Annotated in this window: 111 protein-coding genes, 2 pseudogenes and 1 riboswitch (1 of these 114 cut by a window edge); of the genes and pseudogenes, 71 read left to right on the top strand and 42 right to left on the bottom strand. The window is 60.4% G+C overall.

Going from position 1 to position 112,869, the window contains the following annotated elements:
* The 8 genes from GPK94_RS14925 to GPK94_RS14890 form a co-directional block, all read left to right on the top strand.
* Positions 1 to 496 carry the 3' portion of a rod shape-determining protein MreD gene (locus GPK94_RS14925; protein ID WP_193535825.1) on the top strand. 17 nt of this gene lie to the left of the window's left edge, so 496 of the gene's 513 nt are visible here — the last part of the coding sequence; its start codon lies beyond the left edge, outside the window; its stop codon occupies positions 494 to 496.
* 54 nt (positions 497 to 550) lie between these two features.
* The gene (locus tag GPK94_RS14920; protein WP_215656167.1) at positions 551 to 2,782 is read left to right on the top strand and encodes a penicillin-binding transpeptidase domain-containing protein; all 2,232 of its coding nucleotides are present in this window, start codon (positions 551 to 553) and stop codon (positions 2,780 to 2,782) included.
* A gap of 36 nt (positions 2,783 to 2,818) precedes the next feature.
* Positions 2,819 to 4,699, top strand: a complete 1,881-nt coding sequence (locus tag GPK94_RS14915; RefSeq protein WP_215656166.1) for a glycoside hydrolase family 13 protein — start codon at positions 2,819 to 2,821, stop codon at positions 4,697 to 4,699.
* Positions 4,700 to 4,844: 145 nt separating this feature from the next.
* Positions 4,845 to 5,990, top strand: coding sequence for an MFS transporter (locus GPK94_RS14910; RefSeq protein ID WP_215656165.1), 1,146 nt, complete (start codon positions 4,845 to 4,847; stop codon positions 5,988 to 5,990).
* Between the two features lie 74 nt (positions 5,991 to 6,064).
* Entirely contained in the window at positions 6,065 to 8,134 is a 2,070-nt protein-coding gene (gene recJ / locus GPK94_RS14905) for a single-stranded-DNA-specific exonuclease RecJ (protein ID WP_215656164.1), read from the top strand.
* A gap of 33 nt (positions 8,135 to 8,167) precedes the next feature.
* Complete coding sequence (locus GPK94_RS14900; RefSeq protein ID WP_193535834.1) at positions 8,168 to 10,405, top strand: bifunctional (p)ppGpp synthetase/guanosine-3',5'-bis(diphosphate) 3'-pyrophosphohydrolase; 2,238 nt, start codon at positions 8,168 to 8,170, stop codon at positions 10,403 to 10,405.
* Between the two features lie 76 nt (positions 10,406 to 10,481).
* Positions 10,482 to 11,690: an ATP-grasp domain-containing protein gene (locus GPK94_RS14895; protein WP_186963147.1), complete on the top strand. Its 1,209-nt coding sequence runs from the start codon at positions 10,482 to 10,484 to the stop codon at positions 11,688 to 11,690.
* A 20-nt stretch (positions 11,691 to 11,710) separates the two neighbouring features.
* Positions 11,711 to 12,427: an amino acid racemase gene (locus GPK94_RS14890; protein WP_101692407.1), complete on the top strand. Its 717-nt coding sequence runs from the start codon at positions 11,711 to 11,713 to the stop codon at positions 12,425 to 12,427.
* Between the two features lie 50 nt (positions 12,428 to 12,477).
* Here GPK94_RS14890 and GPK94_RS14885 read toward each other — a convergent pair whose 3' ends face one another.
* From GPK94_RS14885 to selD, 4 genes are all read right to left on the bottom strand, one after another.
* Positions 12,478 to 12,720, bottom strand: a complete 243-nt coding sequence (locus GPK94_RS14885) for a DUF3343 domain-containing protein (RefSeq protein WP_101692406.1) — start codon at positions 12,718 to 12,720, stop codon at positions 12,478 to 12,480.
* Position 12,721: 1 nt separating this feature from the next.
* Entirely contained in the window at positions 12,722 to 12,925 is a 204-nt protein-coding gene (locus GPK94_RS14880; RefSeq protein ID WP_101692405.1) for a sulfurtransferase TusA family protein, read from the bottom strand.
* A 22-nt stretch (positions 12,926 to 12,947) separates the two neighbouring features.
* A complete protein-coding gene (gene yedE / locus GPK94_RS14875; protein WP_101692404.1) occupies positions 12,948 to 14,012 on the bottom strand; it encodes a YedE family putative selenium transporter in 1,065 nt (354 codons plus the stop codon).
* A 311-nt stretch (positions 14,013 to 14,323) separates the two neighbouring features.
* The gene (gene selD, locus GPK94_RS14870) at positions 14,324 to 15,379 is read right to left on the bottom strand and encodes a selenide, water dikinase SelD (RefSeq protein ID WP_215656163.1); all 1,056 of its coding nucleotides are present in this window, start codon (positions 15,377 to 15,379) and stop codon (positions 14,324 to 14,326) included.
* 115 nt (positions 15,380 to 15,494) lie between these two features.
* Between selD and GPK94_RS14865 the strand changes: the two genes are divergently transcribed.
* Positions 15,495 to 16,433 (top strand): selenium metabolism-associated LysR family transcriptional regulator, encoded by a 939-nt coding sequence (locus GPK94_RS14865; protein ID WP_193535840.1) that lies wholly within the window; start codon positions 15,495 to 15,497, stop codon positions 16,431 to 16,433.
* 59 nt (positions 16,434 to 16,492) lie between these two features.
* Here GPK94_RS14865 and GPK94_RS14860 read toward each other — a convergent pair whose 3' ends face one another.
* The 3 genes from GPK94_RS14860 to xdh form a co-directional block, all read right to left on the bottom strand.
* Positions 16,493 to 17,536, bottom strand: a complete 1,044-nt coding sequence (locus GPK94_RS14860) for a BMP family protein (RefSeq protein ID WP_193535842.1) — start codon at positions 17,534 to 17,536, stop codon at positions 16,493 to 16,495.
* A gap of 154 nt (positions 17,537 to 17,690) precedes the next feature.
* Positions 17,691 to 18,764: a BMP family protein gene (locus GPK94_RS14855; protein ID WP_195278823.1), complete on the bottom strand. Its 1,074-nt coding sequence runs from the start codon at positions 18,762 to 18,764 to the stop codon at positions 17,691 to 17,693.
* A gap of 487 nt (positions 18,765 to 19,251) precedes the next feature.
* Positions 19,252 to 21,825, bottom strand: coding sequence for a selenium-dependent xanthine dehydrogenase (gene xdh / locus GPK94_RS14850; protein ID WP_215656162.1), 2,574 nt, complete (start codon positions 21,823 to 21,825; stop codon positions 19,252 to 19,254).
* A gap of 357 nt (positions 21,826 to 22,182) precedes the next feature.
* Here xdh and dpaL point away from each other — a divergent pair, with 357 nt between their 5' ends.
* From dpaL to GPK94_RS14810, 8 genes are all read left to right on the top strand, one after another.
* Positions 22,183 to 23,436 (top strand): diaminopropionate ammonia-lyase, encoded by a 1,254-nt coding sequence (gene dpaL, locus GPK94_RS14845; protein ID WP_193535846.1) that lies wholly within the window; start codon positions 22,183 to 22,185, stop codon positions 23,434 to 23,436.
* A 127-nt stretch (positions 23,437 to 23,563) separates the two neighbouring features.
* The gene (locus GPK94_RS14840; RefSeq protein ID WP_101692398.1) at positions 23,564 to 24,976 is read left to right on the top strand and encodes a YgeY family selenium metabolism-linked hydrolase; all 1,413 of its coding nucleotides are present in this window, start codon (positions 23,564 to 23,566) and stop codon (positions 24,974 to 24,976) included.
* Positions 24,977 to 25,121: 145 nt separating this feature from the next.
* Positions 25,122 to 26,321, top strand: coding sequence for a knotted carbamoyltransferase YgeW (ygeW, locus tag GPK94_RS14835; RefSeq protein ID WP_101692397.1), 1,200 nt, complete (start codon positions 25,122 to 25,124; stop codon positions 26,319 to 26,321).
* Between the two features lie 299 nt (positions 26,322 to 26,620).
* Positions 26,621 to 27,562: a carbamate kinase gene (gene arcC, locus GPK94_RS14830; protein WP_195278824.1), complete on the top strand. Its 942-nt coding sequence runs from the start codon at positions 26,621 to 26,623 to the stop codon at positions 27,560 to 27,562.
* Between the two features lie 95 nt (positions 27,563 to 27,657).
* Positions 27,658 to 28,032 (top strand): Rid family detoxifying hydrolase, encoded by a 375-nt coding sequence (locus tag GPK94_RS14825; RefSeq protein ID WP_186963141.1) that lies wholly within the window; start codon positions 27,658 to 27,660, stop codon positions 28,030 to 28,032.
* Positions 28,033 to 28,343: 311 nt separating this feature from the next.
* Entirely contained in the window at positions 28,344 to 29,753 is a 1,410-nt protein-coding gene (locus tag GPK94_RS14820) for a solute carrier family 23 protein (RefSeq protein WP_215656161.1), read from the top strand.
* A 138-nt stretch (positions 29,754 to 29,891) separates the two neighbouring features.
* Positions 29,892 to 31,232, top strand: a complete 1,341-nt coding sequence (locus tag GPK94_RS14815) for a solute carrier family 23 protein (RefSeq protein ID WP_186963140.1) — start codon at positions 29,892 to 29,894, stop codon at positions 31,230 to 31,232.
* A gap of 207 nt (positions 31,233 to 31,439) precedes the next feature.
* Entirely contained in the window at positions 31,440 to 32,777 is a 1,338-nt protein-coding gene (locus GPK94_RS14810) for a nucleobase:cation symporter-2 family protein (protein ID WP_193535848.1), read from the top strand.
* A 58-nt stretch (positions 32,778 to 32,835) separates the two neighbouring features.
* Here GPK94_RS14810 and GPK94_RS14805 read toward each other — a convergent pair whose 3' ends face one another.
* Positions 32,836 to 33,321 (bottom strand): deaminase, encoded by a 486-nt coding sequence (locus GPK94_RS14805; RefSeq protein WP_101692391.1) that lies wholly within the window; start codon positions 33,319 to 33,321, stop codon positions 32,836 to 32,838.
* Positions 33,322 to 33,512: 191 nt separating this feature from the next.
* Here GPK94_RS14805 and GPK94_RS14800 point away from each other — a divergent pair, with 191 nt between their 5' ends.
* Positions 33,513 to 33,902 (top strand): hypothetical protein, encoded by a 390-nt coding sequence (locus GPK94_RS14800; RefSeq protein WP_101692390.1) that lies wholly within the window; start codon positions 33,513 to 33,515, stop codon positions 33,900 to 33,902.
* A gap of 56 nt (positions 33,903 to 33,958) precedes the next feature.
* Here GPK94_RS14800 and GPK94_RS14795 read toward each other — a convergent pair whose 3' ends face one another.
* Complete coding sequence (locus tag GPK94_RS14795; protein WP_193535850.1) at positions 33,959 to 34,990, bottom strand: YeiH family protein; 1,032 nt, start codon at positions 34,988 to 34,990, stop codon at positions 33,959 to 33,961.
* A 109-nt stretch (positions 34,991 to 35,099) separates the two neighbouring features.
* Between GPK94_RS14795 and GPK94_RS14790 the strand changes: the two genes are divergently transcribed.
* Complete coding sequence (locus GPK94_RS14790; protein ID WP_215656160.1) at positions 35,100 to 35,960, top strand: LysR family transcriptional regulator; 861 nt, start codon at positions 35,100 to 35,102, stop codon at positions 35,958 to 35,960.
* 83 nt (positions 35,961 to 36,043) lie between these two features.
* The gene (locus GPK94_RS14785) at positions 36,044 to 37,828 is read left to right on the top strand and encodes an ABC-F family ATP-binding cassette domain-containing protein (RefSeq protein WP_215656159.1); all 1,785 of its coding nucleotides are present in this window, start codon (positions 36,044 to 36,046) and stop codon (positions 37,826 to 37,828) included.
* 62 nt (positions 37,829 to 37,890) lie between these two features.
* On the opposite strand, the gene GPK94_RS14780 is transcribed toward GPK94_RS14785, so the two are convergent.
* The 3 genes from GPK94_RS14780 to GPK94_RS14770 form a co-directional block, all read right to left on the bottom strand.
* Positions 37,891 to 39,273 carry an MATE family efflux transporter gene (locus GPK94_RS14780; protein WP_193535854.1) on the bottom strand — a complete coding sequence of 461 codons (1,383 nt, stop codon included), beginning with the start codon at positions 39,271 to 39,273 and terminating at the stop codon, positions 37,891 to 37,893.
* Positions 39,254 to 39,739 (bottom strand): MarR family transcriptional regulator, encoded by a 486-nt coding sequence (locus tag GPK94_RS14775; protein ID WP_101692385.1) that lies wholly within the window; start codon positions 39,737 to 39,739, stop codon positions 39,254 to 39,256. Before GPK94_RS14775 ends, GPK94_RS14780 begins: the two co-directional genes overlap by 20 nt.
* Before the next feature lie 146 nt (positions 39,740 to 39,885).
* Positions 39,886 to 40,680, bottom strand: a complete 795-nt coding sequence (locus GPK94_RS14770; protein WP_101692384.1) for a DUF4358 domain-containing protein — start codon at positions 40,678 to 40,680, stop codon at positions 39,886 to 39,888.
* Between the two features lie 171 nt (positions 40,681 to 40,851).
* Between GPK94_RS14770 and GPK94_RS14765 the strand changes: the two genes are divergently transcribed.
* Positions 40,852 to 41,796, top strand: a complete 945-nt coding sequence (locus GPK94_RS14765; RefSeq protein WP_101692383.1) for a putative ABC transporter permease — start codon at positions 40,852 to 40,854, stop codon at positions 41,794 to 41,796.
* Between the two features lie 79 nt (positions 41,797 to 41,875).
* Here the strand turns inward: GPK94_RS14765 and GPK94_RS14760 are convergent, their stop codons facing one another.
* On the bottom strand, positions 41,876 to 44,032 hold the full coding sequence (locus GPK94_RS14760; RefSeq protein ID WP_215656158.1) for a YcdB/YcdC domain-containing protein: 2,157 nt from the start codon (positions 44,030 to 44,032) through the stop codon (positions 41,876 to 41,878).
* Positions 44,033 to 44,177: 145 nt separating this feature from the next.
* Positions 44,178 to 44,654, bottom strand: a complete 477-nt coding sequence (gene ybaK / locus GPK94_RS14755; protein ID WP_101692381.1) for a Cys-tRNA(Pro) deacylase — start codon at positions 44,652 to 44,654, stop codon at positions 44,178 to 44,180.
* Between the two features lie 100 nt (positions 44,655 to 44,754).
* Between ybaK and GPK94_RS14750 the strand changes: the two genes are divergently transcribed.
* A complete protein-coding gene (locus tag GPK94_RS14750; RefSeq protein WP_346728044.1) occupies positions 44,755 to 45,780 on the top strand; it encodes a M42 family metallopeptidase in 1,026 nt (341 codons plus the stop codon).
* Positions 45,781 to 45,792: 12 nt separating this feature from the next.
* Here GPK94_RS14750 and GPK94_RS14745 read toward each other — a convergent pair whose 3' ends face one another.
* From GPK94_RS14745 to GPK94_RS14720, 6 genes are all read right to left on the bottom strand, one after another.
* Positions 45,793 to 46,221: a CBS domain-containing protein gene (locus GPK94_RS14745; protein ID WP_101692379.1), complete on the bottom strand. Its 429-nt coding sequence runs from the start codon at positions 46,219 to 46,221 to the stop codon at positions 45,793 to 45,795.
* Between the two features lie 67 nt (positions 46,222 to 46,288).
* Entirely contained in the window at positions 46,289 to 47,128 is an 840-nt protein-coding gene (locus GPK94_RS14740) for a QueG-associated DUF1730 domain-containing protein (protein WP_215656157.1), read from the bottom strand.
* Positions 47,115 to 48,635: a UDP-N-acetylmuramyl-tripeptide synthetase gene (murE, locus tag GPK94_RS14735; RefSeq protein ID WP_215656156.1), complete on the bottom strand. Its 1,521-nt coding sequence runs from the start codon at positions 48,633 to 48,635 to the stop codon at positions 47,115 to 47,117. Before murE ends, GPK94_RS14740 begins: the two co-directional genes overlap by 14 nt.
* Positions 48,636 to 48,826: 191 nt before the next feature.
* Complete coding sequence (locus tag GPK94_RS14730) at positions 48,827 to 49,057, bottom strand: hypothetical protein (protein WP_215656155.1); 231 nt, start codon at positions 49,055 to 49,057, stop codon at positions 48,827 to 48,829.
* A gap of 119 nt (positions 49,058 to 49,176) precedes the next feature.
* Positions 49,177 to 49,866 (bottom strand): VanR-ABDEGLN family response regulator transcription factor, encoded by a 690-nt coding sequence (gene vanR / locus GPK94_RS14725; RefSeq protein ID WP_186963128.1) that lies wholly within the window; start codon positions 49,864 to 49,866, stop codon positions 49,177 to 49,179.
* An 88-nt stretch (positions 49,867 to 49,954) separates the two neighbouring features.
* The gene (locus GPK94_RS14720) at positions 49,955 to 50,191 is read right to left on the bottom strand and encodes a hypothetical protein (protein ID WP_215656154.1); all 237 of its coding nucleotides are present in this window, start codon (positions 50,189 to 50,191) and stop codon (positions 49,955 to 49,957) included.
* Between the two features lie 411 nt (positions 50,192 to 50,602).
* On the opposite strand from GPK94_RS14720, the gene GPK94_RS14715 reads away from it, so the two are divergent.
* Entirely contained in the window at positions 50,603 to 51,547 is a 945-nt protein-coding gene (locus tag GPK94_RS14715) for an NAD(P)-dependent oxidoreductase (protein ID WP_215656153.1), read from the top strand.
* 81 nt (positions 51,548 to 51,628) lie between these two features.
* On the opposite strand, the gene GPK94_RS14710 is transcribed toward GPK94_RS14715, so the two are convergent.
* On the bottom strand, positions 51,629 to 52,585 hold the full coding sequence (locus GPK94_RS14710; protein WP_215656152.1) for a hypothetical protein: 957 nt from the start codon (positions 52,583 to 52,585) through the stop codon (positions 51,629 to 51,631).
* A gap of 105 nt (positions 52,586 to 52,690) precedes the next feature.
* Here GPK94_RS14710 and GPK94_RS14705 point away from each other — a divergent pair, with 105 nt between their 5' ends.
* From GPK94_RS14705 to obgE, 29 genes are all read left to right on the top strand, one after another.
* Positions 52,691 to 53,461 (top strand): TatD family hydrolase, encoded by a 771-nt coding sequence (locus GPK94_RS14705; protein WP_101692372.1) that lies wholly within the window; start codon positions 52,691 to 52,693, stop codon positions 53,459 to 53,461.
* A gap of 48 nt (positions 53,462 to 53,509) precedes the next feature.
* Positions 53,510 to 54,127, top strand: coding sequence for a TatD family nuclease-associated radical SAM protein (locus GPK94_RS14700; protein ID WP_193535870.1), 618 nt, complete (start codon positions 53,510 to 53,512; stop codon positions 54,125 to 54,127).
* A 188-nt stretch (positions 54,128 to 54,315) separates the two neighbouring features.
* Positions 54,316 to 55,530 carry a BTAD domain-containing putative transcriptional regulator gene (locus tag GPK94_RS14695; protein WP_193535872.1) on the top strand — a complete coding sequence of 405 codons (1,215 nt, stop codon included), beginning with the start codon at positions 54,316 to 54,318 and terminating at the stop codon, positions 55,528 to 55,530.
* Between the two features lie 23 nt (positions 55,531 to 55,553).
* A complete protein-coding gene (locus GPK94_RS14690; protein WP_215656151.1) occupies positions 55,554 to 56,309 on the top strand; it encodes a class E sortase in 756 nt (251 codons plus the stop codon).
* Complete coding sequence (locus tag GPK94_RS14685) at positions 56,306 to 57,226, top strand: transglutaminase-like domain-containing protein (protein WP_235964110.1); 921 nt, start codon at positions 56,306 to 56,308, stop codon at positions 57,224 to 57,226. Before GPK94_RS14690 ends, GPK94_RS14685 begins: the two co-directional genes overlap by 4 nt.
* A 24-nt stretch (positions 57,227 to 57,250) precedes the next feature.
* Complete coding sequence (locus GPK94_RS14680; RefSeq protein WP_215656150.1) at positions 57,251 to 58,297, top strand: type II secretion system F family protein; 1,047 nt, start codon at positions 57,251 to 57,253, stop codon at positions 58,295 to 58,297.
* A 27-nt stretch (positions 58,298 to 58,324) separates the two neighbouring features.
* Complete coding sequence (locus GPK94_RS14675) at positions 58,325 to 58,699, top strand: hypothetical protein (protein ID WP_215656149.1); 375 nt, start codon at positions 58,325 to 58,327, stop codon at positions 58,697 to 58,699.
* Positions 58,696 to 59,193, top strand: coding sequence for a DUF4860 domain-containing protein (locus GPK94_RS14670; RefSeq protein ID WP_101692366.1), 498 nt, complete (start codon positions 58,696 to 58,698; stop codon positions 59,191 to 59,193). Before GPK94_RS14675 ends, GPK94_RS14670 begins: the two co-directional genes overlap by 4 nt.
* Positions 59,190 to 59,519, top strand: coding sequence for a hypothetical protein (locus GPK94_RS14665; protein ID WP_215656148.1), 330 nt, complete (start codon positions 59,190 to 59,192; stop codon positions 59,517 to 59,519). The genes GPK94_RS14670 and GPK94_RS14665 overlap by 4 nt, the downstream gene beginning before the upstream one ends.
* Positions 59,512 to 59,913 (top strand): hypothetical protein, encoded by a 402-nt coding sequence (locus GPK94_RS14660; RefSeq protein ID WP_145996844.1) that lies wholly within the window; start codon positions 59,512 to 59,514, stop codon positions 59,911 to 59,913. Before GPK94_RS14665 ends, GPK94_RS14660 begins: the two co-directional genes overlap by 8 nt.
* Positions 59,914 to 59,945: 32 nt before the next feature.
* Complete coding sequence (locus tag GPK94_RS14655; RefSeq protein WP_101692363.1) at positions 59,946 to 61,010, top strand: PilT/PilU family type 4a pilus ATPase; 1,065 nt, start codon at positions 59,946 to 59,948, stop codon at positions 61,008 to 61,010.
* Between the two features lie 12 nt (positions 61,011 to 61,022).
* Positions 61,023 to 61,469: a hypothetical protein gene (locus GPK94_RS14650; protein ID WP_215656147.1), complete on the top strand. Its 447-nt coding sequence runs from the start codon at positions 61,023 to 61,025 to the stop codon at positions 61,467 to 61,469.
* A gap of 261 nt (positions 61,470 to 61,730) precedes the next feature.
* A complete protein-coding gene (locus GPK94_RS14645; protein WP_101692361.1) occupies positions 61,731 to 62,009 on the top strand; it encodes a DUF6514 family protein in 279 nt (92 codons plus the stop codon).
* 163 nt (positions 62,010 to 62,172) lie between these two features.
* Entirely contained in the window at positions 62,173 to 63,567 is a 1,395-nt protein-coding gene (locus tag GPK94_RS14640; protein WP_101692360.1) for a sodium-dependent transporter, read from the top strand.
* A 53-nt stretch (positions 63,568 to 63,620) separates the two neighbouring features.
* A riboswitch (TPP riboswitch) is annotated at positions 63,621 to 63,727 on the top strand.
* Between the two features lie 121 nt (positions 63,728 to 63,848).
* Positions 63,849 to 64,649, top strand: coding sequence for a bifunctional hydroxymethylpyrimidine kinase/phosphomethylpyrimidine kinase (gene thiD, locus GPK94_RS14635; protein ID WP_215656146.1), 801 nt, complete (start codon positions 63,849 to 63,851; stop codon positions 64,647 to 64,649).
* Positions 64,646 to 64,942, top strand: a complete 297-nt coding sequence (locus GPK94_RS14630; RefSeq protein WP_101692358.1) for a thiamine-binding protein — start codon at positions 64,646 to 64,648, stop codon at positions 64,940 to 64,942. Before thiD ends, GPK94_RS14630 begins: the two co-directional genes overlap by 4 nt.
* Positions 64,943 to 64,955: 13 nt before the next feature.
* The gene (gene thiW / locus GPK94_RS14625) at positions 64,956 to 65,492 is read left to right on the top strand and encodes an energy coupling factor transporter S component ThiW (protein WP_186963119.1); all 537 of its coding nucleotides are present in this window, start codon (positions 64,956 to 64,958) and stop codon (positions 65,490 to 65,492) included.
* 8 nt (positions 65,493 to 65,500) lie between these two features.
* The gene (gene thiM, locus GPK94_RS14620) at positions 65,501 to 66,337 is read left to right on the top strand and encodes a hydroxyethylthiazole kinase (RefSeq protein WP_186963118.1); all 837 of its coding nucleotides are present in this window, start codon (positions 65,501 to 65,503) and stop codon (positions 66,335 to 66,337) included.
* Complete coding sequence (gene thiE / locus GPK94_RS14615) at positions 66,318 to 66,977, top strand: thiamine phosphate synthase (protein WP_195278837.1); 660 nt, start codon at positions 66,318 to 66,320, stop codon at positions 66,975 to 66,977. Before thiM ends, thiE begins: the two co-directional genes overlap by 20 nt.
* Positions 66,970 to 67,611: an HAD family phosphatase gene (locus GPK94_RS14610; RefSeq protein WP_215656145.1), complete on the top strand. Its 642-nt coding sequence runs from the start codon at positions 66,970 to 66,972 to the stop codon at positions 67,609 to 67,611. Before thiE ends, GPK94_RS14610 begins: the two co-directional genes overlap by 8 nt.
* Positions 67,608 to 68,267 (top strand): thiaminase II, encoded by a 660-nt coding sequence (gene tenA / locus GPK94_RS14605; protein WP_186963116.1) that lies wholly within the window; start codon positions 67,608 to 67,610, stop codon positions 68,265 to 68,267. The genes GPK94_RS14610 and tenA overlap by 4 nt, the downstream gene beginning before the upstream one ends.
* Positions 68,249 to 69,025, top strand: coding sequence for an ABC transporter ATP-binding protein (locus GPK94_RS14600; protein WP_235964112.1), 777 nt, complete (start codon positions 68,249 to 68,251; stop codon positions 69,023 to 69,025). The genes tenA and GPK94_RS14600 overlap by 19 nt, the downstream gene beginning before the upstream one ends.
* Positions 69,022 to 69,777 carry an ABC transporter permease gene (locus GPK94_RS14595; RefSeq protein ID WP_101692351.1) on the top strand — a complete coding sequence of 252 codons (756 nt, stop codon included), beginning with the start codon at positions 69,022 to 69,024 and terminating at the stop codon, positions 69,775 to 69,777. The genes GPK94_RS14600 and GPK94_RS14595 overlap by 4 nt, the downstream gene beginning before the upstream one ends.
* A gap of 22 nt (positions 69,778 to 69,799) precedes the next feature.
* Entirely contained in the window at positions 69,800 to 70,819 is a 1,020-nt protein-coding gene (locus GPK94_RS14590; RefSeq protein WP_215656144.1) for an ABC transporter substrate-binding protein, read from the top strand.
* Positions 70,820 to 70,827: 8 nt separating this feature from the next.
* The gene (locus GPK94_RS14585) at positions 70,828 to 72,045 is read left to right on the top strand and encodes a M20/M25/M40 family metallo-hydrolase (RefSeq protein ID WP_215656143.1); all 1,218 of its coding nucleotides are present in this window, start codon (positions 70,828 to 70,830) and stop codon (positions 72,043 to 72,045) included.
* A 159-nt stretch (positions 72,046 to 72,204) separates the two neighbouring features.
* Entirely contained in the window at positions 72,205 to 72,516 is a 312-nt protein-coding gene (gene rplU / locus GPK94_RS14580; RefSeq protein WP_101692348.1) for a 50S ribosomal protein L21, read from the top strand.
* A 7-nt stretch (positions 72,517 to 72,523) separates the two neighbouring features.
* Entirely contained in the window at positions 72,524 to 72,850 is a 327-nt protein-coding gene (locus GPK94_RS14575) for a ribosomal-processing cysteine protease Prp (RefSeq protein WP_186963114.1), read from the top strand.
* A 48-nt stretch (positions 72,851 to 72,898) separates the two neighbouring features.
* A complete protein-coding gene (gene rpmA / locus GPK94_RS14570; RefSeq protein WP_101692346.1) occupies positions 72,899 to 73,183 on the top strand; it encodes a 50S ribosomal protein L27 in 285 nt (94 codons plus the stop codon).
* Between the two features lie 149 nt (positions 73,184 to 73,332).
* Positions 73,333 to 74,610, top strand: coding sequence for a GTPase ObgE (gene obgE / locus GPK94_RS14565; protein WP_101692345.1), 1,278 nt, complete (start codon positions 73,333 to 73,335; stop codon positions 74,608 to 74,610).
* 65 nt (positions 74,611 to 74,675) lie between these two features.
* Here the strand turns inward: obgE and GPK94_RS14560 are convergent, their stop codons facing one another.
* A complete protein-coding gene (locus GPK94_RS14560; RefSeq protein WP_101692344.1) occupies positions 74,676 to 74,873 on the bottom strand; it encodes an alpha/beta-type small acid-soluble spore protein in 198 nt (65 codons plus the stop codon).
* Positions 74,874 to 75,269: 396 nt separating this feature from the next.
* Between GPK94_RS14560 and GPK94_RS14555 the strand changes: the two genes are divergently transcribed.
* The 4 genes from GPK94_RS14555 (at position 75,270) to GPK94_RS14540 (ending at position 79,810) form a co-directional block, all read left to right on the top strand.
* Complete coding sequence (locus GPK94_RS14555; RefSeq protein ID WP_193535894.1) at positions 75,270 to 76,565, top strand: UDP-N-acetylglucosamine 1-carboxyvinyltransferase; 1,296 nt, start codon at positions 75,270 to 75,272, stop codon at positions 76,563 to 76,565.
* A gap of 100 nt (positions 76,566 to 76,665) precedes the next feature.
* Complete coding sequence (locus GPK94_RS14550; protein WP_186963113.1) at positions 76,666 to 77,454, top strand: MBL fold metallo-hydrolase; 789 nt, start codon at positions 76,666 to 76,668, stop codon at positions 77,452 to 77,454.
* Between the two features lie 30 nt (positions 77,455 to 77,484).
* Positions 77,485 to 77,967 carry a 23S rRNA (pseudouridine(1915)-N(3))-methyltransferase RlmH gene (gene rlmH / locus GPK94_RS14545; protein WP_215656142.1) on the top strand — a complete coding sequence of 161 codons (483 nt, stop codon included), beginning with the start codon at positions 77,485 to 77,487 and terminating at the stop codon, positions 77,965 to 77,967.
* A gap of 115 nt (positions 77,968 to 78,082) precedes the next feature.
* Positions 78,083 to 79,810 carry a phospho-sugar mutase gene (locus GPK94_RS14540; RefSeq protein ID WP_101692340.1) on the top strand — a complete coding sequence of 576 codons (1,728 nt, stop codon included), beginning with the start codon at positions 78,083 to 78,085 and terminating at the stop codon, positions 79,808 to 79,810.
* Positions 79,811 to 79,876: 66 nt separating this feature from the next.
* On the opposite strand, the gene GPK94_RS14535 is transcribed toward GPK94_RS14540, so the two are convergent.
* Complete coding sequence (locus tag GPK94_RS14535) at positions 79,877 to 80,953, bottom strand: ATP-dependent 6-phosphofructokinase (protein ID WP_101692339.1); 1,077 nt, start codon at positions 80,951 to 80,953, stop codon at positions 79,877 to 79,879.
* Positions 80,954 to 81,247: 294 nt separating this feature from the next.
* Between GPK94_RS14535 and GPK94_RS14530 the strand changes: the two genes are divergently transcribed.
* The 4 genes from GPK94_RS14530 (at position 81,248) to GPK94_RS14515 (ending at position 84,774) form a co-directional block, all read left to right on the top strand.
* Positions 81,248 to 82,435 carry a DEAD/DEAH box helicase gene (locus GPK94_RS14530; protein WP_235964114.1) on the top strand — a complete coding sequence of 396 codons (1,188 nt, stop codon included), beginning with the start codon at positions 81,248 to 81,250 and terminating at the stop codon, positions 82,433 to 82,435.
* Between the two features lie 227 nt (positions 82,436 to 82,662).
* Positions 82,663 to 83,004 carry a DRTGG domain-containing protein gene (locus tag GPK94_RS14525; RefSeq protein ID WP_101692338.1) on the top strand — a complete coding sequence of 114 codons (342 nt, stop codon included), beginning with the start codon at positions 82,663 to 82,665 and terminating at the stop codon, positions 83,002 to 83,004.
* 5 nt (positions 83,005 to 83,009) lie between these two features.
* Positions 83,010 to 83,432: an ATP-binding protein gene (locus GPK94_RS14520; RefSeq protein ID WP_101692337.1), complete on the top strand. Its 423-nt coding sequence runs from the start codon at positions 83,010 to 83,012 to the stop codon at positions 83,430 to 83,432.
* A 31-nt stretch (positions 83,433 to 83,463) separates the two neighbouring features.
* Entirely contained in the window at positions 83,464 to 84,774 is a 1,311-nt protein-coding gene (locus GPK94_RS14515) for a [Fe-Fe] hydrogenase large subunit C-terminal domain-containing protein (RefSeq protein WP_215656141.1), read from the top strand.
* Positions 84,775 to 84,817: 43 nt separating this feature from the next.
* Here the strand turns inward: GPK94_RS14515 and GPK94_RS14510 are convergent, their stop codons facing one another.
* Both GPK94_RS14510 and GPK94_RS14505 read right to left on the bottom strand, forming a co-directional pair.
* Positions 84,818 to 86,134, bottom strand: a complete 1,317-nt coding sequence (locus GPK94_RS14510) for a sodium-dependent transporter (protein ID WP_215656140.1) — start codon at positions 86,132 to 86,134, stop codon at positions 84,818 to 84,820.
* Positions 86,127 to 87,197 (bottom strand): P1 family peptidase, encoded by a 1,071-nt coding sequence (locus GPK94_RS14505; RefSeq protein WP_252192669.1) that lies wholly within the window; start codon positions 87,195 to 87,197, stop codon positions 86,127 to 86,129. The genes GPK94_RS14510 and GPK94_RS14505 overlap by 8 nt, the downstream gene beginning before the upstream one ends.
* 291 nt (positions 87,198 to 87,488) lie before the next feature.
* Between GPK94_RS14505 and GPK94_RS14500 the strand changes: the two genes are divergently transcribed.
* From GPK94_RS14500 to GPK94_RS14490, 3 genes are all read left to right on the top strand, one after another.
* Positions 87,489 to 88,190, top strand: a complete 702-nt coding sequence (locus tag GPK94_RS14500; protein WP_101692333.1) for a response regulator transcription factor — start codon at positions 87,489 to 87,491, stop codon at positions 88,188 to 88,190.
* A 21-nt stretch (positions 88,191 to 88,211) separates the two neighbouring features.
* A complete protein-coding gene (locus GPK94_RS14495) occupies positions 88,212 to 90,347 on the top strand; it encodes a HAMP domain-containing sensor histidine kinase (RefSeq protein WP_215656138.1) in 2,136 nt (711 codons plus the stop codon).
* A gap of 145 nt (positions 90,348 to 90,492) precedes the next feature.
* The gene (locus GPK94_RS14490; protein ID WP_101692331.1) at positions 90,493 to 90,699 is read left to right on the top strand and encodes a PspC domain-containing protein; all 207 of its coding nucleotides are present in this window, start codon (positions 90,493 to 90,495) and stop codon (positions 90,697 to 90,699) included.
* 117 nt (positions 90,700 to 90,816) lie between these two features.
* On the opposite strand, the gene GPK94_RS14485 is transcribed toward GPK94_RS14490, so the two are convergent.
* Both GPK94_RS14485 and GPK94_RS16335 read right to left on the bottom strand, forming a co-directional pair.
* The gene (locus GPK94_RS14485) at positions 90,817 to 91,443 is read right to left on the bottom strand and encodes a hypothetical protein (protein ID WP_215656137.1); all 627 of its coding nucleotides are present in this window, start codon (positions 91,441 to 91,443) and stop codon (positions 90,817 to 90,819) included.
* Entirely contained in the window at positions 91,400 to 92,377 is a 978-nt protein-coding gene (locus GPK94_RS16335) for an S-layer homology domain-containing protein (RefSeq protein ID WP_346728043.1), read from the bottom strand. Before GPK94_RS16335 ends, GPK94_RS14485 begins: the two co-directional genes overlap by 44 nt.
* 268 nt (positions 92,378 to 92,645) lie before the next feature.
* Between GPK94_RS16335 and GPK94_RS14470 the strand changes: the two genes are divergently transcribed.
* Both GPK94_RS14470 and GPK94_RS14465 read left to right on the top strand, forming a co-directional pair.
* Entirely contained in the window at positions 92,646 to 92,858 is a 213-nt protein-coding gene (locus tag GPK94_RS14470) for a hypothetical protein (protein ID WP_101692329.1), read from the top strand.
* 55 nt (positions 92,859 to 92,913) lie between these two features.
* A complete protein-coding gene (locus tag GPK94_RS14465) occupies positions 92,914 to 94,512 on the top strand; it encodes an MBL fold metallo-hydrolase (protein WP_101692328.1) in 1,599 nt (532 codons plus the stop codon).
* Between the two features lie 66 nt (positions 94,513 to 94,578).
* Here the strand turns inward: GPK94_RS14465 and ptsP are convergent, their stop codons facing one another.
* The 5 genes from ptsP to GPK94_RS14440 form a co-directional block, all read right to left on the bottom strand.
* A complete protein-coding gene (gene ptsP / locus GPK94_RS14460) occupies positions 94,579 to 96,300 on the bottom strand; it encodes a phosphoenolpyruvate--protein phosphotransferase (protein WP_346728040.1) in 1,722 nt (573 codons plus the stop codon).
* Between the two features lie 27 nt (positions 96,301 to 96,327).
* Complete coding sequence (locus tag GPK94_RS14455; RefSeq protein ID WP_101692327.1) at positions 96,328 to 96,591, bottom strand: HPr family phosphocarrier protein; 264 nt, start codon at positions 96,589 to 96,591, stop codon at positions 96,328 to 96,330.
* 93 nt (positions 96,592 to 96,684) lie between these two features.
* Positions 96,685 to 98,607, bottom strand: a complete 1,923-nt coding sequence (locus tag GPK94_RS14450; RefSeq protein WP_101692326.1) for a PTS fructose transporter subunit IIABC — start codon at positions 98,605 to 98,607, stop codon at positions 96,685 to 96,687.
* Between the two features lie 39 nt (positions 98,608 to 98,646).
* On the bottom strand, positions 98,647 to 99,549 hold the full coding sequence (gene pfkB / locus GPK94_RS14445) for a 1-phosphofructokinase (RefSeq protein WP_215656135.1): 903 nt from the start codon (positions 99,547 to 99,549) through the stop codon (positions 98,647 to 98,649).
* On the bottom strand, positions 99,546 to 100,304 hold the full coding sequence (locus GPK94_RS14440; RefSeq protein ID WP_101692324.1) for a DeoR/GlpR family DNA-binding transcription regulator: 759 nt from the start codon (positions 100,302 to 100,304) through the stop codon (positions 99,546 to 99,548). Before GPK94_RS14440 ends, pfkB begins: the two co-directional genes overlap by 4 nt.
* A gap of 278 nt (positions 100,305 to 100,582) precedes the next feature.
* Between GPK94_RS14440 and GPK94_RS14435 the strand changes: the two genes are divergently transcribed.
* On the top strand, positions 100,583 to 102,106 hold the full coding sequence (locus GPK94_RS14435) for an FUSC family protein (RefSeq protein ID WP_215656134.1): 1,524 nt from the start codon (positions 100,583 to 100,585) through the stop codon (positions 102,104 to 102,106).
* Positions 102,107 to 102,132: 26 nt separating this feature from the next.
* Positions 102,133 to 102,555, top strand: coding sequence for a hypothetical protein (locus GPK94_RS14430; protein WP_215656133.1), 423 nt, complete (start codon positions 102,133 to 102,135; stop codon positions 102,553 to 102,555).
* 78 nt (positions 102,556 to 102,633) lie between these two features.
* Here the strand turns inward: GPK94_RS14430 and GPK94_RS14425 are convergent, their stop codons facing one another.
* The 10 genes and pseudogenes from GPK94_RS14425 to GPK94_RS14380 form a co-directional block, all read right to left on the bottom strand.
* Positions 102,634 to 103,461, bottom strand: a complete 828-nt coding sequence (locus GPK94_RS14425) for an RNA methyltransferase (protein WP_215656132.1) — start codon at positions 103,459 to 103,461, stop codon at positions 102,634 to 102,636.
* A 44-nt stretch (positions 103,462 to 103,505) separates the two neighbouring features.
* Positions 103,506 to 104,279 carry an AIM24 family protein gene (locus GPK94_RS14420; RefSeq protein ID WP_186963103.1) on the bottom strand — a complete coding sequence of 258 codons (774 nt, stop codon included), beginning with the start codon at positions 104,277 to 104,279 and terminating at the stop codon, positions 103,506 to 103,508.
* 132 nt (positions 104,280 to 104,411) lie between these two features.
* Positions 104,412 to 105,158 (bottom strand): class I SAM-dependent methyltransferase, encoded by a 747-nt coding sequence (locus tag GPK94_RS14415; protein WP_215656131.1) that lies wholly within the window; start codon positions 105,156 to 105,158, stop codon positions 104,412 to 104,414.
* Positions 105,159 to 105,669: 511 nt separating this feature from the next.
* Complete coding sequence (locus GPK94_RS14410) at positions 105,670 to 105,975, bottom strand: hypothetical protein (protein WP_002304425.1); 306 nt, start codon at positions 105,973 to 105,975, stop codon at positions 105,670 to 105,672.
* A gap of 85 nt (positions 105,976 to 106,060) precedes the next feature.
* Positions 106,061 to 107,434, bottom strand: a complete 1,374-nt coding sequence (locus GPK94_RS14405) for a site-specific integrase (protein ID WP_002304423.1) — start codon at positions 107,432 to 107,434, stop codon at positions 106,061 to 106,063.
* A gap of 4 nt (positions 107,435 to 107,438) precedes the next feature.
* Entirely contained in the window at positions 107,439 to 108,062 is a 624-nt protein-coding gene (locus GPK94_RS14400) for a helix-turn-helix domain-containing protein (RefSeq protein WP_002304420.1), read from the bottom strand.
* Between the two features lie 117 nt (positions 108,063 to 108,179).
* Positions 108,180 to 108,416 carry a helix-turn-helix domain-containing protein gene (locus GPK94_RS14395; protein WP_002304418.1) on the bottom strand — a complete coding sequence of 79 codons (237 nt, stop codon included), beginning with the start codon at positions 108,414 to 108,416 and terminating at the stop codon, positions 108,180 to 108,182.
* Between the two features lie 6 nt (positions 108,417 to 108,422).
* A complete protein-coding gene (locus GPK94_RS14390) occupies positions 108,423 to 108,830 on the bottom strand; it encodes a type II toxin-antitoxin system PemK/MazF family toxin (RefSeq protein ID WP_002578938.1) in 408 nt (135 codons plus the stop codon).
* Between the two features lie 514 nt (positions 108,831 to 109,344).
* Complete coding sequence (locus GPK94_RS14385; protein ID WP_002304413.1) at positions 109,345 to 109,650, bottom strand: helix-turn-helix transcriptional regulator; 306 nt, start codon at positions 109,648 to 109,650, stop codon at positions 109,345 to 109,347.
* Between the two features lie 262 nt (positions 109,651 to 109,912).
* Positions 109,913 to 110,119, bottom strand: a pseudogene (locus GPK94_RS14380) (hypothetical protein); the annotation flags it as partial.
* A gap of 59 nt (positions 110,120 to 110,178) precedes the next feature.
* Here GPK94_RS14380 and GPK94_RS14375 point away from each other — a divergent pair.
* The 4 genes and pseudogenes from GPK94_RS14375 to GPK94_RS16220 form a co-directional block, all read left to right on the top strand.
* Complete coding sequence (locus GPK94_RS14375) at positions 110,179 to 110,430, top strand: DUF4315 family protein (RefSeq protein ID WP_002589133.1); 252 nt, start codon at positions 110,179 to 110,181, stop codon at positions 110,428 to 110,430.
* Positions 110,420 to 111,172 carry a DUF4366 domain-containing protein gene (locus GPK94_RS14370; protein ID WP_002589132.1) on the top strand — a complete coding sequence of 251 codons (753 nt, stop codon included), beginning with the start codon at positions 110,420 to 110,422 and terminating at the stop codon, positions 111,170 to 111,172. Before GPK94_RS14375 ends, GPK94_RS14370 begins: the two co-directional genes overlap by 11 nt.
* A 147-nt stretch (positions 111,173 to 111,319) precedes the next feature.
* Positions 111,320 to 112,018 carry a hypothetical protein gene (locus GPK94_RS14365; RefSeq protein ID WP_008723343.1) on the top strand — a complete coding sequence of 233 codons (699 nt, stop codon included), beginning with the start codon at positions 111,320 to 111,322 and terminating at the stop codon, positions 112,016 to 112,018.
* A pseudogene (locus GPK94_RS16220) lies at positions 112,005 to 112,869 on the top strand (DNA topoisomerase); the annotation flags it as partial. The gene GPK94_RS14365 and the pseudogene GPK94_RS16220, both read left to right, overlap by 14 nt.

Genomic DNA, 112,869 nt, shown 5'->3' with positions numbered 1-112,869 from the left:
TCTGGTGAAATGGGGCGTGTATGCCCTGGCCCTCCTGCCCGTCTGGTTTTTTGAGGGGTATTTCCTCACCCGCCTGCCGGTGACGGCGGTGCAGCCCATGCTTCTGCCCCTGGCCGTGGTGGCAGTGGCCGTACTGGAGGGCTGTGTCGGCGGGGCCGGGTTTGGCCTGGGAGTGGGTCTGCTGTGCGCCTGCTTCTATCCAGGAATGGAGGAGTGGATGCCCCTGGGCCTGGCCCTGGTCGGCCTGGGCGCTGGCCTGCTGGCCCAGTATGTGCTGCGCCAGAACCTGTGGGGCTGCCTGGTGTGCGCCCTGCTGGCCCTGGCCTTTGTGGACGGCGTGCGGATTCTGCTGCGCCTGGCCTGGGGGGAATATGCACTGGGGCCCATGCTCCGTCTGACCGGGATGGAGATCGGCTGTTCCCTCCCCTTTGTGATCCCGGTGTACGCGGTCTTTTTATGGGTATATCGCCGGGTCCCCAAACGGACCCACTTCTGAGCCGCGTCTGTCCCTGCGTTTTATTTGGAGTTCCCGTAACAGAAAGGTTGCCCTATGGACAAAAAACAATTTCAACGGCGTGTATATGTGGTGTCGGGTGTGTTGGGCCTGCTGTTTTTCCTGTTTGTGGGCGTGCTCTATCAGCTTCAGATCATCCAGGGCCCCTATTACCGGGCCCAGGCTACCAAGCGAAATGCCCAGACCGAGACAGTAGAGGCCGTCCGGGGCGAGATCCTGGACTGCAATGGCCGGGTGATGGTCTCCAACCGCTCCACCTACCAGGTGCGCCTCAACACCAGTGTGATGGGCACGGAGGAGGAGCGCAACGCCATTCTCACCGCCCTGCTTCAGATCTGCCGGGAGCAGGGTGTGACCTGGACGGACACCCTGCCGGTCACCGGCGCACCTCCCTTTGAGTACACGCTGGGTACCGCCACGGGGACCAACCGCCGGGCCTTCCTCAAGCTCATGGATATCCTGAGCGAGAACAACAGCAGCTGGGAGACCGCGTCAGCCTCCGGCGTGGCGCTGGGCGAGGAGTGGGAGGCCTACCGGAAGGCGGTGGATGCCGCCTCCCAGACCACCGAGACCGGGACCCAGGCGGCGGAGACCCCCGCCGCGCCGGAGGATACGGTTTCAGCCGCCCCTCTCATCGCCAAGATGAAGGATTACTTCGGCATCGATCCCACCATGCCCGATGAGGAGGCCAGGGACCTGATTGGCGTGCTCTATGAGCTTACCCTGCGCAGCAAAGGCGCGGCTACCAGCGAATATATTTTTGCCCAGGACGTGGATATCCGCTTTATCACCGCCGTCAAGGAGCAGGGCCTCAAGGGCGTCAAGATCGAGCCCACCACCACCCGGGTCTATGAGACCTCCTACGCCGCCCACATCCTGGGGCGCGTGGGTCCCATTTTTGCGGAAGAGTGGAACGAGGAGGACTCCTATTACAAGAATAACGGCTATAAAATGGACGATATTGTGGGAAAGGAAGGCATGGAGAAGGCCTTCGAGTCCTATCTCCGGGGCGAGGAGGGCACCCAGATCGTGGAGCTCAACAGCGAGGGAAAGGTGGTCAGCGAGACCTGGAAGACCGACCCCGAGACCGGAGAGCCCATGGCCCCCAAACCGGGCAACAATGTGGTCACCACCATTGACCTGCGCCTTCAGGAGGCGCTGGAGCAGTCTCTGGCTACCCGGGTGCCCGGACTCTCCGACACGGTAGAGGGTGCGGCAGGCGTGGTCATCGACATGAAGGGCGGAGTGAAGGCTATCGCCTCCTATCCTACCTTCGACATATCCCAGGCCTATAAGGACAGCAGCCTCTACAATGAGCTGCTCAAGGACCCCCTGCGTCCCCTGTATAACCGGGCCACCATGGGACTCTACTCCCCCGGCTCCACCTTTAAGATGATCACCGGTGTGGCCGCCCTTCAGGAGGGGCTGACCACCCCCTATGAGGAGATCCTGGATACGGGTTATTTCCGCTATCCGGAGGGAGAAAAATACCCCTACGGAGACTACCATCCGAAATGCTGGATTTATCGCCAGCAGGGAGGCACCCATGGCTGGGAGGATATGGCCCATGCTATTGAGGACTCCTGCAACGTCTTCTTCTTTACCCTGGCCGACCGGCTGGGGATCGACCTGCTGGATGAGTACGCCGCCATGTTCGGTCTGGGTCAGTCCACCGGCATCGAGGTGCCCGAGTATACCGGCTATGTGGCCGGACCGGAGACCAGTGAGCGTCTGAATCAGGAATGGTATGGCGGACTGCTCCTCTCGGCTGCCATCGGACAGGGCAATACCCTGTGTACCCCCCTCCAGCTGGCCAACTACATCGCCACGCTGGTCAACGGCGGAAACCACTATCCTGCCCATCTGCTCCAGACGGTCAAGAGCAGCGACTACTCCCAGGTGGTGCTGGAGAATGAGCCGGAGCCCCTGGACACCATCAACATCAGTGAGGAGAACCTGGAGGCGGTCAAGTACGGCATGTACCTGCTGGGCACCGAGGGCAGCGTATCCAAGTACTTTAAAGACCTGCCCGTAGAGGTGGGTGCCAAGACCGGTACCGCCCAGGTAGGCTCGGAGACCACCGAGGCCAACGCCGTCTTTGTGTGCTTTGCCCCCTATGATGACCCGGAGATCGCCATCGCCCTGGTGGCCGAGCACGGTGACTCGGGCGGCGGTCTGGCGGCAGTGGCCGCCGATGTGCTCTCGGTCTACTTTGGACAGTCGGGAACCTCCCAGGCCGTCAATGGCGAGGGCGTGCTCATCCGCTGAGCGCAGTTCAACTTTGGAAGATTGGAAGGAATGTCCATGACGAACCCCTTTATCTTCGATCCCCGGGACCCGGAGAGTAAGTTTCCCTACGGCGCGGTCCCGGCGGGGACCCAGGTACGCTTTACCGTCCGCCCGCCCCGGGCGGGGGGATACTCCCGCGTGATTCTCACCGCCCGGTTTGAGAGCCGGGACAATGCCGTGGTGGAGCACATCTTGCTCTGGCATGGGATCGAGGGCGCCCGGGATGTCTTCACCGGCACGCTGGAGACAGGGGAATACGTGGGGCTGGTCTGGTATACCCTGCGCCTGGAGGGATTGGACGGACGCAGTGCGGAGCTGGGCGAGTATCAGCTCACCGTCTATGACGACTCTGAGACGGTCCCCGGGTGGTTTGGAGAGGGGCTTACCTACCAGATCTTTCCCGACCGCTTCCGCCGGCGTGCCATTCCCGACCCGACCGGTATGGTGGGCGGACGAACCGTCCATCAGAGCTGGGAGGAGGAGCCGGTCTACCTTCCCGATGAGCACGGCGAGATCCGCAACCGGGACTTTTTCGGCGGGAGCCTCGCCGGGGTCCGGGAGAAGCTGACCTATCTGCGGCGTCTGGGGGTGGAGACCATCTACTTCTGCCCCATCTTTGAGGGGGTGGAAAACCACCGCTACGGCACTGGCGACTATGAGAAGATTGACCCCATGCTGGGGGACGAGGCCCAGTTCCGCCTCCTGTGTGAGGAGGCCCACCACCTGGGGATGCGCATTATGCTGGACGGTGTGTTCAACCACACGGGCTATATCAGCCGCTATTTCAACGGGGACGGCTCCTACCCCTCAGAGGTGCCCGGTGCGGCCCAGTCCACGGAGAGCCCCTATTATCCCTGGTATCATTTCACCCACTGGCCCGACCGGTACGACTCCTGGTGGGGGATCTACTCCCTCCCGGCGGTCAATGAGAGCGAGAGCACCTATCTCGACTATATCATCCGGGGGGAAAACAGCATCGTCAAGCGCTGGCTGCGGGCCGGGGCGGACGGCTGGCGGCTGGATGTGGCCGACGAGCTGCCCGACTCCTTTGTCCACGCCCTCCACACCGCCGCCCGCGAGGCCAAGAAGGACGCGGTGGTTATCGGCGAGGTGTGGGAGGACGGCTCCAACAAGATCGCCTACGGGGTGCGGCGCAAGCACATTCTGGGGGGACACTGCGACGGACTGATGAACTATCCCTTCCGCAACGCGGCCATCTCCTATCTGCTGGGCGGGGACGCCCGCTGGTTCCGGGAGACCATGGAGGGGTTACGGGCCAATTATCCGCCCACCGCCTACTATTCCGCCATGAACGCCCTGGGGACCCACGATACCCCCCGCATCCTCACCCTGCTGGGGGTGGGTTCCCCCTGCACGGAGTACCCCAAATCCTGGCGGGCCGACTTCCGCATGAGCGAAGAGGAGTATGCCCGGGGCAAGGCCCGGCTCAAGCTGGGCGCGGTGCTGCTCTACGCCTTCCCGGGCTCCCCCACCCTGTATTACGGGGATGAGGCCGGGATGGAGGGCTTTGAAGATCCCTTCAACCGCCGTACCTTCCCCTGGGGACGGGAGGACGGTGAGCTGGTGAGCTGGTTCACTGCTCTGGGCTGCATCCGCAGCTGGTCCCAGGCCCTGCGGAGGGGAGATATTTCCTATGTGGAGGCCGACGGACCGGTGCTGGCCTTCCGGCGTACCTGGGAGGAGGAGAGCGTGCTGGTAGCTCTGAACGCCGGAGCAGAACCGGCTTCCCTGCCTCTTTCCGGTCCTATGAAAGATCTGCTCACCGGAGAGGTCTTCCCTGCGCCCGGCGCCCGCACCATGGAGGCGGCCCTGCCCCCCTGTACGGCACGGCTGCTGGTTCCCCTGCGCCTGCATCTTGCCTGCCGGGCGAAGTAAACGATTGGAAAGATTATGAAAAAAGGAGCGCGGAATCGCCATGTACCGTCCCATCTGATGCCAACTGATCGGATACCGGAGGCGCCCTCCCATGGGAGGGCGTGCTTTGGCATGTGTAAAACATCCGGATCAGGAGGAATCGGTATTGGAACGGAACAGACGAAACCGGACGCTTCTTTTTTTGGCCTATGCCCTCCAGGGCATGGTATTTTATAACCCCATCGCCACCCTCTACCGCCTGCAAGCGGGGGTGACCCTCACCCAGATGCAGGTCATTGAGGGGATCTCCCTGCTGGTCATGCTGGGACTGGAGGTGCCCTGGGGCCGCTGGGCTGACCGGATCGGGCACCGGCGGTCCATGGTACTGTGCTTCGGCGTGCTGGCCCTCTCCAAGGTGGTATTCTGGCGGGCCGAGACGGTATGGGGCTTTTTGGCGGAACGGCTGCTGCTTTCTTTTGCCCAGGCCGGGCTGAGCGGCTGTGACACGGCCTATCTCTATGCCTGCTGCCGGGACCCGGAAGAGCACCGCCGGGTCTTTGCCCGCTGGCAGGGCGTACAGGTGGCGGGATTGCTGCTGGCCTCCCTGGCCTGGCCCCTGCTGGGCGGGGATTACCGCCTCTCCGCGCTGCTGACCGTGGGGAGCTATACCCTGGCCCTAGGGGTCACCTTACTGCTGCGGGAGCCGGAGGGACAGCGGGCCGAGGAGCAGGCCCGGGAACCCCGCCCGCCTCTGGGCGAGATGCTGCGGGAGAGCCGGAGGATGCTGGCCTTTTTGCTGGGTGTGGCCCTCTTCGATCAGACGGCCCAGGCGGCAGTCACCTTTTTCAGCCAGCTTCAGTACGGGCGCTGTGGGATTGCAGAGGGGGCCTTTGGAGTCCTGGCGGCCCTGAGTGCCGGGGCCGGACTGAGCGGCGCCCTGGCCCACCGGCTGGTGGGGCCGGGCGGGCCGGAGCGGGTCTGCCGGCGGCTGATTGCGGCGGGGGGCGCAGTCTGTCTGCTGTTGGCCGTCACCACCGCGCCGGCCGTCTCCGCCCTAGGTATCCCCCTGCTGGCTGCCCTGCGCTCCTGTGCAGCGCCCCTGGCCCTTGCGGTGCAGAATGAGCGGGTGAGCCCCGGTGGACGGGCTGCCCGGCTCTCCTGCAATGCCATGGTGCTGGAATGTACCGGGGTTTTACTGGCCCCGGTCCTGGGCTGGACAGCAGAACAGTGGCTGCCCGGAGGTTTTCTGCTGGGGGCGGTCTTCTGCTGGGCGGGAAGCCTTCTGCTTTGGCAGGATGAAAGACGCCGTTGACTTGTATTTTTGGGGTATATTTGATATAATAAAGGGTAATTTTTACCGTCTTACCGGAAAGGAGGGCGAAGCCAATGAAATATCAGCAGTGGAAGCGCCCCGCCGGAGACGGAACGGGCCGGGCGGCCCTGGAGGAGGCGGGCATCCCGGATCTTCCCGCCCTGGTCCTCTCGGCCCGTGGCATTGACACGCCCGAGAAGGCCAGGGAGTTTCTGGCGGGCGGACCAGAGCGCCTGGAGGACCCCCTCCTGCTCCGGGACATGGACCGGGCAGTGGAGCGCATCCGGCGCGCGGTAGAGCAGGGAGAGTTGGTGGCTGTCTACGGAGACTATGACGTGGACGGCATTACCTCCACCTGCCTCCTCACCAGTTTTCTGCGCAGCCGGGGGGCGGATGTGGTGCCCTATATCCCCGACCGGATGGAGGAGGGCTATGGACTCAGCTGTGCAGCCGTGGACACCCTCCACGCCCAGGGAGTCACCCTGATCATTACCGTGGACTGCGGGATCACCGCGGTGGAGGAGGCCCGCCACGCCGCGGAGCTGGGCATGGATCTGGTCATTACCGACCATCACGAGTGCAAGGAGGAACTGCCCGCCGCTCTCGCGGTGGTGGACCCCCGGCGGGGCGACTGTCCCTATCCCTTCAAGTCCCTGGCCGGCGTGGGGGTTGCCCTCAAGCTGGTGCTGGCCCTGGGAGAGATGGAGGAGCGGCCCACGCTCCTGCGGCAGTATGCCGACCTGGCCGCCATCGGCACGGTGGCCGATGTGATGCTCCTGACCGGAGAGAACCGCTCCATCGTACAGATGGGACTCTCCTCCCTCCGCCATACCCGCCGCCCCGGACTGGCCGCCCTGCTGCGGGAGGCGGGACTGAGCGAAAAGCCCCTGACCTCCATGGCCATCGGATACACCCTGGCCCCCCGCATCAACGCCGCCGGGCGGATGGGATGCGCCCGGGTGGCGGCCGAGCTGCTCCTGACCGCCGACCCGGTGCGGGGCGAGGAGCTGGCCAAGGAGCTGTGCAGCCTCAACCGGGAGCGGCAGTCCATTGAGGCGGATATCTTTGCCCAGTGTGCCCGCCTGGCCGAGAGCGCGCCGCCGGAGGAGCGAAGCGCTCTGGTCCTGGCCGGAGAGGGGTGGCACCAGGGCGTGGTGGGCATTGTGGCCTCCCGCCTGTCGGAGAAGTACTCCTGCCCCACCTTCATGATCTGCCTTCAGGACGGGCACGGAAAGGGCTCCTGCCGGTCTTTTGGCGGGTTCAACCTCTTTGCCGCGCTGGAGTCCTGTGCCGAGCTGCTGGAGGGCTTCGGCGGGCATGAGCTGGCCGCCGGCTTTACCATCCGGGAGGAACAGATCCCGGCCTTCCGCCGCCGGATGAACGAGCTGGTCCGTCTGCGCACCGGCGGAGAGGAAATGACCTCCGAGCTGGAGATTGACGCGGATATTCCAGACCCCTCGATCCTCACCCAGGAACAGGTGGAGGCACTGGACATCCTGGAGCCCTATGGCGCGGGAAATGAGAAGCCGGTCTTTTTCCTGGGGGGCTGTACGGTCTCCTCCCTCAATGAGGTGGGCGGCGGACGCCACCTCAAGCTCCGCCTCCTGGCGGGCGGAAAGCCCTTTGACGCCATCTTTTTTGCCGCCACCGCCGCCGAGGCGGGGGTGCGGCCCGGGGACCGGGTGGATATCGCCTTCTGTCCCCAGATCAACGAGTACCGGGGCTGGCGCTCGGTGCAGCTCCAGATCACGGATCTGCGTCCCGGGATGACCCGGGCCCAGAGTGAACAGGCCCTCTATGAGCGCTTTGCCCGGGGGGAAGATCTGAGCCCACAGGAGGCCGCCTTTCTCCTGCCCAGCCGGGAGGAGTTTGTCACCCTCTGGCGCTATCTGAAGGTCCGTTCCGGCGGCGCAGAGCTGGAGGAGACGCCCCGCCGTCTGACCCGGAACCTGTCCCGGGATTTCGGACGCCATGCCCCCCTGCCCCGCACCCTGGTGTGCCTGGAGGTCTTTGACGAGCGGGGGCTGATTTCCCTGGAACAACACGCCGGCTGCTTCCGGATCTCCCTCCAGAAGGTGGAGGGAAAGGTGGATCTGGAGCAGTCCGCCATTCTGCAACGGCTCCGACAGCTGATGAGCGGCTGAGGGCCGCCCATCTCAACGAAATGTGGTGATCGTATGGACCCTATTTTAGAGCGATATCAGGCGCTGGAGGATAAGATCAAAGCCTACAACCCCGGGGTGGATACCAAGCGGCTCTATGACGCCTTCTCCTATGCCGACAATGCCCACACGGGGCAGATGCGCAAGGATGGATCCCCCTATATCACCCATCCGCTGGCCGTGGCCGAGATCGCCGCGGAGCTGGAGCTGGATACTGACTCCATCATCGCATCTCTCCTCCACGACACGGTGGAGGACACCAACGCCACCTATGACGACGTGGCCAAGCGCTTCGGCAAGAGCGTGGCCGATCTGGTGGACGGTGTGACCAAGCTGACCCAGGTCAAGTATGTCTCCAAGGAAGAGGAGCAGATGGAGAATCTGCGCAAGATGCTCATGGCCATGGCCAAGGACATCCGGGTCATCCTCATCAAGATCTGCGACCGCCTGCACAACATGCGTACCATGCAGTACCAGTCCCCCAAGAAGCAGCGGGAAAAGGCCCTGGAGACCATGGAGATCTATGCCCCCATTGCCCACCGCTTGGGCATGCAGCGGGTCAAGTGGGAGCTGGAGGACACCTCTCTCCAGTACCTGGACCCGGTGGGCTACAAGGAGATCAGCGACGAGCTGGCCACCCGGGCCGCCGCCCACGAGGAGTTTATGGCCACCATCCAGCGGAAGATCGAGGAGCGGCTGGCCGAGGAGGGGATCAAGGCCACCGTCTACGGGCGCATCAAGCACGCCTACTCCATCTACCGCAAGATGTACGGGCAGAACAAGACCATGGATGAGATCTTTGATCTCTACGCCTTCCGGGTCATCGTGGACGACATTCCCTCCTGCTACAATGTGCTGGGCTGTATCCACGACATGTTCAAGCCGGTGCTGGGCCGCTTTAAGGACTATATCGGCACCCCCAAGCCCAACATGTACCAGTCCCTCCACACCACCGTCATCGGCCGGGAGGGCCTTCCCTTCGAGGTGCAGATCCGCACCTGGGAGATGCACCACACGGCGGAGTACGGCATCGCCGCCCACTGGAAGTACAAGCAGGGCATGGCCAACCAGAATCTGGGCAGCGAGTCGGCCTTCGAGTGGGTGCGCAAGCTCCTGGAGGCCCAGCAGACCACCGACGCGGAGGAATTCCTGCGCTCCATGCGGGTGGACCTCTTTGCCGACGAGGTCTTCGTCTTCACTCCCAACGGCGACATCATCAACCTGCCCGCCGGGGCCACCCCCATTGACTTTGCCTACTCCATCCACTCGGCGGTGGGCAACCACATGACAGGGGCCAAGGTCAACGGCCGCATGGTGCCCTTTGATACCCAGCTCCAGAACGGCCAGATCGTGGAGGTCATCACCTCCAAGTCGGCCCACGGCCCCAGCCGTGACTGGATGAAGCTGTGTAAATCCAACGAGGCCCGCAACAAGATCCGCCAGTGGTTCAAAAAGGAGCGCCGGGAGGAGAATATCGCCACCGGCCGGGCCTCCTTCGAGTCCGAGCTCAAGCACGCGGGGATCTCTCTGGCCTCTATTACCACCGAGGAGATGCTCCCCCACATCCTCAAGAAGGTGCGTTTCGGCTCTCTGGACGAACTCTATGCCGCCATCGGTTACGGCGGTATGAGCGCCCAGAAGGCGGTGGTGCGCATCAAAGACGAGATCAGCCGCCTCAACCGGGTGCAGGCCGAGCGCAGCGCCGCCCTCCAGGCGGAGCAGACCCCGGTCATCCTGCCCGGCCGGAGCACACCGCCCAAGCAGGAGCCCGCCGCGGCCAAGACCCCCAAGCGCTCCTCCAACGGCATCGTGGTGGAGGGACTGGACAACTGTCTGGTCAAGTTTGCCAAGTGCTGTACCCCCGTGCCCGGGGACCCGGTGGTGGGCTTTATCACCCGGGGCTTCGGCGTATCGGTCCACCGCTCCGACTGTCCCAACTGCGCCCCGGAGAAGCGAAAGCCCGAGGAGGCCGGGCGCTGGGTCAAGGTCTCCTGGGTGGCGGGAGATCAGACCACCTACCAGACCGCGCTGGACATCTCGGCCAAGGACCGGGACGGCCTGACCCTGGATGTGGCCATGGTCCTCTCCGCCGCCAAGGTGAAGGTGAACGGACTCAACGTCCACGCCACTCCCGACGGCTACGCCATTGCCTCCATTCTGCTGGAGGTCAAGAACCAGGACGAGCTGACCAGCGTCATCAACAAGCTGGGGCAGATCCAGGGGGTCTATCAGGTCAAGCGTACCACGGGCTGAGCCAGTCCGTTATACAATCATTATTCCAGGGAGTACCGCCGTTGGAGGGGCTCCCTCCGCTGTGGAGGCGTGTTCAATGGAAAAGCGTTTTGTGCCCCTTCTGCTGGGGGCGGATATCAATGTGTACAGCATGGCCCGGGCCTTTCATGAGGCCTACGGCGTGCGTACCGTGGCCTATGGGATGTATCCCTCCGGCCCCTGCGTAGGCAGCGACATCATCGACTACCGGGTGTGCGCCAACAACGACGCCCCGGAGGTGGTGCTGGAGAATGTGAAGAAGGTGGCCGCCGAGTTCTCCGACCGGAAGGTCATCGTGCTGGGCTGCGGAGACAACTATCTGACCTCCATCGCCTGCAATCTGCCCCATTTCCCGGAAAATGTCATTGCGCCCTATATCGATCTGGCCACCATGGAGGTCCTGATCCACAAGGAGAAATTCTACGAGCTGTGCGATCAGCACGGCATCGACCACCCCGCCACCTTTGTCTACAAAAAGGGCATGGGGCACGACTTCACCCTCCCCTTCTCCGGCCCCTTCGTGGTGAAGCCGGCCGAGTCGGCCACCTACTGGGACCATCCCTTTGACACCCAGAAGAAGGCCTATATCCTCCAGACCCGGGAGGAGGTAGACCGGGTGCTGGACGAGATCTATGAGCACGGCTATGAGGACTCCCTCATCATTCAGGACTTCATCCCCGGGGATGACAGCTTCATGCGGGTGGTCACCAACTACTCCGGCGAGGACGGCAAGGTGCGTCTCATGTGCGTGGGCCACGTGCTCCTGGAGGAGCATACCCGCCACGGCATCGGCAACCACGCCGTCATCATCACCGAGCCCGAGCCCGAGCTGTGCGAGAAGCTCCGTTCCTTCCTGGAGGCCATCGGCTATACCGGCTTCTCCAACTTCGATGTGAAGTACGACCAGCGGGACGGCAAGTTCAAGGTCTTTGAGATCAATACCCGCCAGGGACGGAGCAACTACTACGTCACCGGCGCGGGCTACAACCTGGCCAAATATCTGGTGGAGGACCGCATCGAGCACAAGAGCTGCGAGCTGACCATCACGAAGAACCGCCATATGTGGCGGGTCATTCCCCGGAGTGTGGCCTACGACTACATTCCCAAGCGCTTCCACGGGGAGATGAAGGCCCTGGAAGAGCAAAACGCGGTGGTCAACCCCCTCTTTTACAAGGCCGACCGCAATCTGATCCACAAGCTGCGCATCATCCGGGATCAGTGGCGCTACAAGAAGCGCTATGCCAGCTCCATGGAGAAAGCCAACTGACCGACCGAGAGGAGGAGCCCATGGCAAACGACCGACCGAAGCTGGGTATCCTGGGCGGCATGGGCCCCCAGGCCACGCTGGAGCTGTGCCAGCGCATCGTGGACTATACCGACGCCGACCGGGACCAGGACCATATCCCCACGCTGATTTACAACGATACCTGGATCCCCGACCGTACCGGGGCCATTCTGGGCGGCGATGCCCAGCGGTGCTATGAGGCCCTCCTGTCCGGGGGCCGGGTGCTGGAGGGGGCGGGCTGCTCCATTCTGGCCATTCCCTGCAACACCTCCCACTACTTTGCCGCCCGGCTCCAGGAGGACCTGGGGGGCATGAAGCTGCTCCACATGGTCCGGGAATCGGCCGCTGTGCTGGCCCGGCGGGGATGCCGCCGGGTGGGCGTTCTGGCCACCGACGGCACGGTGCGCACCGGTGTCTATCAGCGGGAGCTCCAGGCGCTGGGGATCGAGTGTCCCCCGCTGCCGGAGGAGATCCAGCGCCGGGTCATGTCCATCATCTACGATGAGATCAAGCGGGGCCGGCGAGGCACACCGGAGGACTTTGTCCCCATTGACCGGGCCGTGCGGGAGGAACTGGGATGCGACGGCGCGGTGCTGGGCTGTACCGAGCTGTCGGTCTTCCGGACCTTCCACGGCCTGCCGGAATTCTATCTGGACGCCCTGGATGTACTGGCCCGTCATTGTGTGACCGCCTGCGGTTATCCACTGCGGGAGTGCTAAATGTGGAAAACCCCCGCCGTTCCAATTGGAACGGCGGGGGTTTTTGCTGTTTATTCCTCTTCGTTTTGGAAGAGCAGGCGGTACTTCCCGCTTCCCTCTACGGCGTAGACCGCATCCAGGTCCTCGTCGGCCATGGCGGGGTCAAAGTCCATACCGAACTTGACACAGGTGCCGCAGGAGGCGGACAGTGCCCGGGGCACCGGCATCATGGCGGCGCTGTCTCCCAGCGCCCGGAGTTTCTTCTGGAAGGTCAGGGCACCGAAGTGGGTGTGAAAGGTGGCGATCTGTTCCATCTTACTTGGTAATGGTCAGCTCAAAGTCCTCGCCCACGGCCCGGTGGCTCACCTGATAGCCGGCGTTGGAGGCAAAGCGGGTGATGTTCTGCACGGGAGTCATGCTGTCCACCAGCACCTTGAGGGGGGTGCCCTTCTGAAGGGCCTTCTTGGTCATCAAAACGGGTTCGGGGCAGGAGTAGCCCCGGGCGTCCAGTTCATTCATGGTTCTATGCTCCTTTCCGAAATCAGGCTTTCTTGCGGTTGAGGTTGGCAGCGCCGATGGCGGCCACCACGATCAGACCCAGGATCACAGCGATCTGGCCATTGGCGGTGGGACCCTTGGCAGAAGAGGCCAGACCGAAGTTGTGGCAGAAGGCGGCGCCCACGACCATGCCCAGAACGGCCACGGAGGAGTCACTGTTGCCGCTGCCGGAGAGGATGAGCTGCCGCAGGGGGCAGCCGCCCAGCAGGACCGAGCCGAAGCCCACCAGGACCATGCCCAGCAGGTTCCACAGGCCGTCGTTATAGGCCACGGGCTGATCGGTAAACGAGAAGTTGACCGGATTGCCCAGGATCAGGTTGCCCACCAGGGCGGCCACAAAGATGGCGATGAAGCCCAGCAGCAGGTGGAAGTCCTGGAACAGGATGGCGTCGCGGATGCCGCCCACCATGCACAGACGGGTCTTCTGGGCCAGAGCACCCACCACGAGGCCGGCGATCAGGGCCAGGGCGATGGGAGCGGCCTTGGAGCCGGGAGCTTCCGAGGAGAAGAAGATGAAGGCGGGACGGAGCACCAGCAGCACCAGCAGACCCAGGGAGATCAGGGGCATCACGAAGCCTTCGGCCTTGGGCTGGGGGGTGGATTTCTTCAGGGTGAAGCCGGCGCGCAGGAAGAAGGTGCCCACCAGAATGCCCAGAGCGAAGCCGATGAGGCCGAGCACCGCATTCAGGTCACCGCCGCCCAGACGCAGGACCATACGCAGGGGGCAGCCCAGGAACATCAGGGCGCCCACCATCACACAAAAACCGAGCACAAAGCGCAGGACCGGAGACGAACCGCCGCGGACGTTGAATTCCTTCCCCACCATGGCCATGCCCATAGCGCCCAGAACCAGGCCGATGATCTCAGGCCGGATGTACTGAACTGTCTCTGCACGGTGGAGTCCCACAGCGCCGGCGATGTCCCGCAGGAAGCAGGCAATACAAAAGCCCATGTTGTAGGGATTCCCCTGCCAGGAGAGGATGGCGGCGATCAAGCCCACCACCGCGCCGGCCACGATAATGAGGCCGTGCTGTTTCAGCTTTGACATAAAAAGTTCCTCCTTTACCCTTGCACGCCACACAATGCGTACTTACTCGTTTATTATAGCCGCCCTTTCCGCAGAATGGAAATTGAAAACAACGATATAAATATGGTGGTAATATTGAGAAAATCAATAAAGAAGCATGTGGAATAATTACAATATAATTTATTTTATTTTTAAATAAAATATTTCCAAGTGCAAACGGAAGGTGTATACTGAGGGGGAACAGTATGGGGAGGAGCATCCTGTGAGATCCGCGCAAAAAAACGGACCCCGGCTGAGCCGGAGTCCGTCTTTCTATCGCGTGAAGCATAAAATCAATAGCCGGGACGCAGACGCACCAGCTTGTCCCCGCGCGCTTTCACCATGCCAATGGCAGCGCCGGGCACGCCCAGGTCCTTCAGACGCTGGAGGAGCTCACCGGAGCGGGATTCGGGCACCGTGATGAGCAGGCCGCCTGCCGTCTGGGGATCGTACATGGCGTCGGACCGCTCCAGCGCCACACCGGGCTCCACCACCACATCATCGGCCAGATAGCCCATGTTGTTGTAGGCGCCGCCCGGGATGATACCGTCTTTCGCCAGCTCTAGAGCCTTGGGGACGATGGGCACCGCGTCGGCCCAGAGTTCAAAGCTCAGGCCGCATCCCTTGGCCATCTCCTGCACGTGGCCCAGCAGGCCGAAGCCGGTGATGTCGGTACAGGCGGTGGGGTGCACGGGGAGCATAGCCTCCTGTCCCTTTTTGTTGAGGGTGGTCATGATCGCGAGCATCTCGTCATACTCCGCCTGGGTGAGAAGCCCAGCCTTAGCGGCGGTAGAGAGAATGCCGGTACCAAGGGGCTTGGTGAGGACAAGGATATCGCCCTCTTTGGCCCCGTCATTGGTGAGAACCTCGTCCGGATGGGCAAATCCCATCACGCACAGCCCGTATTTGGGCTCCTTGTCCTCAATGCTGTGGCCGCCGACGATGACGGCACCCGCCTCCATCACCTTGTCATATCCGCCGGCCAGGATGCCCTGCACCACCTCCAGAGGCAGGCAGTTGGGGAAGGTGAGCAGATTCATGGCGATTTTCGGCGTGCCGCCCATGGCCCACACATCGGACAGGGCATTGGTGGCGGCCACCTGACCGAACTGGAAGGGATCGTCCACAATGGGAGGGAAGAAATCCACCGTGGCGATCATGGCCGTCTCATCGTTGACGCGGTAGACCGCCGCGTCGTCGCTGGAGTCAAACCCCACCATCAGATTCGGATCATAGATGCGGGGCAGATCGGCGAGCAGTTTTCCAAGGACACCCGGTCCTATTTTGGCCCCTCACCCACCGGCTGAGGTCATCTCGGTCAACTTGATCTTGCGTACATCCGACGACATATTCCGCACCCACTTTCTTGTGTTATGGCTCTCCGGGGGAGAGCGTGTTCTATTCTAACCCTGTTTCCTGCAAATAGCAACCACAACCCGAGAAGAAGAGAGAGGAACGATCATTATGCAACTCAAGCAACTGGAGGTCTTTGTGCAGGTGGCCCGCCTCAAAAGCTTTTCCAAGGCTGCCGACGCCCTCTACCTGACCCAGCCCACCATCAGCGCCCACATCAGCGCACTGGAGGGGGAATTGGGCAGTAAGCTGGTGGTCCGCTCCACCAAGGAGATCCAGCTTACCGCAACCGGCAATATCCTCTACGGCTATGCCAACCAGATCCTGGGCCTGTGCGAGCGGGCGGAGCAGGAGGTCAAGACGGCCTCCTCCGACATCCAGGGCGCCCTGTCCATTGCGGCCTCCACCGTGCCCTCCCAGTACCTGCTGCCCCGCATTCTGCCCCATCTGCGCAAGCGCTATCCCAAGGTCTTTTTCCAGGTGTTTCAGGGAGACAGCAGCCAGGTGGCCCAGCGCATCTTTGAAAACGGCGCGGAGATGGGAATCATCGGCTCGCCGGTACAGAAGGCGGGATGCGTCTGTACGCCCTTCTTTTCCGAGCGCATGGTGATCGTTACGCCCAATACGCCGGAATTCCGGGAACTGGACGGGACCATTTCCGGACAGGTGCTGCGCGCCAGTCCCTTCCTGGTGCGGGAGCCCGGCTCAGGTACCCGCAAGCGCAGCGAGGAATTCCTGCGGGGCATTGGAATCGATCCCCGGGAGCTGACCCTGGCGGCCCAGCTTCAGAGTACGGAGAGTATTTTGCAGGGGGTCAAGAACGGCCTGGGGATCTCCATTGTGTCTGGGCTGGCGGCGGCGGACTATGTACAGATGGGCAGTATCCTGTCCTTCGACTATGACAGTCCTCTGCTGGACCGGCAGTTCTATCTGATCCATCACCGTACCCGGCCCCACTCCCCGGCCGCATCTATGCTGCTGCAGGAGCTCCCCCGGTATTTTCAGGGGGAGATTGAAGCGGGCAGCCTCAAAGCGGAACCGACATCGTAAAAAACGGCCCTGCCGCAGCTGCGGCAGGGCCGTTTCCGTTCGCTTCTCAGGGGCAAAATTTAGTTAAAATACTCGGTAATACCGGTCTCGCCGATGTCGTACTCGTTGGGGATGTCGATCTTACCGGCCTTGATGTCTTCCACGGTCTGCTCGACCTGAGCCACCACATCCTCGGGCAGAGTGGCCTTGAAGTCCTCGTTCCACTGGAAGGAGATAATGCCCTCCTTCATGCCGAGATACTGGATCTCGCCGGAGGCCTCACCGTTCATGACGGACTCAAACGCAGCCACATAGGCGCCGGGGGCGTCCACCATCATGTTGCCGGCCACCTGCTCAGGAGCACCGGAAATGTAGTCGCCAAAGACGCCGAAGGCATACACACCCTCGGACTCAGACACGGCCTTGATGGCGCCGCTGTTGCCCTCGTCGGCATTGGGGAAGATCACGTCGGCGCCGCCCTGGATCTGGCTCTGGATGGTCTCATAGGCCTCGTTGGAGTTGGAGGCGCTCAGGACGGAGAACTTGACCACGTTGTTGGGGTCCACGCTCTTGGCGCCCAGGGCAAAGCCCACGCCGGGCTTGGTGAAGGAGGGGTAGTCGCCGCTGACGATGGTGCCCATGACGCCGCTCTGGGTGAGCAGGCCGGCCAGAACGCCGCAGACATAGCCGCCCTCCTCCGTGCTCATGCACATGGGGAACTGATTCTCACCGGTCACGGCACCACCGTTGGTAATGAACCAGGTGTCGGGGTAGTCGGGAGCCACTTCGGAGAAGTACTCGGCAAACTGGCCGCCCTGGCCAAAGACGATCTTGTAGCCCTCAGCAGCCATATTTTCGGCCTCGGCCCGGGCGTCGTCAGCCGTGGTGACCGAGTCGATGATGGCCACCTGGCAGCCGTACTTCTCCTCAATGGCACGCACGCCGTCGGCGCCCTGCTGGCAGTAGCCGCCGTCGGTGGGAGAGCCGGAGAGCATGACGCCGACTTTCCAGGTAGAGGGGTCGTCAGAAGCAGCCTGGGTGGGTTCGGTCCCGCCGCCGCCACAGCCGGAGAGAGCCGCTGTGAGAAGAGAGCAGGACAGGAGCAGAGAAAGTGCCTTTTTCATGTGGGTATCCTCCTCAAAATGAATCAGTGCGCGGGGTCATCAGAAGAATTTTCCGATACCACTATCATAATCAAAAAGGATTCCGCCGTCAAGGGAAACGACGGTAAAATGGGCCCGTTTGGATGACCAAACAGGCCCATTTTGATGGTGTGATTTAGTTGAAATAGACCTCGGTTCCGGTCTCGCCGATCTCATACTCGTTGGGGATGTCGATCTTGCCGGCCTTGATGTCCTCGATGGTCTGCTCCGCAGCAGCCACCACATCCTCGGGCAGGGTGGCCTTCAGGTCCTCGTTCCACTCGAAGGAGATGACGCCTTCCTTCATGCCCAGGAACATAATGTCGCCCGTGGTCTCGCCGTTCATGATGGCATCAAACACGGCCACATAGGCGCCGGGGGCGTCGGGCAGGCTGTTGCCGATGACCTGGTTGGGGGCGCCGGAGATGTAGTCGCCGAACACGCCGAAGCCATAGACCTCGGGGTTCTCAGACACGGCCTTGATGGCACCGGAGGTACCCTCGTTGGCGTTGGGGAACAGGAAGTCAGCACCGCTCTGGATCTGGCTCAGCGCGGTCTCATAGGCCTCGTTGGTGTTGGTGGCGCTGAGGACGGCGGATTTGACCGTCACATCGGGGTTGACGCTCTTGGCACCCAGGGCAAAGCCCACGCCGGGCTTGGTAAAGGAGGGCCAGTCACCGCCGGCGATCACGCCCAGCGTATTGGTCTTGGTCATCATGCCGGCGATCACGCCGCAGACATAACCGCCTTCCTCCGTGCTCATGCACATGGGGAACTGATTTTCGCCCACCACGGAACCACCGTTGGTGACGAACCAGGTGTCAGGATAGTCGGGAGCCACTTCGGAGAAGTACTCGGCAAACTCGCCGCCCTGACCAAAGATGACTTTGTAGCCCTCAGCGGCCATGTTCTCGGCCTCGGAGCGGGCCATGTCGGCCGTGGTGACCGAGTCGATGATCGCGACCTGGCTGTCATCCAGACCGTATTTTTCCTGAATGGCACGTACGCCGTCGGCGCCCTGCTGGCAGTAGCCGCCGTCGGTGGGAGGGCCGGAGAGCATGACGGCAATCTTGATGTCATCATACTCAGAGCCGCCGGAAGCACCGGAATCGCCTGTGGGAGCAGTGGACGGCTCGGCCGAAGAGCCGCCGCAGGCGGACATCCCCACCATGAGAGCGCCGGCGAGGAACAAGGGAATCAGCTTTTTCATTACATTATCCTCCTTTTGATTGGCATGACTGGGTGCATCCAGTCTATGCAGTGGGATACGCGCCCATGAGAGCGGGCTGATTCGCCGGTGTGACAGACACCGCCGGATATGCCTCCTGTATGCATCTCCAGACGGAAGATGCGGGCACAGGCTTGGAGAACCTCTGAGACCCTTCGGCATGGGGACAGAGTTGCGTCCGTCCAAGGTCATACCCCCGTGGGTGAAAGGAATGGCTCACCACAGCAATATCGTCAAGAATCACAAAAAGATTATATCATATGAAGACTATATGTGGTGAACTTGCCACTATTCTAAAGGACGAATGAAAAAAAGTCAAGAGGAAATGGTCTATTTAAATAAAATAAAGCTGATTATTTAAAATGTATTTGTCAAAATAGACAAAAATGAAATGGAGAGTTTACCTTATGGAACTCCAAAAAGGCGGCGTGCAGTTCATCTGCACGCCGCCTCTCGGTCAGGGTAAAATTTACTTTTTGCGGGAATAGGGGGTGTTCTCCAGGGGGAGGGTGGTACGGAACTGGCCGTCCATCTTATAATAGGCACCCTGCACCGCGGGAGGGGTGGGGATGGATGTGATCTCACCGATGCCGACGGCGCCATAGCCCAGTTCAGAGTCCTGGTTGGCCTCCACGATAATGGCCTCCACCGGGGGGGTCTTGTTGGCGCGGAAGAGTCCCAGAGTACCAAACTTGGCGGTGGGCTTGCCTTCCACCAGGGGGAAGTCCTCGGTCAGCGCATAGCCAAGGCTCATGACCACGCCGCCCTCGATCTGGCCCTCCACGCTCAGCGGGTTGATGGCCCGGCCCACGTCGTGAGCGGCCACGACCTTTTCGATGGTGCCGTCCTCATTGAGGCAGACCACCTGGGTGGCATAGCCGTATCCCACGTGGGAGACGGGGTTGGGCTTGTCGGCGCCCATTTTGTCGGTGGCGGCCAGGCACTCGCCATAGAACTCCCGGCCATTCAGATCGGCGAGGGAGTTGCCGGCGTCCAGGACCTTCTTGAGTTCCAGACAGGCACGGCGGCAGGCCTCACCGGTGATGAGGGTCTGGCGGGAGCCGGAGGTGGTACCGGCGTCCGGGGCATTGTTGGTCTCGGCCTGGGGATAGACCACCACGTCCTGATGCACGCCCAGCGTCTCGCAGGCGATCTGGGTGAGAACGGTGCCCAGGCCCTGTCCGATGCAGGAGGCACCGGCCCGCAGCCAGATCTTTCCGTCCTCCACCGTGATGCGGCAGCGGCCCCAGTCGGGGAGGCCCACGCCGACGCCGGCGTTCTTCATGGCGCAGGCAATGCCGGCTCTGGGATGGTTCTCATAGACCTCTTTGACGGCCTCCAGAGTCTGCGCCAGGGCAGTGCCGGGGAAGGCGATCTGACCGTTGGGCAGGACCTGGCCCGGACGGATGGCGTTGCGGTAGCGGATCTCCCAGGGAGAGATACCAACTGCCTCTGCCAGCAGGTTCAGGTTACACTCGGTGGCAAAGCAGCTCTGGGTCACGCCGAAGCCGCGGAAGGCGCCGGCGGGCGGGTTGTTGGTGTAGACGGCGGTGCCGTCGATGTCGATAACCTGATAGTTATAGGGGCCGGCGGCGTGGGTGCACAGGCGCTGAAGCACGGGGCCGCCCAGGGACGCATAGGCGCCGGTGTCGGTGACCACTACGGCCTTCATGGCGGTGAGGTAGCCGTTCTCATCACAGCCGGTGGTGAACTCCATCCAGGCAGCGTGGCGCTTGGGATGGATGAGGATGCTCTCATCCCGGGTCAGCTTGACCTTGACCGGGCGGTGGGTATGGTAGGCCAGCAGCAGGGCGTGGTGCTGTACGCTCACGTCCTCCTTGCCGCCGAAGCCGCCGCCCACCAGGGCGTTGATCACGTGGATCTGCTCCGGCTTCCAGCCCATCATGAGAGAGCACTCATGCTGGGTATCGTAGGTGCCCTGGTCGCTGGAGTAGATGAGGGCCTCCTGATTCTCGTCATCCACCATGGCCACGGCGCACTCGGGCTCCAGGAAGGCGTGCTCGGTGGGAGGCGTGTAGTAGGACCGGGTGACCACATGGGCCGACTTGGCCAGCACCTCGTCGGCGTTGCCGCGAACCAGATGCTCATGGGCCAGGATATTGCTGCTGCTGCTCTCGTGGACCAGCGGGGAGCCCTCTTTCAGGGCCTCCCGGGCGTCGAAAATGCCGGGCAGTACCTCGTATTCCACCTTGATCAGGGCCTTGGCCTGCTGGACCTGCTCCCAGGTCTCGGCGGCCACCAGGGCCACGGCATCGCCCAAGTAGTGGGTCACATGGCCCACGGGAACCAGAGCGTCCCAGTCCTGCTTCAGATGGCCAACCTTAAAGGAACCGGGGATATCCACCGCCGTGAGGACGGCATGGACGCCGGGCACGGCCTTGGCCGCGCTGGTGTCAATGGAGAGTACCCGGGCCCGGGGATACTGGGCGCGCAGAGCGGAGCCCACCAGCATGCCGTCGATCTGGATGTCATTGGTATACTGGCCGTAGCCCAGGACCTTTTCGGCCACGTCCACCCGGTGGGCCCGCTGGCCCACACCGGTGACCACCGGAGGCTTGAGATCTCGGCGGTCCTCCCGGATCAGGCGGGCGGCCAGCTCGATGGCGTCGATGATCTTCTTATAACCGGTGCAGCGGCAGATGTTGTTTCGGATGGCAAAGGCGATCTCATCCCGGGTGGGATTGGGATTGCGGTCGATGAGGGACTTGCCGCACAGGACCATGCCGGGGATACAGAAGCCGCACTGGACGGCTCCGGCCTCGCCGAAAGCGTAGACATAGACCTCACGCTCCCGCTCGCTCAGTCCTTCGACCGTGAGGATTTCCTTCCCTTCAAATTTGGAGACCTTCTGGACGCAGGCCTTGATGGGGGCGCCATCCACCAGAATGGTACAGGCGCCGCAGGCGCCCTGGTCGCAGCCGTCTTTGACGGAGGTGAGTTTTAGGTCCTCGCGCAGGACATCGATGAGCTTGCGGTCCTGCTCGACGGTTACGGTCTTGCCGTTGACGTTCAGAGTGAACATCTGAGTTGCCTCCTTTAAATCCTTTGAGATGGTTCTTACCGTGCGGGAGTGGGGTGTAGATGCGGATCGAACGTATCCGGCGGGGGCGATACAGCCCATCTGCATTTTGCACATTCCAATCTCAAAATAAGCCTATTTTCCTTCTTGTTTATAGCTTAGCACTAATTTTTTGGAAAGGCAATATCGGGCGTGTAGGTAAAATAAACAAAATTCAAAAATAGTTTTAGTTAAAATAAAAAATTTTTAGGATACCACTTGACTTATCAGTATAATATGGTATTATGGTTGCGGAAAGCGGAAGAAATTCCGCGAGGTAATCTCTCAAATTTTTACGGAGGCGAATGAAGTAAAATGGAGATGGAACAGATTAAGTGGGTACCCAACCGGATGCCCAAGAGCGACGACAAGTGGCTGGAAGTCATGTCCCTGGAGAACGTGGCCAAGGCCCGCGCGTTTCACAGCAGCTTCCCTCAGTATTCCGTGACCCCTCTGGCCAACCTGAAGCGGATGGCCACCTACATGGGCCTGGGCGGCATCTATGTTAAGGATGAGTCCTATCGCTTTGGCCTGAACGCCTTTAAGGTGCTGGGCGGCTCCTTTGCCATGGCCCGGTACATCGCGCAGAAGACCGGCAAGGACGTGTCCGAGATGACCTATGACTACCTGACCAGCGAGCAGCTGCGCAAGGAGTTTGGTCAGGCCACCTTCTTCACCGCCACCGACGGCAACCATGGCCGCGGCGTGGCGTGGGCTGCCAACAAGCTGGGTCAGAAGGCTGTTGTCCATATGCCCAAGGGCAGCTCCATTGCTCGTTACAATAACATTGCCAAGGAAGGCGCCAAGGTCACCATCGAGGACGTGAACTACGACGACTGCGTGCGCATGGCTGCGGCTGAGGCCGACGAGTGCGAGAACGGCGTCATCGTGCAGGACACCGCTTGGGAGGGCTATGAGGACATCCCCTCCTGGATCATGCAGGGCTACGGCACCATGGCTTCTGAGGCGGCCGAGCAGCTGCGTCAGATCGGCGTGAACCGTCCCACTCACGTGTTCGTGCAGGCGGGCGTGGGTTCTCTGGCCGGCGCGGTGCAGGGCTTCTTCCACAACCTCTTCCCCAACGATCCTCCCAAGGTGGTCATCATGGAGACTTCCGCGGCCGACTGCCTGTTCCGCGGCGCTCTGGTGGGCGACGGCAATCCCCGCATCGTCACCGGCGATCTGAAGACCATCATGGCCGGCCTGGCCTGCGGTGAGCCCAACATCATCGGCTGGGACATCCTGCGCAACCACTCCAGCGTCTTTACCTCCTGCCCCGACTGGGTCAGCGCCAAGGGCATGCGTATGCTGGGCGTTCCCTGCGACGGCGACCCCGTGGTCATCTCCGGCGAGTCCGGCGCCGTGGGCATGGGCTGCCTGGATGCCATCATGAACAACCCCGATTACAAGGACCTCAAGGATTATCTGGGCCTGGACCGCTTCAGCCAGGTGCTGATGATCTCCACCGAGGGCAACACCGATCCCCAGAAGTTCCGCCGCATCATCTGGGACGGCGAATATCCCACCACCAGCACGCCGCTGGCTGAGTACGAAGGTTATCGACTGAACAAGTAAGACTGGTTCCTGCGATACAAGCGAACAGACGTCTCTCAGCAAACGGCGGCCCCGTGGCCGCGGGGCCGCCGGATTGCTTACCCATTGTTTACAAAAAAAGTCATATATGTAATTTGGAGGATTAGTCATGGATTTTGAAAAGATCAAGGCCGCAGCCGAGAGCTACCGCGCTGACATGAGCCGCTTCCTGCGGGACATGATTTCCCATCCCAGCGAGAGCTGCGAGGAGAAGGAAGTCGTCATGTGCATCAAGGCCGAGATGGAAAAGCTGGGCTACGACAAGGTCGAGATCGACGGCCTGGGCAACGTGATCGGCTGGATGGGCGAGGGCGACAAGATCATCGCTTTTGACTCCCACATCGACACCGTGGGCATCGGCAACATCAACAACTGGGAAGCCGACCCCTACAAGGGCTACGAGGATGACGCCGTGATCTTCGGCCGCGGCGGTTCCGACCAGGAGGGCGGCATGGCTTCCGCCACTTACGGCGCCAAGATCATGAAGGATCTGGGCCTGATTCCTCCCGGATACAAGATCATGGTGGTGGGCACCGTTCAGGAAGAGGACTGCGACGGCATGTGCTGGCAGTACATCGTCAACAAGTTCTTCCCCGCCAACGGCATCAAGAAGGAGCAGGTCGAGTTCGTGGTCTCCACTGAGCCCACCGACGGCGGCATCTACCGCGGTCACCGCGGCCGTATGGAGATCCGCGTGGACGTGAAGGGCGTTTCCTGCCACGGCTCCGCTCCCGAGCGCGGCGACAACGCCATCTACAAGATGGCCGACATTCTCCAGGATGTCCGCGCCCTCAACGAGAACGACGATGCCGACTCCACCGAGATCAAGGGCCTCGTGAAGATGCTCAACCCCAAGTACAACCCCGAGCACTATGAGGATGCCCGCTTCCTGGGCCGCGGCACCTGCACCACCTCCCAGATCTTCTATACCTCTCCCAGCCGCTGCGCTGTGGCTGACTCCTGCGCCATCTCCATCGACCGCCGCATGACCGCCGGCGAGACCTGGGATTCCTGCCTGGAGGAGATCCGTCAGCTGCCCAGCGTGAAGAAGTACGGCGACGACGTGAAGGTCTCCATGTACATGTACGACCGTCCCGCGTGGACCGGCGAGGTCTATGAGACCGAGTGCTACTTCCCCACCTGGATCAACAAGGAGACTGCTGCCCACGTGCAGGCTCTGGTGGACGCTCACCACGGCCTGTTCGGCGACAAGCGTCTGGGCCACACCGACGCCGATCCCAAGCGCGACGCCATGCATCTGCGCGAGGGCCGTCCTCTGACCGACAAGTGGACCTTCTCCACCAACGGCGTGGCCATCCAGGGCCGTTACGGCATCCCCTGCGTCGGCTTCGGCCCCGGTGCTGAGAGCCAGGCTCATGCCCCCAACGAGATCACCTGGAAGGACGATCTGGTCCGCTGCGCCGCCCTGTACTCCGCCGTGCCCGGCCTGTACAAGGAGGAGAACAAGACCGACGACGTGACCCAGTTCCGCGCCACCCTGACCGACAACGACATTAAGTAAGTTTTTCCTGTGCATACAGGCGGAGGACCGCCGGAAGGTCCGGCGGCCCCCTCCTCCCTGTTCCATCTGAATCTGTGACGACCCGATTCGCCTCCGGTCCATACAGAACTGAACTGAAAACTCAAATATAAAGGAGAACAAGATTATGGATGCCAAACTGCAGGCTTATATTGACAAGCTCAACAAGCTCAACTTCAAGGAGATGTACGAGGGTGACTTCTTCCTGACCTGGGACAAGACCGACGACGAGATCGAGGCTGTCTTCACCGTGGCCGACGCCCTGCGCTACATGCGTGAGAACAACATTTCCACCAAGATCTTTGAGAGCGGCCTGGGCATCTCCCTGTTCCGCGACAACTCCACCCGTACCCGTTTCTCCTTCGCCTCCGCCTGTAACCTGCTGGGCCTCGAGGTGCAGGATCTGGACGAGGGCAAGAGCCAGATCGCCCATGGCGAGACCGTCCGTGAGACTGCCAACATGATCTCCTTCATGGCCGACGTCATCGGTATCCGTGACGACATGTACATCGGCAAGGGCCACACCTATCAGAAGGAAGTGGTCGAGGCCGTGACCCAGGGCAACAAGGACGGCGTCCTGGAGCAGAAGCCCACTCTGGTCAACCTCCAGTGCGATATTGACCACCCCACTCAGGCCATGGCCGACATGCTGCACATCATCCATGAGTTCGGCGGCGTGGAGAACCTGAAGGGCAAGAAGATCGCCATGACCTGGGCTTACAGCCCCTCCTACGGCAAGCCCCTCTCCGTGCCCCAGGGCATCATCGGCCTGATGAGCCGCTTCGGCATGGACGTTGTCCTGGCCCATCCCGAGGGATATGAGGTCATGCCCGAGGTCGAGGAGGTCGCCAAGGCCAACGCTGCCAAGAGCGGCGGTACCTTCACCAAGACCCACTCCATGGCCGAGGCCTTCAAGGATGCCGACATCGTGTATCCCAAGAGCTGGGCTCCCTTTGCCGCCATGGAGAAGCGCACCAACCTGTACGCCGAGGGCGACAGCGAGGGCATCAAGGCTCTGGAGAAGGAGCTGCTGGCTCAGAACGCCAACCACAAGGATTGGTGCTGCACCGAGGAGCTCATGAAGACCACCAAGAACGGCAAGGCTCTGTACATGCACTGCCTGCCCGCCGACATCAACGACGTCTCCTGCAAGGACGGCGAGGTCGAGGCTTCCGTGTTCGACCGCTATCGTGACCCCCTGTACAAGGAGGCTTCCTTCAAGCCCTACATCATCGCCGCCATGATCTTCCTGGCCAAGGTGAAGGATCCCCAGGCCACTCTGAAGGCTCTGGAGGAGCGCGGCATGGCCCGTTGGTTCCAGAAGTAAGTCTTTTTTGGAGATACCTCACGGTTTTTCTCAGTAGTATGGCGCGACCGGTTTCGCCTCCGGCCCTCACGCCTGCTATATAACCCCTTTGCGCAAGGCAAGGCCCGCTTGACGAATCATGGTTTGTCGGGCGGGCCAAACCAATTTCTGGGTGCTGCGCGGCGGGAAAGAGAAAAGAAATTAGAAGAGTTTACAATTTTGTCTGAAATACCATTTGACATCTGAAGACTTTGGCTTTATGATAGCCTTATCAAATTAGACTGCGTATTTTAATAATACGGAAAAATGAGGTGCGACTAATGGGTAAAAAAATCGTCATCGCCCTGGGCGGCAACGCGCTGGGCAATAACCTTCCCGAGCAGATGATCGCGGTGCAGCAGACCGCCAAGGCCATTGCCGACCTGATCGAGGAGGGCCATGAAGTCATTATTGCCCACGGCAACGGTCCCCAGGTGGGCATGATCCAGAACGCCATGACCGAGCTGACCCGCTCCAATCCCGAGAAGTACATCCCCTGCCCCCTGTCCGTGTGCGTGGCCATGAGCCAGGGCTACATCGGATACGATCTGCAGAACGCCCTGCGGCAGGAGCTGCTGGACCGGGGCATCAACAAGCCCTGCGCCACCGTTCTGACCCAGGTCATCGTGGACAAGAACGATCCCGCCTTCGAGAATCCCACCAAGCCCATCGGCGCCTTCATGACTAAGGAAGAGGCTGAGAAGCTGGCTGCCGAGCGCGGCTATGTGGTGAAGGAGGACGCTGGCCGCGGCTACCGCCGTGTGGTGGCCTCTCCCAAGCCCCAGGCCATTGCCGAGATCGATACCGTCAAGGCCCTGGTGGACGCCGGCCATGTGGTCGTCGCCTGCGGCGGCGGCGGCATCCCCGTGTTCCACGGTGAGGGCAACCGTCTGGACGGCGCTGCCGCTGTGGTGGACAAGGACTTCGCCTCCTGCGTGCTGGCTCAGCAGCTGGACGCCGACTGCCTGATCATCCTCACCGCCGTGGAGAAGGTGGCCATCCACTTCGGCAAGCCCGATGTGAAGTGGCTGGACGAGCTGACCCCCGCTGAGGCTGAGAAGTACATCGCTGACGGCGAGTTTGCTCCCGGCTCCATGCTGCCCAAGGTGCAGGCTGCTCTGCAGTTTGCCGAGTCCAAGCCCGGCCGTACCGCCCTCATCACTCTGCTGGAGAAGGCCAAGGACGGCGTTGCCGGCAAGACCGGTACCAGCATCCACTGCTGATTTTCCGTATTTACCGGGCCGGGGCGTAACACGCCCCGGCCCTTCCGTAGTTTTATCCGGGAGAGAAACTCCCGCATCTGAATGGAGGTTTTCCCATGAACAAGACCATTACCGCTGCCGCCGCCCCTACCGCGACCGGCCCCTACTGCCACGCCAAGCAGGCGGGCAACATGCTCTTCATCTCCGGCCAGCTGGGCGTGGATAAGGCCACCGGCACCCTGGGCAAGGATGTATCCGAGCAGGCCACTCTGGCCCTGAAGAGCATGGGTGCGATTCTGGAGGAGGCCGGCATGAGCTATGCCGATGTGGTGAAGACCACGGTCTTCCTGGCCGACATCAACGATTTTGCTACCATCAACGCCATCTACTCCGGCGTGTTCCACACCGATCCCCCCGCCCGCTCCTGCTATCAGGTGGCGAATCTGCCCAAGGGCGCTCTCTTTGAGATCGAGGCCATTGCGGTAAAGTAAGCGGCATCCTTGACGTTGTACAATGGAACCCATTCCCTTTTCGGGAATGGGTTCTTTTTTTATGCGCTGATCTGGTACTACCATTGTGATTATCCACAAAATGGAAGGTTAGAATTTTTGACAATGAGCAATGGTTTTTTCTTGCGAACAATTGTGCAATGTGTTATAGTGATATAGTCATCTGATGATTATGGGGATACATCGGATGAAAAAGTAAATAGAAAGAGGAGGAGAGGCTGAGACCCCCCACGCCGATTTTAAAAATCCCCGACGCGGTGCCACCGCGTCTAAAAAATAAATGAGGTGTTATTATGCAGCAGCATACCCGACAGACGTCCCCCTCGACCCTGTTTCAGCTGAACGGGATTCCGCCCATGGACAAGGCGATACCACTGGGCTTTCAGCATGTAGTGGTCGCGATCGTGAGTACCGTTTCCCCCGCACTTCTGGTGGCCAATACGGCCAATATGGCGGCAGATCAGAAAATCATGCTGGTCCAGGTATCCCTATTGATGACCGCTGTGGCGATTCTGCTCCAGTTGTTTCCCATTGTCCGGGGATTTGGTTCCGGCCTGCCCCTGGTGATGGGTATCAGTTTCATTCTTCCCACATTGATGATTGAGCGCTTTACCTTTGCAGAAATGATGGGGGCGCAGATCATAGGCGGAATCGCGGGAGCCCTGTTTGCTGTTTTCCTGAAACCAATCCGTAAGCTTTTCCCCACCATTGTGACTGGCACGGTGGTCATGACCATTGGTATGTCCATGTATCCCATTGCAATGCGGAACATGGCCGGTGGCTATACGGATAATTTTGGAACAGCGCCCGCCTGGATCGTCACCCTGTTCACCCTGTTGGTAGTCGTCATCTGTGACAACTGGGGCAAGGGAATCATCCGTCTGGGAGCCGTTCTCTGGGGACTGATTGCCGGCTATATTTTAGCTGTTATTTTGACGGAAATTGGTGTAGCGCCGCTGGTTAACTTTTCTGCCATCGGAGAGGCCGGATGGTTCTCCCTCCCGCGGCCGATGCAATTTGGAGTCAGCTTTAATACCACTGCCTGCATTTCCATGGCGATCCTCTTTGTGGCAAACTCGCTCCAGACCATCGGGGACATGAGCTCTCTGACCGTAGGCGGCTTTGACCGGATGCCCACCGACCGGGAGCTCTCGGGCGGAATCCTGGCTCAGAGTGTCGGGGCCATTGTGGGTGCTCTTTTTGGCGGGATGCCCACCTGCTCGTACAGTGAATGTGTGGGCATCGTAACGGTGACCAAAGTAGTGAACCGGGTTGTGTTTGCCATTGCGGCCTTTGCACTGCTGCTCTGCGGCCTGGTGCCTAAATTTGCCTCTGTACTGACCACAGTTCCGGAATGCGTGCTGGGCGGCGCGGTCATTTCGGTGTTTGCGGTAATTACCATGACCGGCGTACGGATGGTGACCGGGAGCGGTCGCTTTACCAACCGAAAGGCCACCATCGTGGGGCTGTCGGTAGCGGTCAGCATCGGAATCACCCAGGTAGACGGATGTATGTCCGGCCTGCCCGAGGTGTTTGATACCGTGTTTGGATCCTTTGCACCGGTCGGCGCGGCACTGATTGCCATCCCGCTGAATTTGCTCCTTCCCAAAAACCAGGAAGATCTGGATGACGAGCAGGAACAGCGCGAGCGAGAGGAAAAGCAGATGGAGGCGCTAAAGAGGAAGGAAGTCTCCGCCAAATAGAAAGAACCATTCGAGCCATTACATTTGGGTTTGTTATAGTACGGCGCGCTGAAAATAGTATTATGATTTGATGTATGAATCGCGTTACCCCTCCCGTACATTGGATACAGAAGAAGAGGAATTAGGAGGTAACCAAGTATGAGTAAAGCACAAGGTGTCTCAAAACCGGTGGCGGCAGCAGATCCACTGTTCCAGTGGAAGGCAAAAGCATCCCTCCCCAAAATACTGCCCATGGGCATGCAGCATGTGGTGGCAGCTGTGGTCAGCACGGTGGGACCGGCCCTGATGGTGTCCAAGAACTGCGGACTGGATGATGCCACCACCACCCTGCTGGTGCAGATGGCCCTTCTGATGACCGCGTTTTCCACCATTTTGATGCTCTTCCCCGTTACCAAATACATCGGCTCCGGCCTGCCGGTCATTATGGGCGTAGGGTTTACCATCCCCACGCTGATGAGCAAGACCTTTACCCTGCCGGAGATCCTGGGGGCCCAGATCATTGCAGGCGTGGTGGCGATCCTCTTTGGACTGTGCATCAAGCCCATCCGGAAGCTCTTCCCGCCTCTGGTGACGGGTACCGTTATTCTGGCGGTGGGCATGAACCTCTATCCCGTGGCCATCAAATACATGGCGGGCGGCGCAGGTACCCCGGATTTCAGCTCCCCCAAGAACTGGGGCGTGGCCATTTTTACCTTTGCACTGGTGCTGGCCTTCCAGAATTTTGGAAAGGGCTTTCTGAAGCTGGGCGCCGTGCTGTGGGGCCTGGTGGGAGGTTATCTTCTTGCCCTGCTCCTGGGAATGGTGGACTTTAGCAGCGTGGGCGGCGCCGGATGGTTTGCCGTGGCAACGCCGGTAAAATCCTTTGGCCTGGAGTTTAACGGCTCCGCGATCCTGGCCATGGCCATCCTCTACATTGCCAACTCCCTCCAGACCATTGGAGATATCAGTTCGACTACCATGGGCGGTATGGAGCGCATGCCCACCGATCAGGAGCTTCAGGGAGGTATCATCTCCCAGGGTGTCACCTCGGTGATCGGCGCTCTGTTTGGAGGACTGAGTACCTGTTCTTACAGCCAGAACGTGGGCATCGTGACCATGAATAAGGTCATTAACCGCAGTGTGTTTGCCTTTGCAGCGGTGGTGCTGGGTGTAGCCGGACTGGTGCCCAAGTTCTCGGCGGTGCTCACTACCATTCCCAACGCCGTTCTGGGCGGCGCCACCATTTCGGTGTTCTCCATCATTGCCATGACTGGCGTCAATATGATCGTCTCTGCCGGCCCCTTCACCATGCGCAATCGCACCATCGTGGGACTGGCGGCGGCCCTGGGGATCGGTGTGACCATGGCCCCTGGCTGCCTGGAGCTCTTCCCCATGTGGGTGCAGAATGTGTTTGGCTCCTTTGCACCTGTGGGGGCCGCGGTGGTAGCCGTGATTCTGAACCTGATCCTGCCGAAGGACCCTGACCCTGAGACAAAGTGATTTTATCTTGAGTTTGGACAAAATCCGTCAATATATCGCTCTGGTTGGATTGACCAGGGCGATATATTGTTTTTTTGCACAAAAAGATTGGGGATAATTTGATGATCTGCCGGACATATTTTTCTTGAAAATGAAAAAGAATGGGGGTATCATTTTATTAAAGAAAATATTTTATGAAAACTAAAAAAAATTAATGAGGTGATTTGGATGAAGCAGACTTCCCGTGAGGGGCGGGCGTCCGTATTCCAATATGAGGGCATACCTGCTCCAGGTCAATTGGTCCCTCTGGGACTTCAGCATGTGGTGGCCGCGGTAGTAGGAATCGTGACCCCGGCCATTCTGGTGGCCAACACCTGCAACATTACCGGATCGGACCGAACACTGTTGATCCAGGTCTCTCTGCTGGTGACGGCGCTGGCGACCCTGATCCAGCTTTTCCCCATTTTTGGGCGCATCGGCGCGCGCCTTCCGGTGGTTATGGGCATCAGCTTTGCCTATGTCCCCACACTGCTGGCCATTGGCGGGCAATTTGATCTGCCCACTATTTTGGGCGCGGAAATCTTTGGCGGTATCATCGCCATCCTGTTTGGTATTTTTGTCAAGCAGATCCGGGTCTTTTTCCCACCACTGGTGACCGGTACGGTCATCTTTACCATTGGCCTTTCCCTGTACCCCACGGCCATCAAGTATATGGCCGGCGGCGCAGGCACGGAGGGCTTTGGTTCCATGAAGAATTGGCTGGTGGCCATTGTGACCTTCCTGGTGGTGGTCATCCTCAACAACTTCTCCAAGGGCGTGCTCAAGCTGGGCGCCATTCTCTGGGGCATGATCGTCGGCTATGTGCTGGCCTTCTTCCTGGGCATGGTGAGCTTTGACGCGGTAAGTGAGGCGGGCTTCTTCCAGGTCCCCATGCCTCTGCACTTTGATATTTCCTTTAATGTGAGCGCCATTATCTCCCTGGGTATCGTGTATGTGGTCAACGCGGTGCAGACCATCGGAGATCTCTCCTCCACCACCATGGGTGGTATGGACCGTATGCCCACCGACAAGGAGCTTCAGGGCGGCATCATTGCCCAGGGTATCGTCAGCATCGTAGGCGCGCTGTTCGGCGGCCTGCCTGCGGCCACTTACAGCCAGAACGTGGGTATTGTGACGGTCAACCGGGTCATCAACCGGGCCGTGTTTGCCTTTGCCGCCATTATTCTGGCGATTGCGGGTTTTGTTCCCAAGTTCTCCTCTCTGCTCACCACCATTCCCCAGAGCGTCATCGGCGGCGCGACGGTGTCTGTATTTGCTATGATCACCATGACAGGTATGCGCATGATCACCTCTGAGAACTTCACCATGCGCAGCAGCACGGTAGTCGGTCTGTCTGTGGCACTGGGCGTGGGTATCACGCAGGTGCAGGACTGCCTCCAGGGTTTCCCCCAGTGGGTCACCACCGTATTCGGCAGCAGCCCCGTGGTAGTCACCGCCATCATGGCCATCATCCTCAACCTGGCGCTTCCCAAGGATGCTCCGGTGCAGGAGAGCAAGAGCGTATAATTGTCTGCATGAAAAAAGGCGCGCACCTGTTTTATCAGGTGCGCGCCTTTCTGATCTGTCACTTTACAGAGCTGGGAAGAGAATCGTCTTCCCGGATCCAGTCCTCCACGTGGACCACGGAGTAGTCCTCTTTCGTGCGGCGGATCACCACCCGGTCGATCCCGGCGTTGATGATGAGGCGCCGGCACATGGAGCAGGAGGTGGCATCGGAGAGCAGTTCTCCCGTCTTGGCGTCCCGGCCGGCCAAATAGAGCGTGGCGCCGATGGACTGGCTGCGGGCGGCAGAAATGATGGCATTGGCCTCCGCGTGGACCGAGCGGCACAGCTCATACCGCTCGCCCGAGGGGATATTCATGGCCTCGCGGGTGCAGTAGCCCAGATCGCCGCAGTTGCGCCGTCCACGGGGGGCGCCGTTGTACCCGGTGGAGACAATCTCATCATTTTTGACGATGATGGCGCCGTAACAGCGGCGTAAACAGGTGGAGCGCTCCAGTACAGTCTCCGCAATGTCCAGGTAATAGTTTTCTTTGTCAATACGTGCCATGATAATTCCCTCCCGAGGGATCTATTTTTTTTAGTATAGCGGTTTTGTCCGCCCCACGCAAGCACAATTCACATATTGTTTACGTTTGATTTCTTGACGATTGGGGGGTCAGGCAGTATCATTAGAACAGAAAATAATTCGGGGACGCATCTGCGTCCCCATACTTCACAGCAAAGGAGACGACCGCACATATGAACTGGCTTCGGAGATTCATGTATGGGCGATATGGCGGCGATCAACTCTCCTGGTTTCTTCTGGCGGTCTATGTGCTCCTGGTAGTTCTGTCCGGACTGCCCCATCTGGAGCTCTTGTCCTGGCTGGCACTTGCGGTGCTGTTCTGGTCCTTTTACCGCATCTTCTCCCGGCAGTATGCCAAGCGCCGGGCGGAAAACGCCCGCTTTCTTACCCTGGCTGGACCGGCCATCCGTTGGTGTAAAATGCGCCGGACCATCTCGCGGGATAAGGAACACCGCTATTTCAAGTGCCCCAATTGCGGACAATATCTGCGGGTCCCCAGAGGAAAAGGAAAGATCACAGTCAATTGCCGCAACTGCGGCGTGAGCTTTGAGGAAAAAAGCTGAGTGAACGCTGTAAGGCGCGTCCCCGATCGGGGACGCGCCTTGTCTTATGTTTGGGATTACAGCAGGCCCAGCAGATGCTGCATGCCCAGGCTCACGCCCGTGATACCGGCCCAGCAGCACACGCCCATGAAGATGGGCTTGCCGCCGGTGCGCACCAGCTTGACGATGTTGGTGTTCAGACCGATGGCGGCCATGGCCAGGATGATGAAGAACTTGGACAGCTCCTTGAAGGGCTGGAAGAAGGCGGAGGGCACACCGCAGGAGGTAGAGAGAGTCGTAATGACCGAGGCCAGCACAAAGAAGAGGATGAAGAAGGGGAAAATCTTCTTCAGATCAAAGGTGCCGCTGGAGGTGTTGCTGCCCCGCTTGACCTGCCAGGTCCGCCAGAAGGCGAGGGCCAGCGTGATGGGGATGATAGCCAGGGTGCGGGTGAGCTTGACGATGGTGGCGTACTCCAGCACCGCGCCGTTGGTGCCGTGGAGGGTATCCCAGGTGGACGCGGCAGCGGTGACCGAGGAGGTGTCGTTGATGGCGGTCCCCGCAAAGAGGCCGAAGCCCTCGTTGCTCAGGCCAATGGCCCCGCCAAAGGTGGGAAAGAGCAGGGCGGCCAGTACGTTGAAGAGGAAGATTACCGAGATGGCCTGGGCGATCTCCTCATCGTCGGCTCCGATGACCGGAGCGGTGGCCGCGATGGCGGAGCCGCCGCAGATGGAGGAGCCTACCCCAACCAGGGTGGAAATGTTGGCGGGCATCTTCAGCAGCTTATAGAGCACAAAGGAGATAATGAGGGAGGTGGCGATGGTGGAGCAGATGATGGGCAGGGATTTTGCCCCTACCTTGGCGATCTCCGAGAGATTGAGGCCAAAGCCCAGCAGGATGACCGCATATTGCAGGATCTTTTTGGAGGTGTAGGCGATGCCCGGCTGGAACCGGGTCTTATCGGTCAGCAGCAGAGTGATAATCATGCCGCAGAGAATGGCGAAGACCGGTCCGCCAATGACCGGGAAAAGCTTGCCCAGCCACCAGGAGGGCAGCGCGATAACCAGACAGAGCAGCAGGCCAGGTCCTTTCTGTTTGACAAAGTTCATATCAGAACGCCCCTTTGTTTTCGTTTTCCCCTTGATTATAGTACGGCCTGACGATAAAATAAAATGATGATTTTTTATCTTTCCATAATTTTCTGTAATGGGTGATTGTATGCTGGATCCCAAACTCCATACCTTCCTGGTCCTGTGCGAGACCATGCACTATACCCGGGCGGCCCAGCGGCTGTGCGTGACCCAGCCGGCGGTCACCCATCAGATCCGTGCGCTGGAGGAGCACTACGGCTGCCGACTCTTCTCCTATGAGGGAAAGACCCTGCGCCTCACGGAGGCGGGCGTGCGCCTGCGGGAGATGGCCCGTTCCCTGGCCTACAACAGCCGGAAGATGGAGCAGGCCATGGCCGTTCCCGCGCCCCGGATCCTGCGGGTGGGGGCCACCAAGACCATCGGAGAGTTTGTCATTGCCCCGCTCATCAGCCGCTTTCTGCGCCGCCATCCGGAGGGGACGGTCTCCCTGACGGTGGAGAATACCCGTGCTCTGCTGCGGGCGCTGGAGGAGGGACGGCTGGACTTCGCGCTGGTGGAGGGCTTTTTTGACCGGGAGCGGTATGCCGTGCGCCTCTACCGGAGAGAGTCCTTTTTCGGCGTGTGTGCGCCCGAGCATCCCCTGGCGGGGCGGACGGTCCCCTTAGCGGAGGTCCTGGGCGAGCGCCTCCTGGTCCGGGAGGCGGGGTCGGGTACTCGGGCCATTTTGGAGGCTGCCCTGCGGCAGAACCACTGTACCCTGCGCAGCTTTTCCAGCGTGGTGGAGATCAGCGACTTTTCCACCATCAAGTCCCTTGTGGTGGAAAATTTGGGGGTCTCCTTCCTCTATGCCCCGGTGGTGGAGCGGGAGCTGGCCGCCGGCAAGCTGGCCCGCTTTGATCTGGCCGGGCAGGCCCTGAGCGGGGCCTTCCACTTTGTCTGGTTGCGGGACAATCTCTTTGCCGGGGAGTGGGAGGACTGGATGGCGTAAGGCCCCGGAGCGGTTGTCTTTTTTCTCCCGTTCGTGTATACTGGTGTGATCTTTTGTGATGCACCGAGCAAAGGAGCGTTTGTATGCTGTTATCCGCAGAATCCATTACGAAGACCTATGGGACCCGGGTCCTGCTGGACCGGGTGTCCTTCTATCTGGAGCCCGGGGAGCGTGTGGGCGTCATCGGCGTCAACGGCGCGGGCAAGTCCACCCTGCTGCGCATTCTGGCCGGGGCGGAGGAGCCTGAGACCGGTTGTGTCACCCGCTTCCCCAATGTGCGCCTGGAGTATCTCCCCCAGAATCCGGAGTTTGCCCCGGGGACCACGGTGCTGGAGCAGGTGCTGCTGGGCCTCTCCACCGATGCCCGTGCCCTGGCGGAGTACGAGGCCAAGACCATCCTGACCCGGTTGGGGATCACCCGCTTTGAGCAGCGGGTGGAGGAGCTCTCGGGCGGGCAGCGCAAGCGGGTGGCCCTGGCGGCCGCTCTGGCCCGGCCCTGTGACGTGCTCATCCTGGACGAGCCCACCAACCACCTGGACAGCGAAATGGTCACTTGGCTGGAGGAGTGGCTCCAGCGCTTTGCCGGCGGGCTGGTGATGATCACCCATGACCGCTACTTCCTGGAGCGGGTCACCAACCGCATGGCCGAGGTGGACGGGGGAAAGCTCTACTTCTACGAGGGCAGCTATGAGGACTTCCTCCGCCGGAAGGCGGAGCGGGAGGAGTCGGCCCGGGCCAGTGAGCGCAAGCGGCAGTCCATCCTCCGGCGGGAGTACCAGTGGGTCATGCAGGGCCCTACCGCCCGGGGCACCAAGAGCCGGGAGCGTCTGGAGCGCTACGAGGCCCTGAAAAATCAGAGCGGCCCCACCGAGCGCGCCGGGCTGGAGCTCTCCTCCGTGGCCAGCCGTCTGGGGAAAAAGACGGTGGAGCTCCGGGGAGTCTCCAAGTCCTTTGAGGGGCGGCAGGTGCTGCGGGACTTTGACTGCATGCTCCTGCGGGATGACCGGATCGGCATTGTGGGGGTCAACGGCAGCGGTAAGTCCACCCTGCTCAATCTGATCGCCGGGCGCCTCTCGCCTGACCAGGGGGAGGTCATCGTGGGTGAGACGGTAAAGATCGGCTACTTTTCCCAGGAAAACCCGCCCATGGACGGCGAGACCCGGGTCATCGACTATGTGAAGGAGATCGGGGAGCGCATTGAGACGGTGGACGGCGTCATCACGGCCAGCCAGCTGCTGGAGCAGTTTCTCTTCTCCGCCGACGTCCAGTGGAGCCCCATCGATAAGCTCTCCGGCGGGGAGAAGCGGCGGCTCTTCCTCCTCTCTATTCTGGCCTCCGCTCCCAACATCCTGCTGCTGGACGAGCCCACCAACGACCTGGACATTGAGACCCTCACCATTCTGGAGGACTATCTGGAGACCTTCCCGGGGGCGGTGGTGGCGGTCTCCCACGACCGCTATTTCCTGGACAAGGTGGCCCGCCGCATCTTCGTGGTGGAGGGGGACGGCCGGGTCACCCCCTATGCCGGAGGCTACACCGACTATCTGGCGGCCCTGGCCGAGCGGCGCCGGGCAGAAAAGAAGGCCGAGAAACCGGCCCCCAAAAAGGAAGAGTCCCGGCCCTCCGCGCCCAAGAAGCTGAAGTTCAGCTACAAGGAGCAGCGGGAGTACGAGACTATCGATGCAGACATCGCAGCGCTGGAAGAGCAGCTGGCCGACAATCAGGCCCAGCAGAGCGCATGCGGCAGCGACTATGTGGCCCTGCAGCGGCTCCAGGAGGAGCAGAGTCAGCTGGAGAGCGCGCTGGAGGAAAAGATGGAGCGCTGGGTCTATCTCAACGATCTGGCCGAGCGCATCGCCGCCCAGTAGGGCACAAAAAAACGCGGGCAGCCTGAAGAGGCTGCCCGCATTTTTATTACAGTTGGAGCAATTTATCCGGCATTCTGGGCTTCCAGTCCCCGGATGCGCTTCATCTCCCGGGAGACCAGACATACCGTGGTGAGAAAAGCCATTGTGTCGGCCACCGGTCCGGCAAAGAGAATGCCGTCGATCCCGCCCATCAGGATGGGCAGAAGGAGCAGCAGCGGAATCAGGAAAAGGACCTGCCGGGTCATGGAGAGGACCAGGCCCTTGACCGGCTTTCCAATGGCCGAGAAGAAGCTGGAGGAGAGCATCTGTACCCCGTTGACCAGCACCATAAAGAGGAAAATACGCATAAACCGGACGGCAAACTCAAAATAGAGCGCATTGCCGCTGCCAAAGATAGAGATGATCTGACGGGGACAGAACTGGAAGAGAAGGAAGCCGACCAGGGAGACCACCAGATTGCATCCAATGGCCAGGCGATAGATTCCACGGACCCGGTCGTACTGCTTGGCGCCGTAGTTGAATCCAATGATGGGCTGGGAGCCCTGGGAGATCCCGATGACGACAGCCAGCAGGATGGCGTTGGTCTTCATCACAATGCCGCAGGCGGCCAGGGGGATGTCGGTGCCATAGATCGAGCTGGCGCCGTAGTGGGTCAGAGAGTTGTTGATGACGATCTGTACAAAGGTGATTGCCACCTGGTTGAGGCTGCTGCTCATGCCGAGAGAAGCGGTCTGAAGGCTCTCGCTCAGGCTCAGGCGCAGGTGTTCCCGCCGCAGGTTAATGTGCTGGAAGCGGAAGGCATAGCGCACAGCCAACAGGAAGGAGAAGAACTGACCAATGACCGTGGCCAGGGCAGCGCCGGCCACCCCCTGGTGAAACACGAAAATGAAGATAGGGTCCAGGATCGTGTTGATAACCGCGCCCACCAGCATACAGGTCATGGAGTATTTGGGACTGCCGTCGGCCCGGGCCAGGTTGCTCATGGCATTGGTCACGATGAGCAGGGGCATGCCCAGAGCCGTGATCCGGGTGTACTCGATGGCATAGGGCATGACATCGGGCGTGGCACCGAAGGCCAGGAGAAGCGGGTGCAGAAAGAGCTCTACCAGCAGCGCATAGAGGATACCTAGGACCGCCATCATGGCGATGGCGTTGCCCACCACCCGGGCGGCCTGTTCCGGCTCCCCTGCGCCCAGGGAGAGAGAAAAGCGGGAGGCACTTCCGATGCCGATAAGCAGGGCGATGGCCAGACAGATGGTGGTCAGGGGATAGGCCACATTGGTGGCCGCATTGCCCAGATAGCCCACACCCTGCCCAATGAAGATCTGGTCCACAATGTTGTACAGAGAGCTGACCAGCATGGCGATGACACTGGGGACGGCGAAGCTGCGCAGCAGTTTGGGCAGCGGCTCATACCCCAGTGGATTACTGAGATGATTCTCCATATTCCTCTTCCTTTCCGATCAGACTGATGGGGGCCAGGGCATAGTCGGCCCCGGCGAGGGAGACGGACCGCTCCCCCACGCGCTGGAGGAGGGTCAGAAAGATCTCCCGCTCCTCCGGGGAAAAGGGCTCCATGACCTGCTCCTGCCACTGGCGCACCAGAGAGAGGATCTGGGGGCGGGCATCCAGGGCCCGCTGGGTGGGAAAGAGCCGGCAGGTGCGCTTATCTTCCGGGTTGGACTCCCGCCGGAGAAAGCCGGCCTTTTCCAACGCGGAAAGAGCCCGGGTCACATTGCTGGGGTGGACATAAAAAAAGTGCATGAATTGATCTTGTGTGACCCCCGGCATCTCGCAGATTTTCACGACGTACATATGCTGGCTGCTGTTTAACCCCAGCGGAGCCAGCGAGCGGTCCAGGTACATCTTGGTGTGCCGGTCGGAAATTGAGAGCCATTTGATCAGTTTCATCCCGGTTCACCCCCCTTCTCCCTGTTTTGGCAGGCTTATTATAGCAAAAACTATTTGCTTGCGCAAGCAAATAGTAGGCAAAAAAACCTCCCACGCAGCTGCGTGGGAGGTTGCAGGATAGAGTCTGCAAAGGGAATTGGAGAGAATCAGCCCTCCAGGCCAGCCAGTCCGCTCTCAAAGGCGGCCACAGCCTCATCGGCGTTCTCGGCGATTACAAAGAGGAAATAGCCGTCCTTCACCACTGTGCGGGCGTCCTGCACCTTGGGGAGGTTCTGGGAGAGATACCAGGAGAAGGTGTCCTCCTGCTGCTGGCGATAGGCCTCCAGATCCGCCTTGGCCTGCTCCTCCTTACCCTCGGCCAACTTGCCGATGATGATGGTGTCGGGAGAGGTGATCATGGGGAAGAAGCCGGCCGCCTCCGTGAAGCTGTCGCTGTGGATGCCATAGGTGTCCAGGCTCTCGGCGTCTACGGCCATGCCGTAGCCAACCCCGCCGGCGTCGGCCACTTCATAGGCCAGCTTGACCAGGGGGGAGTTGTTGGGGGTGGTGATGCTCACACCGGCCTCGGTCTCCTCCAGCGTGATGCCGTCCAGACCGTCCAGCACGGTGGTGGGGACAAAGGTCACACCGTCCACGACCTGCGCCACGGCATCCTCCACCAGGTTGTCGTCCACGGTGATGGAGCCGTCCTGGAAGGAGACCTCCACCCGGTGCTTGCTGAAATAGAAGGAGCTGGAGTTTTCCTCGGCGAACCAGGAGGCGGAGCCGTGATCGGCCTCAGCCACCAGCCGGAGCGGAAGCCCCTGGGCCTCAGGAAGCGCGGAGGTGTCCAGCGCGGTACCGTTGACCGTGATGGAGGTCGCATAGCCTGCGGCCAGGGCGGGAGTGAGAAGGCTGCCAGTCAGGGCGGCGGCCAGAGCAAATGTGCCGAGCTGTTTCATACCGTTATATCTCCTTTGTGTCCTCCGGCAGAGGGGCCGGAAAAGTTGGTCGCAGAGTTAGACGGGGACGGGACAAAAAAGTTCCCTGTTCGCTGCAGAAATATGTTAAAATAATTTTATCAGGTTTTGAAAGCAGGGGGCCAGTCCCCCAGTCAAAAGAAGGAGATTGTGATGCGGGAAATTTATCCGATTCTATGGTATTTTTTTGTGTACGCCTTTCTGGGGTGGTGCAGTGAGGTGTGCTATGCGGCCCTGCGGACCGGGAAATTTGTCAACCGCGGATTTCTCAACGGCCCCCTCTGCCCGATCTACGGCTTTGGCGTGGTGTTGGTGACCTCCCTGCTGGCCCCGGTGCGGGAGCGCTTCTTGCTGCTCTTCCTCTGCTCGGTGGTGCTGTGCAGCGCGCTGGAGTGGGTGACCGGGTTTGTGCTGGAAAAGCTCTTTCATCAAAAGTGGTGGGATTACTCCGACCAACCCTTTAATCTCAACGGCTATATCTGCCCCCTTTTCTCTCTGCTGTGGGGCTTTGCCTGCCTGATCATCATGGATATGATCCACCCGGCGGTGATGGGGATGGTGCGGCACATCCCCCGTCCGGTGGGGCTGGTGCTTCTGGTGCTGTTCCTTGTGTTGACGGCGGTGGATCTGTCCGCCACGGTGGCCTCCATGATCGGCCTGAACAAGCGTCTGCGTCAGCTGGAGGAGATGGCGGCCCGGATCAAGGCGGCCTCCAACGAGCTGGGCGAGAACCTGGCGGATGCCACCCTCTCCCTCTCCGAGCGGGGAGCCGACCTGAAAGAGGACCTGAACGACCTGCGGGATGACCTGGCCGAGCGGGGCGCCGATCTTCGGGAGGACCTCACGGAGCGTCTGGCGGCCCGGGAGGCGGAGCAGACCGCCCGGCGTATCGCCCGGGAGGCCGCTCTCAAACGGCGGGAGGCCGCGCTGGCCGAGCTCAAGGCCGCCAACGAGGAACTGCTCTCCACCTATGGCTTTGGCCAGCGGCGTCTGCTGCGGGCCTTCCCCCATATGACCTCCACCCGGTATGCCGCCGCGCTGGAGGAGCTGCGCAGACGGGCCCGCGGCATGCGGAAAAAGGACGAAGAGGATACATAGGAGAAATATACGTACTTATAAAATGTGCCCGGTCCCGCAGACGAGGGGCCGGGCGCATTTGCTGTGTCATTTTGTGAGATCAACGCTCCATCAGGCGGCAGAGAAGGGCGGCAGCCTCGCCCCGGGTGGCATTTCGGTTCCCGGACCAGGGGCCGCTCACCAGACCCAGGCCCTGGGCCAGGGCGGCATAGCCCAGATCGGCGGCAGGGATGGCGGCGCGGTCGGGATAGGAGCAGGTGAAGATCCCCTCCAGACGGGCCACGGGACCGTATCCGGCGCCGTCCAGCAGACAGCGGATGAGGTCGGCGCGGGTGAGGATAGCTTCCTCGGAGCGCTGTTCCCGGGTGAGGAATCCCAGCTCGTAGGCGGCGGAATAGGCGGTGTCTCGCTCTTCCGGGGTGGCATTTGCCGGGTCCAGGGGACGATAGCGGAGACTGAACAGGAGACAGACCAGATCCCACTGGGTCAGAGTCTGGGACGGGCGGAAGGAACCGCCCTCGTACCCCACTCGGTACTGGGCCAGACGCTCAATGCTGGCGCGGGCCCAGTGGCCCTCCAGATCGTCATAGGTGAGGGTGTCGCTCGAACTGGTGTAGTCGAAGCGGATGAGCTCGCCGGTCCCGGCATGGACACCCTGATAGGCCTCCTCCTGGTCCATGGTATAGCCCAGGCGCAGGGTGTAGTAGGAGGTCCACCCCATCTGGGACAGGCGCAGGGCGGCGGGGTCAGACGGATCCAGCGTCTGGGGCACCAGCAGATAGCCCAGGGTCACCGGATAGGTCTCCGCCCAGATGGCCAGGGCCTCCTCCATCGTGCAGAGATCCTCGGGAAGCGGGAAGGTGACCGCCTCGTCATAGCGGAAGGACAGGCCGCACACCGAGCCGTCCTCCCCGTCGATCTCCAGGGAGTAGAAGTGTTCCGGGAAGAAGTATCCATTTTCCTGACGGGCAAACTGGAAGGAGTAGACAGCTTGTGCCTCCTCCCCGGCCTCCTCCGGCTGGTAGAGGGCCAGATGATCGGCCTGCTCCCCGCAGAACTCGGCCAGGAAGGCCTCGGCCCGGCGGAGGGCCTGTTCCTGAGAGAGGGCGGGGCTGGGCTCTTCCGCCCAGGGGCGGGAGGAGAAGAGAGACTGCACCGCGCCGGTACGGGCGTCGACCACAAAGGTGCGGGAGTAGACGCCCGCGTCGGCAGAGCGGCTGTACCGGAGGACACAGCGGACCGCGGGCTTTTCCGGGTTCTCCGGTGCTTCCTCCAGGGAAAAGACGGCGGAGACCAACTCATAGCGATCCAGACCATAGGCGGGAACAGAGCGCAGCTTCTGGTCCAGCGCGTCGGAGGAGAGAACCCCCTCCAGCTTGCGGATGCCCTCCTGTTCGGCCTCGGAGAGCCCCTTGTCCGGAGCGGCCTCCGGGGCGGCGGCCTCGCCGTTGCTGCCCCCGCCGGCGGTAGACATATCCCGCTCCAGCTCCGTGAGATCGGTGAGCCGGCCGGTCTGGGCGTCTACGTAGAAGCGGTGGCTGGACTCGGGCAGGTAGACCAGTGTAGCGGCGGAGTCCTCTTCCTGGAGGCGCACATATTCCAGACGCAGTTCCAGGGTATCATGGAGGGCCTGGGTTGCTTTGTCCAGATCGGTCCGGGAGACGGGAGAGGGCACATTGCCCAGGAAGAGGGTCTCAGGCACATCCCGGTAGAAGCGGGTGACCGTACTGTCCTCCGCCCGGACGGTCAGAGAGTAGTGCAGCGGAGAAGGCAGGTCGTGGAGGAGGACCGAGCCGGAAAAGCGGTAGGAATCGCTGTCCAACCGGTCCGGGGCGGCCGGTTCCTCCAGCGTGACCGACTCTGACGTGGGGTCCAGCACCCGGTCCAGGAAGGCCTGGGCGGAGGCTCGGGCCTCTGCCGGATCTCCAGCGGGAAAGGCGGGCAGGGAATTCTGGGAGAGAGGCTCTGCTTCCGGGGTGTCCAGCCGGTACTCCACAATGGTGCCGTCCTCCAGGGCGCTGACGGCGAGAGAGCCCTCCTCCCCCTCCCAGTAGAGGGACCAGAGGGTGGCGAGGGTCTGTTCCTGCCGTTCCCCGTGGAAGGATGTGTAGCATTCCGTGTCCAGATCCAGTGTGGACTTGACGGCCTGGGTCACCCGGGCCAGCTGGGCATCGGCAGAGTCCTCCGCCGCCAGCGCGGGCAGGGCAGCTCCGGTCAGCAGTGCGGCACAGAGCAGCAGAGAGAGCAGCTTTTTCATAAGTACCTCCTTTTTCCGTTGTCTGCCGTTTTTGCAGGGGTTTTCACCTCCATGCTATCATAGAGATAGACGAAAAGAAACCCAAAGAGTTCCAAATTATGAAAAAGTCCCGGACGACAGGTCCGGGACTTCAGGCGGGGGTATGCTATTTTGCCACGGGGGCGAACTGGGCCCGGGCCAGCCGGGCCAGCTCCGCGGGCGGGAGCTCCACCTGCGCGCCGATCTTCCCGGCGCTCACCACCATGGTTTCCAGGCTTTGGGCGCTCGCATCCAGCACGGTGCGAAACTGCTTTTTCATCCCCAGGGGAGAGCAGCCGCCGTGCACATAGCCCGTAAGCGGGAGAAGCTCCGCTTGCCGGAGCATGGCGATGGACTTCTCCCCCACCGCCTTGGCCGCGGCCTTGAGATCCAGCTCCCGGAGGACGGGGACCACAAAGACATAGTGGGCGCCGGAGGGGGCGCAGGTCACCAGGGTCTTGAATACCTGTTCCGGGGCGCGGCCGATGAGCCCGGCCACGGTGACGCCGTCCACCGCGCCGTCGGGAGAGGCATAGTGGTGCGGGGTATAGGGCACCTTCTTCTGGTCCAGAAGGCGCATGACATTGGTCTTTTCTTCTGCCATGATGGATCGCTTCCTTGCTTTTTCGTTGGAATAGGGGTATGCTGGAACTGCTTTTTACCATACCACAAGCAAGGAGACGTTTCAAATGGATTTTCAGCATATGATCCCCTGTCTGAAGGAGACCGCCCATGCCATCCTGGGGGTGGACAGCCCCACCGGGTTCACCGCCCGGGCGGTAGAGACCGCCGAGCAGATGGCCCGGGCCATGGGATATGAGACCCGCCGGAGCAAGAAGGGAAACCTCACCATCCTGGTGGAGGGCCGGGACCAGACCCGTACCGTCGGGATCTGCGCCCATGTGGACACCCTGGGCCTGATGGTGCGCGCCATTACCCCCGCCGGAGAGCTGATGTTCACCAAGGTGGGGGGCGCGGTGCTTCCCTCTCTCCACGGGGAGTACTGCAAGATCTACACCCGGGACGGGCGGATCTACACCGGTACTATTCTCTCCCTCTCCCCGGCGGCCCACGTCTTTGACGACGCCCGCACCCGGCCCCAGGACGAGCAGAATATGTACGTCCGGGTGGATGAGAAGGTGCACTCTGCCGAGGATGTACGCGCCCTGGGCATCGAGGTGGGGGACTATATCTGCTACGATCCCAAGACGGTCTTTACCGACAGCGGCTTCCTCAAATCCCGCTTCATTGACGACAAGGGGAGCGTGTCCATCCTGCTCACCCTGCTGCGCTGGATGAAGGAGAGCGGCAAGCGCCCCCGCTGCAATGTGGAGGTGACCTTTACCGTCTATGAGGAGCTGGGCCACGGCGGGGCCACCTTCTCCCCCGATCTGGAGGAGCTGCTGGCCGTGGATATGGGCTGTGTGGGGGCCGACCTGAACTGCGACGAGTACCATGTCTCCATCTGTGCCGCCGACAGCTCCGGTCCCTTTGATTACGGGATGGTGAGCCGCCTGGTCTCTCTGGCCAAAGAGAACGGCATTCCCGCCGTGCTGGACGTCTACCCCCACTACTCCTCCGATGTGGCGGTGGCCTGGAAGTCCGGCCTGGATGCCCCTGCCGCCCTGATCGGTCCCGGAGTGCAGGCCTCCCACGGCATGGAGCGCACCCATCTGGAGGCCATGCTGGGAACCATGGCCCTGGTGGAGCGCTACCTGGACTGCCAGTAACGGCCCGCACCCCTATACCCGGCGCACGCCCTGGGAGATGTTGGCCAGAGCCGCCCCCGCCTCCATATCGCAGGTGCGGCTGCGGGCCAGGTCGCCCAGGGAGACCATGCCCACCACCCGGCGGTCCTCCACCACCGGCAGCCGCCGCACCTGGGCCGCTGCCATGACCGAGGCGGCCTCCCGCACGTCGGCATTGGGACTGACCCAGGCGCAGGAGCGGGTCATGATGTCCCCCACTGGCAGGCGCTCCGGATTCTCGCCGGGGGCCAGGCACCGGAGGACCAGGTCCCGGTCGGTCACCATGCCCTTGAGCCGTCCGTCGTTCTGACACACCGGCAGGGCCCCCAGATCATACCGGGAGAGCAGCCGGGCCGCCAGGGCCGCGCTCTCCACGGGGGTGATGGAGACCACATGGGGATTCATCAAATCACGTACCAACATAAAACCGCCGCCTTTTCTGGTGTTTGATACCTGAGTATCGCCAGAACAGGCGGCGGTTATGCGTTTGTCACTTCTTTTTTTGCAGGGCTAAATTGCGCCGCAGGACGGCCGGGCCCCGCCAGGCAAAGGCCCGTTCTCCGTAGGCCTCCCGGAACTGCCGGTTGGTGAGGCCTTCCACCGCCTCGCTGGTGAGAGAATCGAGCCGATCCTCCCGGAAGGGAGCGAGCGGGGTCTCCACGGCTCCGGCGTTGTGGGGACAGACCAGCTGGCATACGTCGCACCCCCAGATGAGCGGGTGGGCGGCTACCAGGGCTTCCTGTTCCGGCGGAAGCTCTCCCTTTTTCTGGGTGAGGTGGGAGAGACAGCGCTCCGGATCAAAGGAATCTCCCCGCAGCGCGCCGCCGGGACAGGCAGAGAGGCATTTGCCGCACGCCATACACCCCCCGCTGGGCAAAGCGGGCGGGAGGGCAAGGTCCAGATCGGTGAGGATGGTGCCCAGGAAGATCCAGCTGCCGTAGGGCGGCAGGATCACCAGGCCGTGCTGCCCGATCATACCCAGCCCAGCCAGGCGGGCGGCCTCCCGCTCCGGGAGGGGGGAGTTGTCCGCACCGGGCACAAAACGATACGATTCGTATTTTTCCTCCAGCATATGACAAATTGTGGTCAGTGCCTCGGTGATCACCAGGTGGTAATCCCGCCCCCGGGCGTAGAGGGAGAGATTGCCCGGCGTCCGCCCGGCGTAGTACGGGAAAGCGGCCACCAGAACGCTTTGAGCGCCGGGACACAGGTTTTCTGCCCGGTCCCGCGCCTCCCGGCTCATGGCGGGGAGCAGCCGCTCATAGGCCACATGGCCCCAGCCCGCCGCACCGGCCGCCGCAAAGGCGGCGCTCAGCTCAGCCCCGGTCATAGCGGTCCAGCACCTGCTGGGCCAGCAGGCCGTCCGGGACGCAGGGCTCCGGACCGTTGCGCCGCTTTTGCAGGTGCTCGCAGCCCTTTCCGGCCAGGACCACCACCGCCGGAGTATGGCAGTTCAGGATGGCCCGGGAGATGGCCTCCTCCCGGTCGGGGATGACCTCTCCCACCTTGCCGAAGGGGGTGAGATAGCGCTGGATGTCGGCGCAGATGTCGGTGACCTCCTCCGGCCCGGGATCATCCTCCGTGAGCAGGATACGGTCGGCCAAGGCCCCGGCGGCCGTCCCCATGCCCTCCCGGCGGTCGATCCCCTTGCCGCCGGTGCAGCCGAAGAGGACGGTGAGCTCCCGCCCCGGATACTCGGTCCGGGCGGAGCGGAGGAGGTACTCCAGACTCATGCCGTTGTGGGCATAGTCCACGATGACCGAGACCTGCCCGTCTGCCGAGACATAGTGCTCCATCCGGCCGGGCACGGCGGCCTGGCGGAGGCCCTGCTCCACCGCCTCCATGGGGATGTCGTAGGCCTCGGCCACCGCCACGGCGGCCAGAGCGTTCTCCACATTGAAGAGGCCGGGCATGCCCAGGGTGAGCTCCTCCTCATACCGGGGGGTGCGCACATGGAAGCGGATGGTGTGGCCAACCTTGCGCACGTCGCTGGCATAGACGTCGGCGTCAGCGGAGCGCTGGGAGAAGGTCACCACCCGCTGACAGACCGAGGCGGCCTCCTGCACATCCGCAGCGTGGTCACAGTCCAGATTGACGCAGGCGGTACGGGCCTGCCGGAAGATGAGGAGCTTGGAGGCAAAATAGTCCGCCCAGTCGGGGTGCTCCACCGGGGAGATGTGGTCCTCGCCGATGTTGAGGAACACCGCGCAGGCCAGATCCACTCCGATGACCCGGCCGTATTTGAGGGCCTGGCTGGAGAACTCCATGGTCACATACTCGCTCCCGGCGGTCACCGCGTTGAGGAGGTGCCGCTGGAGATCCAGAGGCTCCGGAGTGGTGAGCTTGGCGGGGCGGCGCTCCAGCCCGTCGTCGGTGACGATGGTGGAGAGGATGGCACTCTCCCGCAAGCCCTGCCCGGTCCGCCAGGCGTCCACAATGGATTTGATATAGTAGGCCGTGGTGGTCTTGCCCTTGGTACCGGTAATCCCGGTGATGGTAAGGCGGCCGGAGGGATGGCCGTGGGAGTGGTCGGCCAGCAGGCCCATGGCAGTACGGATGTCCCGGACCAGAATACAGGGGACGTCTCCCCCCTCCTCATAGGGGCGCTCGCTCACATAGGCAAAGGCCCCGCGCTGTATGGCGTCGGCCAGATATTGTCCCTTGAAAGCCGCGCCCTTGCAGAGAAAGAGGGTGCCTGGAATCACCTTTTGGGAGTCGCAGGAGACCAGTTCCACCGTGCGCTCCAGAACGGTGGGAAGAGGCGCGTCGCCGGCCAGCAGGCCGTGCTGAAGAAGAAGCTGATAGTAATCGCCCAGCGGAAGGCGGGGTCGTTGCATATCGGTCACCACCCGTGTAGATTCGGTATCTGTATATCTTAGCATACCCACCGGCAAAAGAAAAGGCGAAGCCGTCCCGGCTCCGCCTGTTGTGCTCAGTGGGATGGAAGGGGTCGAGCTCCGCATTGCCCCCGAGAGGGACAGACCGTGGAAGACGGTCCTCTCACGGAATGCCGCGCTTCCCTGAGTCCTCAGCAATGGCCTGTATCGGCGCCACCCTGGCAGTTTGGACACTTTTTTAGGTGAATATCGCTGCCGTTTGCCTTGTATGTATGTCCGCAGCGCAGACAGCGCATGAGATAAAGCTTTTGAGCAAAATCGGTGCCGTCCAGATCAGTTTTCCCCAGGTTCTGCTGCTCATTTTTATTGATATAGCCAGTGATTGTAGTCATACCTTTTTGAGATTTTGAGCTGCTGTTCATTTGTATTTGATCCTCCTTCATAACCTTTCGGGACGGAAAAATAGTAATCGGCGGCCCCAGGGCAGACTGCCCGGGGTCGCCGCATTCTATGGCGGCTTGGCCTAGCTCCGCCTGTTGTATCAGTCGATTTTGTAGCCCACGCCCCACACCGTCTTGATAAAGCGGGGATTGCGGGAGGGCTCCCCCATCTTCTCTCGGAGGCGGCGGATGTGGACCATGACCGTGTTGTTCCGGTCCAGATATTTCTCTTTCCAGACCGACTCAAAGAGCTTTTCCGCTGAGATGACCTGTCCCCGGTTCTCGCAGAGCATCCAGAGGATGTCAAACTCGATGGGGGTGAGCACCAGAGGCTGGTCGTAGAGCCAGCACTCATGGGTGGAGCGGTTGATGACCAGACCGTTGAAGTCGATGACCTCCCCGGCGCTCTTGTCGGTCTCGTTGTAACGGGTATAGCGCCGGAGCTGGGCCTTGACCCGGGCGATGAGCTCCAGGGGGTTAAAGGGCTTGGTGATGTAGTCGTCCGCGCCGATGGTCAGCCCGGTGATCTTGTCCGAGTCCTCCACCTTGGCCGTGAGCATGAGCACGGGGAAATGGTGTTCCTTGCGGATCTCGCTGCAAAGGGTAAAGCCGGAGATATCGGGGAGCATCACGTCCAGAATAGCCAGATCCAGGGGGACGGAGCGCACCACCTCCAGCGCGGCGGTGCCGCTGCCGCATTTGTGGATGGTAAAGCCCTCGCTCTGGAGATAGACCTCCACCAGATCGGCGATCTCCGGCTCGTCGTCCACCACCAGAATATGGGTTTCCATGGGCACTCCCCCTTCTCAGAAATCGTACCGACATTATACCCGTCTGCCGGGACACAAGTCAAGAAGTGGGGGGAAACGTAAGAAAAAGTTAATGGTAGAGCAGAGCCAGACCCAAAAGAAATACCACCAGCCCGGGCAGGATCCGTTCTGCCTGCCGGGGTGTGCGGAGCAGGCCCAAAAGCAGCATGACCGCCCCCACCGGCAGCAGCGCCAGGGGAAGCAGCGCAAAAAAGAGGACCGCAAAGGGCAGGCCTACCGCCACAAGGACCAGACCGATCAGGGCCAGAAGAAAGAGGACCGCCGTACATAGTGTGAGTGTCAACATCGCTATCGCTCCTTTCTCAGGTTGTGTCCAGTATACCGCGCAAGCCTGAAAGGGCGGTAAAGAAAGGATTAAAAAAGTCTAAAACCGGAACATGCGTGTCAGAGTCCGGTTTAATGGACTGTAGGAGGCGTATGCTAAAGACAACTTCTCAGAACAGAAAGGGGCGTCTCCTGATGTATTACGAATTTCGATGGGTCTGCGGACATGTGGAGGTATATGACCATGCCGGGCGATTCTGCTTCTCGGCGGACAGTGAGCAGGAGGCGCGGGAGGAGCTGTCTGACGCGGCGTAATGGGCGGAAGCCCTGCCGCTTGCGGGGGAAGAAAAAAAGGCCTATAATGGACCCCGCCGGGCCAACCGGCAGACAACAGAACGACCGAGTTAATATGGGGCGGAAGGAGCGATATGCGATGAAGCTGATGGTGTTGGAACCTCTGGGGATTGAGCAGGAAAAGCTGCTGGACATGGTAGAGAAAGCGGTGGACGGCCGGATGGAGGTCGTGGCCTATGATACCCGTGCGGAGGACGTGCCCACCCTGATCGAGCGGTCCAGAGAGGCCGACGCGGTGATCCTGTCCAATTTTCCGTACCGCAGGGAGGTCATGGAGCACTGCCCCAACCTGAAATACATCAATGTGGCCTTTACCGGTGTGGACCATGTGGATCTCGCCTATTGCCGGGAGCGGGGGATCACCGTGTCCAACTGTGCCGGCTACTCGACGGCGGCCGTGGCGGACCTGGTGTTCGGTATGGTAATCGCGCTGGGCCGGAACCTGGGCGCCTGTGACGAGGTGGTCCGCCGGGGCGGGACCAAGAACGGACTGGTGGGCTTTGAGTTGGAGGGAAAGAAGTTCGGCGTGGTCGGCCTGGGTGCCATCGGCAGCCGGGTGGCCGCCATCGCAAACGCCTTTGGCTGTGAGGTATACGGCTACAACCGCTCCCCCAAGACACTGCCGGGGGTCAAGCAGGTGGATCTGGATACCCTGCTGTCCGAGTGCGACATCGTCTCCCTCCACGTCCCGGCTACAGAGGAGACAAAAGGACTGATGGACGCCGAGCGCATCGGGCGGATGAAATCCAACGCGCTGCTGATCAATACCGCCCGGGGAAGCGTGGTGGACTCCCAGGCCCTGGCCGACGCCCTGAACGAGGGACGCATTGCCGGCGCGGGCATCGATGTGTTTGAGATGGAGCCGCCGGTACCCGAGGATCATCCCCTCCTGCGCGCCAGACATGTGCTGGCCACGCCCCATGTGGCCTTTGCCACCGGGCAGTCCATGGAGAAGCGGGCCGCCCTGGTCTGTGAAAACCTGCGGGCCTGGCTGGCCGGCAGCCCCATTCATGTGGTCTGCTGAGAAAATCAAATGGACCGGCGCGGCTCGGAAGGCCACGCCGGTCCATGTCAAATCATGGGCTTGGATGGGGAACAGATTTGATCAGGTGCGCTTGGAGGAGGCCAGTGCCTTGCCGTTTCGGTCGGTCATGGTATCCAGAGAGGTCTGGATGGAGTGGGCGGCATAGCCGGAGGAACGGCTGAACTGCCCCCAGGCCAGCCAGCTGCCAAAGACCCAGACGAGCAGCTCCTTGAGCAGTTCACCCAGACCATAGCGGGCGGACCAGAGCTCCAGCAACTGTGCGGGGGCGGAGAGACCCTGCGCCGCATAGGCACAGTGCCCCAGGCCCAGGAACAGGGTGGCGGCCAGGGAGAAGAGGGCGGCGGTCACCAGCGGGGCGTGGCGGTCCATCCGCCCATGCAGAAGCTTATACCCCTGGAAAGCGCACAGCGGCGGGATGGCATAGGCCAGCAGAAAGACCCGGTCCAGGAGCACAATGGTGAATATAGACGGGATCAGTCCGACCAGAGTGCCGAGAAGGGCGCCGATCAAGCCCAGGGCACGGCTCCCGGAGGCGCGCACCGGACGGAGCGTTTTTTCCGCCTTGCGTAGACAGGAGCGGTGGACGGGACCAAAGCCAAAGTCCTGTACTTTGGCCAGAGCGTCGCAGCCCGTTTTCTGGCAGAGGGGACAGGTGTCGGGGACTGGGATGCGGTCCGCCTGGAGCGCCTTGGCCATGTGCTCTACGGCCCCGGCAAAATCAGGACTTTCGTTCTGCTCCCGGGTGGGCTTATAGGTGAGGCTGTATGTGCCGGAAGAGACCACGCCGATGGTCCAGCCCTGGCCCAGAGTCTCCCGCAGAGATTTCAGCCGATCAGCGGATAAAATGCCGTTGATCCGAAAGAAAAAGCACACGGCGCCCCGGCCGTGGGAGGCCAGTGCGGCCTCAAAGGGGTACCGGCGGCAGGCGCCGTAGATCCGGTTGTCCCGGAGCAGATAACCGCCCTCCCGCGCAAAGGCGGAAAAGGCGGCGGTAAGTGAACTGGTTGCAGCAGACATGACAGATTCGCTCCCTTGCATTCGAGTAAAAATCATTGTATCATAAACAGAGGTAAAAAACACTAGACGCCCCCGTATGATTTTTGACAAGAGAGGTCGGAGAACATGTATTTTGACACTCATGCCCATTATGACAGCGATGCGTTTGACGCCGACCGTCATCAGGTCCTGGAGGGCCTTGCAGAGCGGGGGGTAGAGCTGGTGGTCAATCCGGGCTGTGATCTGGAGACATCCCGCTTTGCGGTGGAGTTGGCGGAGCGCTATCCCTTCCTCTACGCCGCGGTGGGGTACCACCCGGAAAATCTGGAGGGGGTCTCCCTGGCGGATCTGGATGCCATCCGCACCCTGGCGGCCCATCCCCGGGTGAAGGCCATCGGCGAGATCGGACTGGACTACTACTGGGTGAAGGACCCGGAGGGACGGGCCAAGGAGCGGGAGTTCTATGACGCGCAGCTCTCCCTGGCGGAGGAGCTGGACCTCCCCGCCATCGTACACGACCGGGATGCCCACCAGGACTGCCTGGATATTGCCCGGGCCCACCCCAATGCCCGGGGGGTGTTCCACTGCTATGCGGGCAGCGTGGAGGAGGCCAAGATCCTGGTCCGGATGGGGTGGATGCTCTCCTTCACCGGGAACATCACCTTTAAAAAGGCCCGGCGTGCGCTGGAGGTGCTGGAGTGGCTGCCTTTGGAGCACATCATGCTGGAGACCGACGCGCCCTATATGACGCCGGAGCCCTTCCGGGGGCGGCGGTGCGACTCGGGCTACCTCTACCGCATGGCGGAGACCGTGGCCCAGATCAAGGGTTTGAGCACCGAAGAAGTGGCCCGCATCACGACGGAAAACGGAAGACGCTTTTTCCGTCTCGAGGCATAAGAGGCACCATGACGGCCCCAGGGGCCGGATCGAAGGGAGTTAATCTGTATGATGACCATATCTTATGAATATGAAGGCGCGCTCTACGTCAACCTCACCAACCGCTGCGACTGCGCCTGTGTCTTCTGCCTGCGCCACAACGGACACAAGGGGAGTATCTACGCCGACGACCTGTGGCTGGAGCACGAGCCCACCCGGGAGGAGGCTCTGGATGACCTGCGGAAACGGGATCTCCCCTCCTATCGGGAGCTGGTGTTCTGCGGCTTTGGAGAGCCCATGTTCCGCACGGATGACATCCTGTGGCTGGTGGACCGGCTGAAGGAGGAGGTCCCCGGCCTTCCCCCGGTGCGTATCAACACGAACGGACACGCCAACCTGATCCAGGGCCGGGATGTGACGGCGGATCTGGCGGGGCGGATCGACACGGTATCCATCTCCCTCAACGGCTCCACGGCGGAGGAGTACTGCGCCGTGACCCAGCCCAAGGATGGAGTGCAGGGCTGGGAGGCCATGCTGGACTTCACCCGCCGGGCTACGGCGTATGTGCCCCATGTGGTCATGACCATTGTGGATAAGGACAAGACGCCGGAGGAGATCCAGCGCTGCCGTACGCTGGCCGAGAGTCTGGGCGCCCGGCTCCGGGTCAGAGCGTACATCCCTGAGTAAGGGTATACCGCCATATTTTGGCGTTTTAAAGTGGGAAAAGCACTACCTTTTTCGGGGAAAAGCTGATATAATGATAGTTGTATCATGCCACACGTGTGTGTGAATGGAACGAATCATGCGTACATACAAGAGAAGAAAGAGGATATGTCAGCCGCACGCTTTGTCCCAAAGTAAGGGAGGAACGTCACATGAAACAGCCAGCCGCCGTACCGAAACGGATGTCTGTCTCGGTCTCTATGCTGGGCGGTTTCGGTATAGAGGTAGATGGAAATCTCCTGACCGATGAGATCAATCGCTCGCAGAAACCTTGGAATGTCCTTTGCTATCTGATCATACACCGGGATCGGAATGTATCCCAGTCGGAGCTGATCGAACTGTTCTGGCCGGAAGAGAACAGCTCCAATCCCGTCAATGCGCTGAAAACCCTGCTCTACCGGGTTCGTGCCATGCTCGAGCCCCTGTTTCCCAGCGATATGCCCCCGATCCTGTCCCAGCGCGGCTCTTACTCCTGGAACCGGGAGATCGAGTGCGTGGTGGACGCCGACCGCTTTGAAGAGCTGTGCCTGCGCGCCCAGGAGAAAGACCGGAGCGATGAGGAGCGGATGGCCTGTTACCGAGAGGCTGCCGAACTGTACAAAGGGGATTTCCTGCCCAAGCAGGAAAACCATATGTGGGTGATCCCCCTGTCCACCCACTACCACGCCCTTTTTGTCCGGGCGGTGAAGGAGTATGCCGCCCTTCTGGAAAAGCACGAGCAGTTTGAAGAGATGACCGCCCTGTGCAGCCGTGCCAGCGAGCTGGATCCCCTGGACGAGGGGCTTCACATCCTGGTGGTGCGCTCTCTGGTGAAGCAGGGACGGGATGCCGCCGCGCTGGAGCGCTATGAGATGGCCACCGATCTGCTCTACCGGAGTTTGGGCGTCACGCCCTCGGCCGAGCTGCGGGATCTCTATACCGCCATTATGGACACGGAAAAGAGCCTGGAGACCGATCTGGCGGTCATTCAGCAGAGCCTGAAGGAGACCGCCATCCGTCCCGGTGCCTTTGTGTGCGAATACGGCTTCTTCCGGGAGGCCTACCGTCTGGAGGCCCGCCGGGCTGCCCGCAACGGGACCTGCGTCCATCTGGCGCTTCTGACGGTCTCTCTGCCCGGAGGCGGAATGCCGGAACTGGGGGCGCTCAACAACACGATGGATCAGCTTCTTGCCATCCTCACCAACGGCCTGCGGCGGGGGGACGTGGTCTCCCGGTACAGCGGGGCGCAGTATGTCGTGATGCTGCCCGCGGCCAATTTTGAGGATTCCACCATGGTTATGGAGCGGATCGTCGCTGCCTTCTACCGGCAGCACCGGCGCAGCTTCCTCAAGATCTCCTACCGCATCCGGGAGCTGGAGATGGCGTGAGCGAAAAAGGAGCCGGTTTTTCCATGAAACAACACAAACTCTGGGCGGTACTCTGTTTTGCCGCCGCCGCTGTGCTGCTGGTGCTGGCCGGCGCTGCTGTGTGGAAAAGCAGCCGGCCGGCCCCACTGCCCACACCGCGGTATACGGCACAGCCACAGCCCACGTTGGAGGTCCTCCCCTCCCCCTCCGCCACGCCCATGCCCTGGCCGGAGGCGGATGACGGGGGACTCCCTCAGGATAAAGTATTTGTCAGCGAAAAGCGCAAGGCCTATGTGAGCGGCAGTATGCGCCTGGTGATTCCGAAGCTTGATGTGGACGTCCCGGTCCTGGACGGTGTGGACGAACAGACCCTTCTCCAGGGGGAGGGCCTGTATGATTATGCCCAGATGCCGGATGAGGTTGGGGGCAATGTGTCCATTGCGGGTCATCGGAACTGGGTGCGCAACGGCCAGATCACGGACGACGTTCCCTTTTACTACCTGCACACCATCGGGCCGGGCGACTGCCTCTATCTGGTGGATGAGACGCACATCTACCAGTATGTCTGGGATCAGACCAAGATCATTGAGCCGGACGACTGGAGCGTTATTTACTGCCAGGGCTTTTCCTGCCTGACCCTGACCACCTGTACGCCCATTGGCGTGGCGGACCACCGCTATGTGGTGCGCGCCCGGCAGGTGGATATCCTGCCCTATGACGAAAACTACGATTTCCCCGCCTGGCTGGACATCGGCACGGCGGACCCTTCCCCTATTCCAACTGAGGAGGTAACACCTTGAATCTACCCATCAAAAAGCGCGTTGGTGCCGCAGTTCTCGCCCTGGTTTTGACGGCGGGCGTTGCCGGCACGGTATTTCAGACCTGGGCGGAGGCTTCCAACATTCCGTCCAAGACCGTTATGCAGAGCGGCGTCACCGTCCTCTCCAACGCGAAAGCCGCCGTGGATACGTCCAATCTGAGCGAGGGATTTATCCAGGTCAAGTACACCGGCGGAAAAAATGTCCGCATCAAAGTGCAGATCACCAAGAGCGGCGGCACGACCTATACCTATAACCTGAACAATACCGGCAGCTATGAGACCTTTCCTCTGACCGAGGGGGACGGAAGCTACACCGTCAAGGTGTTTGAGAACACCTCCGGCACGAAGTATGCCCAGGCGTACAGCACCAGCGTCTCTCTGAAGCTGCGCAACCAGTTTCTGCCCTTCCTCTACCCCAACCAGTATGTGAACTTTACGGAAAAGAGCACCACGGTGGCCAAGGGAAAAGAGATCGTGCAGAATGCCGGCGCCACCGATGATCTGGCCAAGGTAAGCGCGATCTTCAACTGGGTGACCAGCAACTTCAGCTACGACTACGACCTGGCGGCCAATCCGCCCACGGGCTATCTGCCCGATGTGGATAAGGTGCTGGCTGCGCGCAAGGGCATCTGCTTTGACTATGCAGCGGTCATGGCCACCATGCTCCGCTCTCAGGATATCCCCTGCAAGCTGGTCGTGGGCTATGCGGGCAAGATCTACCACGCCTGGATCGACGTCTATGTGGAGGGCGTGGGCTGGATCAAGAATGCCATCTACTTTGACGGCAAGAGCTGGACCATGATGGACCCCACCTTTGTCTCCACCGGCAAGGGGAGCGCCTCCATCATGAAGTACGTGACCACCCCCAGCAATTATTCCCAGAAATACGCCTATTAAAGGAGCGGAAAGGGAGCGAAAAGAATGAAAAAGACGGCAAAGCCCCAGGTGCTTGGCCCGGATGAGCTCTCTGTATTCTGTTATGAGCTCTCTCTGATGGTCCAGGCCGGCATCGGCTCGGAGGAGAGTGTGGGTATCCTGGCCCAGGACGCCCGATCCCCCCGTGAGAAGGAACTGCTGGAGCGGATGCACGCCGTTCTGCTGGAAGGACGTGCGCTCTCCGCGGCGCTGGAGGAGACGGGAGTATTCCCCCACTATATGCTGCGCATGGTGGAGATCGGGCAGGCCTCCGGCCGGCTGGACCAGGTGCTCTCGGCCCTCTCCGCGTACTACCGCCGGGAGGCGGACACCCAGCAGTCCCTCCGGCGGGCCATCGCCTATCCGGCGGCCATGGCGGTGCTCATCGCGGTGGTTTTTCTGGCCCTGGTATCCCGGGTACTGCCCGTGTTCCAGCAGGTATTCAGCCAGCTGGGTGTGAGTCTGTCCCCCGTTGCCCGGGGTCTGATGACCTTTGGCGCGGTGAGTAAATATGTGGCTGCCGCCTTTGCGGTGGTGCTGGTGGCTGCTGCGGTGTGGGTGTTCTGGATGTTCCGCACTGCCAAGGGGCAGGCTGCCCTGAGCCGTCTGCTCTCCGGTACCGCGCCCTATCGGGCGGTGGACCGCAGCCGCTTTGCCTCTGCCATGGCGCTGATGCTCTCCAGTGGTCTACCGCTGGATGAGGCCATGGACCGCTCCTGTGACCTGTTGGACGGAACGGGGATCGCCCCCGCCCTGAAGGATTGCCGGGACCGGATGGCGGCAGGGACTGCCTTTGCTGACGCGGTGGAGAGCTGCGGGCTCTTTACCGGTCTTCAGGCGGGGCTTCTGAGTGCCGGTTTCCGGGCCGGCGTGTCCGAGCAGGCCATGGAAGAGCTCTCCCGCCGCTGTCAGGCCGACGCCGATGAGCGGCTCTCGCTGCTCCTCAGCCGCTTTGAGTATGGCCTGGTCATCATCCTCTGTCTGGCGGTGGGACTGGTGCTCCTGTCCGTGATGCTGCCCCTGCTGGGTGTGCTCTCCGCCATCGGCGGTTGATAAAGACCGTTTTTGGGAGGTGTTTTTTTGTTCCAGTCCAGACATACCCTGCGCCGGGCCCTGCCCCTGGTGCTGTTGGTCGTTGTACTGCCTGTATTTCTCTTTGCTGCGGCGGGAGGACTGGGCGGAAAGGCAGACCAGGAGAGCCTGGTCATGACAGAACGTGCGGTCCGGCGTGCGGCAGTCCAGTGCTATGCGCTGGAAGGAAGCTATCCGGCCAGTCTGGCCGATCTGGAGGAGCGCTACGGCGTATCCATTGATGAGAGCCGGATCTTTGTGGACTATCAGTACATCGCCTCCAACCTGATGCCCGACATCACGGTTTTGCCCGCGGCAGGGCAGGGGGATCCCGTTCTGGAATGGGCGGGCGGCCCATTTTGGAAGGAGCGTGACCAGTTATGAAACTCTCAAGTGAAGGGCGCGGACTGCGTTCCGCTCTGGTCGTGGTGTTGTGCGCCCTCTTTTTTATCCTGGCCATGGGAATCACCCTGCTGGGCAGCGGAGTCTATCGGGACGTGGTAGCGGTCTCCGACGGGAACGAGACGGAGCGCACGGCACTGTCCTATCTGATCAATCAGGTTCGCCGGTCCTGGAGTGTGGGGGTAGGCTCCTTTGAGTACCTGCCCGCCCTGGAGCTGACCGATTCCGGCGAGAGCGACTACCATACGGTCCTGTATGTCTATGACGGACAGCTGCGGGAGCTCTATGCCGAGAAGGACAGCGGCATGAAGGCCGAGGACGGCGTAGCCATTCTGCCTCTGGATCGTATGGAGCTGACGCTGGAGGGAGATCTTCTCACCATCACCGTGACGGCGGAGGATGGCGAGGTCTGTTCCGCCAGCGTCACGTCCCGGATGGGCGTGAACACGGTACCCGGCGGGGAGGTGTTGGGATGAGTTACGGACCGAAAAAAGCCAACCTCTTTCTCATCGAGCTGGTGTGCAATCTCCTGATCTTTGCCCTGTGCGCGGCGGTCTGCGTGGGCCTTCTGGTCCATGCCCGCCGTATCAGCCAGGAGAGCACGCGTCTCACCCAGGCGGTCTATCTCGCCCAATCCATCGCCGAGGAGTGGAAGGCCACCGGGGAGGAGCCCGCGCAGCGCAGGGAAGAGGACAATGGATTTAGTGTCCAGTGCGCGGTGCGTGGGAACGAGTTGGATATCGCCATCTATCAAGACGATATCCAGGTTTATGAGTTGGAAGGGGTGACCTACCTTGGATAGACGGCAGGAATCTCCCTTTGGAGTGGGGATCATCACCATCATTACGGTGCTGCTGGTGCTCACTCTGTCTATTTTTGCGGCACTGACTTTGACGACCGCCAAGGCGGACCTGGCCCTCTCGGAGATCAATGCAGAGACGGTGCAGTCCTACTATGCTGCCGACCGGGAGGCAGCCCAGCGGTATGCCGCCTTTGCCTCCGGGAATGAGACCGAGCTGGACGAGTGGATCCCCATGGAGGGGAATCAGTCCCTTCACATCACGCTGGGACGCATTCCGTCGGGCGCGATGGAGGGCGGCGTTACCATTGAACACTGGGAAGTGGTGGCCAGCGGGCCCGACGAGAGTGAGATCCAAGACCAGTGGAACCTGTGGGACGGCGGCCTGGGCGAGTGAACCGGCCCCGCCCGCTGAAAGAAGGAAACAGCATGACCATTCTGGAGATCCTGGAGGGGGCCGTGGCCCGCTCCGCCTCAGATATTCTCATCATTGCCGGCATGCCGGCAGCCTATAAGATCCATGGCCTGATCCGGCGGGAGGGGGAACGTCTCCTCCCCCCTGACATTCAGGCCCTGGTGGAAGAGCTCTACCACCTGGCGGGAGAGCGGGATATGAAGCGCCTGCTGGAGGTGGGGGACGATGATTTCTCCTTTGCCGTGCGGGGCCTCTCCCGCTTCCGGGTCAACGCCCTCAAGCAGCGCGGCTCCCTGGGACTGGTGATCCGGGTGGTCTCCTTTGCGCTGCCTGACCGGGAGGCCATGGGAATCCCGGACAATGTGATGGCCTTTTCCCGCTACACCCGGGGTATGGTGCTCTTCACTGGCCCGGCGGGCAGCGGCAAGACCACCACACTGGCCTGTCTGGTGGACGCAGTCAACTCCACCCGCAACAGCCACATTATCACCATTGAAGACCCCATTGAATACCTCCACCACCACAAGGAGAGCGTGGTGACCCAGCGGGAGCTGTCCACCGACACGGCATCCTACGATGCCGCGCTGCGGGCCGCCCTGCGGGAGGCCCCCGATATCATCCTTCTGGGCGAGATGCGGGACGCCGACACCATCCGGGCGGCGGTCACCGCCGCCGAGACCGGCCATCTGGTCATCTCCACGCTGCACACGGTGGGGGCGTCCAGTACGATTGACCGGATCGTGGATTCCTTCCCGCCGGAGCAGCAGCAGCAGATCCGCACCCAGCTGTCCATGGTGCTGGAAGGCGTGGTCTCGCAGCAGCTGGTGCCCACCGTGGACGGGGGGCTGACCCCGGCCTTTGAGGTGATGGTGGTCAACAGCGCCATCCGCAATATGATCCGGGAGTCCAAGGCCCATCAGATCGACAATGTGATCTCCCAGGGCGCGGCGGAGGGCATGGTCTCCATGGACCAGAGCCTGCTGCGCCTGGTGCAGAATGGACGCATCAGCCAAGAGGAGGCCCTGCGCCACAGCATCAACAGCGAATGGATGCAAAAACGGCTTGCCGCAGTACGGTGAGGAGGAGAAGCTATGCCGGCAAATATGAACCACTATGACGCAGCCATCCGGATCTGTGTGGATCAGGTGACGGACGGGCGTATCTGCGGCCGGGTCGTGAGCCGCCGCCTGCTGCGTCCCTTTTCCTTTTCCGATATCGGCGGACTTCTGCTCCAACTGGAGGAAGTGCTGGATACACAGAATTTTCCCCAGGCCTTTGAGCGCACCCGTACCTTCTGCCCCGGACGGGGAGAGGGGTGCAGCGACTTGGTCGCCAAAGATCTGAACAGCGGCATGTCCCGGGAAGAGGTGGAGGCCGCCCGGGGCGAAGCAGCCACCTTTCAGCTGTATGTCATCACCCGGCGGAATACCACCTGGCAGGGATTTCTGTACTGGCTGGATGGGACGCCGCGGCAGGAGTATGCCAGCGTACTGGAGCTCATCAAATGTGTGGATGAACGGTTGAGCGGAAAAGCGTAATAGAGAGCAGCCCGCCGGGCCCGGTTTTTCCGGGTGCCCGGCGGGATTTTTGCAGCCAGAAAAGAAAAAGTGTGCGACCAAGTTCCCGATGAAGCGGCGTAATTTGACAAATGTCGCGGTTGACGATCGTGGAATTGGGGGAAATGTGTGGAAAAATGGCAGTTCCGTGGGAAAATTGCGAACGATTTTTCTTTCCGTGCCGTAGGAAATACAATATAATTGCATTGGAAGTGATCTGATATAAGGAGGGGAAGGCGCAAGATGAGGGAATTGTACGTCGGGCAGCGCACTGAGGAGGGTGAGGACGGTCAAAAGTACTGCTTCGACTATTACATCTTGGTGGACCAAATGTGTGTGAGTGATGGGTTCGCCTGTGAAAGCTACGGCGTAAAGATCGCGGCTGCGGATGGAAGTGAGGGAGCACAGCTCCCCCATGTCACCGTAAGCGTTTCCCGCATTGATGAATTAATGGAACTCCTGCTGCGCAACACGGTAACTCCTTCCACCCTGCGAGATGTGGTCCTGGATTGGCTCGCATAAGCATGGATACCGGAGGCCGGATCGATGATCCGGCCTCCGGTATTTTTATGGAAACAGGGTGTGCAAAGGGAAAGAAGCAAGGTTGACAGTTGATGGGAAAACGGGGTAAAATGTCAACATATGTGTGGGCGTTGTGCCCAAAAGAGGCAAGGAGGAAACGGATGTGAAAGAGAGAGAGACCTTTGCGTCCCGGCTGGGCTTTGTGCTCATCTCAGCCGGGTGCGCCATTGGCCTGGGAAATGTGTGGCGCTTCCCCTATATTGTGGGACAGTATGGCGGCGCAGCCTTCGTGCTGATCTACCTGGCCTTCCTGGTGGTGATGGGTCTGCCCATCATGGCCATGGAGTTCGCGGTGGGACGAGCCAGCCGGAAGAGTGTGATCGTCTCCTTCCAGCAGCTGGAGCCCAAGGGCAGCAAGTGGCACTGGTACGGCTGGTTCGGTATGGCGGGCAACTACCTGCTCATGATGTTCTATACCACCATTGCCGGCTGGCTTCTGCTGTATTTCTGCAAGATGGTGCTGGGCCGCTTTGAGGGCCTGGATACCGCCGGTGTGGCGGATGCCTATGGACAGATGGTGGCCACCCCTGGCATCCAGCTGCTCTTTATGGCCATTGTGGTGGTGCTGGGCATGCTGGTGTGCAGCCGGGGACTGCAAAATGGCGTGGAGAAGATCAACAAGGCCATGATGCTCTGCCTGCTGGCGCTCTTGGTGGTGCTGGCGGTGCGCGCCGTCACCCTTCCCGGGGCGATAGAGGGCCTGAAGTTCTATCTGGTGCCCAATTTCCACAACCTGATGTACGACGGCGAGGGGAACTTCCGCCTGTTCCGTGCCATCTATGACGCTATGGGTCAGGCCTTCTTTACCCTGAGCCTGGGCATCGGCGCCATGGCCATCTTCGGCAGCTACATCGGCAAGGAGCGCCGCCTGTTCGGCGAGGCCATCAGCGTGGGTATCCTGGATACCTGTGTGGCCTTCATCTCGGGTCTGATCATCTTCCCCTCGGCCTTTGCCTTCGGGGTGCAGCCCGACGCGGGCCCCAATCTGATCTTTGTCACCCTACCCAATGTCTTTAACGCCATGCCCGGCGGCCGGCTGTGGGGCGCCATGTTCTTTGTGTTCCTCTTCTTTGCGGCCCTCTCCACCGTGACGGCGGTCTTTGAGAACATTCTGGCCTGCTGGATGGACAAGTGGGCCATTTCCCGGCGCAAGGCGGTGCTGGCCAACCTGGTGCTCATCTTCCTGCTGAGCCTGCCCTGCCTGCTGGGCAACAACCTGTGGAGCGGCGTGAAGGTGCTGGGCATGGGAATCATGGACCTGGAGGATTTCCTGGTCAGCAACAATCTGCTGCCTCTGGGCTCGGTGGTCTATCTGCTCTTCTGCTGTGTCTCCGACAAATACGGCTGGGGCTATGAGAACTTCCTGAAGGAGGCCAACCAGGGTGAGGGCGCCCGCTTCCCCGGAAAGCTACGCGTTTACTTTACCTTTGTCCTTCCCGTGATCGTGCTCATCATCTTCTTCATGGGCTACTGGGATAAGTTTGCACCCAAGGGCTGATTGCCTGTATCCCCGGAAATAGGGATTGACAGAAGGTTTCGTTAGTCCTACAATAAAACACGCAAGGGAGCTCCCGCGAGGGGGCTGAGAGGAGGGGCGAGTCCCTCGACCTTACCTGATGTGGGTAATGCCAACGTAGGGACGCGGCACAGACTTCGTGCGGTTCTCCTTCGTACGGAGGAGCATAGAGAAACGCTTGAGGCGGGATGTCCCAACTGGGACATCCCGCCTTTTTTGGTCTGCCCCACAGAAATCCAAACGAAAAAAGGAGAGGCAAGCAGATGAGACGAGTTTTGACTATCGCGGGCAGTGATTCCAGCGGCGGCGCCGGGATCCAGGCCGACCTGAAGACTATGACCTGCCTGGGGGTGTATGGCATGAGCGCCATCACCGCCCTGACGGCCCAGAATACCACCGGCGTGCGGGAGGTATTGGAGGCGACCCCGGCTTTTGTGGGCGCACAGCTGGACTGCGTGTTTGAGGATATCCGGCCCGATGCGGTAAAGATCGGCATGGTCTCCAACGCCGACATCATCCGCGTCATTGCCGCTAAGCTGCGGGAATACCGGGCAGAGCGTATTGTGGTGGACCCGGTGATGGTGGCCACCAGCGGCAGCGCGCTCATGCAGGACACTGCCCTCACTGCGCTGATGGAGGAGCTCTTCCCCCTGGCGGCGGTGATCACGCCCAATCTCCCCGAGACCCAGCGGCTGTGCGGCTTTGCGGTGGAGAGCGAAGCGGACATGCTCCGTGCCGCCCGCACCATTGGAGAGCGGCTCCCCGGGGGCGTACTGGTCAAGGGCGGCCATCGGAGCGATACGGCGGACGATCTCCTCTGGTGGAAGGGCGAGGCCATCTGGTTCCGCTCCCCCCGGGTGGACAATCCCAACAACCACGGCTCGGGCTGCACCCTCTCCTCCGCCATCGCCTCCTTCTTGGCCCTGGGGGAGGAGCTGCCCGAGGCAGTGCGGAAGGGCAAGGCCTATATTACCGCCGCCATGGAGGCCCAGCTGGATCTGGGCCAGGGCAGCGGCCCGCTCAAGCACAACTACGCCATTGCAGAAGGAGGAAGCGTACAATGAACGCAAGCATTGCCATTCAGGTCCTGCCCAAGGTGATGGAGCAGGAGGAGACCCGGCGGATCGTGGACGAGGTCATCGCCTATCTGGCCTCCACAGGGCTGCACTATGTGGTGGGGCCCTTCGAGACCACGCTGGAGGGCGATCTGGAGGAGCTTCTGGACATCGTCAAACAGTGCTGCCGCATCTGCGTGGAAGCCGGTGCCCCCAGCGTGATGAGCTATGTGAAGATCAGCTATAAGCCCGACGGCGTGTGGACCATCGACGACAAGACGGGCAAATATCAGAATCGTTGAGGAGGCTGCCGAAATGAAAGTGACTGCGGATACCCATACCATGACCCGTGCCAACAGCCTTTCCGTGCGCCGGATGGTACTGGCCGCCATGCTGGCGGGCCTGGGCTTTGTACTCTCCACCTTTGTCTACTTCCCCTCCATGGCGCCCTTCCAGCACTTCTGCAACATCCTGGGCGCGGTGTTCCTGGGACCCTGGTACGGCTTTGCGGCGGCCCTGCTCACGGGACTGCTGCGGATGCTCACCGGGCGGACCATCCAGGCGGTGGTGGGCGCCGTGTTCGGCGCGTTCCTCTCGGGGCTGCTCTATCAGAAGACCCAGAAGCTGTGGATGGGCTATGTGGGTGAGGTCATCGGCACCGGCTTTATCAGCGCCATGGTGGCCTATCCCCTGATGAAGCAGTTCTACGGACTGGACGCCCAGTCCCCCTTCTTCTACATCCCGGCTTACCTGCCCTCCTCCGCTGTGGGCGGCTTGATGGGCTGCGCCGTTATCCTGCTCCTCAAGCGTTCCGGTGCACTGGATCGGATGCTGGAGCAGCTCAAGCGCTGAGGTGAAGCATGGAGAGAACGGAACTTGCCTCCTGCCTGGGGGCGGTGCGGGAGCGTACCCCCTTGGTCCAGTGCATTACCAATTTTGTGACCGTCAACGACTGCGCCAATATCCTGCTGGCCGCCGGCGGCTCTCCCACCATGGCCCACGACATCCGTGAGGTGGAGGAGGCCGTAGCGGGGGTCCAGGCCCTGGTCCTGAACCTGGGCGCCATCGGGGATGTGGAGGCCATGCTCCTGGCCGGAAAGCGGGCCAACCAGCTGGGCATCCCGGTGGTGCTGGACCCGGTGGCGGCGGGGGTCACCTCCCTGCGGCGGGAGGCCTGCCGCCGCCTCCTCGCCGAGCTGCGCTTCACCGTGATCCGGGGCAATGCCTCCGAGATCCGCGCCCTGGCCCTGGGCGCAGAGGGCGGGAGCGGCGTGGATGTGTCGGCCGGCGACGCGGTCACCGAGGAGAATCTCTCCCGGGGCGTGGAGCTGTGCCGCCGTCTGGCGGAGTCTACGGGGGCGGTGACCGCCCTCTCGGGCCAGGTGGACATCCTGTCCGACGGAACACAGACCGTTCTGATCCGGGGCGGCGTGCCCACCATGAGCCGGGTGACGGGGAGCGGGTGTATGCTCACCGCCCTGCTGGGGGCCTTCTGCGGGGCCAACCCGGAGCGCCCGCTGGCGGCAGCGGCTGCCGCCGTGGCTGCCATGGATCTGGCGGGAGAGCGGGCCGAGGCCCGCCGCCTCCAAAACGGCACCGGAAACGCCACCTTCCGCACCGATCTGATCGACGCGGTGTTCAATCTGACCGAGGACGAACTGAGAGAAGGAGTACGCTATGAAATTTACCAGGGATGAGATCCGCAGCGCCATGCTGCTCTATGCCGTGACCGACCGGAGCTGGCTGGGGGAGCGCACCCTCCCCGAGGTGACCGAGGAGGTGCTGCGCAGCGGCGCCACCTTCCTACAGGTCCGGGAGAAGGGGATGGACCACGACGCCTTTCTGGCTGAGGCCGAGATCCTCAAAGAGCAGGCCGGGCGCTATCACGTGCCCTTTGTGGTCAACGACTCCATTGAAGTGGCCCTGGAGTGCGATGCCGACGGCGTCCATGTGGGCCAGAGCGACATCGTAGGCAAGGATGTGCGCGCCATGATCGGCCCGGATAAGATCCTGGGCATCTCGGCCAACACGGTGGAGACCGCCCTGGCCGCCCAGCAGGCGGGGGCCGACTACATCGGCGTGGGCGCGGTCTTCGGTACCACCACCAAGAAGGACGCCAAGAGCCTGACGGTGGAGGCGCTGCGGGCCATCTGCGACGCGGTGGACATCCCCGTGGTGGCCATCGGCGGCATCAGCGCGGACAACCTCCTCCAGCTCCAGGGGAGCGGGGTGGACGGCGTGGCCGTGGTCTCCGCCATCTTTGCCCAGCCTGATCCCGGCGCGGCCACCGCCCATCTGCGCACCCTGGCCGAGGAGCTGGTGGCGGACCATGGATAAGGGCTTTTGCATTTTCGACATGGACGGCACCCTGGTGGACTCCATGGGATACTGGCGGCGATTGGGCCGGGATTATCTGGAACAGCGGGGCGTTTCTCCTACGGCGGAGCAGTTGGCCCCCATCGGCCCCATGACCATGCTGGAGTCGGCTGCCTATTTTATGGAGACCTTCCACATCCCGGGCCCGCCTGCGGCCATTGTGGAGGAGATGCACGCCGTCATGGAGGACCACTACCGCCGGGACATCCCCCTCAAAGCGGGCGTGAAGGCGTATCTGGAGGGACTCCGGGACCGGGGGGTCCGCCTCTGTGTGGCCACCGCCACGGCTGAGCCCCTCTCCCACGCCTGCCTGGAGCGGCTGGAGGTGGACGGATGCTTTGACTTCCTCCTCAGCTGCGAGACCCTGGGAGTAGGCAAGTCCCGACCGGACATCTATCTGGAGGCCGCCCGCCGTCTGGGGGCGGCGCCGGGTGAGATCGCCGTCTTTGAGGATGCGCTCTACGCCGTACGCACCGCCCGGGAGGCGGGATTTTACGTGGTGGGCGTGGCCGAGGAGGCCTACGCCGGGGACTGGCCCCAGGTGTGCGCCCTCGCCCATGAGACCATCACCGATTGGAGGAACTGCGTTCTATGACTGTGACCCAGCGTCTTTATGAGGCCGCCCGACCCATTTGGGAGGCCTGCCATGCCCATCCCTTTGTCACCGGGATCGGGGACGGCACCCTGGAGGTGGAAAAATTCCGGTACTTCCTGCTCCAGGACTATCTGTACCTCTTTGATTACGCCCGCGTCTTTGCCTGGGGCGTGGTAAAGGCCCGCAGCCCCGAGCTGATGCGCTTTTTTTCGGCCAACGTGGACGCCATCCTGGGGGGCGAGATGAAGATCCACCGGGCCTACATGGCCCGCCTGGGCATCACGGAGGAGCAGGTCTTCGCGGTGCGTCCCGCTCTGCCCAACCTCTCCTACACCAATTACATGCTCTCGGCTGCCGCCGCGGGCGGTCCGGCAGAGATCGTGGCCGCCATTCTGGCCTGCTCCTGGAGCTATGCGGAGATCGGAACACGTCTGGCCGCCCGGCCCGGCGCGCTGGAGCACCCCTTCTACGGTGAGTGGGTCCAGGGTTATTCCTCGGAGGAGTATCAGGAGACCAACCGCGCCCTGGTGGAGCGGATGGACGCCCTGGCAGCAGGGTGCAGTGAGGAGGAGTACCGCCGGCTGGAGGAGATCTTTGTGGCGTGCAGCCGGTATGAGCTGGGCTTCTGGGAGATGGCATGGAAACTGGAAGCATGAGCGCGCTGGCCTTTGAGGAGGTCTCCTACCAGTACCCCAGCGAGGATTTTGACATCATCGACCGTCTCTCCTTTCAGGTGGAGCCCGGTTCCTTCCACTGCATCATCGGGGCCAGCGGCTGCGGAAAGAGCACCATCTTCCGTATGACCAACGGTCTGCTTGCCCCCAAGGGCGGGACCATCCGGGTAGACGGCACGCCCATTGCCGGACGCAAGGGCTACTGCGGCTATATGCCCCAGAAGGACCTGCTCTTCCCCTGGCGGAGCGTGGGGGAGAATGTGGCCCTTCCCCTGGAGATCCAGGGCGGGTACAGCCGGAAGGAGCGGCGGGAGCGGGCGGAGGAGGCACTGGCCGATGTGGGCCTGCCCGGCTGCGGGGATAAGATGCCCCAGGAGCTCTCCGGGGGGATGCGCCAGCGGGCTGCCTTTGCCCGCACCATGCTCACGGGCAGCGACCTCCTCCTTCTGGACGAGCCCTTCTCGGCGCTGGACTTCCTGACCCGCATCTCCATGCAGGAGTGGCTCCTGGACCAGTGGCGGCGGCACCACAAGACCATCCTCTTTATTACCCACGATGTGGAGGAGGCCCTCTTCCTCTCCCAGAGTGTGCTGGTGGTGGAGTCCACCCCCATCCGTGCCCTGACTGAGATCCCGGTGCCCGCCTCCGATCCCCGGGACCGGTCCTGCCTGAAGGACCCGGCCATGGTGGAGCTGAAAGAGCAGCTCATTGCGCTGCTGAGAAAGCAGGTGGCGGTATGAAACGTGCGTGCAGGACCAATCTTCCGGCCCTGATCTTTCTCTTTGCCCTGCTGTTGCTGTGGCAGGCGGGGGCCATGGGACTGGATGCGGCCTATATCCTCCCCTCTCCCGTTCAGATCCTCCAGACGCTGTGGGAGCTGCGGGGGCCCCTCTTTACGGTCCATCTGCCCGCCACCATGGGAGTGACCGCCATCGGACTTGCCATCTCCCTGGTGCTGGGCCTGGCTCTGGCGGTGGCCATGGACGCCAGCGCCCTGGTGCGCCGGATGCTCTATCCCCTGGTGGTGATCTCCCAGACCATCCCCACCACCGCCATTGCCCCCCTCTTCGTGCTGTGGTTTGGGTATGGGATCTGGAGCAAGGTGCTGGTGACCGTGCTCATCACCTTTTTCCCCATCACCATCACGGTGTATGACGGCCTGCGCTCGGCCCAGACCGAGATGGCCGAGCTTCTCCTCACCTACGGGGCCACCCGGCGGGATATCTTTCTGCGCATCAAGGTGCCCTGTGCCCTGCCCTACTTCTTCTCCGCAGTGAAGATGGCCGTGCCCATGAGCGTTATCGGCGCGGCCATCGGCGAGTGGCTGGGAGCCAAGAGCGGGCTGGGCTATTTCTCCCGGCGGATGATGACCCAGCTCAACGGCGCGGGGGTCTTTGCCCCCATCGTGCTGCTCTCCCTGGCCGCCATGCTGGCGGTGGGGGTGGTGGCTCTGCTGGAAAAGAAGATCGTCCGCTGGCGGGGCGAATCCTGAGACACAGAAAGGAAATGGAACCATGAGACGACGCAAACTGGCCCTGGGCCTGAGCGCCCTGCTGCTGTGGAGCGGCACGGGCTGCGGGGCCCAGGGAGAGACTCCCGCCCCCTCTGCCGGCGGGGAAGAACTGGAGACTGTGGATGTGGTGCTGGACTGGTACCCCAACGCAGTCCACGCCTTCCTCTACGAGGCGGAGGAAAAGGGATATTTTGCCCAGGAGGGCCTGCAGGTGAACATCCTCTTCCCCTCCAACACCAGCGACCCTCTCACCATGACGGCGGCGGGCAAGGCCGACATCGGTTTTTACTACCAGGAAGACACCATCATCGCCAAGGCCAACGAGGACGTGCCTGTGAAGGTGCTGGGCGCGGTGGTGCAGGAGCCGGTGGCCGTGGTCTGCTCCCTGGCGGAGCAGGGGATCCACAGCGCCTCCGATCTGGTGGGTAAGACCATCGGCTACTCGGGCACCCGCTTCGGCGAGGTGGCGGTGGAGCAGATGCTCCAGAGCGTGGGGGCGTCCCTGGAGGACGTGGAGATGATCGACGTGGGCTTCGATCTGATGAGCGCCATGACCACCGGCAATGTGGACGCCACCTATGGGTGCTTCCTCAACCACGAGATCCCTGCCCTGGAGGAGCAGGGCTTCCCCATGGATGTGATGAAGGTCACCGACTACGGGGTGCCCAACTATTACTCCCTGATGCTGGTCACCGGAGAGAAACAGCTGGAGGAGAAGCGGGACACCTACACCCGCTTCCTGCGGGCCTGTGAGAAGGGCTTTGCCGACATGCAGGCCGACCCGGAGGAGGCCCTCCAGCTGCTGTTGGCCAATCAGGACGAGGAGAACTTCCCCCTCACCGAGTCGGTGGAGCGCAAGAGCTTTGATGTGCTCCTGCCCCTGATGGACCGGGAAGGCGGCGCCTTCCTCTCCCAGGACGAGGCAGTCTGGCAGGAGAACATCGACTGGCTCCAGTCGGTGGGCATGATCCAGGAGGGCTTTGACCCGGCGGAGGTCATGGTGGACCTCCTGGGCGAATAGGAGCGGCCATGGACGAGCGGGAAAAGCAAACTCTCCTCCATCTGGCCCTGACCGGGGCGGAGGAGGTTCTTCCACGGCAGCTTACTCTCCTGGGTGAACTGTGTGTTCAGGACAGCGGCACCGGCCTGGAGGCGGGAAACGAGGCGGTGCGGCAGCTTCTGCGTCCCCTGTTGGAGGAACTGGGAGCACAGATCGAGGAGGTTCCGGCCCCCGGCCTTGGAAAGCATCTGGTGGCCCGGGTGCGGCCGGAGGGACCGGCCCAGGGCCGTGTCCTCCTGGCGGCCCATCTGGACACGGTGTTCGGACTGGGCGCGGCGGCGGAACACCCCTTCCATGTGGAGGGGGACTGGGCCTGGGGATTGGGCGCGGGAGACTGCAAGAGCGGGGTGCTCATCTCCCTGTTCGGCGCCCTGATCCTGCAAAAGGCGGGTTTGCTCCCGCCCTGGGAATTGACATACCTCTTTACCTGTGACGAGGAGACCGGCTCTCAGTCCGGCCGGGAGCTCTACCGCCGGGAGGCGGCGGGAGCCGACTGCGCCCTGGTCTTTGAGGGTGGAAGGGAGCGGGAGGGACAGCCCTGCTTTGTCACCGGCCGCCGGGGCGTGATCCTGGGCTCCATCCAGGTGGAGGGCCGGGAGGCCCACGCCGGGAAGGCCTATCTGGAGGGGCGCAGCGCGGTGCTGGAGTTGGCCCATCAGATCATCCGGCTCTATGGGTTCAACGACCTGGAGCGGGGGATCTATTTCAATGTGGCCCCCATCTCAGGCGGCCGCCCCAACGGTGTGGTGGCCGGAGAGGCCCGGGGAGAGTTCTGCTGTGCGGGCATTCCGGAGAACCGGGACTTTGCCGCCATCCAGGAAAAGCTGGATGCCATGGCGGGACAGGTCACGGTAGATGGGTGCAGGGTGAAGGTGGAGTACCGCACCCTCTTCCCCGCCATGGAGCCGGGGGAGGCCAACCACCGGGCCTGGACGCTCCTGGAGGAGCCCTGCCGCCTTCTGGGCCTCACCGCCCGGGAGATCAGCGATCCCTCCGCCACCGACGCGGCCTACCTGAGCACCTTCGGGGTGCCCACGGTGGACGCCCTCTCCGCCCTGGCCGAGGATATCCACACCACCCGGGAGCGGGTGTCCATCCCCTCCATTCGCCAGCGCACCGCCCTGTGCGCGCTGACCCTGGGGCTGCTGCCCCGGCAGAAGGGGGCGCTCCGGAACCCCTGCGCGTAAAAATGGAGGGAAAACAGAATATATTCGCAAAAATGATTGACAATACAAAGAGGCATTGATATACTATTAGAGCCGCTTTGACTGGGTTTGCAAGCGGAAGCGGGGTCCCCCCTCTTCCCGCCCCTGAGAGCGAGTCCGTTATGAAGGAGTGAAATCAGAATGCAGGCAATCATTGTGACCGGCGGCAAGCAGTACAAGGTGGCGGAGGGCGATACCATTTTCGTCGAGAAGCTGCCCAACGAGGCTGGCGACGCCATCGTGTTTGATCAGGTCCTGGCTGTCATCGACGGCGAGAAGGCTACTTTCGGCACCCCCGTGGTGGCTGGCGCCAAGGTGGACGCTTCCGTGGTGAAGAACGGCAAGGGCAAGAAGATCATGGTCTTCAAGTACAAGCCCAAGAAGGGCTATCACAAGCGCCAGGGTCATCGTCAGCCCTACACCAAGGTGACCATCGGCAAGATCTCCGTGTAATCCGGATATGACTACCATATCCTTTCGCATGGAAGGCGACCGCGTGGTGGGCTTTACCGCCCAGGGCCACAGCGGCTACGCTGAAGCGGGAAGCGACATCGTCTGCGCGGCGGTGACCAGCGCCATCCGCATGACAGAGTGCGCCGTCAACGACGTGCTCGGTCTGGAGGCCTCGGTCAAGGTCCGGGAGGACAGCGTTTCCCTTCGGCTCCCCGGCGGCCTGAGCCAGAGCAACGAGAGCACCTGTCAGACCCTTCTGACAGCGCTGATGCTCTACCTCACCGAGCTGCACGAGGAGTATCCGCAACACATTCTCGTGGTGGAGGAGGACTGACCTTCTCCATCGCGCATCATCGACACACATGTCTGGAGGTGTACGACAATGCTGAAAATCGGTCTTCAGTTCTTCGCCCACAAGAAGGGCGTCGGCTCCACCCGTAACGGCCGTGATTCCGAGTCCAAGCGTCTCGGCGTCAAGCGCGGCGACGGTCAGTTCGTTCTGGCTGGCAACATCCTCGTCCGTCAGCGCGGCACCCACATCCACCCCGGCGTCAATGTGGGCAAGGGCAGCGACGATACTCTGTTCGCTCTGAAGGACGGCAAGGTCAAGTTCGAGCGTCTGGGTAAGGATCGCAAGCAGGTCTCCATCGTGGAGATCGCCCAGTAACAATCGGGTATGAGAGAGCCTCGGACGGAAACCGTTCGGGGCTCTTTTTGTAAGATAGGACCGTGGGCGCACAATGTGCGCCCCTACCGAAGAGAAACCGTGTAGGGGCGGACATTGTCCGCCCACTGATAGAACAGGAGGATTTTACGATGCCTCAATTTATTGATACCGCGAAGATCACCGTCCGCTCCGGCAACGGCGGAAACGGCGCGGTGGCCTTCCACCGGGAGAAGTATGTGGCGGCCGGCGGACCTGACGGCGGCGACGGCGGCCGGGGCGGCAACATCATCCTTCAGGTGGACGGGCATATGTCCACGCTGATGGACTTCCGCTACAAGAGAAAGTACAGCGCCGGAAACGGCATGGACGGCTCCGGCAAGCGCTGCACCGGCAAGGACGGCGAGGACCTCATCATCAAGGTCCCCCGCGGCACCGTGGTCCGGGACGCTGAGACCCGGGAGATTATCTGCGATATGTCCGGGGACGAGCCCTTTGTGCTGGCCCGGGGCGGCAAGGGCGGCTGGGGCAACAAGCATTTTGCCACCCCCACCCGCCAGGTGCCCAACTTTGCCAAGGCTGGCCTGCCCGGTCAGACCCGGGACGTGATTCTGGAGCTCAAGCTCCTGGCCGATGTGGGCCTGGTGGGATTCCCCAACGTGGGCAAGTCCACCCTCCTCTCGGTGGTGTCCAAGGCCCAACCCAAGATCGCAAACTACCACTTTACCACCCTCTTCCCCAACCTGGGTGTGGTGTATGTGGACGAGGGGGTGTCCTTCATCCTGGCCGATATCCCCGGCATCATCGAGGGCGCCAGTGAGGGCGCCGGCCTGGGCCATGATTTCCTGCGGCATGTGGACCGCTGCCGCCTGCTCATCCACGTGGTGGATGTGTCGGGCAGCGAGGGCCGTGACCCGGTGGCCGACTTCGAGGCCATCCAGGCCGAGCTCCAGGAGTACTCCCCCGAGCTGGCCTCCCGCCGGATGATCGTGGCGGGCAACAAGGTGGACATCGCCGCCGACCGTACCGGCCTGGAGGCCCTCAAGGCCCATGTGGAGGGGCTGGGCATGCCCTTCTTTGAGATCTCGGCGGCTGCCCACCAGGGCACCCGGGAGCTGATGTTCGCCGCAGCCAAGGAGCTGCAGGACCTGCCCCCCATCACGGTCTATGAGCCCACCTATGTGGAGCGGCCCACCCAGGTGGATACCAGCGCGCCGCTGGACATCCGCCATGAGGACGACACCTGGATCGTGGAGGGCCCCTGGCTCCAGCGCCTGATGGCCAACACCAACTTCGGGGACTTCGAGTCCAGAAGCTGGTTTGACAAGATGCTCCGCCAGTCCGGCCTCTATGACCGGCTGGAGGAGATGGGGATTCAGGACGGGGATATCGTCTCCCTCTACAACCTGGAATTTGAATATCAGAAATAAAAAACGGAGCCGGGCGGCATTTGCCGCCCGGCTCCATCTATGACAGGTCCGTATCTGGGGAAAGATTACTTCATGGAGTTCTCGTAGGCCTGGATCATCTTTTTGACCATCTGGCCGCCCACGGAACCGGCCTCACGGCTGGTCAGGTCGCCATTATAGCCCTGCTTCAGGTTGACGCCGACTTCGGAAGCGGCCTCCATCTTGAACTTGTTGAGGGCCTCGCGGGCATTGGGGACAGAAGGCTGATTAGAATTGGTAGACATAACATGCATCTCCTTACGTGTTGTTTATTTGGATTGAGAATCCGAACATAGCTTTGCCCCGAAGGCGATTTCTATGTGTTTTTCTTGATTGCTAATTCATAGTAAAACTGGAAACAGCCTCAAGCCGTCACTAATTGCTTTCATTTGGACGCGTAGCATAAAAAGCGTTTCTATGGGGCATGTTTTTGGTATAGTTATAAAGAGAAGGGTTCAGACTCTTTTTGTTTTTGAAGAAAATTGTTTTGATTTTACAGGGGTATGATGCTATAATATCTTAGCATTGAGATGGGCGGCCTTTCGGCCGCCGGGAACATGACATAATGATGGGTCCGGGCGCAATTCGTCCGGCCGTTTTACTGCCGGGTCCTCCCGGACTGGAGAATAGAAGGTGCGGTCTTGACAAAGTATGTGATTCACGGCGGGAAACCGCTTTTTGGTGAGATTTCCATCAGCGGCGCGAAGAACGCGGCCGTTGCCATTATCCCGGCCACCCTGCTGGTGGACGGCGTCTGCCGGATCGAAAATATCCCGCAGATCAGCGACGTTACGCTGATCCTGAATATCCTTCAGGATCTGGGCGCCGATGTGCGCACCGTCAACCGGACGACGGTGGACATTGATTGCAGCCATATCCACAATTCCAAGGTCCCGGAGGAACTGGCCCGCAAGATCCGGGCCTCCTACTACCTGATCGGGGCCCTCCTCAGCCGCTTCGGCAGCGCGGAGGTTCCCCCGCCGGGCGGATGTGATCTGGGCGGCCGTCCCATCGACCAGCATATCAAGGGCTTTGTGGCCATGGGGGCCGATGTGGACGTAAAGGGTGGCTATATCCACGCCAAGGCCAAGGGCGGCCGGCTGACCGGAACCACCGTCTATATGGATATCGTCTCGGTGGGCGCCACCATGAACATCATGCTGGCGGCTACTCTGGCCGAGGGCCTGACGGTCATTGAGAATGCCGCCAAGGAGCCCCACATCGTGGACCTGGCCAACTTCCTCAACTCCATGGGCGCCGACATCATGGGCGCCGGTACTGATGTTATCAAGATCCGCGGCGTGGAGCGTCTGGGCGGCGGGATGTACTCCATCATCCCCGACCAGATCGAGGCGGGCACCTATATGGCCGCCGTGGCGGCCGCGGGCGGTGAGGTTCTCATTAAGAACGTCATCCCCAAGCATCTGGAGTGTATCACCGCTAAGCTGGTAGAGATGGGCGTGGACGTGGAGGAGCGGGACGACGCAGTGCTGGTCCGCCGCACCGGCAAGCTGACCCGTACCAACGTCAAGACCCTGCCCTATCCGGGCTTCCCCACCGACATGCAGCCCCAGATTGCCGCAGTGCTCTGCCTGGCCCAGGGGACCAGCGTGGTCACCGAGGGCGTGTGGGACAACCGTTACCGCTATGTGGACGAGTTCCGCCGTATGGGCGCACAGATCCAGGTGGACGGCAAGATCGCGGTCATCGAGGGTGTGGAGAAGCTCACCGGAGCCCGGCTGCGCGCCTGTGACCTGCGGGCGGGTGCCGCCATGATCATCACCGCTCTGGCGGCCCAGGGCACCTCTGAGATCAGCAACATCCACCACATTGAGCGGGGCTATGAGGACATTGTCCGCAAGCTCTCCGGGGTGGGCGCGGATATCCGCGTGGTGATCACTCCCGATGAGGAGCAGAGCGAGGCCACTGCGGGCTGACCGGCCTTTTTCCAACGAGAATGCTGACGCACTGAGGGGCGGCGGATTTCCGCCGCCCCTTTTTTCGGATTTTGGACCATAGAAAGTAGGAGCGATTTTTTTGCTGACACTGACGACACTGGCCAGCGGCTCCAGCGGCAACTGCACGCTGGTCTCGGATGGCACAACCCATATCCTTGTGGACGCAGGGATCTCGGCCCGGCGGATCACAACGGCCCTCAAAGGGCTGGGGATCGATCCCGGGAGTCTGTCCGGCGTGCTGGTCACCCATGAGCACTCCGACCACATCTGCGGCCTGACCACGCTGGCCAAACAGCTCTCCTTCCCCGTCTATGCCAGCCACGGCACGGCAGGGGCGCTGTGCTGCCGCATCCCCACATTGGAGGCCCGGATGCATGCCTTCACCCCGGGGGTATCCTTTGAGGTGGGCGGCGTGGCCGTGGAGACCTTTGCCACCCCCCACGACACGGCTCAGAGCAATGGCTATGCCCTCTCGGCGGGCGGGCGGAAGGCGGCAGTGGTCACCGACCTGGGCTGTCCCACCGAGGAGGTGCGCCGGGGGATCAAGGGCAGCCACCTGCTGGTGGCTGAGACCAACCACGAGGTGGAGTGGGTGCAGTCGGGCCCCTATCCCTATTTTCTGAAAGCACGGGTGCTGGGTGAGCGGGGCCACCTGTCCAACCAGGCGGGCGCCGAGCTCATCTGTTCCGCCGTGCGGGAGGGAGCAAATACCATACTGCTGGCCCACCTCTCCAAGGAGAACAACACCCCTGCCCGGGCCTATGAGACGGTCTCGGCCGCGCTGGAGCGGCAGGGGGCGGCCGTGGGCCGGGATGTGCGGCTGGAAGTGGCCCCCCGGGCCGAAGTGGGACAGACCTATGTGGTCTGAGTACATACTGTGCCAAGAGGAGAAGAGAACATGCTGAGTGTGCACATCATCTGTGTGGGGAAATTGAAGGAAAAATTCTACCTGGAGGCCTGCGCCGAGTATGTCAAGCGCCTGTCCGGGTACTGTAAGCTCCAGGTGGTGGAATTACCCGAGGAGCGCCTGCCCCAGAACCCCTCCCAGGGACAGATCGACGCCGCGCTGGAAAAGGAGGCCGACGCCATTCGCGCCAAGCTCCCTCCCAGCGCCAGCCTGGTTGCCCTGTGCGTGGAGGGAAAGCTCCGCTCCAGCGAGGAGGTGGCCCGGCTTCTGGCCGACTGGAGCCAGAACAGCGCCAAGCATCTGGTCTTTCTCATCGGCGGCTCCTACGGTCTGCATCCCTCCATCAAGGCCCAGGCGTGGGTCAAGCTCTCCATGTCGCCCATGACCTTCCCCCATCACCTGGCCCGGGTCATGCTGCTGGAGCAGATCTACCGCGGCTTCAAGATCAATGAGGGGTCCAGCTATCATAAATAAGGACCTTTCTGGAGAAAGTCCTAAAATTCGGCTGGAATTTGCGGCCTTTTTGCGCTATAATAACCATGTCAGAGCCCGTCTATACTTGTGAATCAATGGATTGGAGGTCCTTCCCATGTCCTATCGTGAACGATATGAGCAGTGGCTGAACAGCCCCGCCCTCTCCCAGGAGGAGAAGGCTGAGCTCCAGAGCATTGCCAATGATGAAAAAGAGATCGAGTCCCGCTTCTTTGCCCCCCTGGAGTTCGGCACCGCCGGCCTGCGGGGCACCATGTGCGTGGGCCTGCATCAGATGAATATCCACGTGATCCGCCATGCCACCCAGGCCTTTGCCGAGGTCATCCTGGCCGAGGGGAGCGAGGCCGTGGAGCGTGGTGTAGCGGTGTGCTTTGACTGCCGCAACCACTCCCAGGAGTTTGCCCGGGAGACCGCCTGCGTCATGGCGGGCAACGGCATCAAGGTGCGCCTGTTCGAGTCCCTGCGTCCCACCCCGGAGCTGTCCTTCGCGGTGCGGGAGTACGGCTGCATTGCCGGCGTGAACGTCACGGCCAGCCACAACCCCAAGGAGTACAACGGCTATAAGGTCTACTGGGCCGACGGCGCCCAGCTGCCCCCCCACCACGCCGCGGCCATTGCGAAAAAGATGGAGGAGCTGGATCTCTTCACCTCCATCCGGCGCATGGACTACGATGAGGCGGTGGCCAAGGGCATGATCACCCTGATGGGAGAGGAGACCGACGAGAAATTCCTCGCCAATGTCATGGGCCAGATGAACGACAAGGCCGCCGTGGAGAAGGTGGCGGACACCTTCAAGATGGTCTACACCCCCTTCCATGGGACAGGCTACAAGCTCATTCCTGAGACGCTGCGCCGTCTGGGCATGAAGCATGTGCTCTGCGTACCGGAGCAGATGGTGGTGGACGGAAACTTCCCCACCGTGGTCTCCCCCAACCCGGAGAATCCCGAGGGATTCTACCTGGCGGTGGAGCTGGCCAAGAAGGAAGGCGCCGACTTCATCCTGGGCTCCGACCCCGACGCCGACCGGGTGGGCATCATGGTCCGCAACGACCAGGGCGAGTATATCGTCATCTCCGGCAACCAGACCGGCGTGCTGCTGCTGGATTACCTCATCGGGGCCCGGAAGCGCGCGGGTACGCTGCCCGCCAATGCGGTGGCCCTTAAGACCATCGTCACTACCGAGATGGCCCGCAAGGTGGCCGAGACCAACGGCGTGAAGTGCTTTGATACCTTTACTGGTTTCAAGTTCATGGCCGAGAAGAAGAACAAGCTGGAGGCCTCCGGCGAGGGGAAGGTCATCTTCTCCTACGAGGAGAGCTACGGCTATATGCTGGGCGACTATGTCCGGGACAAGGACGCTGTCACCGCCGCCCTGCTCCTCACCGAGATGGCGGCCTGGTATGCCGGACAGGGCATGACCCTGTACGACGCCCTCCAGAAATGCTTTGAGAAGTACGGCTATTACGGGGAGAAGACCCTCAACCTGGTCATGCCCGGCCTGGACGGCCTGAAGAAGATGGCTGACCTGATGGCCGGCCTGCGGGAGCATCCCCCGGTGGAGATCGCCGGTGTGGCCGTGGAGCAGCAGAAGGACTACAAGGACGGCAGCGTGGTCCGGGTCTCCGACGGTGCCAAGAGCACCATGGAGCTCTCCGGTTCCAACGTGCTGCGCTATGAGATGGCCGACGGCACCAGCATCATCGTCCGTCCCTCCGGCACCGAGCCCAAGGTCAAGGTCTATATCCTGGCCAACGGCGCGGACAAGGCCGTGTGTGACGAGAAGGTGGCCAAGTATGCCGCCTGGGCCGAGAGCCTGAAGGGCTAAGAGTCACAGAAACAAAGGGACCCGGGGCAGAAGTATCGCTTCTGCCCCGGGTCCTTCCCTGTGTGTTCAGCCCATGCTGATGCCCATGCGGCGGGCCACCTCCAGCATGCCGTGGCTCTCTGGGACCAGGCGGCTCTTGCCGGCCACATCCTTGAGCTTATTTTCACCCACATGGTTGTTCTTCATGGCGATGGTAATGCCGTAGTTTTCGTCCTCCACCATTTTGGCGGCGTAGGAGCCGAACTGAGTGGCCAGCACTCGGTCATAGGGGGAGGGACTGCCGCCCCGCTGCATGTGTCCGGGGACGCAGACCCGGGTCTCAAACCCGGTCAGCTCCTCGATCTGCTTGGCGATGCGGTTGGTGGCGGTGGTATAGCCCGCCTCTGCCCGCTTGGCCGCGCGCTCCTTTTTCTTCATGCGGGCCTCGCAGGCATCCATAGCGCCCTCGGCTACGGCCAGAATGGAAAAGGTCTTCCCCTGGGCGGCCCGGCGCTCGATGGCAGCGCAGACATTTTCGATGGTATAGGGCAGCTCGGGAATGAGGATGATATCCGCGCCGCCGGCGATGCCGGCATAGAGGGTGAGCCAGCCGGCCTTGTTGCCCATCAGCTCCACCACCATGCAGCGGCTGTGGCTGCCGGCGGTGGTGTGCACCCGGTCGATGGCCTCAGTGGCGATGTCCACCGCGGAGTGGAACCCGAAGGTGACGTCGGTGCCGTAGATGTCATTGTCGATGGTCTTGGGGAGGCCAATGATGTTGAGCCCCTCCTCCGCCAGGAGATTGGCGGTCTTGTGGGTACCGTTTCCGCCCAGGCAGAGCAGACAGTCCAGCTTCATCTCCTGATAGTGTTGCTTCATGGCGGCGACCTTGTCCACCTGGTCCTCCCCCACCACCCGCATGAGCTTGAAGGGGGTGCGCCGGGTGCCCAGGATGGTGCCGCCCACGGTGAGGATGCCTGAGAACTCCCGGGGCTCCATGACCCGCCAGTCTCCATGGATCAGGCCGTGATAGCCGTTTGCAATGCCGATGATCTCCACCTGATCTCCCATGCGCTGGTAGAGCGCTTTGGCAACACCCCGCAGTGTGGCGTTGAGACCCGGACAGTCCCCGCCGGAGGTGAGGATACCCACTCGTTTTTTCATTGGCTGTATGCCTCCTTTTCTGTATCGCTCCGTCCGCTTTTCTTCAGCATAGGAGTCTGGTCGTTTCCTGTCAAGCCCCGAAGGGAGATTATGGCGGGAAATGCACGGAAATCCCCGGCTTTAGTTGCATAAAATCGCCTTATATGTTACAATTAAAAAATTGCAGGAATGCAAATGAGCCGGGGGAGAAACCTTCCCTGTGATTTGAGGTCGCGCCGGGAAAACGGCGTTCCGGACGTGTGTGCCGATGGATGGGGACCTTGAATCGGGCACAGCGAAAGGAAGGAACGTATTATGATGGAAATCAACGGCGAACAGGTGGAAGGCCTGTCCAACTATGCCGACCTCGGGCTCTCCGAGGCCGTAATGAAGGCCATTGAGAAGAAGGGCTATGTGCAGGCCACACAGGTGCAGTCGGGTGCCATCCCCTACTTCATGCAGTGGAGAGACGTGATCGCCAAGGCCCCCACGGGAACGGGCAAGACCTTTGCCTTCGGTATTCCCATGGTGGAGCATATCGACCCGGAATCCACCGATGTGCAGGGACTGATCCTGGCCCCCACCCGGGAGCTGGCCATTCAGATCCAGGATGAGCTGCGGGATCTGTGTGCCTTCAAGGAGGGCGTGCGGGTGGCCTGCCTCTACGGCGGACAGCCCATTGAAAAGCAGATCACCCAGCTCAAGAAGCGGCCCCAGATCGTGGTGGCCACTCCGGGCCGACTCATGGACCATATGAAGCGGCGCACCGTGCGGCTGGACAAGGTGGAGACCGTGGTGCTGGATGAGGCCGACCGGATGCTGGACATGGGCTTTGTGCGGGATGTGACCCGCATCCTGGATCAGATCAAGCACCGGAAGAATATGGGCATGTTCTCGGCCACCATCTCCCGGGAGGTCATGGATATCTCCTGGGTCTACCAGCGCGACCCGGTGGAGATCACCGTCCGCCCGGTGGAGGACTCCAAGCCCGACATCCAGCAGTACCGGATCGATCTGGACAACCGGGAGCAGAAGCTGGATACCATCGCCGCTCTCATTACCCACGGCGGGTATGAGCGGGCCATCGCCTTCTGCAATACCAAGAACATGACCGACCGCCTGGCGGGGCTTCTGAAGATGCGTGGGATCTCCTGCGAGGCCATCCACGGGGACATTCAGCAGCGGGTGCGGGAGCGTACCCTGGACAAGTTCAAGAAGGGCGAGCTGCGGGTACTGGTGGCCACCGATGTGGCGGCCCGGGGACTGGACATCGACGATGTGGATGCGGTCTTTAACTATGATGTGCCCGATGAGATGGAGAATTATACACACCGCATCGGCCGGACCGGCCGTGCCAAGCGCCACGGAGTGGCCTATACCTTTGTGGCCAACATCACCGAGGGGATCCGGATGGACAGTATTGTCAGCAATACCAAGGCCGAGATCCAGCGCCTGCGCTATGACCAGGACGGATGCCTGATGCTGGTGGAGGAAAAGGCGTAAGCCGTCTTTTAAGGAAGCAGAGCTGCCCGCGGCGATGCCGCGGGCACAGCCATTTTGCTTAGGATTCCGAATTACGGAAAAAGATTTGCTTTTTCGGAGATTTTACCGCTTTGTGTCAACTTCTATGAAGAAATTCTTTACACCGTTCGGCGTTCTGTGGTAAAATACCAAATAGCTAGAACTCCAAGTTTACTTTTCAATATATTCCACGAAGCGGAGGTCTTTTTATGCAACTGCATCAGGTTAAGGAGGTCCTCAATGCCATTGTTCTCTGTGGAGAGGACCGGTTAGATCAGGAGGTCGTTTCTGCCTGCGGAAGCGACTTTCTCAGCGATGTGCTGGCCTTTGTCCATAACCAAAATCTGCTGCTGACCGGTCTGGTCAACCCGCAGGTGGTGCGTACGGCAGAGATGACGGACATCAAGTGCATCGTTTTTGTCCGGGGCAAGCGCCCGGATGAGGACATTATTCAGATGGCGCAGGAGCGTGGCATTGTGGTCATGACCTGCGGCGAGCGTATGTACAGCGCCTGCGGGCTACTTTACAGCAATGGATTAAGGGGGAATTAGATCCGATGGAACCTGTTAAATTGGTATACCCTGTGGAGGGAGGCGACTTCATCGAGGCTGGTGAGGCTTCCAGCAAGATGAAGATGACGTTGAAGAAGCTGGGCCTTCCGTCCGATGTCATCCGCAAGGCAGCGATCTGCATGTATGAGGGTGAGATCAACATGGTCATCCACGCCAACGGCGGGCGCGCCGAGGTGGAGGTTACGCTGGACCAGATCGTCCTGAAAATGATCGACGAGGGTCCGGGCATCCCCGACGTGGCAAAGGCCATGGAGGAGGGGTATTCCACCGCCGGCCCCGAGGTGCGCAGTCTGGGCTTTGGCGCCGGTATGGGCCTGCCCAATATGAAGCGCTACTCTGACGAGATGAACATTGAGACCGAGGTGGGCAAAGGGACCGTGGTCACCATGAAGCTCAAGATCGGATGATGCCTGCGTGGAACCTGGAGTTGATACTGCGATGAAGCACTCTGTTGTCCTGGACCGGAACCGCTGCCGGGGCTGCACGACCTGCATCAAGAACTGCCCGACCGAGGCCATCCGGGTCCGGCGGGGAAAGGCTCTGATCTTGTCGGACCGGTGTATCGATTGTGGGCGCTGCATCCAGGTGTGCCCCCACCGCGCCATTAAATCGGTGAGCGATAATTTGGAGCGGCTGCGTGACTACCGTTACTGTGTAGCAATCCCGGAACCTGCCCTCTATGGTCAGTTTCAGCACATGTGGGACATCGACCTGGTGCTGAACGGACTGAAAAAAATCGGTTTTCATAAAGTCTTTGAGGCCGCCAAAGCAGCGGAGCTGCTGGCGGAATACACCTCCCGCCGGGGGACGGAGGAGAAAAGCCCCGTGCCCCTGATCTCGGCCAACTGTCCCACCATCCTGCGGCTGATCCGCATCCGTTTCCCGCGGCTCATTGAGCACATTGACCCCCTCATCCTGCCCATGGAGCTGGCGGCCACCCTGGCCCGCCGGGAGGCGGAGAAGGAAACGGGACTGCCGCCGGAGGAAATCGGGGTCTTTGCCATCGTCCCCTGTCCGGCCAAGGCCACGGCCTGCCACCGGCCGGAGGGACTGGAGTCCCCGGTGCTGGACGGCGCTTTTGCGATCCGTGACATCTATATCCCGCTGCTGCGGGCCATGGAGCTGCTGGAAGAGCCGGAGCCTATGCTCTCGGCCGGTGCAACCGGAATCGGCGTGGCCATCTGCAGCGGGGAATGTCATGCGCGGGGGTCCAATAAGTATCTGGCGGTGGATGGAATTGAGAATTCCATCCAGATGCTGGAGGAGATTGAAGACGGCCGCCAGCCCGAGGTGGAGTTCATCGAGCTTTCGGCCTGTACCCAGGGGTGTGTGGGCGGCTGTCTGACTGTGGAGAACCCATATGCCGCCCGTATGCGGATCCGCCGGATGATGAAGCAGCAGCCGGTGGACCGGTGCGTCCAGCCCCTGGGTCAGGAGGAGGAGAAGGATCTGCAATTCAGCCGGATCCTTCAGTATAGTCCTGCCTTCCGTCTGGATGAAGACCGGGCGGAGGCCATGGCCAAGCACCTGCGGATCGAAGCGCTGGAGTCCCGCCTGCCGGGACTGCACTGCGGTTCCTGCGGCGCACCCAACTGCCATGCCTTTGCGGAGGATGTGGTGCTGGGGCGGGCCTCTCTGGACGACTGCATTTTCCGGGTACGGGAGCGTATGCGGGATGTGGCCGGACCGGGCGGGACCGATGTCTATCTCCCTCCCCCCTTCCGGCAAAAAAAGGCGGAAACAGAATAAAGGCAAAAAAGGCGCTTACCCAACTGGGTAAGCGCCTTTTTGATTAACCGATACCGCCCATGGCAATACCGCAGATCACAACTACGGCGGAAACCAGGACGTAGAAATAGCCGATGACCGGGAAGGAACGGCCCAGCGGCTTCAGACGGCCGCGGTTGAGCTCTTCCCGCAGGGGCTCGATTCCCAGCAGGAAATAGATGAACACCGCGCACAGTACTGCGCCAAAGGGGGAGATATAGATGGTGACCACATCCAGCCAGGAGCCCATCTTGGGCAGGGACTCCAGGAAGACCGATACGCCGAAGACGATGACCGAGATGGTGACCACAGCGGCAGTACGGGAGAAGTGCAGCCGGTTGGACAGGGCCTCGCTGCACGCCTCCATCATGTTCACCAGAGAGGTGATTCCGGCAAAAAAGACCGAGATGAAGAAGATGATGGCAAAGAGCTGTCCGGCGGGCATCTTCTGAAAGACCTGGGGCAGGGTGACGAACATGAGGGAGGGGCCGCTGGTGGGGTCGATGCCGAAGGCAAAGACCGCGGGAAGGATGGCAAAGCCGGCCAGCAGCGCGGCAATGGTATCCAGGATAGCGGTGTAGCCCGAGTGCTTGATGATGTCCTCATTCTTGCGCATATAGCTGCCGTAGATCAGCATTCCGGCTCCGTTGATGGACAGGGAGAAAAAGGCCTGTCCCATGGCGTAGATCCAGGTCTTGGGATTGGCCAGATAGCTCCAGTCCGGCTTGAGGAGGTAGGCATATCCGCCTGCCGAGCCGGGCAGGAAGAAGACCCGGAGCGCGATGATGACAAAGAGGACGAAGAAGGTGGGCATCATGAATTTGCTGATCTTCTCAATACCGCCCTCGACGCCCAGGATCAGGATGAGCGCGGTGAGAGCCACGGCGATGATGTGCCAGGGGACCGAGCCGAAGTCCACGGCTAGGGTGTCGAAATAGGCCTGGGCGTCTCCCTGCAGGACCGAGCCGGTGATAGCCCCGGCGCAGTAGCGCAGGACCCAGCCCACGACCACCGAGTAGCCGATGGCGATGCCCAGCACACCGGCCAGCGGCATGATACCGATGAAGGAGCCGCCCCGCAGTCCCCGGCGCTTGAGGATATAGTCGAAGGAGCCGGAGGTACCGGTGCCGGTCAGACGGCCCAGAGCAAACTCGGCGGACAGGCCCGCATAGCTGAACAGGGCCACGAACAGGAAATAGGGGATGAGAAAGGCGCCGCCGCCATATTGGCCCACGCGGTAGGGGAAGAGCCAGATGTTCCCCATGCCCACGGCGGAGCCTACCGCCGCCAGCACGAAGCCGACGGAGCTGGTAAACTGGCCGGATTTTGTCTGTTTACTCATGAGTGAAAGCCTCCTGGGAAGTGTTTGGGGTCCAAAGCTCGGTCAGGGCGTGGACAGTCTTGCCCTGACTGCCTGTGACGGTGCGGGCGGTAAAGAGCACGTTGAGCACCGCCTCTTCCGCACATTCGGCCACAGCCTGGAAGGGAAGGTCCATGGAGTCCTCCCGGAAGGCAGAGACCGTGCGGATTTTTTCCTCCGCGCGGGGGTCGTAGGCGTTGGCGGTGGAGAAGGCCAAAAAGACCTCACCGCTGCCGTGGCCGATGTAGGAGCCCAGCCGGGCCAACCCCACGCTGACCCGCTTGGCGACCCGCTCCAGCTGGCGGGCGTCCAGGGGAAGATCGGTGGCCACGATGGCGATGCAGGAACCCTGGTCCTCGGTCTGGCCCACGCGCAGGCGCTCCTCCAGCTGGGGGCCGATCTGCTCCCCCGCGATGGTCAGATCCCGCAGGTTGCCGTGGTTGGCCAGGACCAGAACGCCCAGGGTATAGGTCTTTCCGTCCACCTCCAGGCAGCGGGAGGCGGTGCCAATCCCGCCCTTGAGATCGTGGCAGACCATGCCCTTGCCTGCGCCCACGTCGCCCTCGGCAAAGTCGGCCCCGGCGGCCTCCATGGCCGAGAAGACCTCCTTCTCACCCACGGCCCGGTGCAGGATGTCATTGAGGGTGGAATCGTTGCACTCGCACACCACCGGATTGAGCGAGCGCATGGACACCCCCTCGCGGTCACAGCGGCGGACCATGTACTCCACCAGTGCATCGTGGACCAGGCCCACGTTGAGGGTATTGGTCAGGGCAATGGGAGATTCCAGGGTGCCCAGTTCCTGGATCTGCATAAGTCCCGCGCTCTTTCCAAAGCCGTTGAGGACAAAGGCGGCGGCGGGCAGCTTGTGGACAAAGGGATTTTCCGGACAGGGAAAGAGGACGGTCACCCCCGTCTTATGGGCGGGCGTATCCACCGTACAGTGCCCCACCGTGACGCCGGGCACATCGGTGATGCGGTTGTGGGGGCCCTTGGGAAGCGAGCCCACACACAGGCCGTAGTCGGCCGCACGGAGCTGATGCAAGGTCGGTTCCTCCTTTGGTAAAGCAAATGGGGTGTTGCCTCCCCTATTATCCCGGAAAGGATGCGGAAAGTCAATCGAAGATTTTAGCAGCGCAAAACATAAATACATAGGTGTGCTACTGTGTAAAAGTGCTGTGGAAAGAGGGATTGGGCTTTCCATTGCTTTTTCTCCCACAGATAGGGTAAAATGGGGACGTATCCGATGGAGAAATTTAAAGGCTTCTTAAAAGACTTCCGTTCCGTCTCTTAAAAAAGGGGCGGTATACTACAATCAGGAGAAAGGAACTGCGCCATGTATAACATTCTCATCTGCGATGACGACCGCGACATCGTCTCGGCCCTGGATATTTATCTGACCAGCGAGGGATATGCTACCGTAAAGGCCTATGATGGACTGGAGGCTCTGGAGATGGTGAAGGAGCATGACATCCATCTGATTCTCATGGACGTTATGATGCCCAATCTAGACGGCATCCGGGCCACCGCCAAGCTGCGGGAGAGCACGAATATCCCCATCATCCTCCTCACCGCCAAGAGCGAGGATACGGATAAGATCCTGGGCCTCAACATCGGCGCCGATGACTATATCACCAAGCCCTTCAATCCGGTGGAGGTCATCGCCCGGGTCAAGAGCCAGCTGCGGCGGTACACGACCTTGGGGGGACGCAGCAAGGTGGCGGAGGACAACAGCGCCGTTTTTTCCAACGGCGGCATTACGATGGACGATAATGCCAAGTCGGTCACCGTGGATGGGGAACGGGTCTCCCTCACCCCCATCGAGTACAACATCCTTCTTCTGCTGATGAAGCACCCCGGGCGGGTCTTTTCCACCGGGCAGATCTATGAACAGGTGTGGAACGACCCCTCGCTGGGCTCGGAGAACACGGTGGCGGTACACATCCGGCACCTGCGCGAGAAGGTAGAGATCGACCCGGCCAACCCACGGTACATCAAAGTGGTGTGGGGACTGGGCTATAAAATGGAAAAAATCTAAACGTGAACGGGAGGGGCGCCCATGGGGGCAAAGCATAACAGAGGATTTCGGAAGGGCTGTGCCGCTGCACTGTGTATCGTGTGCGGCGCACTGGCCTTCTGGTCCAGTATTTTGCTGGTGTCCCGGTGGGACGATCTGTGGTCCGCCGGTGATTTTTATCAGAGCGGCAGCCTGTATAGCGCCCTGTGGCCCTACCGGGCAACGGTGGAGCAGGGCATGATGCTGCGCCTTCGGGAGACCTGGGGACAGGACCTGGAATATCTGGAAGAGCTCCAGCTGCAGCAGATCGAGAAAAAGCTCCGGGCGGAGCAGACCAACTACCGCTTCCGGGTACGGCTGGACGACGGGACCATCCTGTGGAGCAATCTGGATCAGGAGCAGACCCTGGACGATCTGGCCAGACAGGATACCTACTCCTTTACGGTGACCCAGGGGGATGAGCTGTACAATGAGGATCAAAGCCGCTGGGACAATACCGACAGTTATGAGATCCTCCAGGTTTGGACCGGAGAAAAGTATGTGGAATTCAGTCCCGTGGTCCCGGCAGACGCAGCCGGAGCGGGACAATATGGTTATTCCTACGACACAGACATGGAGCGGTGGATCTGGACCGAGGACCAGGACAGCCGCGTCCACACCGCGAGCCTGGTGGTGGAGAGCGGTGTGACCGATCCCCTGACCGTGCGGGACTCCATCTGGACGGCGAAGGAGAATTATGACGGGATCCAGAACTGGCTGGGACCGGTCACGGTGCTGTGTCTCATCTCCCTGACACTGACCCTGGTGGGGCTGGTGTGGCTCTGGAGGAGCATCGCATTCTGTTCCGAGGAAAGTCAAATGCTGCCCCTCTCCTGGCAGGACAGGATCCCCTATGAGCTCTACCTGTTGGGGGCGAGCTTCCTTTTCTGCATCCCGCAGGCGGCGGGAGATCCCATCACCACCAACATCAACCAGCACGGGCTTTCTCTCCGGGCGGTCATTGGCCTGGGCGTGCTGACCATGGCCGAAGTGGGCCTGGTTTTGGCGGCGCTTATGAGCACCATGAAGCGGTGGAAAAACGGGATTCTGCTGCGCAATACCCTGTGCTGGCATCTGTGCGCCAGGGTGGGGCATTTCTTCCGGGAGGTGATGCTCCACTGGCCCATCACCCGGCGGGCCGTGTGGATTTTCCTGCTCTATTTGGTGGGCACTGTGCTGACCGGAGCGACCATCATTCTGATTCCGGTCTATCAGGGACTGGTGCTCTGGGGCATCTGCCGGTGGGTGCGCCAGTGGAAGGAGATCCGGAGCGCGGCGGAGGAGATCGTCAGCGGAGGCAGCGAGGTGCAGATCGACACCAGGGGGATGTACCGGGACCTGAAAGAGCACGCCCAACAGCTCAACGCCCTGGGGGTCTCCATCACCCATGCGGTGGAGGAACGGCTGCGGAGCGAGCGGTTCAAGGCCGAGCTTATCACCAATGTCTCCCACGACCTCAAGACCCCGCTCACCTCCATCATCAACTATGTGGATCTGCTCAAAAAGGTGGGGATCACCGAGCCCAAGGCCCTGGAGTACCTGGAGGTGCTGGACCGGAAGTCCCAGCGGCTGAAAAAGCTGACGGAGGACCTAGTGGAGGCGTCCAAGGCCTCCACGGGGACACTGCCCGTGTCGCTGGAGCGGCTGGACTTTGGACAGTTGGTGCAGCAGGCCATGGGAGAATATGAGGAGAAATTTGCCCAGGCCGGATTGACCCCTGTACTGGACCAGGGCGATGGCAGCCGGGTCATTCTGGCCGACGGCCGCCACCTGTGGCGGGTCATTGACAATCTGCTGGGGAACTGCTGTAAATATGCCCTGAGCGGCACCCGGGTCTACCTGGATTTGTCGGCACGGGATGGGCGGGTATTTCTGACGGTGAAGAATATTTCCCGGGCAGCCCTCAATCTCCCGCCGGAACAGCTGATGGAGCGGTTTGTGCGGGGCGACACCGCCCGCAGTACGGAGGGCTCCGGACTGGGACTCTCCATTGCACGGAGCCTGACGGAGCTTCAGGGCGGTTCCTTCCGGCTGGATATTGACGGCGATCTCTTCAAAGCGGAGGTCTCGCTGCCGGCCGCGCCTGAGGAGCCCCTCTCCCCGCCGGAACAGAGTGGGGAATCCGAGATGCTTTTGTGAGGCATCAGAGATTCTTTATCTCCTTTTTATCCAATTTTAAGACAGGACGAACGATCCTTTAACGCTCGTCTGGTATCTTAGAGACAAGGAAAACGGTGCGGAAGGGCGGATGTGTCCCTGCACCCTATGGAAGGAGATCAAGCTCATGGAAAAGAAGCTCTATCGGACAGAGGGCCGGGAGGCCCTGCTGTTTGGCGTATGCGGCGGCATTGCCGAGTATTTTAACCTGGACCCCACCCTCGTACGGGTGGTGATGGTACTGCTGATGTGGTTCAAGGGGGCGGCGCTGATCCTCTATCTCATCGCGGCGTTCCTCCTGCCCCGTAAAAGCACCCTCTACCCGGGAAGCTGAGCGGGAGGAATTCGGACCCAAATCAAATACGGTTGCCAGCATTTTTGGATGGATATGCCAAGGCCCCCGCTCCGTTAGGAGCGGGGGCCAAATTTTTTTGCAGAACAGTGTGCTTCTTTATCCGGAGGTAACGGTGCGAACAATGCTCTGGGTCTCCTCTTCCGTAAAGAGCTGGAATTTTACGGAGGCGGCCAGGAAAAGCGCTTCACTTTCCAGACTCATGTATTCCGACTTGGTGGCGCCCCAGGACATTTCCACCCGCTCATGGGCCCAATTTTCAAAGTCATAGATCGTTTTTCCAGTGGTCAGGTCAAACAGGAATACATAGGTATCCGTGACCAGGGCGCCCAGGGAGTTGGCGGCCTGAAGCGTTACTTTGATCACATAGTAATCATGGTTCAGGCTGAGAATATTTCCGCTGGGCTTGGTCCAATCCGGCAGATTGGCATAGTAGGCAACGCGGTCATAGGGACCATAGCGCATCTCCACCACGTTCATCGTGCTGGGGAATTTCAGACGGTCATAGATATACTGAAGAGATATGGTGCCGAAGGAGATGGGATCCGCCTGCACCGGTTCTTCCGGCGTCTCCGGCTCGGGATTTGGGGTAGGAACGGGAGTGGCGAGAAGTGCGTCCAGATTTTTGATCTGGCTTTCCGCACCGGTACGCAGATCGGAGACCGGCTCGGTGGAGACACGCTCATAGCGGCGATATGTGGGAGAGACATAGGCCATGTCTACCAAGACCAGATACCCCCTCCTCCAAATTGAGTTCCGATACATAGTCACTGATCCGCCCAGTAAGGCGTTTGGCGTCACCACTGCCCCGCCAGTCCACAAAATCATTGGTAAAGATACCCCACTGCGCATAGGCGGCGGCCGAGGCATTCGGATTGGTGAAGGTAGCTTTCTCTTCTGTGGTCACCCGGCCGCGGCTATACAGATCATAGCCGGTTTTAGGAACAGTGTGATCTATGCCGCTATAATTTTCGTGGTAGAAAATGCGGATGGACTCTTCCCCGTCAAAGATCAGCTCCCGGTATTCCACGTAGTCGGAATCGGGGTCCCGCTCCTCATAGCGCCAAACACCCTGCAGGGCCTGCGGTGTGAGTTTGAAGTCCAGCGTGAAGGATGTGCGCATGGAAGGGTCGGCCATGAGCGTGACGATCGTGGCCGCCTCGGCGCGCTGGATTGAGCTTTCCGGCGCAAAGGTTCCGTAGCGGTCTTTTCCTTTGATGATGCCGGCATTGTAGAGGCGATAGACGGCGTCGGCATAGCTGTCCGCAGCGGAGACATCGGGGATGGAAGTAATGTCATTGATGGGGGCGAGGGCAGATTCCGGCAGCGCAGCGGCCAGAATGGATGCAAATTGGGCGCGGGTCGCATTTGCATTGTAGTCGGAATAGGTGCCGGCAGTCAGGATCCCATTCTGAATGGCATAGTCAATATAAGGCTGATACCAGGTGGCTCCGTTTGAGAATACGGCCTGGTCCGCATAGTAAATACTATGAAGACGACAGGCCAGGGCAATGGCCTGGGCAAGACTCACATTTCCGGAGGGCGTAAACGTGGTTGCACTGCTGCCGTAGAGCAGGCCAAATTCACAGGCAGAGCGTACACTTTCGGCGTACCACGCATCGGATGATACGTCTGTGAATTGTCCGCTGGTATAGGGAATGGTACGTTTAAAATTGGACAGGCTTCCCTCCGCGGCCAGTGCGGTTGCGGGGAAAAGAGAGAGACACAGGGCACCGGCGAGTATGGATGCCCAAATGGATGAGGCGCCTTTTTTTCATAGAAAAATACCTCCTTCTAAATTTATTTCATTATATTGAATGGAGGACTTCGATACAATATGCAGGCTGCATAGTAGTGTGCTTAAAACAATACCGGGACAGTCGACCACGCTGTGCCGGGTATCATAGACTGCCAAGAGGTGATATGGTGTGGAAAATCCGATCCTTGCCCGGCTGGAGCGGCTGGGGGCAAAGCCCTCTCCCCTGTGGCTGTGGACGCTGCTGGTCTTACAGGAGGGGGAGCGTTACCCCCTGCCGTTCTGGAACGAGGCCCTCTCCCGGGCCGTGGGGCGAAAGGTCTTTTGCCCCTCCTACCGGGCGTTGGAACGCCGCCTGGAGGAAGCTCTCCACAGCTGCGATTGACATAAGAGGCGGAATAGGGTACAATGATTGTACAAAATGTACAAGGAGGCGGGGTATGAAACTGACGTTTTTTGGCGCAGCCAAGGCGGTGACCGGAAGCTGCCACTGTGTAGAGTGCGGCGGAAAGAAAATTCTGGTGGACTGCGGACTCCAGCAGGGACGGGACGAGCGGGATAACCGGGAGCTGGACTTTAACGCCGGCTATATCGACGATGTCATTGTGACCCATGCCCACATCGACCACTCCGGGCGGATCCCGCTGCTGGTCAAACAGGGTTTTACGGGAAATATCTACTGCACCCGCCTGACCGGAGAGCTGCTCTCCATCATGCTGCGGGACTCGGCCCATATCCAGGAGAGCGACGCCCAGTGGCAGAATCAGAAGGGCAAGCGCGCGGGCAAGGAGCTAGTGGAACCCCTCTATACGGTGGCGGACGCCGAAGCGGCCCTCTCCCATGTGGTGACCTGTGAGTACGGGGATGTGCTGGAGATTGAGCCGGGCGTCAAGGTGCGCTTTACCGATGCCGGGCACCTGCTGGGCTCCTCCAGCGCAGAGGTGTGGCTTACCGAGGGAGATGAGACACGGAAGATCGTCTTCTCGGGCGACATCGGCAACCGGGACCAGCCCATCATCCGGGATCCCCAGTATATCCGGGAGGCCGACTATGTCCTCACGGAATCCACCTATGGCGACCGCAACCACGATATGGAGGAGGACCCCGAGTATACCGAGCGGCTGGCCGCGATCATTGACGAGACACTGGGCCAGGGGGGCAATGTGGTGATCCCCTCCTTTGCTGTGGGCCGCACTCAGGAGCTGCTCTATTTCATCCGGGAGATGAAGGAGCAGCACATGGTGAAATCGGTCCCCAATTTCCCGGTCTATGTGGATTCTCCGCTGGCCGGTGAGGCCACCAAGATCTTCTCCGGAGACCTGCACGGCTATCTGGATGAAGAGGCCATTGAGGCCCTGCGGGGCGGGGCCCTCTTCCGCTTCCCGGGACTCAACATTACGGAGACCAGCGAGGAGTCCAAAAATCTGAACCTGGATCAGACCCCCAAGGTCATCATCTCGGCCTCCGGCATGTGCGACGCCGGCCGGATCCGCCATCACCTCAAGCACAACCTGTGGAGAAAAGAGTGTACGGTGGTCTTCGTGGGCTATCAGGGCGAGGGTACCCTGGGACGCCGTCTGCTGGACGGGGTGAAGTCGGTCAAGCTCTTCGGCGAAGAGATCGCCGTCAAGGCCCGCATCGTCAACTTCCACGGCCTCTCCTCCCACGCAGACCGGGACGGCCTGCTGCGGTGGATCGGCGCCTTTGAGCCCAAGCCGAAAGAGGTCTTTGTGGTCCACGGCGACAAGGATGTCACCGAGATCTATGCCCAGACCCTGCGGGAGCGGGGCTTCTCGGCCCACTCGGCCAACTATGAGGAGGTCTATGATCTGCTGACCGGGCGGATCGTGGCGCCCGGCATCGTGCTGGAGTCCAAGCCGGTCTATGTGGCGGACTCGGCCTCCCCGGCCTATCGCCGTCTGGAGGAGACGGGCCGCCGCCTGATGGAGGTCATCGCCCACAACCGGGGCGGCGCCAACAAGGACCTGGCCAAATTTGCCGATCAGCTCCGCGCTCTCATCGACAAGTGGGATCGCTGAGCATACACGGGAACAACAGAAAACCGGCCCCCGCTCCTTCAAGGAGCGGGGGCCGGTCTTGTTCATTTAGAGAGAGGCGCTTGCCTGAGCCAGAAAGTCAGAGACCTGGGCGGCGGTATCCAGAGCCATGGCCTGTTCCGCGGTCCGGAGGGCGTCCGGACCGTTCCAATCGGCGATCTGCTTGCGGGCGGCCAGGATGGACGAGGGGCTGACGCTGAACTCGTCCAGACCAAAGGCCAGGAGCAGCGGGATCATGCGGGGGTCGGCGGCGGCCTCGCCGCACATGCCCACCGGGATTCCGGCGGCCTTTCCCGCGGCAATGACCGAGCGGATGCTGCGCAGGACGGCCGGGTGGTAGCAGGTGTAGAGCTTTTCCACCTTGGCGTTGCCCCGGTCCACGGCGATGGTGTACTGGGTCAGGTCATTGGTGCCGATGGAGAAGAAGTCGGCCTCCCGGGCCAGCAAGTCGGCAATGAGTGCCGCGGCCGGCGTCTCCACCATGATGCCCAAAGAGATATGGGGGTCAAAGGCCAGTCCCTCGGCGGAGAGCTGAGCCTTGCACTCCTCCAGAAGTGCCCGGGCGCCCCGGACCTCCTCCACTCCGGAGACCAGGGGGAGCATGATCTTGATGTTCCCGTGCCGGGCGCCGGCCCGGAGCAGGGCCCGCAGCTGCACCCGGTAGAGGTCGGGGCGGTCCAGACAGTAGCGGATGGCCCGGTGGCCCAGGAAGGGGTTCTCCTCCCGCTCCATCTCCAGATAGGCGATGCCCTTGTCGCCGCCCACATCCAGCGTGCGGATGATGACCTCTTTCCCAGCCATGAGGTCGGAGACCTGGGCGTATGCCTGGTACTGCTCCTCCTCGTCGGGCAGGGCGGTGCGGTCCATGAAGAGGAACTCGGTCCGGAAGAGTCCGATCCCCTCGGCACCCGCCTCGGCGGCCGCTTTCGCGTCGGCCACGCTGCCGATGTTGGCGTAGAGGTCCACGTGCCGGCCGTCGGCGGTGCGGGTATCCCGGTCCCGATAGACCTGGAGCAGAGCCCGCTCTTCCAGCCACTTGTCCCGGCGGGCCTGGAAGGCAGCCAGGGTGGCCTCGTCCGGGCAGAGGAGCGCGGCACCCTCGGTGCCGTCCACGGCCACGGTCATACCGTCCTGGACGGCGTCCAGCAGACCGGGCACGCCCAGTACCGCGGGGACCTCCAGGGCCCGGGCCAGGATGGCCGAATGGCTGGTCTGTCCGCCCACCTCGGTGAGGATGGCGCATACATGCTCCTTGGAGAGGCTCACCGTCATGGAGGGGGTCAGATCGTGGACCACCAGAACGGTGCCCTCGGGCAGGGCGGCCAGATCCACGCTCTCGGCGTGGAGCAGGATGCCCAGCATTCGGGTGCGGATGTCGCCAATATCGGCGGCGCGCTGGCGCATGAGCTCGTCCTCTACCCCGGAAAACATGGCGATAAAGGTCTGGCAGACGGTGTCCAGGGCCTCCTCGGCGCACTTGCCGGCGTCGATGGCCTCTTCCATCTGGGAGAGCATGAAGGGGTCTTCCAGCATCATGATCTGACCGGTGAGGATGGCCGCCTCGGCCTCCCCCAAGCGGTTGGTTATGTCATCGGCCATGGCCTGGGTGCGCTGGGTAAAGAGGTCTGCCGCCGCGCGCAGCCGGGCCTTTTCCTGCTCCGCCCCGGAAAAGGGAACGGAGGTATAGTCCAGATTCTGCTCCCGCACGCAGACCGCTGTGCCGATTCCAATGCCTGCGGAGGCGCCCACACCGTGTAACGTCATAGTCATGTTCCTTTCTCCCGGCTGATCGGGCTCTTATTCGCCCAGGCCGGACTCCACCAGCGCCACGGCGGCCTTGAGGCAGTCGGCCTCGTTGGAGCCGTTGCAGCAGATCTCGATCTCGGTGCCCTGCTTGATGCAGGCGGCCATCAGGTTCATGATGCTGCGGGCGTTGATCTCGCGGCCGTTGGCGATCACGGTGACATCACAGCCAAAGGGGGTGATGGTCTTGACAAAGAGCTGCGCAGGACGCATGTGCATGCCCATGGGGTTGATGATTGTAGTCTTGGCGGATACCATAATCAGATCTTCCTTTCTTCATAAACACGGGGTTGGTATGGATGGTTAGGGGCTCTTCTGTCCCCGGATCATCCGGGGACAGAAGAGGTGGATTTACGCTTTTTTGCGCTTGAGGATGGCCAGCAGCAGCATGCCCACCAGGGAGCCAACAGCCAGGGCCACAAAATAGCCCAGCACATTGTGCATGACCGGGAATACGAACAGTCCGCCGTGGGGCGCGGGGGAGGCGCAGCCCAGAAGCATGGACAGCGCACCGGCCACGCCGGAGCCCAGGATGCAGGCAGGCAGGACCCGGAGCGGGTCACTGGCGGCAAAGGGAATGGCGCCCTCTGTGATAAAGCACAGGCCCATGATATAGTTGACCGGGCCGGACTTGCGCTCCTCGGGGGTAAAGCGGTTGCCGAAGAAGGTGGTGGCCAGAGCGATGGCGATGGGCGGGACCATGCCGCCGATCATCACAGCCGCCATCACACCGGAGCCTCCCGCGGCGATGTCCGCGGTGGCCAGGGTGGAGGTGCCGAAGAGGTAGGCAGCCTTATTGAAGGGGCCGCCCATATCAATGGCCATCATGGCGGCTACCACAAAGCCGAGGACCACACGGCTGCCCTCGTTCATGGAGGCCAGGCCGGCATAGAGGGCGTTGTTCAGCATGCCCACAAAGGGATTGACCACACACATGAAGAGGCCGATGATCAGCAGACCTACCACCGGATAGATGAGGACGGGCTTGATGCCCTCCAGGGCCCGGGGGAGCCGGTCGCAGAGCTTGCGCAGTCCCAGCATCAGATAGCCCGCGGCAAAGCCGGCGATGAGGGCGCCCAGGAATCCGGCGGAAATGGAGCCGCCGCCGGGCTGCAGGAAGGTGGCGCCCGATACGGCCAGCGAACCGCCCACAAAGCCCACCATCAGACCGGGACGGTCGGCAATGGCCATGGCGATATAGCCGGCCAGAATGGGCAGCATGAAGTTGAAGGCGACTCCGCCGATGTTCTTGAACCAGGCGGCCAGCGGGGTGTTTGTACCGAAGTTGGCGTAGTCGATGGAGGGATCGTCCAGCAGGAAGGCCAGGGCGATGAGAATGCCGCCGCCGATGACAAAGGGCAGCATATGGGACACGCCGTTCATGAGCTGCTTATAGAGCTTGCGGCCCAGGCTCTCCCGGATCTCCTCCTGGGCGACGGCGCCGGTGTGGTGGTAGATGGGGGCGTCGGGTGCCTTTCGGATGAGCTCCTCCGGGTGATGGATGCCCTCTGCCACAGGTACCCGGAGAACATGCTTGCCGTCAAAGCGGCTCAGGTCCACCTCTTTGTCCGCGGCGATGATGACCGCATCCGCCCCGGCGATCTCGTCCCGGGTCAGGATGTTTTTGGCCCCGCCGGAGCCCTGGGTCTCCGCCTTGAGGGGAATGCCGATCTCGGACCCCTTTTTCTCCAGCGCTTCGGCGGCCATATAGGTGTGCGCGATGCCGGTGGGGCAGGCGGTGACCGCCACGATGCGGTAGCCCTGCTCCTGCGCCTGCTCCGGAGCCGATGCGGGAGCGGGTACCTCATCGGGATACTTCTCGGCCTCCTGCTGGTCGATGCAGGCCAGGAATTCCGTCACATCCCCGGCGGAGAGCAGGCGCTGACAGAAGGTCTCGTCCATCAGCATGACCATCAGCCGGGAGAGGATCTCCAGGTGGGTGTCTCCCCCGTCCTTGGGGGCCGCGATCATAAAGAAGAGGGTGGAGGGCTGGCCGTCCGGGGCGTCATAATCCACGCCGCCGGGAACGGTGATGGCCGCGAGGCCGGGCCGCTTGACCGCGGCGCTCTTGGCGTGAGGGACGGCGATCCCGCAGCCGATGGCCGTGGTGCTCTGTTCTTCCCGGGCCAGAATGTCCTTTTTATAGAGGGCCTGGTCGGTCAGATTGCCCGCCTTGCTGTGCAGGGCCACCAGCAGGTCCACTGCGGCGGCCTTATCGGCAGGCGACGCGTTGAGCTGAATGCTCTCGGCGCGCAGAAGGTCGGTGATGCGCATGACTCTCATCCTTTCAAATCAGGTTTGAAGAAACAATGCTCAGAGGGTACGGAGGACGGCCTCGACCGCGTCCCGGGAGGCAAGACCGTCGGAGAAGGCGGTGGCCCCGCCGGCGGCCGTCCCAAGGCGCAGGGCGGACTCATATTGGCCCGAATCAAGCCATCCGGCCAGGAAACCGGCGACCATGGAGTCACCCGCTCCCACAGAGTTGCGCACGGTGCCCCGGGCTGCCGGGGCCTGGTGGAAGCGGCCGGTCTCATCCAGAAGGATGGCCCCATCCCCTGCCATGGAGACCAGCACATTTCGGGCGCCCCGCTCCTGAAGTTTGGCGGCGCAGGCACGGACCTCGTCCAGTGTCTCCAGGGTCTGTCCGAACATACCGCCCAGCTCCAGCCGGTTGGGCTTGATGAGGAAGGGATGGTATTTGAGCACGTTGGCCAGCAGATCGCCCTCGGCGTCGACGACGGCCGAGATGCCCCGGCCATCCAGCCGTTCCAGAATGCGCTCGTAGATGTCACTGGGCAGGGAGGCGGGAATGGAGCCGGCCAGTACCAGAATATCCCCGCCGGTCAGCGCATCGAGCTTGCGGAACAGGGCTTCCAGCGCCTCCGGGGGAATGGTGGGTCCCCGGCCGTTGAGCTCGGTCTCCTCCCCCGCCTTGATCTTGACATTGATCCGGGTGAATCCCTCCGGCAGGTGGATAAAGTCTGTGCGTACTCCTGCGGCGGAGAGGCCGGCCTCAATGGCCCGGCCGGTAAACCCGGCCAGAAAACCCAGAGCGACGCTCTCCGTTCCCAAATTGCCCAAGACGGTGGAGACATTGATGCCCTTGCCGCCGAACTGGATCAGCTCCTGACTGGCGCGGTTGATGCTTCCCGGCTCCAGACGGTCCATGCGGACCACATAGTCGATGGCCGGATTAAAGGTGACGGTGTAGATCATAGGTGCGTTTCTCCTACTTCCTTGATGACGGCATGGGCGCGGAAGCTCTCGTCGGGCAGCGTGTCGGTGATGATACAGACTTGGCTGAGAGGACGGACGGTCACCGCCGTCACCTTGCCGAATTTGCTGGAGTCGGCCAGCACATAGGTGAGGTAGGCCTGCTCTGCCGCCCGGGTCTTGACTGCGGCCTCCTCCGCGTCGGGGGTAGTGCATCCCTGCCGGAGGGCAATGCCGTTGATTCCCAGAAAGGCCTTGGTGAAGTTGTAGCGCTCCAGTGCGGCAATGGCCTCCGCGCCCACGATGGCCTCGGTGCCCAGCTTGAGCCTGCCGCCCACCATGTAGACCTTGCGGCCCAGCTCGCTCAGACGGCGGGCACAGGCGATGCTGGTGGTGACAAAGGTGGCGCCGGACTGGCCCAGACAGTTGGCCATGGCCAGGGTGGTTGTGCCCGCGTCCAGAAAGACAAAGTCGTCGTCGTACACCAGCGAGGCGGCGTACCGTCCGATGGACGCCTTTTCCTCAATGTGGAGCAGAGACTTGGTGGAGAGATCCGGCTCTTCCGGGTCAAACTGTCCTCCCACCGCGACGGCCCCGCCGTGGACCTTGCTCACCTTGCCCTGCCGGTCCAGCAGGTTCAGATCCCGCCGGATCGTGGCCTCAGAGGCCCCGGTGGCCTCACAGAGCTGGGCCACCGTAGCGGCGCCCCGCTGCTCCACTGCGGCGACAATGGCGGCCAACCGCTCTTCCGCCAACATAGCAGACCCTCCTTTTTGATCTGAAATGATTTGTTTTTATTACTTGATGCTATTATAGCACAATTACAATCAATTTCAATCTTAAACAATCATTTTCAGTCAGTCAAGGCGCCAAAAATCAGAGGCTATTTTTGTGCAAAGCGGTGGTTCTCCTGCTATCATCCCCGAAAAGAGCCGCCTCCATGCCCGCCGCCCCCCAAAACCCCGCTCTTTTCCTCTGGAAAGCGGCGTGGTATGATAAGATAGAAAGGATCGCGTGCCGGGAGAGGAGAGAAAGCATGAAGGACGGAAATTTACCGGTGCGATTGCGATGGAGTGAGGGGGTCAAGCTCTTTCGGAGCCGCTGGAAGGGCGCCAGACCCACTGTATTCTTTTTTATCGCGCTGTTTTTGATGATCACGGTCTGCTTTGGCAGCGCCTATGCCATGGCAGTGTCTGGAACGACTACCCTGTTTCAGGTGCGCCGCAACCGGGAACATACACTGGGCGACTATGTCCGCCTGTTTTTCATGTGCATGCTGCTGTGCGTATTGGCCATGGTGGCCACCAGGAGCGGATGGCTGTGTGTACTGCTGAATCTCAGTGTGCCCTTTCTGCTGGTCTTTTTTCAGAGCAGCCAGTTTGCCCCCAAGGGATATATCGGCTATGCCATGACCTTTGTGTTTCTGGAGCTCCGGCCGCCTGCGCCGGAGGAGATGGGGACGCAGCTTCTGGCGGTGGCGGCCTGTACGGCGGCCCTCATTCTGGCCCTGGCGGGCTATGGATGGTGGCGGGGCCGGACGGAAAAAAAGCGGGACAGTGTGGGAGAGAGTTTGGACCGTCTGGCCGCTCTGCTCAAGCGCATGGCGGAGGAAGGCGGGAGCGACGAGGTGCGCAAGGAGCTGTATGGGCTGGAACAGAGCTTCCACCGCATGGGATACCGCAACCACCGTCTCCCGGGATCCTCTGATCCCCAAAAACTCTTTTACAATATGTTTGCGATCTTATTCCAGCGGGCAGTCTACCTGGTGTCCGACGCGGCCTGGCAGGAGGAGGTCCTTCCCCCGGAGCGGCGGGAGGCGCTGGAGGGCTTGGCCGGACTGGTCCGGGCCGTGCGTGCTGCCCAGACCGCAGAGGAACGTGCCGCGGTGGCGGAACAGATCCAGGCCATGCTGGCCGATACCCCTCTGCCCGAGGGGCGCCTGCGCATTTTTTACCGGAGCTTTCTCCACCGCATGCTCCTCCTGCTCCGCCACTGGCGGGAGGTCCGACCGGTCCGGCACCCGCTCTGGCGGGGAGGCGGAGGAAGAGAACTGTGGCGGCGCCTGCGGGAGCGCCTCTCCCTGGAGCGGTTTGAGATGCGCTTTGCCCTGCGGCTTTCGGTGGTGCTGACGGTGAGTTGTACCATCAGCCTCCTGTGGGACTTTGAACACACCTACTGGTTCCCCCTCCATGCGTTTCTTCTGATTCAGCCCAGCTATGAGGAGAGCGCCCACCGGATGGTCACCCGGCCCATCGGCACGGCCCTGGGCTGCCTGCTGGTCTTTGTGGTCTATCCCCTTCTGCCCGGTGTGCCCGGCGTCTTTGTCTTTTCCTTTGTGATGATCTCCCTTATGTACTGCTGCACCCCCGGGACCTGGGTCCACCCCATCTTCTCCACGGCCTTTGCGGTGACCATGGCCTCCCTGACCATGGAGGACACCGTGGCCATCGGTCTGCGGATCTTCTATCTGCTGCTGGCGGTGCTGCTGGTGCTGGTGATCAACCGTTTCTTTGTCCCCACCCGGCGGGAGAGCAGTTCCGCAGCAATCTCCACACACTGACGCACCTCCACGCCACCTACTGGGATATGGTCTCGCAGGGACTGGGCGGGCGGGTAGACCCGGCCTTCTCCAGTGAGATTCTGACCGAGTTCCACCTGGTCTACGACGCGGCCATGGGCTACGTCCTCACGCTGCCACAGGGGGAGGAGCGGACAGAGGCCAGTACGCTTCTGCTCACACTGTGGAATATGTTCTCAGAGCTGGAGCAGGTACACTATCTCCTCCAGGCGGGTGCCATCCCGCCGGAGCAGGGGCCGGGGCTGAGCCGGCTGGCCCGTACCCTCTGTGTGGAGATGGACCGGCCGGGGCCGCCGCTGGACGCCCTCTCGCTGGAGGCGGGAATGGAGGAGGGCGACCTGGGCTATGTACTGGGCCGCTATCTTGCCAGTGCCCACGGCCTCTCCCGGCAGCTGGCCGGAGTAGAACAGGCGGCCAGAGAACGGGAATAAGAAAAAAGGTCTCTGCACTTGCATTCTGTGCAGAGACCTTTTTTATACGATGGGATGGCTGAAAAACGGGCCCGCCGGTCAGCGGGCGCGCAGCTGCCAGAAGGCCACCGCGCTGGCGGCCGCCACATTCAGGGAGTCCACCCCGTGAGCCATGGGAATACGGACGGTGTAGTCACAGTGGGCAATGGTCTCGGCGGCCAGGCCGTCCCCCTCGGTACCCAGGATGATGGCCAGACGTTCCTCCGCCATGAGCGCGGGGTCCTCAATGCTCACGGACCGGTCACTCAGGGCCATGGCGGCGGTGCGGAAGCCCAGCGCCTTCAGACGCTCCAAACCAGGGTGGGGCCAGTGGGTGTGGTCGCTGCCGATGTACGTCCAGGGGACCTGAAAGACCGTACCCATGCTCACCCGGGCGGCCCGGCGGCAGAGGGGGTCGCAGCAGGTGGGGGTGAGCAGCACCGCGTCCATGTGGAGCGCGGCGGCCGAGCGGAAAATGGCGCCGATGTTGGTGCTGTCCACGATCCCCTCCAGCACGGCGATCCGGCGGGCGCCGGCGCACAGGGTTTCCACCTCCGCCTGCCGGGGACGGCGCATGGCGCACAGGATTCCCCGCGTGAGGGTGTAGCCGGTCAGCTGGGCCAGCACCTCCCGGTCGGCGGTATACACTGGGATCTGGGGACAGCGCTCCAGAAGTTCCTGCCCCTGTCCGGTGAGATGGCGCCGCTCCATAAGGAGGGCGAGGGGCTCACACCCGCCGTCCAGGGCCCGCTGGATGACCTTGGGGCTCTCCGCAATGAAGACGCCCTGCTCCGGCTCCAGCCGGTTGCGCAGCTGGGCCTCGGTGAGGTGGGCAAAGACCGCCAGTTCCGGCGCGCTGAGATCGGTTATCTCGATAATATGGGACATAGGGGTTCTCCTTCCCCGCTCAGCCGCCCGGGGCGGTGAAGCGATCAGATATTGGGCATTTTTGCGGTAGGCATCATAAGAACTTTGCCGGTACCGCGGTAGACGTTGACCAGACCTTCCCCGGAGGCGGCCGAACCGATCAGGCTCTTTCCGGAGCGCTCCACCGTAAAGTCGAGGCTGCCGCTCCAGGCAATGGCATAGTTGCCGTCGATCTTGAGAACGTCGTTCTGGAGGGTGATCTCAACCAGCTCCTCCCGGGGGCAATCAGACTCGATACAGAAGGTGCCGCTTCCATTGAGGCTCAGGTTAAAGAGGCCTTCCCCACCGGCCACCGCCGAGGAGAAGTTGGAGCGCATGACAGCCTTGTGCTTGAGGTTGCTGTCACAGGCCAGGAAGAGACCGTCGTCCAGCACCACGCTGCCGCCCCAGTCGGCGCAGTCCAGCAGAATAAGATATTTATAGGTGGGCTCCAGGACCAAAAGACCATCGCCGGTATACTCAGGTTTGATAGTGGATTCCCCGCTGGCCTTGCCGCGCATGGCCTTTCCCAGCAGATCGGTCACGCCTTTGATGCCGGTGGTAGCATTCACATTGCCCAGCATCCACTGCATGGCGCCAGCCTGGATGGTGACATTAGCCTTGCTCAGATCACATACCAGCTGGCGTTTTTTCACATTCATCTGGGCGCAGTAATAGGCCTGCATGGCGGAATTGGGGGTTACGCTCAGGTCCCGCTGATACTCGATGACCTGGAAAGGGCCCAGTGCCGAGAGGACGGCAACGTCGTCGTTATCCAAAAAATTAGAGATTTGATACATCGTACTGCCTCCATTCGTCCATGATGATGGTAGTATTGTTTCCATGGGGTCAGACTCATTATAGGCGAGGCTGCGGGATTGTGCAAGTAGAAGCCGGGGAGCGGAGCGAGAATCTGTCCGGCTATACTGCAATCATACGCAACACTTTTTCGCACGGACCAATAAAAAGTCCGGCTTATGATAACACTTTTGATAGGCGGGATATTGTGCCAGAATATCTGCCCCGGGCAGCGGCTCCAGCATTTGCTCCAGCTGAAAACCGGCGGTCGAAAGGGCGTTGACGATGTCGGAAAAGGTGCGGTGGTATTTGATGACACCGTCCACGATCCAGGTGGTGGTCCGAATACCGGGAATGCCGTAATCGCTCAAATTATAGTGGTTGATGGTTCCGTCCTCATTCTGGGACCAGCGCGGACCCTTCCGCAGGGCCGTCGTAAAGGGATGCTCCTGGGAGAAGAGAAAGATTCCACCGTCGGCCAACAGCCGGTGGATCTGAGCGAGCAGCTGGTCAAAATCCTCCACATAATGTACAGCGAGGGAACTGAACACCACGTCAAACGTGCCGTCCAGAGCGGAGAGGTCGCTCATACTCATGCGGACAAAGGAGATGCGTTCAGCGTTATTTTCCGCCTTTGCAATCTGGAGCATTTTTTCGGAGAGGTCCAGACCCGTCACATGAGACGCGCCCAGATGCAGAAATTCCCTGCAATTCTCCCCGTAACCGCAGCCCAGGTCCAAGACCCGCTTGCCGGACAGGTTTGGGCAGAGGGAAAAGAGCGCCGGTTTTTCCACAAGGTGATTGGTAGCGGATGGCTGCTCCCGCAACTTCCGGTAACCCTCAAAAAAGACCTCATTATCATAGATGTTCTGATCGTGCATGGCGGGAACCCCATCCTTTCTGTAAGAGAATAAAAAAGCCGGAGCAAGCGATACAAAGCTTGCTCCGACGTGGCACCCCTGGCGCGACTCGAACGCACTACATTCCGCTTAGGAGTAGACCCGATACGACATCGGGAAGTGGCATCTAATGCTTAAAAATGCTTGGAAATACAAGGTTTTTCAGCATTTCAAATCCCATCTGATACTACGCTGTGATAGCTAATTCAGAGGGATTTTACACCGTCCGATTGGCTCGAAATTAGCAAGTCTTTCGATTTTTGGTGGACGTTGCAAGTGCAAGTAAATGTCACTATGTAACTTCTCGTGATGCGAAATGATAGGAAATCCTATTCATTCTCGTGTGAGGGTGCGGGTGTCCTTAGACACAGATTTCAGTCTGTTTTATATATCATTTCAAAATGAATTTTTCAACCAGAATTATTAAGAATTTCAAAGGTTTTTCAGACTCAATGATTCTATGTAATTTAGACCCGCCGAAGCAGGTCTTTTTTTATTTCAGCATAATCTCTCTATCCTCAGCGCCGAGCATATAAGCACCCTTGGCAAAAGCATCCCTTGCAAGAAGCTCTGCTACATCAACCCTATCGAACAGCATCCATATTTCTTTCTCTTTCGGAGTCAGTTCATGGCTATGGTCAAACAAATGCTCAAGTCCCAATCCTTCAAGCAATGCCGACTTTGCTGCTTTGTATTCCTCAGCTCTGCCAACATATTCGTCGTTCCTTTCCTTGGAAAATGCCTCGATATTGTCAGCTCTCAGATGCTCGTAATACTCGTCCATAAAGATTCTATCCATACTCGTTGACCTCCATAACAAAAAAATAAGGGCAGACCCTTTTACAGCTATTGTAGCTATGTAAAAGGATCTGCCCTTGCAGTTACTATAATGTTTTTGCCAGCGACTTCAGGAGTGCTGCCATTTCCGGATTTTGCAGAAGCTTCAGAAGAAGTTCTTTATCATCAGCGGAGCTTTCCGTTGCGGCTGGTTGAACCGGCTCAGGCGTTGCCTGTCTGCCTGAGTAGAACGCAGCTTCCATTCTTTCAGCGTTCAGTCTGCGGTCATCGTCGATGATATGGGAGTAAACATCCGCTACCATCTTGACCTGTGCATGACCGGAATCGCCTTGAACGGATTTCATATCGCCGCCGTTCAGCTTCAGCTTGTAAGTGATACTGGAATGTCGGAGACTATGGAAAACCACTTTCGGCAGTCCCTTCTCCTCAATCAGCTTATTGAAAGCACGGTTGATAACCTGCCCCTCAATCGGCTTGCCATTGGAAGAACAGAAAACCAGATTGAAGTCTACGAACTCGTCACCGAAAAGGTCTTTCAGTTCTTCGATGTCAGCCTTTCGCTGTACCAACATTTCCGCTACGGTTTTCGGTAAGAACACCTTGCGGACACTTGTTTTGGTCTTAGGAGTTTTGAGAACCAATGCGGTATGCGTACTGGCGAAGGTCGGTGGGAACTTGAACATGATGTCCTTACCGTCCAGATCTGCCATCGCTTCACGATTTACTCTCTGCAACTCCTTTTCAACGAAGATGCTTGCCTGACCAAGTTCAATACTGGTGGGGGAAATGTCAATACAGTCCCAGGTAAGCCCCAGAAGCTCGCCCATTCGCAGGGAACAGGAGAAGGCAAGGTTAATAGCCAGACGAAGAATATCATCGTCACAGGCTTCCAGAGCCTTCTGGAGCACTTCTGCTGTCCAGATATCCCTGGTCTTGTGTTCTTCTTTCGGCAGCGTAGCGTGCTCCACAGGGTTTCTGGTCATCAATTCCCACTTGACCGCTTGATTGAAAGCATTTCGCAATGTCTTGTGAACCTCTCGGACAGTATGCGGAGTCAGATATTCTGTACGGGCTTTTACATACTTAGAAGAAACCGCTTTGACAGAAAGCAAATCTCGGTAATACTTGTCCATGATTCTCGGCGTGACATCCTCCAGCTTCATATCACCGATGAGGGGACGAATATAGTTTGCAATCAGGCTCTTTCTGCTTTCATAGGTAGACATCGCCCAGGTGTTCACACCATAGATTGACATATACTCATCCAAAAGATCATTGACGGTTTTAGCAGAAGGGGGAATAAAGGTTCCGGACTCCTGCTCATATTCAACCTGCAACTTCCTTTTCTTTGCTTCGGCATTCGTTTCAAAGGTTTCCCACTTCTGACGCTTGTTGCCGTTCTCATCGGTGTATGTATAAACCACAGAATACTTCTTTTTTCTCTTAACGATAGATGCCATGTAATCAGCTCCTTTCCTGTCTATCTTCCGCTAACTGGTAGCGGGTCTGATTGTGATACCATTTTTCAAAGCTCTCTTTGGTAGCTCGCTTATACCTGCCAACCTTGATAAGCTCAAAATCTTCATTGGCAACGATATAGTAAATGGTCTGACGATGTACCCCAAGCATTCTTGCCATTTCCGGCAGACCGTAGGTGGATGCCATAATATCTGCATCCAGTTCCTGATCCTCTACCGTGCGGTAATCGGTTTGAGAAGCATACCATCTTTCAAAGCTCTCCTTTGTCACTCTGCGCTTGCCCAGGACATCGACCACATCAAAATGCCCTTTGGCAACCAGTTCGTAAGCAGTCGCTTCTTTCAGCCCAAGGCGCTGTCCAAGCTCCTCCATTGAATATGTAGTTTTCTTCAATTCCTCGCCGGGAGGGGTTCCATCGACCTTCTGGTATTTGAACTGATTGGCATACCATTCTTCAAAGCTGTCGATCATCACCCTCATGGTGTTGCCGACAAGAATGGTTTTGAAGTAATTCTTCTTAATGAGCCAGTATGACTCCGTTTTACCAAGACCGAGCATCCTGCCCATTTCCAGAACAGACATACTCGTGCGTTTTCTCATTTCCGCCATCGTACAACCTCCTATGTAAAAAATGTAGCCATGTGTTTCTTGTCATGGCTACATTTTATCGAACTCTCAATATGTTTTGAAGTTTGTCGCCGGGTTGTACGACGCCCTTGACAAATCTTACATTTGATGATCCAACCACTCATCAAAACTCTTTTTGGAGATTCTGATACTGCCACCGATGCGGACGCTATGGAAAACTTTCTTTTTCACAAGGTTGTATGCGCTGGTTCTGCTGATGCCCAGAATATCCTGAATCTCATCAACCGTATAGGTTCTCTTATCAAACTGAACTGCGTTAGCAGCCATCGCTTCTTCGGTGCGCTGATTCATGGCAGCGATTCTTTCTTCAAACATTTATGTTCACTCCTTCGCTCTCTTTGCTTTATGTTTTGGGGAACGCTTTTTCAGCTGTTCCATTGCCAGGCTGACAGATAAGGCTTTCTCAATCGCTACCATTTCACGGGGCGTTACCTTACCTAAGTAATTATCAATCCTGCTTTTATCAATGGTACGAATCTGTTCCAGCTGAACAACGGACGCTTCTTTGAATGCAGGATTGTCGTAAATAACAAAGTGCGTCGGCATATTCGCTTTCTTATGGATTCTGGTGGTGACCGTTGCCACAATCAATGTGGGAGCGTGTTTATTACCGGTATCGTTCTGAATGACGATAACCGGACGGATGCCGCCTTGTTCCGACCCAACTACCGGGTCCAGCTTGGCGCAATAAATATCACCACGGCAATATACCCAATTTTCTTTCATCATGTGCCATGACCTCCTTTCGTTGGCTATGTAATAACTGACTGCCAGAAAGGAATCAGGCAGTCAGTCCAAAAGTCTATGTGTCCCATATTTGCCACGCACCCCTGGGAAAGAGGGCTTACGCCCTCAGGGAATCACCGAACGACTGATTGCGAATCAGTTCCATAGGAATCTAACCTCTGCCGGGTTCTCCGCCAGCTCCGTAGAGAAGTATCTTTAATCCTGTTGCTTTCATGGCCGTATTGGGAGCAACCCAATATTTACAAGCCAGTATTGATCGCTGGCATCGGGAGAGAGACAAGCGCTTAATTTATAGAAGAAAGTCGTTCTGTTTCTCTATCCGATACGTCTCGGCGTACCGCTGATGTGGCTGATGCTCTCGCACCGGCAACAGGAACGTATTCGATGACTGTGTATTCAGTTTTCAAGGATCAAGCAGCCGATTTTCTTTGGCTGTATCTAAATTGTACCTGTTCCTCATGCAAGTTTTTATTGCCTCGTAGGTATAGTTTTGAGGTTATTCACGACCTAAAAATATGTAATCAAGGGTTGTCTCAAAGCGCACAACCAGTTCGATTGCCAAATCAATAGAGATACCTCTGTTGCCGGTTTCAATTCGTGCAATGGTGTTTGCGGCAACACCTAACTGCTCCGCAAGCTGTTCCTGTGTAAGCCCATGTTCCTTTCTCAAGGCTTTAATTCTTTTTCCGCTTTCAACCAAGTCGTAATACATTTTCGTTCCTCCGTGTTTTTGAATTTGTGAAGTTGCAAAATCAAAAACAGCGGGAGGAGATCGTGCCCGATTCTCAATACCCTTTGCCATCTGCCTGTCCTCCTTGCAGGCATAAAAAAAGAGCCGGAGTAAATTACTCCAAGCTCTCGTTCATGCCTTTGTGTTAATTATGGGGGAAAATAGGCAGGTATAAAAAAAGCCCCGTACCCATTACAGGCACGAGGCGTAACTCTCTCTATTCAATTTTATGCCGCTATCTCCCAGCATAGCCATTTTAACACTGGACAAGTCGGACTTTCAGTAGGGGAACCGTCGTATTTTCATCGGATTTTAGTCGGACTAAAATCCTGTCTTAGCATTCACAATAACACAATGCTTCTTCCTCCCGGGCACTTTCCAGGAAATCTTTCAATTTAGGAATGGCTGTTCCCCAAAGTGACAGACCAAATAACAGTATCGCTTCTTTCTTTCGGTCATAGTAGGTGCTGCGTTCCATATTCAAAACCTCCAGCATTTCTGATTCCCTGTACTTGAAGCGGTTGAGATATGCCTTTGAGATATCAAGGGCTACGGCCTGATGAACTGGTAACAGAGATTTTTTAGAAGGAGTGATAGACGATGGCAAAGAACAAAATTGAACGCATTGACCAGGAGATTGCTAAGGTCCGCGAGAAGATCGCAGAGTATCAGGAAAAGCTCAAGGCGCTGGAGGTACAGAAAACCGAGGCAGAAAATCTGGAGATCGTCCAGATGGTGCGCGCACTGCGTATGACCCCGGCTCAGCTGAGCGCCATGCTGTCCGGAGGCACAGTTCCCGGCAGTTTTGCTGATGACAACAACGAACAGGAGGAAAACAGCTATGAGGAATAAACGATTGCTCCGAACACTTTCCGCCCTTTGCCTGACGCTGGTGCTGGCATCGGGCTTTACCGTTCCCGCTTTTGCCCAGGGCGCAGCGCCGCCCCCGGCAGAGGATACCACCAATGACAGCAATGTGGTGGTGGAAGAAACGGAAAAAGCACCTCCGCTGACCCCGGAGGGCAACGCCGCTCTGGTGGATGATTTCGGGGGCAATAAACAGCTCATTACCGTTACCACCAAGGCGGGCAACTATTTTTATATCCTGATCGACAGGGCCAACGAGGATAAAAAGACTGCTGTTCACTTTCTGAACCAGGTGGATGAAGCGGACCTGATGGCGCTGATGGAAGATGGAAAACCCAAAGAGGAGCCGCCTGCTGTGTGCAGCTGCACGAAGAAATGTGAAGCAGGGGCAGTTAATACGGCCTGTCCGGTCTGTGTAACTGATAAGAGTAAATGTACGGGAAAAGCACCGGAACCTCCGGCAGAAACACCGGAGCCGGAAAAAGAGAAGCCTGCCGGACTGAACCCGGCTGCGCTGATCCTTCTGCTGGCTCTGCTGGGCGGCGGTGGCGTATTTGCCTACTTGAAGCTCGTTAAGAATAAGCCTAAGACCAAGGGCAATGACAGTCTGGACGATTATGATTATGGTGAGGAAGATTCCGAGGAATGGGAAACCGAAGATGAGGAAGTCCTTGAGGATGGTTTTGAGGGTTCTGACCCTAATGAGGAACGCGATAGAGCAGATTGAACCATTTGAGCGTAGCGTATTTCAAATCATTGCGGGATAAGGGACAGAGGACAGGGAGAAATTCCTGTCCTCTGCTGCTCTACTCACTCTCTTACTGTAAATCCACACCCAAAATCAGCACATGGTCAAAGAAAGGAGGACCTCACAATGAACACATGGAACTGGTTATTACACTTTCTGATTATTTTTGATCTGGTCGCCTTCGGAATTTACTTTGGAGGAGACATTCTTTTCACTGCTATCAGCAAAGTTCAAAAAAAGTCAAAGAAGGACGATGACTTGGATCTTTATGATTTTGAAATTGAGACCGCACCCCAAAAGCGCTCTTTATGTGTGGACTCAATCCGAATGCTTTATTCTGGTGAGATAGATGAATTTGTGGAAAAGGAACTGTTGCCTGATGCAGCGGAGACCATGAACGCTTTATCTGAAGCTGAAAAAACAGCAGTTAGCCTGTTACTAAAAGCTTATATCGGTTTTTTGAGCGAAGAAGCAACGGTAGATGAACAAAGTTTTCCCATGGTTAAGGAACTGTTGTCTTATACACAGGGCAGCAAAGAAGATGGTGAAAAAGATGCCATAGATTGTCTGATGGAAGATACGGTCAGCAGAACCCACAGACATCGAGAATATTACAACAATTATCAACGCTATCAACTGATGCAGGTGGATAAAGAGCGTGTGATTATGGCCTGCAATATCATAATCAATGATTTGATTGGCAGGTTGTACCGATATGATTATCGCTTTGGCTATGACATTACACTTGCCTCAGAACACAGCATTGCAAAAAAACTGTCTGATAATTGGCAGAATGAATGGGAGGCTGAAGATGATGAGATATAAACTGGTAATCGCTGAAAAACCATCGGTTGCACAAAGTCTGGCTGCGGTAATCGGTGCAACTGCTCGTAAGGATGGGTATCTGGAGGGTAACGGCTGGCGTGTCAGCTGGTGCGTGGGCCATCTGGCTGGTCTTGCGGATGCAGACAGTTATGATCCCAAGTATGCCAAGTGGCGATATGATGACCTGCCTATCCTGCCGGAGCATTGGCAGATGGTGGTGGGAAAGGATAAGAAAAAGCAGTTTGATATTCTCAAAAAGCTGATGAACGCCCCAGATGTGACCGAAGTGGTAAATGCCTGCGATGCCGGACGCGAGGGCGAGCTGATCTTCCGCAGCGTCTATGAGCTGGCAGGCTGCCAAAAGCCGATGAAAAGGCTCTGGATTTCTTCAATGGAGGACTCCGCCATAAGGGAGGGCTTTGCAAACCTGCGTCCAGGTGTAGATTATGATGGACTTCGGAAAGCTGCTCTCTGCCGTGCCAAGGCCGACTGGCTGGTAGGGATCAATGCCACAAGGCTTTTTTCCGTGCTGTACCACCGCACCCTCAACATCGGGCGCGTGATGTCCCCAACGCTGGCACTCATTGTCCAGCGAGAAGCTGAAATCGACACATTTAAGCCGGTTCCTTTTTATACCGTGGCGCTGGAGCTGCCCGGTCTTACCGTATCCGGGGAGCGCATAAGTGACCGAGCAAGCGCAGAGCAGCTGAAAGAAGCTTGCCAGGATGCAGCTGTCACAATCAAAAAGGTGGAGTGCAAGGAAAAGTCTGAAAAGCCGCCTGCCCTCTATGATCTGACTACTCTGCAAAGAGATGCCAATCGCCTGCTTGGATTTACAGCCCAGCAGACCC

Source organism: Pseudoflavonifractor sp. MCC625 (assembly GCF_018784545.1).
In the GTDB taxonomy this organism is placed as follows: Bacteria; Bacillota; Clostridia; order Oscillospirales; family Oscillospiraceae; genus Pseudoflavonifractor_A; species Pseudoflavonifractor_A gallinarum.
This window is presented reverse-complemented; position numbering and strand designations above follow the sequence as displayed.

Coding starts and splice junctions, on each gene's coding strand:
- GPK94_RS14920 (WP_215656167.1), top strand. CDS start 551: ATGGACAAAAAACAATTTCAACGGCGTGTATATGTGGTGTCGGGTGTG.
- GPK94_RS14915 (WP_215656166.1), top strand. CDS start 2,819: ATGACGAACCCCTTTATCTTCGATCCCCGGGACCCGGAGAGTAAGTTT.
- recJ (WP_215656164.1), top strand. CDS start 6,065: ATGAAATATCAGCAGTGGAAGCGCCCCGCCGGAGACGGAACGGGCCGG.
- GPK94_RS14900 (WP_193535834.1), top strand. CDS start 8,168: ATGGACCCTATTTTAGAGCGATATCAGGCGCTGGAGGATAAGATCAAA.
- GPK94_RS14895 (WP_186963147.1), top strand. CDS start 10,482: ATGGAAAAGCGTTTTGTGCCCCTTCTGCTGGGGGCGGATATCAATGTG.
- GPK94_RS14890 (WP_101692407.1), top strand. CDS start 11,711: ATGGCAAACGACCGACCGAAGCTGGGTATCCTGGGCGGCATGGGCCCC.
- GPK94_RS14885 (WP_101692406.1), bottom strand. CDS start 12,720: ATGGAACAGATCGCCACCTTTCACACCCACTTCGGTGCCCTGACCTTC.
- GPK94_RS14880 (WP_101692405.1), bottom strand. CDS start 12,925: ATGAATGAACTGGACGCCCGGGGCTACTCCTGCCCCGAACCCGTTTTG.
- yedE (WP_101692404.1), bottom strand. CDS start 14,012: ATGTCAAAGCTGAAACAGCACGGCCTCATTATCGTGGCCGGCGCGGTG.
- GPK94_RS14865 (WP_193535840.1), top strand. CDS start 15,495: ATGCAACTCAAGCAACTGGAGGTCTTTGTGCAGGTGGCCCGCCTCAAA.
- GPK94_RS14860 (WP_193535842.1), bottom strand. CDS start 17,536: ATGAAAAAGGCACTTTCTCTGCTCCTGTCCTGCTCTCTTCTCACAGCG.
- GPK94_RS14855 (WP_195278823.1), bottom strand. CDS start 18,764: ATGAAAAAGCTGATTCCCTTGTTCCTCGCCGGCGCTCTCATGGTGGGG.
- xdh (WP_215656162.1), bottom strand. CDS start 21,825: ATGTTCACTCTGAACGTCAACGGCAAGACCGTAACCGTCGAGCAGGAC.
- dpaL (WP_193535846.1), top strand. CDS start 22,183: ATGGAACAGATTAAGTGGGTACCCAACCGGATGCCCAAGAGCGACGAC.
- GPK94_RS14840 (WP_101692398.1), top strand. CDS start 23,564: ATGGATTTTGAAAAGATCAAGGCCGCAGCCGAGAGCTACCGCGCTGAC.
- ygeW (WP_101692397.1), top strand. CDS start 25,122: ATGGATGCCAAACTGCAGGCTTATATTGACAAGCTCAACAAGCTCAAC.
- arcC (WP_195278824.1), top strand. CDS start 26,621: ATGGGTAAAAAAATCGTCATCGCCCTGGGCGGCAACGCGCTGGGCAAT.
- GPK94_RS14825 (WP_186963141.1), top strand. CDS start 27,658: ATGAACAAGACCATTACCGCTGCCGCCGCCCCTACCGCGACCGGCCCC.
- GPK94_RS14820 (WP_215656161.1), top strand. CDS start 28,344: ATGCAGCAGCATACCCGACAGACGTCCCCCTCGACCCTGTTTCAGCTG.
- GPK94_RS14815 (WP_186963140.1), top strand. CDS start 29,892: ATGAGTAAAGCACAAGGTGTCTCAAAACCGGTGGCGGCAGCAGATCCA.
- GPK94_RS14810 (WP_193535848.1), top strand. CDS start 31,440: ATGAAGCAGACTTCCCGTGAGGGGCGGGCGTCCGTATTCCAATATGAG.
- GPK94_RS14805 (WP_101692391.1), bottom strand. CDS start 33,321: ATGGCACGTATTGACAAAGAAAACTATTACCTGGACATTGCGGAGACT.
- GPK94_RS14800 (WP_101692390.1), top strand. CDS start 33,513: ATGAACTGGCTTCGGAGATTCATGTATGGGCGATATGGCGGCGATCAA.
- GPK94_RS14795 (WP_193535850.1), bottom strand. CDS start 34,990: ATGAACTTTGTCAAACAGAAAGGACCTGGCCTGCTGCTCTGTCTGGTT.
- GPK94_RS14790 (WP_215656160.1), top strand. CDS start 35,100: ATGCTGGATCCCAAACTCCATACCTTCCTGGTCCTGTGCGAGACCATG.
- GPK94_RS14785 (WP_215656159.1), top strand. CDS start 36,044: ATGCTGTTATCCGCAGAATCCATTACGAAGACCTATGGGACCCGGGTC.
- GPK94_RS14780 (WP_193535854.1), bottom strand. CDS start 39,273: ATGGAGAATCATCTCAGTAATCCACTGGGGTATGAGCCGCTGCCCAAA.
- GPK94_RS14775 (WP_101692385.1), bottom strand. CDS start 39,739: ATGAAACTGATCAAATGGCTCTCAATTTCCGACCGGCACACCAAGATG.
- GPK94_RS14770 (WP_101692384.1), bottom strand. CDS start 40,680: ATGAAACAGCTCGGCACATTTGCTCTGGCCGCCGCCCTGACTGGCAGC.
- GPK94_RS14765 (WP_101692383.1), top strand. CDS start 40,852: ATGCGGGAAATTTATCCGATTCTATGGTATTTTTTTGTGTACGCCTTT.
- GPK94_RS14760 (WP_215656158.1), bottom strand. CDS start 44,032: ATGAAAAAGCTGCTCTCTCTGCTGCTCTGTGCCGCACTGCTGACCGGA.
- ybaK (WP_101692381.1), bottom strand. CDS start 44,654: ATGGCAGAAGAAAAGACCAATGTCATGCGCCTTCTGGACCAGAAGAAG.
- GPK94_RS14750 (WP_346728044.1), top strand. CDS start 44,755: ATGATCCCCTGTCTGAAGGAGACCGCCCATGCCATCCTGGGGGTGGAC.
- GPK94_RS14745 (WP_101692379.1), bottom strand. CDS start 46,221: ATGTTGGTACGTGATTTGATGAATCCCCATGTGGTCTCCATCACCCCC.
- GPK94_RS14740 (WP_215656157.1), bottom strand. CDS start 47,128: ATGACCGGGGCTGAGCTGAGCGCCGCCTTTGCGGCGGCCGGTGCGGCG.
- murE (WP_215656156.1), bottom strand. CDS start 48,635: ATGCAACGACCCCGCCTTCCGCTGGGCGATTACTATCAGCTTCTTCTT.
- GPK94_RS14730 (WP_215656155.1), bottom strand. CDS start 49,057: ATGAACAGCAGCTCAAAATCTCAAAAAGGTATGACTACAATCACTGGC.
- vanR (WP_186963128.1), bottom strand. CDS start 49,866: ATGGAAACCCATATTCTGGTGGTGGACGACGAGCCGGAGATCGCCGAT.
- GPK94_RS14720 (WP_215656154.1), bottom strand. CDS start 50,191: ATGTTGACACTCACACTATGTACGGCGGTCCTCTTTCTTCTGGCCCTG.
- GPK94_RS14715 (WP_215656153.1), top strand. CDS start 50,603: ATGAAGCTGATGGTGTTGGAACCTCTGGGGATTGAGCAGGAAAAGCTG.
- GPK94_RS14710 (WP_215656152.1), bottom strand. CDS start 52,585: ATGTCTGCTGCAACCAGTTCACTTACCGCCGCCTTTTCCGCCTTTGCG.
- GPK94_RS14705 (WP_101692372.1), top strand. CDS start 52,691: ATGTATTTTGACACTCATGCCCATTATGACAGCGATGCGTTTGACGCC.
- GPK94_RS14700 (WP_193535870.1), top strand. CDS start 53,510: ATGATGACCATATCTTATGAATATGAAGGCGCGCTCTACGTCAACCTC.
- GPK94_RS14695 (WP_193535872.1), top strand. CDS start 54,316: ATGAAACAGCCAGCCGCCGTACCGAAACGGATGTCTGTCTCGGTCTCT.
- GPK94_RS14690 (WP_215656151.1), top strand. CDS start 55,554: ATGAAACAACACAAACTCTGGGCGGTACTCTGTTTTGCCGCCGCCGCT.
- GPK94_RS14680 (WP_215656150.1), top strand. CDS start 57,251: ATGAAAAAGACGGCAAAGCCCCAGGTGCTTGGCCCGGATGAGCTCTCT.
- GPK94_RS14670 (WP_101692366.1), top strand. CDS start 58,696: ATGAAACTCTCAAGTGAAGGGCGCGGACTGCGTTCCGCTCTGGTCGTG.
- GPK94_RS14665 (WP_215656148.1), top strand. CDS start 59,190: ATGAGTTACGGACCGAAAAAAGCCAACCTCTTTCTCATCGAGCTGGTG.
- GPK94_RS14655 (WP_101692363.1), top strand. CDS start 59,946: ATGACCATTCTGGAGATCCTGGAGGGGGCCGTGGCCCGCTCCGCCTCA.
- GPK94_RS14650 (WP_215656147.1), top strand. CDS start 61,023: ATGCCGGCAAATATGAACCACTATGACGCAGCCATCCGGATCTGTGTG.
- GPK94_RS14645 (WP_101692361.1), top strand. CDS start 61,731: ATGAGGGAATTGTACGTCGGGCAGCGCACTGAGGAGGGTGAGGACGGT.
- thiD (WP_215656146.1), top strand. CDS start 63,849: ATGAGACGAGTTTTGACTATCGCGGGCAGTGATTCCAGCGGCGGCGCC.
- GPK94_RS14630 (WP_101692358.1), top strand. CDS start 64,646: ATGAACGCAAGCATTGCCATTCAGGTCCTGCCCAAGGTGATGGAGCAG.
- thiW (WP_186963119.1), top strand. CDS start 64,956: ATGAAAGTGACTGCGGATACCCATACCATGACCCGTGCCAACAGCCTT.
- thiM (WP_186963118.1), top strand. CDS start 65,501: ATGGAGAGAACGGAACTTGCCTCCTGCCTGGGGGCGGTGCGGGAGCGT.
- thiE (WP_195278837.1), top strand. CDS start 66,318: ATGAAATTTACCAGGGATGAGATCCGCAGCGCCATGCTGCTCTATGCC.
- GPK94_RS14610 (WP_215656145.1), top strand. CDS start 66,970: ATGGATAAGGGCTTTTGCATTTTCGACATGGACGGCACCCTGGTGGAC.
- tenA (WP_186963116.1), top strand. CDS start 67,608: ATGACTGTGACCCAGCGTCTTTATGAGGCCGCCCGACCCATTTGGGAG.
- GPK94_RS14600 (WP_235964112.1), top strand. CDS start 68,249: ATGGAAACTGGAAGCATGAGCGCGCTGGCCTTTGAGGAGGTCTCCTAC.
- GPK94_RS14595 (WP_101692351.1), top strand. CDS start 69,022: ATGAAACGTGCGTGCAGGACCAATCTTCCGGCCCTGATCTTTCTCTTT.
- GPK94_RS14590 (WP_215656144.1), top strand. CDS start 69,800: ATGAGACGACGCAAACTGGCCCTGGGCCTGAGCGCCCTGCTGCTGTGG.
- GPK94_RS14585 (WP_215656143.1), top strand. CDS start 70,828: ATGGACGAGCGGGAAAAGCAAACTCTCCTCCATCTGGCCCTGACCGGG.
- rplU (WP_101692348.1), top strand. CDS start 72,205: ATGCAGGCAATCATTGTGACCGGCGGCAAGCAGTACAAGGTGGCGGAG.
- GPK94_RS14575 (WP_186963114.1), top strand. CDS start 72,524: ATGACTACCATATCCTTTCGCATGGAAGGCGACCGCGTGGTGGGCTTT.
- rpmA (WP_101692346.1), top strand. CDS start 72,899: ATGCTGAAAATCGGTCTTCAGTTCTTCGCCCACAAGAAGGGCGTCGGC.
- obgE (WP_101692345.1), top strand. CDS start 73,333: ATGCCTCAATTTATTGATACCGCGAAGATCACCGTCCGCTCCGGCAAC.
- GPK94_RS14560 (WP_101692344.1), bottom strand. CDS start 74,873: ATGTCTACCAATTCTAATCAGCCTTCTGTCCCCAATGCCCGCGAGGCC.
- rlmH (WP_215656142.1), top strand. CDS start 77,485: ATGCTGAGTGTGCACATCATCTGTGTGGGGAAATTGAAGGAAAAATTC.
- GPK94_RS14540 (WP_101692340.1), top strand. CDS start 78,083: ATGTCCTATCGTGAACGATATGAGCAGTGGCTGAACAGCCCCGCCCTC.
- GPK94_RS14535 (WP_101692339.1), bottom strand. CDS start 80,953: ATGAAAAAACGAGTGGGTATCCTCACCTCCGGCGGGGACTGTCCGGGT.
- GPK94_RS14530 (WP_235964114.1), top strand. CDS start 81,248: ATGATGGAAATCAACGGCGAACAGGTGGAAGGCCTGTCCAACTATGCC.
- GPK94_RS14525 (WP_101692338.1), top strand. CDS start 82,663: ATGCAACTGCATCAGGTTAAGGAGGTCCTCAATGCCATTGTTCTCTGT.
- GPK94_RS14520 (WP_101692337.1), top strand. CDS start 83,010: ATGGAACCTGTTAAATTGGTATACCCTGTGGAGGGAGGCGACTTCATC.
- GPK94_RS14515 (WP_215656141.1), top strand. CDS start 83,464: ATGAAGCACTCTGTTGTCCTGGACCGGAACCGCTGCCGGGGCTGCACG.
- GPK94_RS14510 (WP_215656140.1), bottom strand. CDS start 86,134: ATGAGTAAACAGACAAAATCCGGCCAGTTTACCAGCTCCGTCGGCTTC.
- GPK94_RS14500 (WP_101692333.1), top strand. CDS start 87,489: ATGTATAACATTCTCATCTGCGATGACGACCGCGACATCGTCTCGGCC.
- GPK94_RS14495 (WP_215656138.1), top strand. CDS start 88,212: ATGGGGGCAAAGCATAACAGAGGATTTCGGAAGGGCTGTGCCGCTGCA.
- GPK94_RS14490 (WP_101692331.1), top strand. CDS start 90,493: ATGGAAAAGAAGCTCTATCGGACAGAGGGCCGGGAGGCCCTGCTGTTT.
- GPK94_RS14465 (WP_101692328.1), top strand. CDS start 92,914: ATGAAACTGACGTTTTTTGGCGCAGCCAAGGCGGTGACCGGAAGCTGC.
- ptsP (WP_346728040.1), bottom strand. CDS start 96,300: ATGACTATGACGTTACACGGTGTGGGCGCCTCCGCAGGCATTGGAATC.
- GPK94_RS14455 (WP_101692327.1), bottom strand. CDS start 96,591: ATGGTATCCGCCAAGACTACAATCATCAACCCCATGGGCATGCACATG.
- GPK94_RS14450 (WP_101692326.1), bottom strand. CDS start 98,607: ATGCGCATCACCGACCTTCTGCGCGCCGAGAGCATTCAGCTCAACGCG.
- pfkB (WP_215656135.1), bottom strand. CDS start 99,549: ATGATCTACACCGTCACCTTTAATCCGGCCATCGACTATGTGGTCCGC.
- GPK94_RS14440 (WP_101692324.1), bottom strand. CDS start 100,304: ATGTTGGCGGAAGAGCGGTTGGCCGCCATTGTCGCCGCAGTGGAGCAG.
- GPK94_RS14435 (WP_215656134.1), top strand. CDS start 100,583: ATGAAGGACGGAAATTTACCGGTGCGATTGCGATGGAGTGAGGGGGTC.
- GPK94_RS14430 (WP_215656133.1), top strand. CDS start 102,133: ATGGTCTCGCAGGGACTGGGCGGGCGGGTAGACCCGGCCTTCTCCAGT.
- GPK94_RS14425 (WP_215656132.1), bottom strand. CDS start 103,461: ATGTCCCATATTATCGAGATAACCGATCTCAGCGCGCCGGAACTGGCG.
- GPK94_RS14420 (WP_186963103.1), bottom strand. CDS start 104,279: ATGTATCAAATCTCTAATTTTTTGGATAACGACGACGTTGCCGTCCTC.
- GPK94_RS14415 (WP_215656131.1), bottom strand. CDS start 105,158: ATGCACGATCAGAACATCTATGATAATGAGGTCTTTTTTGAGGGTTAC.
- GPK94_RS14410 (WP_002304425.1), bottom strand. CDS start 105,975: ATGGATAGAATCTTTATGGACGAGTATTACGAGCATCTGAGAGCTGAC.
- GPK94_RS14405 (WP_002304423.1), bottom strand. CDS start 107,434: ATGGCATCTATCGTTAAGAGAAAAAAGAAGTATTCTGTGGTTTATACA.
- GPK94_RS14400 (WP_002304420.1), bottom strand. CDS start 108,062: ATGGCGGAAATGAGAAAACGCACGAGTATGTCTGTTCTGGAAATGGGC.
- GPK94_RS14395 (WP_002304418.1), bottom strand. CDS start 108,416: ATGTTTGAAGAAAGAATCGCTGCCATGAATCAGCGCACCGAAGAAGCG.
- GPK94_RS14390 (WP_002578938.1), bottom strand. CDS start 108,830: ATGATGAAAGAAAATTGGGTATATTGCCGTGGTGATATTTATTGCGCC.
- GPK94_RS14385 (WP_002304413.1), bottom strand. CDS start 109,650: ATGGCAAAGGGTATTGAGAATCGGGCACGATCTCCTCCCGCTGTTTTT.
- GPK94_RS14375 (WP_002589133.1), top strand. CDS start 110,179: ATGGCAAAGAACAAAATTGAACGCATTGACCAGGAGATTGCTAAGGTC.
- GPK94_RS14370 (WP_002589132.1), top strand. CDS start 110,420: ATGAGGAATAAACGATTGCTCCGAACACTTTCCGCCCTTTGCCTGACG.
- GPK94_RS14365 (WP_008723343.1), top strand. CDS start 111,320: ATGAACACATGGAACTGGTTATTACACTTTCTGATTATTTTTGATCTG.